We start from the raw sequence: 114,115 nt of genomic DNA on the forward strand, positions 1-114,115 counted from the left end.
ATCTTCCGGGTGGACAATCCGCACACCAAGCCGGTGGTGTTCTGGGAGCGGGTGATCGGTGAGGTCAATGCCGCGGATCCGGATGTGATCTTCCTGGCGGAGGCGTTCACCCGTCCGGCGATGATGCGGACGCTGGCGCAGGTGGGGTTCCAGCAGTCGTACACGTACTTCACGTGGCGTAATGACAAGCGGGAGCTGACGGAGTATCTGACGGAGCTGTCGGGTGAGTCGGCGGCGTCGATGCGGCCGAACCTCTTCGTGAACACGCCGGACATCCTGCACGCGTATCTCCAGGACGGGGGCCGGCCGGCGTTCGAGGTGCGGGCGGTGCTGGCGGCGACGCTGTCGCCCACCTGGGGGATCTACTCGGGGTACGAGCTGTGTGAGAACACCGCGCTGCGGCCGGGCAGCGAGGAGTACCTGGACTCGGAGAAGTACCAGTTGCGGCCCCGTGACTGGGAGGCCGCCGAACGCGAGGGCCGCACCCTCACCCCCCTCATCACCCGCCTCAACACCATCCGCAGGGCCCACCCCGCGCTCCAGCGGCTGCGCAACCTCCGCTTCCACCCGACCGACAACGACGCCGTCATCGCGTACAGCAAGCGCGACGGCGCCGACCGGGTGCTCGTCGTCGTCAATCTCGACCCCCACCACACCCAGGAAGCCACCGTCTCGCTCGACATGCCGCGCCTCGGCCTCGCCCCGAACGCGGCCCTGACCGTGCACGATGAGCTGTCCGGCGAGACCTATCAGTGGGGCAGCACCAACTTCGTGCGCCTGGAGCCCGGCCGGACCCCGGCCCATGTGCTGCGGGTGTGCCATGCCGAAGCAGCGTCCGCAGCATCGCAGATCGGAGGGTGACCAGCCCCATGACCGTCAATGAGCCCGTCCCGGACACGTTCGAGGACACGCCCGCCAAGGACCGGGACCCGGAGTGGTTCAAACGCGCGGTCTTCTACGAAGTCCTCGTCCGCTCCTTCCAGGACAGCAACGGCGACGGCATCGGCGACCTCAAGGGCCTCACCGCCAGACTCGACTACCTCCAATGGCTCGGCGTCGACTGCCTCTGGCTGCCGCCCTTCTTCCAGTCGCCGCTGCGCGACGGCGGCTACGACGTCTCCGACTACACCTCTGTCCTGCCCGAGTTCGGCGACCTCGCCGACTTCGTGGAGTTCGTGGACGCCGCCCACCAGCGCGGCATGCGCGTCATCATCGACTTCGTCATGAACCACACCAGCGACCAGCACCCGTGGTTCCAGGAGTCCCGCAAGGACCCCGACGGCCCCTACGGCGACTACTACATGTGGGCCGACGACGACAAGCAGTACCAGGACGCCCGCATCATCTTCGTCGACACCGAAGCCTCCAACTGGACCTTCGACCCCGTCCGCAAGCAGTACTTCTTCCACCGCTTCTTCTCCCACCAACCGGACCTCAACTACGAGAACCCGGCCGTGCAGGAGGAGATCCTGGCGGCGCTGAGGTTCTGGCTGGATCTCGGGATCGACGGCTTCCGCCTGGACGCCGTGCCCTATCTGTACGCGCAGGAGGGCACCAACTGCGAGAACCTCCCCGCCTCGCACGCGTTCCTCAAGCGGGTCCGCCGCGAGATCGACGCGATGTACCCGGACACGGTGCTGCTGGCCGAGGCCAACCAGTGGCCCGAGGACGTGGTCGACTACTTCGGCGACTACGCCTCCGGCGGCGACGAGTGCCACATGGCGTTCCACTTCCCCGTCATGCCGCGCATCTTCATGGCCGTGCGCCGCGAGTCCCGCTACCCCGTCTCCGAGGTCCTGGCGAAGACCCCCGCCATCCCCTCCCACTGCCAGTGGGGGATCTTCCTGCGCAACCACGACGAGCTGACCCTGGAGATGGTCACCGACGAGGAGCGCGACTACATGTACGCGGAGTACGCCAAGGACCCGCGCATGCGCGCCAACATCGGCATCCGCCGGCGGCTGGCCCCGCTCCTGGACAACGACCGCAACCAGATCGAGCTGTTCACCGCGCTGCTGCTCTCCCTGCCCGGCTCGCCGATCCTCTACTACGGCGACGAGATCGGCATGGGCGACAACATCTGGCTCGGCGACCGGGACGCCGTACGCACCCCCATGCAGTGGACCCCCGACCGCAACGCCGGCTTCTCGCCCAGTGACCCGGGGCGGCTCTACCTCCCCACCATCATGGACCCGGTCTACGGCTACCAGGTCACCAACGTCGAGGCATCCATGTCCTCCCCCGCCTCACTGCTCCACTGGACCCGCCGCATGATCGAGATCCGCAAGCAGAACCCCGCCTTCGGCCTCGGCACCTACACCGAACTGCAATCCTCGAACCCCGCCGTGCTCGCCTTCCTGCGGGAGCACGAGGACGACCTGGTGCTGTGTGTCGGCAACTTCTCGCGGTTCGCCCAGCCCACCGAACTGGATCTGCGGGAGTTCGCCGGACGCCATCCGGTCGAACTCTTCGGCGGAGTGCGTTTCCCGGCCATCGGTGAGCTGCCCTATCTGCTGACCCTGGGGGGTCACGGCTTCTACTGGTTCCGGCTCACCCGAGTGGCATCCCGCATCGGCCGTCGACTGTGAGCATGCGCCGGCGAAAGGACGCGTGACCATGCCGAAGACCGCTTTTCCCCACCCGAGCCTCAGCGGGCTCGCCGGGCCCATGGCCTCCCTCGACGGGCTGCTGCGCGGCTGGCTGCCGCGGCAGCGCTGGTTCGCGGGGAAGGACCGGCCCGTGACGGACCTGCGGCTGCTGTCGATGACCGAGCTGTTCCCGGGCTGTCTGCATCTGCTGGTGCACGCGGGGCACGCGGGCGGTCACGCCGGACACGCGGGGGTGCCCGCGCCCGGCGGCACCCCGCCGCCCGGCGACTGCTACCAGTTGCTCCTCGGCGTGCAGGAACATCTGTCACCGAGGCTGGGCAAGGCGCTCATCGGCCGCACCCAGACGGGCCCGCTGGCGGGTCTCGTCGTGTACGACGCCCTCCAGGACCCGCGCTCGGCCCAACTGCTCCTGGAGCGGCTGCGGCATCCGGGCGCGGCCGGACCGCTGCGGTTCGAGGCCGACCCGGCGGTGCGGATCCCGCCCGCGCTGCCGCCGCGGCTGATGGAGGCCGAGCAGTCCAACACCTCACTGGTGTACGGGGACGAATTCATCCTCAAGGTCTTCCGGCGGATCCAGCCGGGTGTCAACCCCGATCTGGAGGTGACCGCGGCGCTGGCCCGGCAGGGCTGCCACCGGGTTCCGGCGCCGGCCGCGTGGTTGCGCACCACCCAGCCGCAGGGCGCCACGCTGGGTGTCCTCCAGCCGTTCCTGCGCAACGCGTCCGACGGCTGGACGCTGGCCCTCGACGCGCTGGCGACCGGACAGGACTTCGCCGCCCAGGCCCGTGAGCTGGGCCGGGCGATGGCCGAGGTGCACACGGCGCTGGCGGCGGCCCTCCCGGCGGGCGAACCCGGGGAGAGCGGTCGTACCGCGGCGGCGATGGCCGAGCGGCTGGACGCCGCCGCGCACAGTGTGCCCGCGCTGCGGCCCTACGTCCCCGGGCTGCGGTCGGCGTTCAGCACGCTGGTCAGCTGTGACGCCGGTCCGGCCGCGCAGCGGATCCACGGGGATCTGCACCTGGGGCAGGTGCTGCGGGCGGGCCGGGAGTGGTTCGTCATCGACTTCGAGGGCGAGCCGTCGCGTCCGCTGGCCGAGCGGCGCAGCCCGCACTCGCCCGTCCGGGACATCGCGGGCATGCTGCGTTCGTTCGACTACGCGGCCCGCCAGCGCCGGCCGTGGCGCCCGGAGTGGGCCCGTCGCTGCCGTGAGGCGTTCTGCGCGGGCTATGCCGCCGGGGCGGGCTGGGACCCGCGCAAGAAGCACGCGCTGCTGCGTGCCTACGAGACCGACCGTGCCGTTTACGAGGTGCTGTACGAGGCCCGCCACCGGCCGGACTGGCTGGCCGTGCCGATGGCGGCCATCGAGCGACTCGCCGTGAGAGGAGACTGACAGCCGTGGCACTGCGCGACACCTCCCTGCCCGAGCCGTCCGGACCGACGAAGGCCCCCGCACCGGGGACCGCGGTCCGTGAGGCGCCGCCGCTCCCGGACCACGACCGGGGGCGGCTGCTGTCCGGCGCCCATCACGACCCGCACGCGCTGCTCGGCGCGCATCCGGTGCCCGGTGGGGTGGTGTTCCGGTCGCTGCGCCCGTTCGCCCGTGCCGTGAGTGTGCGGATCGGCGCGCAGCGGTTCCCGCTGGTGTCGGAGGGCGACGGGCTCTTCTCCGGCGTGCTGCCGCTCGCGGAGATCCCGGCGTACACGCTGGTGGTGTCGTACGACGGTGGTGAGCAGGAGACGCACGACCCGTACTCCTTCCTGCCGGCGCTCGGCGCGTTCGATCTGCATCTGATCCGTGAGGGGCGGCACGAGCAGGTGTGGAAGGCGCTGGGCGCCGAGCCGATGATCCATCAGGGGGTGTCCGGCACCCGCTTCACGGTGTGGGCGCCGAACGCCCAGGGGGTGCGGGTCGCCGGGGACTTCACGTGCTGGGACGGGACGGCCTTCCCGATGCGCTCGCTCGGCGCGGCCGGGGTCTGGGAACTGTTCCTGCCGGGCATCGGTGACGGCGCCTGCTACAAGTTCGAGATCACCGCGCGTTCCGGGCACCGGTTCCTGAAGGCGGATCCGATGGCGCGGCGGACGCAGACCCCGCCGGAGACGGCGTCCATCGTGCACGCCTCGCACTACGCGTGGGGGGACGAGCGGTGGCTGTCCCACCGTGACGCTCTGCCGGTGCACGAGGCGCCGTTCTCGGTGTACGAGGTCCACCTGGCGTCGTGGCGGCCCGGGCTCACCTACCGTCAGCTCGCGGTGGAACTCCCCGCGTACGTGAAGGACCTGGGCTTCACGCATGTGGAGCTGATGCCGGTGACGGAGCATCCGTTCGGCGGGTCCTGGGGCTACCAGGTGACCGGGTTCTACGCGCCGACGGCCCGGCTCGGCACCCCCGACGACTTCAAGTTCCTGGTCGACTCCCTGCACCGCGCGGGCATCGGCGTGATCATGGACTGGGTGCCCGCGCACTTCCCGAAGGACGACTGGGCGCTGGCCCGGTTCGACGGGGAGCCGCTGTACGAGCCGGGGGACGCGCGGCGGGCCGAGCACCCGGACTGGGGGACGCTGGTCTTCGACTACGGGCGGGTGGAGGTGCGGAACTTCCTGGTCGCCAACGCGGTGTACTGGTGCGAGGAGTTCCACATCGACGGGCTGCGGGTGGACGCGGTGGCCTCGATGCTCTACCTCGACTACTCGCGGGACTCGGGTCAGTGGACGCCGAATGTGTTCGGGGGCCGGGAGGACCTGGACGCGGCGGAGTTCCTCCGGGAGATGAACGCGACCGTGTACCGCCGGGTGCCGGGGGTCGTGACCATCGCCGAGGAGTCGACGGCCTGGGACGGGGTGACCCGGCCGACGGACGGCGGCGGCCTGGGGTTCGGGCTGAAGTGGAACATGGGCTGGATGCACGACTCGTTGCAGTACATGGCCCATGAGCCGGTGCACCGCACGTTCCACCACCACGAGATGACGTTCTCGATGGTGTACGCGTACAGCGAGAACTACGTCCTGCCCATCTCCCACGACGAGGTCGTGCACGGCAAGCGGGCCCTGGTGTCGAAGATGCCCGGCGACTGGTGGCAGCAGCGCGCCAACCACCGCGCGTACCTGGCCTTCATGTGGGCACACCCGGGTAAACAACTCCTCTTCATGGGGCAGGAGTTCGCCCAGGGCGCGGAGTGGTCGGAGGCGCACGGCCCGGACTGGTGGCTGCTGGACCCGGCGTACGGGGCGGAAGCCGACCACCGGGGCGTACGGGACCTCGTCCGCGATCTGAACACGGTGTACGCGGCCACGCCCGCGCTGTGGGAGCGGGACACCGACCCGGCCGGCTTCGAGTGGCTGGTCGGGGACGCGGCGGACGACAACGTCTTCGCGTTCCTGCGCCGCGCCGCCGACGGCACCCCGCTGATGTCGGTCACCAACTTCTCGCCCGTGGTGCGGCACGACTACCGGATCGGGGTGCCGGACTCGGTCCCCGCCTGGGAGGAGGCCCTCAACACGGACGCCTCGCGGTACGGCGGCGGCGGGGTGGCTCCGCGGGCGGTGGTCAAGGCCGAGTCCACGCCATGTCACGGCCGTCCGGCGAGTGTCGCCCTGACGCTGCCCCCGCTGGCCACGGTGTGGCTGCGCCCGAGCTGAACCGGGGGTTACCGAGCGGAACGCGGGGCAGTGTGGATCTGGCTCTTCCTCTCACGCGACGACAGGCCCTAGATTCCGACCATCGGTGATGACCGAGCTGATCGGCGCCGTCACCCCCCGTACGCACCAGGAGCAGCGCATGCACGAGAGGGCCCTCGCTCCGTCGGCAGGCCCGGCGCTGACCGCCGGCCTCGCCGACAGCGTCTTCGAGAAGGCCGTCGAGGATCCCGCCCGGCCGGTCCTCGCCCGCCGTCCCGACCGGCCCGCGCCGGAGTGGGAGAAGGTGACCGCCGCACAGTTCCGGGACGAGGTGCTGGATCTGGCCCGGGGACTGGTCGCCTGCGGCATCTCGCCGGGGCGGCGGGTGGCCGTGATGTCCCGCACCCGGTACGAGTGGACGGTCTTCTGCTACGCCCTGTGGGCGGTGGGCGCGGAGGTCGTGCCGATCCATCCGTCGTCCTCGCGCGACCAGATCGAGTGGATCCTGCGGGACGCCGTGTGCACGGGTGTGGTGGTGGAGGACGAGCACGGGGTGATGACGGTCGGCTCGGTGTGCGCGGCGCTGCCGACGCTGCGTCATGTCTGGCAGTTGGACGCCGGGGCGATCGGGCAGATCGTGGAGCGCGGCGCGCTGATGCCGCCGACGGCGGTCGACTCGCTGCGCCGGATCGTGCACCCGGACTCCACCGCCGTCATCACCTACACCTCGGGCACGACCGGGCGCCCGCTCGGCTGCGCGCTCACCCACCGGGGGCTGGCGCACCTCTGCGACACCCTGCTCGACGGCTGGGGGCACACCGGGGCGCTCCCCGGTGAGCAGGCCCGGGTCCTGGCGTTCCTGCCGTTCTCGCATGTGTACGGGCTGATGATCCAGTGTCTGTGCGTCAGGGGCGGGGTGCTGATGGGGCACGAGCCCGACCTCGCCCAGGAGGCCGTGTCGTCGGCGCTGCGCTCCTTCGGGCCGACGTATCTGTACGCGGTGCCGTCCGTGCTGGAGAAGATCTACAAGAACAGTCTGCGCGCGGCCCAGCAGGCCGGGCGGGGCGCGCTGTTCGAGCGGGCGGCGGAGACGGCACGGGCCTTCGCGGCGGCGGGTGAGCGGCAGCGGCTGGGGCGTGGATCGGGTCCGGGACTGGAGTTGCGGCTCCAGCACGCCGTGTACGAGGGGACGGTGTACCGGCGGCTGCGCGCGTCGCTGGGCGGCCGGCTGCTGCGCGGCGCCTCGGGGGGCTCGCCCCTCAACCGCGATCTCGCCCTGTTCTACGAGGGTGTCGGCATCTATGTGCACGACAGTTACGGGCTGACCGAGACCAGCGGCGGCATCACCATGCAGCCGGTGGGCCGGGAGAAGTCGGGCACGGTCGGGCAGGCCGTGCCCGGGACGGAGATCGCGGTCGCCGCCGACGGGGAGATCCTGGTGCGGGGTCCCTCGGTGTTCCAGGGGTACGTCAACGCCGAGCAGGCCACGCGGGCGGCGCTGCACGGCGGCTGGCTGGCCACGGGCGATCTGGGGCGGCTGGACACCGACGGATATCTGACGATCACCGGCCGCAAGAAGGACGTCATCATCACCAGCGGCGGTACGAGTGTCTCCCCGGCGGCGCTGGAGCACCGGTTGCGGGTGCATCCGTTGATCCATCAGGCGGTGCTGGTCGGTGACAACCGGCCCTGTGTGGGGGTTCTGATCACCCTGGACCAGGAGTTCCTGGCCCATTGGCGTTCGGCGCTGTTCCGGCAGGGCCGTGCGCCCGGCCATGAGGCCCGTGAGGAGGACGCGCTGCGCGAGGAGGTGGGCCGGGCGGTGGCCGCCGCCAACAACGCGGTGTCGCGGGCGGAGTCGATCCGGGTGTTCCGGGTGCTGCCGCGGCCGTTCGCCGTGGAGAACGGGTTGCTGACGCCGTCGATGAAGCTGCGCAGGGACGCGATCGTGGGACACTACGCCGCCGAGATCGAGGCGATGTACGACGCCCGGTCGCGTCCTGCGCGGCTGCCGGTGTCCGAGGCTCCTTTCGGCTGGGACGACGACGACAACGTGTTCCGGTGAGCCGGGAGGGCGGTCGAAGCAGGTGAGCCGGGGGAGGTGGTCGAGCAGGTGAGCCGGGGGGCTCGCGCGCCGGCCCGGCCGTGACAGGCGGCCCCGCACAACAGCCGATGTTCACGTCAGTGAACAGTAACCCTAGGGGTGAACGCCTGACGGGGTCCGCGGGACCGGACCAAGAGGACCGTCAAGAGTCCGCGCACCGCCCCCACTTGCCGTGCGTCCGGCGCGCATCGGCCCGGAGACGTGCATCCTGGTCGTTGAGGCGGACTCCCCTGAACCCGCGGAAGGGAAGGACACCGTGACACGACCCAGGATCCTGGTCGTCGGCGCCGGCTTCGCCGGTGTGGGCTGCGTACGCCGGTTGGAGCGCGTACTCGGTCCGGACGAGGCCGACATCACCCTGGTGACCCCGTTCTCCTACCAGCTCTATCTGCCGCTGCTCCCCCAGGTCGCCTCCGGCGTGCTCACGCCGCAGTCGATCGCCGTGTCCCTGCGGCGCAGCAAGAAGTACCGCACCCGGATCATGCCCGGCGGGGCCATCGGGGTGGACCTGCGCTCCAAGGTGTGTGTGGTCCGCACGATCAACGACCGGATCGTGAACGAGCCGTACGACTACATCGTGCTGGCCCCCGGCAGCATCACCCGCACCTTCGACATCCCCGGCCTGGTCGACCACGCCTTCGGCATGAAGACCCTCGCCGAGGCCGCGTACATCCGGGACCATGTGATCTCCCAGCTCGATCTCGCGGACGCCAGTCAGGACCCGGCGGAGCGGGCGTCGCGGCTCCAGTTCGTGGTCGTGGGCGGCGGATACGCGGGCACGGAGACGGCGGCCTGTCTGCAGCGGCTGACGCACAGCGCGGTCAAGCGCTACCCGCGGCTCGACCCCGGGCTGATCAAGTGGCATCTGATCGACATCGCGCCGACACTGATGCCGGAACTGGGCGACAAGCTGGGCCGCAGCGCCCAGGAGATCCTGCGCCGCCGGGGCATCGAGATCTCGCTGGGGGTGTCGATCGCCAAGGCGGGCGAGGAGGAGGTCACCTTCACCGACGGCCGGGTGGTCCCGACCCGTACCCTCATCTGGACCGCGGGGGTGGTCGCCAGCCCGCTGATCGCCACCCTGGACGCGGAGACCGTGCGGGGACGGCTCGCGGTGAACGCCGAACTGGACCTGCCGGGGTACGACGGGGTGTTCGCGCTCGGTGACGCCGCCGCGGTGCCCGATCTGGCCAAGGACGAGGAGAGCGCGGTCTGTCCGCCGACCGCACAGCACGCGATGCGGCAGGGCCGGGTCGCCGCCGACAATGTGATCGCGACGCTCCGGGGCCGGCCGATGAGGCCGTACGAGCATCGGGACCTGGGGCTCGTGGTCGACCTCGGTGGCAAGGACGCGGTGTCCAAGCCGCTCGGGGTCGAGCTGCGCGGGGTGCCCGCCCAGGCGGTGGCGCGCGGATACCACTGGTCGGCGCTGCGCACCAATGTGGCCAAGACGCGGGTGCTGACCAACTGGGTGCTCAACGCGGTCGCCGGGGACGATTTCGTGCGCACCGGGTTCCAGTCCCGCAAGCCGGCCAAGCTCAGCGACTTTGAATACACGCACGCTTACCTCACGGCGGAGCAGGTGCGCGAGCGGGTGGAGCAAGGTCAGACAGACCGGGCGGAGTGAGACCGATCACCTGAAGCGGGGCCGATGAGGTGAAGCCCCCGCAGATGGTTTATCGTTCATCCATACGTGGTCACGGGGTCGACCGTAGCCGTCCCCCGCGCACCACCGCTCACGGCCCTGGCTGGCTTCCCCCGTCCAGCCAGGGCTTTTTCATGCCCAGGGCCGGAACGGCACGGCACGAGGTGCGCGCGTGGGCAGATCCGTCGGGCCCGGAGCGGCCGAATGGCTGAAAAGCTGAAAATAGGGGCATAGGGAAAGCACCGGAACCATTGGATCCGATCGTCGGCGAGGAGCCCCGCGCCATGACCAGTGCGACGAAACTGCTGACCGCCCTCCCGCAGGCCCAGCGCGCCCGGCTCATGGAGCTGGGGCAGGAGGTGTCCTTCCCGGAGGACACCAGGATCTTCGAGGCGGGTGGTGTGGCGGACCGGTTCTGGGTGATCCGCTCAGGGGCCGTCTCGCTGGACCAGCAGGTCACCGCCCAGCAGCGGGTGACGGTGGCCGGTCTGGGCTCCGGCGATCTGCTCGGCTGGTCCTGGCTCTTCCCGCCGTACCGGTGGGACTTCGGCGCGGAGGCGTTCAGCCAGGTGCGGGCCTACGAGTTCGAGGCGCGTCCGGTGCTCGCGCTGTGCGAGCAGGACACCGCGCTCGGTATGGCCCTGATCCGGGTCGTCGCCGAGATCCTCGCCCACCGGCTGGAACTGACCCGGGGCCGCCTGATGGAGTCCTACACGACCCACCGGCGGGGCGGGGCGTTCTGAGGCGGGTCCCTGGAGGTCGGCGACCCGCGGGGCCGGGCGGGATCAGACGCGGTAGCGGCGCAGGGCCGGGACCGCCGCCGCCAGGGCCAGCATCGCGGCCACGACCAGGAGGCCGCCGCCCGCCACCGCCGCGCGGGGGCCGAAGGCGGAGCCGGCCGTGCCGTGCAGGACGTCGGCGAGCCGGGGGCCGCCCGCGACGACGACGGTGAACACGCCCTGCATCCGGCCGCGCATCTCGTCGGTCGCCGCGCTGAGCAGGATCGCGCCCCTGAAGACCATCGACACCATGTCGGCGACCCCGGCGACGACCAGGAAGCCCACGGCGAGCCACAGACTGGTGCTCAGCCCGGAACCGGTGACGGCCAGGCCCCAGACCACCACCGCGCCGATCACCATCCAGCCGTGCCGCCGGGCCCGGGAGTACACGCCCGAGAGCAGACCGCCCGCCACCGCCCCGACGGGGATCGCCGCGAACAGCAGACCGAGCGCGAATTCCTCGCCGTAGGAGCCGTAGGTCTCGGCGGCGAGCTGTGGGAACAGGGCGCGGGGCATGCCGAGGACCATGGCGATCACATCGGCGAGAAAGGACAGCAGCAGCACCTTGTGCCGGGCGATGTAGCGGAACCCCTCGGCGATCTCCCGCAGGCCCGCCCGTTTCCGCGCCGCCTCGGTCAGCGGCGGCAGGGCGGGCAGCCGGGCCACCGCCCAGACCGTGACGCACAGGGCGATCGCGTCGATGAGATACAGCTCGGCCAGCCCGATCACCGGTATCAGGGCGCCCGCCAGCAGGGGTCCGGCGACCAGTCCGGTCTGCATGACGGTCGAGCCGAGGGCGTTGGCCGCCGCCAGTTCCTCCTCGGGGACCAGCCGGGCGATCGAGGCGTTGCGGGCGGGCGCGTTCAGGCCGAAGAACGCCTGCTGGGTGGCGAGCAGAACGATCAGGACGGGGACGGAGTCCAGCGCGACGAGCGCCTGGAGCCAGAACAGCAGGGAGGTGACGGCGATCCCGGTGTTGGTGACCAGGAGCAGCGTGCGGCGGTCCACCGTGTCGGCGACGGCCCCGCCCCACAGCGCGAACACCACCATGGGCAGCAGCCCGGCGAAGCTGGCGTAGCCGACCCACGCCGAGGAGCCGGTGAGGTCGTAGATCTGCTTGGGCACGGCGACGGCGGTGAGCTGGCTGCCGACCGCCGTGACGATGGTGGAGGTCCACAGCCTGCGGTAGGCGGGGCGGCGCAGCGGGCGGGTGTCCATCGCCCAGCGGCGCCGGGGGCGCTCCGGGCGGGTGCCGGGCGCCTTCCGGTCGGCGGGCGGTTCCTCGGTGCTGCTGTCGCTGGTGTCCACGGGCGTCCTGGTTGCTCGTTACATCTTTCGAAGACCAGGGGTCACTATGGCAGCAGGCGGGGGTGGCCCGCCCGGGTCATGCCCCGGCCCGCCGGGCTGTCCCGCCCGGGTCACGCCCCGGCGATCAGCAGCACGCCGAGGGTGAGCATCATCACGGCGACCAGGGCGTCCAGGATCCGCCAGGCGGTCGGCCCGGCCAGCCAGCGGCCCAGCAGGCGGGCGCCGAAGCCCAGCGCCGTGAACCAGCACAGGCTCGCGAGCACCGCGCCGGTCCCGAAGACGTACCGCAGGTCGCCGCGGTCGGCGGCGACGGTGCCGAGGAGGAAGACGGTGTCGAGGTAGACATGCGGGTTGAGCCAGGTCAGGGCGAGACAGGTGAGGATCGCGCGGCGGCGTGAACCCGCCCGCTCACCGTCGGCGCGCAGCCCCTGCCCGGCGGGGCGGATCGCCCGGCGGGCGGCGAGGACGCCGTAGCCGAGGAGGAAGGCGCCGCCGATCCAGCCGACCGCGGTCAGCGCGCCCGGCCAGGCCACCACGACCGCGCCGACCCCGGCGACCCCCAGCCCGATCAGCAGGGCGTCCGACAGCGCGCAGATGCCGACCACCGCGAGCACCGCCTCGCGTCGGACGCCCTGGCGCAGGACGAAGGCGTTCTGGGCGCCGATGGCGACGATGAGCGAGAGGCCGGTGCCGAATCCGGCTGCCACGGCGGTCAGTGCGGGGGACATGCCTGGGACGCTAGGAGCACGATCACCGCGTGTACAGCTAAAGGTTCTTACGTATCCTTAGCACTGATGAAGATGGAGGACACGGGTGGCGGTGCGGGCGGCGGCCGGGCCGCCGGGATGCCGGATCTGCCGCTGGACCAGGTGCGGACGCTGCTGGCTGTGGTGGACGAGGGGACGTTCGACGCGGCGGCGGCGGCGCTGCATGTGACGCCGTCGGCGGTGAGCCAGCGGGTGAAGGCCCTGGAGCAGCGCACGGGCCGGGTGCTGCTGATGCGGACCAAGCCGGTGCGGCCCACGGAGTCCGGTGAGGTGCTCGTCCGGCTGGCCCGGCAGGTGGCCCGGCTGGAGCGCGACGCGTTCGCCGAACTCGGGCTCACCCACGGTGGGGAGCCGACGCGGGTGTCCGTCGCGGTGAACGCGGACTCCCTGGCGACCTGGTTCCTGGGCGCCCTCACCCGGCTGCCGCGCGCGCCGGCCCTCGGTTTCGAACTGCACCGCGAGGGCGAGGACCACACGGCGGCCCTGCTGCGCGAGGGCCAGGTCATGGCGGCGGTGACCTCCTCGCCCGATCCGGTGCCCGGCTGCTCGGTACGGCCGCTGGGCCGGATGCGGTACGTGCCGGTGGCGACGCCCGACTTCGTCGCACGGCATCTGCGGGGGCGGTCGTTGCGTGACGCGCTGGGCGTGGCGCCGGTCGTGGCCTTCGACCGCCGTGACGAGTTCCAGGACGACTTCGTGCGCCGGCTCGGCGACGGGGCGGGCGGTGCGAGCGCGTCACGCCACTATGTGCCGAGCTCGGAGGGCTTCTGCGCGTGCGTCGCCGCCGGGCTCGGCTGGGGGCTGGTGCCCGAGGCGCAGTGCGTGCCCCTGCTGCGGTCGGGCCTGCTCGTGGATCTCGCGCCCGGCCGGACCGTGGACGTGCCGCTGTACTGGCAGCAGTGGCGGCTGGACTCCCCCGCGCTGGCCGCCGTGGCGGACGCGGTGACGGCGACGGCGGCCGAATCCCTGCGCCGCTGAACGCTTTTGGGCGCGCTTTCCTGTTTCATCGCGCCTCGGCCGGTGACCCGAGTGCGAGTAAGGCCATCCGAGAGGGCAGGGACGACTCGACGCAGGACACAGGGTGACAGCGATGACGAACTGGCGAGAGCGCGCCGCGTGCCGCCACCACGACCCCGAACTCTTCTTCCCCGTCGGCAGCGACGGCCCGGCCCTGCTCCAGACGGAGCGGGCGAAGGCGGTCTGCCGGGCCTGTCCGGTGCGGCAGCCATGTCTGCGGTACGCCCTGGAGGAGGGCGAGGGCGCCGGGGTGTGGGGCGGCGCCAGCGAGACGGAACGCCGGCAGCGGCGGGCCGAGCAACGGGACCGGGAACGACAGCCCGCACGGTGACCACCGGGAGGTACCGCTCCCCCGTGCCGGCCCTTGACCGACAGATCCCGCCAAACGGTCAGAAAATCACCTATAACCGATGCTCAGCCCGTCTGGTGCGCCGCCGCCCGTCCCGCCGCGCGGCCGGAGAAGAGGCAGCCGCCGAGGAAGGTGCCCTCCAGCGCGTTGTAGCCGTGCACCCCGCCGCCGCCGAACCCGGCCACCTCGCCCGCCGCGTACAGCCCCTCGATGGGCTTGCCGTCGGTGCCGAGGGCGCGGGAGTCCAGGTCGGTCTGGATGCCGCCGAGTGTCTTGCGGGTGAGGATGTGCAGCTTGACGCCGACGAGCGGGCCGGCGTCCGGGTCAAGCAGCCGGTGCGGGGTGGCGACCCGGCCGAGGCGGTCGCCGATGTAGCGGCGGGCGTTGCGGATGCCCTGCACCTGGGCGTCCTTGCTGTACGGGTTGGCCAGTTGCAGATCGCGGGCCTCGATCTGGCGGCGCAGGGTGGCCGCGTCGAGGAGGGGCTGGTCGGTGAGCCCGTTCATCCGGTCCACGAGGTGGTCGAGGGTGGGCGCGGTGACGAAGTCGGCGCCCTCGCGCAGGAATGCCTGGACGGGGCCCGGGGCGCCCTTGCCGAGCAGCCGGTCGCGCAGCACGGCCTTGCGGTCCTTGGCGGTGATGTCCGGGTTCTGCTCGGAGCCGGAGAGCGCGAACTCCTTCTCGATGATCTTCCGGGTGAGGACGAACCAGGAGTGGTCGTGGCCCGCCAGGTCCTCGGTGGTGCGCAGATGCTTGAGGGTGCCGAGGGTGTCGTAGCCGGGCAGACAGGGGTCGGGCAGTCTGCGGCCCAGCGCGTCGAACCACATCGAGGACGGCCCCGGCAGGATGCGGATGCCGTGTCCGGGCCAGACGGGGTCCCAGTTCCGCACGCCCTCGGTGTAGTGCCACATCCGGTCACGGTTGACCAGCCGTACGCCCGCCTCGGCGCTGATGTCGAGCATCCGCCCGTCCACGTAGGCGGGGACCCCGGTGACCATCCGGGCGGGCGGGGTGCCGAGCCGCTCGGGCCAGTGGCGGCGGACGATGTCGTGGTCCGCGCCGATGCCGCCGGAGGTCACGATCACGGCCTGGGCGGTGAGTTCGAACCCGCCGATCTCCTCCCGGCCGGAGGCGACCCCGCGCGGTGCGTCGTCCTCGGCGAGCACCGCGCCGCGCACCCCGCGCGCATGGCCGCCTTCGACGACCAGCGCGTCGACGCGATGGCGGTGGTGGAAGGTGAGCAGTCCGTCGCGGGCGGCCTGCCGGGCGTGCTGCACGAAGGGTTCGACCACACCGGTGCCGGTGCCCCAGGCGATGTGGAACCGGGGTACGGAGTTGCCGTGTCCGTCGGCGCGCAGATCGCCGCGCTCGGCCCAGCCGACCGTGGGCAGCAGTTTGATGCCGTGTCCGTCGAGCCAGGACCGCTTCTCGCCGGCGGCGAACTCGACGTAGGCGCGGGCCCAGCGCAGCGCCCAGGAGTCCTCGTCGTCCTGCCGGTCGAAGCGGGCACTGCCCCGCCAGTCGTTCCAGGCCAGTTCGAGCGAGTCCTTGATCTTCAGCCGGCGCTGCTCGGGCGAGTCGACCAGGAACAGGCCGCCGAAGGACCAGTACGCCTGGCCGCCGAGGTTGGCGGCGTTCTCCTGTTCGACCAGGGCGACCCGGCGGCCCCGGTGGGTGAGTTCATGCGCGGCGACCAGGCCCGCGAGGCCGGCTCCGACGACGATGACGTCCGCGTCCATGGCGGCGTTCCCTTCCTCAGATCCCTCAGGTGGGCCGGCCGACGGGGCGGTCGGGAGGCGCCGGAACGCCGCCGTCGGTCAGCAGGGCGGTGAGCAACTGCTTGAGCCGGCCGCGGGCGCGCTCCACGTCCTTGTCCAGCAGGAGTTGCACGGTGACGCCGTCGTAGGCGGCGACGACCGCGCGGGCGGCGCCCTCGACCCCGCCGAGCACGGCGGGCAGTGCGGTGTGGCCCTGTGCGCGCCGCAGCCGGTCGGCGACGGCTCCGCGCAGCCGGGCCCGGTGCTCCAGCAGGGTCGCGGCGACGGCCGGGTCCCGGGCCGCGTGCACCAGGAAGTCCGTCTTGACCAGGAGCCAGTCGTGGTCGAGCAGCAGCACCTCGGTGACCCGGTCGACCGCGGCCGGTACGTCCAGCGCGGGCCCGTCCTGGGCGAGGGCCCCGGCGACCTGCCCGGCGATCAGCTCGGCCCGCTCCTGGTAGAGGGCGAAGAACAGTTCGTCGAGGCTGGCGAAGTTCGAGTAGAAGGCGCCCCGGCTGTATCCGGCCCGCTCGCAGACCTCCTCGATCGAGACCCGGCCGAACCCCTTCGCGGCGAAGACGGAGAAGGCGGCGTCGAGCAGGTTCGCGCGCGTGCGGACCCGGCGTCTGGTGACCCGCTTGGGCGCCACCGCGTCCGTACCGCCGTGATCCACCGCGGCGCTGGCGTGTTCCGCCGCCGCACTGCCGTGGTCCGCCGCCGTCGCGCCGTCGTCCGTCGCCATGCCCTCCCGCCTCCGTTCGATACGCGAATGTATCGGATACAGCGGTGTATCCGAAGGGGTGCGGACGAGGAAAGAGCGCAGGCCATGAGCACACACCAGGAGCACGTACCAGAAGCACGTACCAGAAGCACGCACCAGAAGCACGCACCAGGAGCACGTACCAATGGAACACATTTTCGATTAGGGAGTACGCTGCCGGTATGACCGCGCACCTCCAGGGCTCCCTCTTCGACCAGACCGACCGGGTCCGGCCGGGCCCGCTCGACGGGATCCGGCGGACCGTGCTCGGCTCCGGCGCCTGGATCGACGTACTCCCAGGCTGGCTCCAGGGCTCGGACGCCCTGTTCGAACAACTGGCGCGCGAGGTGCCGTGGCGGGCCGAGCGGCGCGCGATGTACGACCAGGTCGTGGACGTACCGCGGCTGCTCGCCTTCTACCGGCGGGGCGAGGCGCTGCCGCACCCCGCGCTGACCGAGGCCCGGGAGGCGCTGTCCGCGCACTACGCCGGTGAGCTGGGCGAGCCGTTCACCACGGCCGGGCTGTGCTACTACCGCGACGGGCGGGACAGTGTGGCCTGGCACGGCGACCGGATCGGCCGGGGCGCGCGGCAGGACACGATGGTGGCGATCCTCTCGGTGGGCGCCCCGCGCGATCTGCTGCTGCGTCCGCTGCGGGGCGGTGCGACGGTCCGCAGGGCGCTGGGCCACGGGGACCTGATCGTCATGGGCGGGTCCTGCCAGCGGACCTGGGAGCACTGCGTCCCGAAGTCGGCACGGGCCGCGGGACCCCGCGTCAGCGTGCAGTTCCGGCCGCAGGGCGTGCGGTAGCCCCCGACCCCCGTCCCGGCCTCGTGCCCCGCTCCAGCGATCTGCTTTGCTGGTCGCTCCACGGCAGGCACCAAACACCTCGGGACGGTCATGCGGGCGGATGTGCGGCAGGTAGCGGACGGCACCTTTCTGGTGCACGGCTCGGACACGAACTGGGTGATCCTCGCCGAGGGGGACGCCCTGACGCTGATCGACACCGGCTATCCCGGCGACCGGGCGCTGCTGCTCGACTCGCTCGCCCAGGTGGGCGGGGCGCCGTCGGCGGTCGCCGCGGTGCTGATCACCCATGCCCACAACGACCATCTGGGCTCGGCCGAGTTCTTGCGCGAGCGGTTCGGGACGCGGATCCTGTGCCACGCGGCGGAGGTGCCGCACGCGCGGCGGGAGCATCTCCACCAGATCGGGATCAGGGACGTCCTGCGCAACGCGTGGCGGCCCGGGGTGGTGCCCTGGTCCATACGGGCCCTGCGCTCCGGCGGCAAGGCGCACATCCCGGTCGCGGGGCCGCAGTCTCTGCCGCTCTGCGGTCCGCTCGATCTGCCGGGCCGGCCGGTGCCGGTGCCGACACCGGGGCACACCCTGGGGCACTGCGCGTTCCACGTCCCGGGGACCGGTGTGGTGATCTCCGGGGACGCGCTGGTCAGCGCGCACCCCACGTCCCGGCTGACCGGTCCGCAACTGCTGCCGGGCATGTTCCACCACCAGGCCGCGACGGCCCTCGCCTCGCTGGAGCGCATCGAGGAACTGGACGCTGAGGTGCTGCTGCCCGGTCACGGACCGGTCCTGCGCGGTCCGATCCCCGAAACGGCCCGACACGCACGCGAGCGGGCGTCTTAAGGTCTGGCCATGGCTTTGCAGATCAGTGCCACCAACCCGGAGCACCCCGCGCTCCTGCTCGCGCTCCCCTGGCACCTGCCGCTGGAGAACTGGCCGGAGGAGTACCTGGTACCCCTCCCCCGCGGTATCTCCCGGCACGTCGTGCGCTACGCCCGCGCGGGCGACGAGGTCATCGCCGTCAAGGAGCTGGCCGAGCGGCCCGCGCTGCGGGAGTACGAACTGCTGCGCGATCTGGACCGGCTCTCCATCCCGGCGGTGGACGCCCTCGCGGTGGTCACCGGACGCGCCGACGGCGCCGGGGAGCCGCTGGAGCCGGTGCTCATCACCCGGCACCTCGGCGGCTCGCTGCCGTACCGGTCGATGTTCGAGACGACGATGCGCCCCGCGACCATGCACCGGCTGATGGACGCCCTCGCGGTGCTGCTGGTGCGGCTGCACCTGGCCGGGTTCGCGTGGGGCGACTGCTCGCTGTCCAACACCCTCTTCCGCCGGGACGCGGGCGCGTACGCCGCGTATCTGGTGGACGCGGAGACCGGTGAGCTGCACCCGAGGCTGAGCACCGGGCAGCGGGAGTACGACCTCGACCTCGCGCGCGTCAACATCAGCGGTGAGCTGCTCGACCTGGAGGCGTCCGGGGCGCTGCACCCCTCGGTCGACCCGATCGCGTTCGGCACGGAGATCTGCGCGCGCTACCACGCCCTGTGGCAGGAGCTGACCCGGGTCTCCGTCTATCCGGCGGGCAAGTACCACTACATGGAGCGCCGCATACGCCGCCTCAACGACCTGGGCTTCGACGTCGCGGAGATGCAGATCGAGCACTCCGCCAACGGCGACACCGTCACCTTCGTGCCGAAGGTCGTGGACGCCGGGCACCATCAGCGCCAACTGCTGCGGCTGACCGGCCTGGACACCGAGGAGAACCAGGCGCGGCGGCTGCTCAACGACCTGGAGGCGTGGATGGCCACCCAGGACGACTACGCCCCGGGCGACCCCCTGGCCGCGCGCCCCGAGGTGCTGGCCCACCGCTGGGTCCGCGATGTGTTCCGCCCCACCGTCCGCGCGGTCCCGCTGGAGGTGCGCGGCACGATGGACGCGGCGGAGATCTACCACCAGCTCCTGGAACACCGCTGGTACCTGTCCGAACGCGCCCAGCACGACATCGGCCTGGACGTGGTCGTCAAGGACTACATGGCGCACATCCTGCCGAGGGCCAGGGAGACGCCGGGCCTGCCCTGCGACGTGGACTGAGCCGCCCGGCAACGGCTCGTGCCTCCGTCGCCGGGCGGTACCGGCTCACGCCGGGGGCACCACCGCCACCGGGCACTGCGCGTGGTGCAGCACTCCGTGGGCCACCGAGCCGATCCGGGCACCGACGGCGGTACGGCGGGCGCGGCGGCCGACCACCATGAGCTGCGCGTCGCGCGCCACCGACAGCAGCACCTGCCCCGCGCTGCCCATCTCCACGTGCTCGATCACATGGACGCCGGCGTAGCGCTCGCGCACCGGGCGCAGGGCCTCGGCGAGGGCCCGCTTCTCGTAGGGCTCGGGCCCGCCGGCCTCGTCCAGCAGCTTCATGGAGGCCGGGTTGTAGGAGTAGACCGACGGCAGGGCCCAGGCCCGGACCGCGCGGACGCTCGCCCCGCGCGCGGCGGCGGTGCGGAACGCGAACTCCAGCACGGCGGCGCTGTCCTCGGGCTCGCCCTCCTGGCCGACCACGATCTCATGCCCGGCGACCTCCGTCGACGGCTTGTCGTCCGCGCGGACCAGGACGACGGGCCGCGCCGCCTCGGCGATCACCTGCTGGCCGACGGAGCCGAGCAGGAAGCCCACCACCTGGCCGTGGCCGCGCGAGCCCAGCACCAGCATCTCGGAGTCCGCCGTCACGGCGGCGAGGAGGTCGGCCGGATCGCCCTCGGTGGTCTCGGTCGTCACCTCCAGACCGGGATGGCGCGCGGTGGCGATGCGGACCGCGGTCTCGGCCGCCTCGCGGGCCCAGCGCTCCTGCGCGGCGTGGTCGCCGTCGACGGCCGCCTGCTCCTCGTGCCGCCAGGCGTGCACCACCCGCAGCGGCAGCCCGTACCGGACGGCTTCCCGTGCGGCCCAGGCAAGCGCTGCCAGGCTCTCGTCCGATCCGTCGACCCCTGCCGTGACCGGGCGCGTCATCCCGCCGCCTCCTTCTGTCGTGGTCACATCCGTAAGTCCCAGTCTTCACCACGCCGACTTCATGACCTCGCACGGGGAGCGCCCGGCGATCGGCGGCCCCGTTCCGGTGACGCTGGGCCACGGACTTCCGGCGCCCGCCGTGTCCGACCGGTCACCGTCCGTGTGTCCGGGCCTGTTCGGCGGGGCGGCGGGCGCGTTCGCACCCCGAGCGGAGCAGGACAGGGGAACATACGATGAACAGGATGCGGTGCGGTCGGCCGGGTGTCGCCGTGCCGTGGATCCGATCCGCTCGGGGTGGGAGACGTATGGCAGAGGCCGCCGACACGGCCAGGACCGTCATCATGACCGTCGACGACGATCCGGGGGTCTCGCGCGCCGTCGCGCGTGATCTCCGACGGCGCTACGGCGAGTCGTACCGGATCGTGCGGGCGGAGTCCGGCGATTCGGCGCTCGAAGCACTGCGGGAGCTGAAGCTCCGCGGTGATCTGGTGGCGGTGATCCTCGCAGACTACCGGATGCCGCAGATGAACGGCATCGAGTTCCTGGAGCAGGCCCTCGACGTGTATCCGGGCGCGCGCCGGGTGCTGCTGACCGCGTACGCGGACACCAACGCGGCGATCGACGCGATCAACGTGGTCGATCTGGACCACTATCTGCTCAAGCCGTGGGACCCGCCGGAAGAGAAGCTGTACCCGGTCCTGGACGATCTGCTCCAGGCGTGGCGGTCGAGCGACTACCGTCCGGTGCCCAGCACCAAGGTGGTCGGCCACCGCTTCTCGGCGCGCTCCTCGGACGTGCGGGAGTTCCTGGCCCGCAACCAGGTGCCGTACCGCTGGTACTCGGCGGACGAGCCGGAGGGGCAGCGGCTGCTGGCCGCGGCGGGCGTGGACGGGCGGCGGCTGCCGCTGGTGATCACTCCGGACGGTACGACGATGGTCGAGCCGGAGGCCCCGGAGCTGGCCGCGCAGGTGGGGCTGGCCACCACCCCGGCGTCCGACTTCTACGACCTCGTCGTCATCGGCGGCGGGCCCGCGGGGCTCGGCTCGGCGGTGTACGGGGCGTCGGAGGGCCTGCGGACGCTGCTGGTGGAGCGGTCGGCCACCGGTGGCCAGGCGGGCCAGAGTTCGCGGATCGAGAACTATCTGGGCTTCCCCGACGGGGTGTCCGGGGGCCAGCTCACCGACCGGGCGCGACGGCAGGCGGCGAAGTTCGGCGCGGAGATCCTCACCGCCCGGGAGGTGACCGGCCTGGAGGTCAACGGGGCGGCGCGCACGGTGCGGTTCGCCGACGGCTCGGCGATCGCCGCGCACAGCGTGATCCTGGCGACCGGGGTGTCGTACCGGCAGTTGCGGGCGCCCGGCCTGGACGATCTGACGGGCTGCGGGGTGTTCTACGGGTCGGCGCTGACCGAGGCGGCGGCCTGCCAGGGCCATGATGTGTACATCGTGGGCGGCGCCAACTCGGCGGGCCAGGCCGCGATGTATCTCGCCCGCGGCGCCAAGTCGGTGACACTGCTGGTGCGTGGCGAGGATCTGTCGGCGTCGATGTCGCACTATCTGATCCAGCAGGTCAACGAGGCGCCCAACATCTCGGTGCGGTGCGGCACGGTCGTGGAGTCGGCGCAGGGCTCGGACGAGCTGGAGCGGCTGACGCTGCGGGACGTGGCCACCGGGGACACCGAACTCGTGGACGCGCAGTGGCTGTTCGTGTTCATCGGCGCGGCCCCGCTGACCGACTGGCTGGACGGCACGGTGCTGCGCGACGAGCGCGGGTTCATCCTCGCCGGGCCGGACCTCACGGCGGACGGCCGCCCGCCGGCCGACTGGGAGCTGGACCGGCCGCCGTACCACCTGGAGACCAACATTCCCGGCGTGTTCGTGGCGGGCGACGCCCGGGCCGAGTCCGCGAAGCGCGTCGCGTCCGCCGTAGGAGAGGGAGCCATGGCCGTGATGCTGGTCCACCGTTATCTGGAGCAGTCATGAGCGAGCGAGAGCCGTCGAGTACGGTCGTCATCCGTCGGGAGCGGTCATGAATGCCCGGCCGATGCCGTGCAGTCCGCAGGAGATCGGCAAGCTGTTCCTGTTCGAGAAGCTCACCCCCGAGCAGCTCGGACGGCTGTGCAGCGAGGGCCGGGTGGATCTGTTCGAGCCGGGGCCGATCTACGCCGAGGGCGCCCCGGCGACCTGTTTCTTCGTGATGATCGAGGGCACGGTCGTGCTGTCGCGCAAGGTGGGCGGCGACGACGTGGAGGTGGTCCGCACCTCGCAGCCCGGGGTGTACACCGGCGCGATGCAGGCGTACATCGGCGACCGGGTCGAGCAGGTCTACAACAACTCGATGCGGGTGACGGAGCCGACCCGCTTCTTCGTGCTGCCCGCCGACACGTTCGCGAACGTGATGCGCGAGTGGTTCCCGATGGCGGTGCATCTGCTGGAGGGACTGTTCTTCGGGTCGAAGAACAGCCAGCGGGTGATAGGGCAGCGCGAGCGGCTGCTGGCGCTCGGCTCGCTGTCGGCCGGGCTCACCCACGAGCTGAACAACCCCGCGGCGGCGGCGGTGCGCGCCACCTCCACGCTGCGGGAGCGGGTGGCGAAGATGCGGCACAAGCTGGCCGTCATCGCCGCCGGGCCGTACACACGTGAGGCGCTGACCGATCTGATGGAGATCCAGGAGCGCACGGCGGAACGGGTCGCGAAGGCGACCACGCTGACCCCGCTGGAGGCCACGGACCGCGAGGACGAGATCACCGACTGGCTCGACGGCCACGACATCAGCGACGGCTGGCAGCTCGCGCCGACGTTCGTGCAGGCCGGCCTGGACACCGACTGGCTCGACCAGGTGGCCGCCGCCGTGGACCCGGAGATCCTCCCCGGCGCCATCGGCTGGCTCAACTACACGGTCGAGACCGAACTGCTGATGTGCGAGATCGAGGACTCCACGAACCGGATCTCCCATCTGGTCGACGCGGCCAAGCAGTACTCCCAGCTCGACCGGGCGCCCTACCGCATGGCCGATGTCCATGAACTCCTCGACAGCACCCTGGTGATGCTCGGCGGGAAGATCGGCCAGCATGTCGAGGTCGTCAAGGAGTACGACCGGACGCTCCCGAAGGTGCCCGCCTACCCGGCGGAGCTGAACCAGGTCTGGACGAACCTCATCGACAACGCGGTCTCCGCGATGGACGGCCGGGGCACGCTGACCGTGCGGACCGCGCTGGAGGGCGACCGGCTGCTCGTGGAGTTCCAGGACTCCGGGCCGGGCGTGCCGCCGGAGATCCGCGACCGTATCTTCGACCCGTTCTTCACCACCAAACCGGTGGGCGAGGGCACCGGGCTCGGGCTCGACATCTCCTGGCGGATCGTGGTCAACAAACACCACGGCAGCCTGCTGGTCGAGTCGGTGCCCGGCGACACCCGGTTCCGGGTGCTGCTGCCCCTGACCGACGAGCAGAGCGACGAGACACCGGAGGAGTCGGAATGAGCAGCATCGACGGTGTGGCACCCGAGGTGCCGCCCAGCGGCGCCGGCTGTGTGGAGTGCGACGAGGTCGGCGGTTGGTGGTTCCATCTGCGCAGATGCGCGCAGTGCGGGCATGTCGGCTGCTGCGACTCCTCGCCCGCGCAGCACGCGACGGCGCACTTCAAGGCGACCGGGCATCCGATCGTGCGCAGCTACGAGCCGGGCGAGGCGTGGTTCTGGAGCTACGAGACGTCCGAGCTGTTCGAGTCCGGCCCCGATCTGGCGCCCCCGGAGCACCACCCGGCGACCCAGCCGACCCCGGGTCCGGCGGGGCGGGTGCCCGAGGACTGGGTGAAGAGCCTGAACCGGTAGGAGCGGCGCCGGAAGGCCGTCCCAGCGGGTGACCGGGGGTGGACGGGCCGCTACCGGACGGGCCGCTTCCGTGGGCGGACTGCTTCCGTTGGCGGGCCGCTTCCGTTGGCGGGCCGCTTCCGTTGGCGGGCGCCGTACCGACGGGCGGAGGATGGAACCGAGGGGCCCGGCCCCGCCGACGCCGCTCGCGGCGGGTGAGCGGGAGACGGAGACCGGCCCCGGCCGCACCGCAGTGAGCGCGGCCGGAAAGGAGGAGCGTCATGTTCGAGACCAAGACGCTCGACAAGCCGGACGAGCGGCGGGACTTCCCCCGCGGCCACCTGGAGACCGTCCACCTCACGGGACTGGATTTCGCCATCGCCACCTTCGAGCCCGGCTGGCGCTGGACGGAGTCGCTGGCCTCGCTCGCGGGCACCGCCACCTGCCAGATCCACCACAACGGGTACGTCGTCCAGGGCCGGATGCGGGTGCGTACCGACGACGGCGCCGAGGGCGAGGTCGGCCCCGGCGACGTCTTCGTCCTGTCCCCCGGCCACGACGCGTGGGTGGTCGGTGACGACCAGTGCGTGGTCTACGACTTCGCCGGCTCCATGGCGAACGAGTACGCCAGGCCCGGCGGCGGACGGTCGTAGGGCCGTCGCAGCGGGGAGACCGGTGACCACCGCGTCGCGGCCGGTCACCGGTGGGACCCCGCCCGCCCGGCCATCGGGGGCGTACGCGCCGCTGAAAGCCGTGTCACCAGGTGAACCCTCACTCGCTCCCGCACGGGTCACGTGTCGCGGGCCACGTTCTCTCGTTGATCGTGTTGCGGTCGCCCCGCCCGGTCCGGGCGGGGTCGATCTCGGCGACCGGGACCGACCCGGGTCCCGAAGACAGCGAGGAGAAGCACATGGGCGTGGAGCGGCGCGGCGGCGGTTCGGGACGTACGGGCGCGAGGGTCGCCGTGCTCGGCGCGGTGGCGGGTGCCGCCCTGATCCCGGCGGGGGCCGCCGAGGCGAACATCATCGGCATCGGGAACGCGACGTTCGGCAACACCTGCGTCAACCAGGGCGGCGCCCGCGCCGAGGGCGCCACGGTCGCCGGGAGCGGGGTGGCGAGCGGCAACCGGGCCGGACTGCCCCTGGATCTGCCGCGCAATCACTACGGCAACAGCGGCATCGTCTGCACTGTCCTGATCCCGGCCATTGTGTGACGAGGTGACGTCCGAGCAGGAGCGGGAACCGTCCGGCCGTTCGGCGACGATGGTGACCCCGAAGGGCGCACCGCCCCCGGAGCGGGCGGTGACCGAGTTGCTCTCGCTGAGCGGGCGGGCGCTTCCGCTGCTGCGGGAGTGGGTGGCCGCCGAGCCGGGCAGCGGTGTGGCACGGGCGCTGCTGCTGCTCGCGACCGGTGACCGGCTCGACGACCGCACGCTCAAGCAGCAGTTGGCGATCGCGCACCGCGACGCGCTCTCCGCGGGCGAGCGCCAGGCGAGCCTGGTGTACGGGGTGTTCCTCCGTACCCACCGGCAGTACCGGATGACGGCCGATCATCTGGTGGCCCACTTCGCCCGCTGGCCCGCCGACGAACTGGCGGGGCTCCTGCTGGACGCCTTCGCCACCAGCGGGGATCTCGCCTACCGCGCCCACGGTGAGGCCCTGGTGGAGCGCCAGTCGGCGCTGGCCGGCCCGGACAGCTGGCCGTGGACGGGCTGGCTGGCCGCGACCCGGGCGGAGCAGGGCCGGGTCCGGGAGGCCCACGCCCTGGCCGAGCGGGCGCTGACCCTCCACCCCCGATCGGGGGTGGCCGCCCACGCCCTCGCCCACGCCGAGCACGAACTCGGGACCGGTCCCGCGTCCGTCGACTTCCTCGACCGCTGGCTCGCGGCGGATCCCCAGGCCATCCCACTGCGGCACCTGAACTGGCACGCCGCTCTTCAGTCCGTCGCCTGCGGTGACTTCCAGGAGGCGCGCCGCCGGGCGGACACCGCACTGGCGGACTCGGACGTCGGCATGCGCGCCGCCACCAACTGGCGTCTGCTCCTGGTCGGGCAGGAACCCGCCGGCCGGAGCGACCCGGCACAGCTACGGGAACTGCTGGCGGCGCCGGGCGGGATGGCGGAGGTCTTCCACACCTTCAACCTGGCCCTCGCCCTCGCCGTGGAGGCCGCGACCGACGAACTGGACCTCCTCGCCCGCCGGGCGGCCGACGACGACCGCCCCGAGTACCGGGAGGTGCTCGCCCCGGTGGTCCGCGCGCTGGCGCACCTCACCGCGGGCCGGCCCCGCAGGGCCGTGGATCTCCTGGACGCCATGGGAGAGAAGACGGAGGGGGTCGGCGGAGTGCGCGTGGAGCGCGAGATCATCCAGGACACCCTCGCGCGTGCCCTCGTGGACGCGGGCGAACCCGCTCGCGCCGCGGCCCTGCTCCACCACCGCACCACCACCCGCCACCACCACACCTACGAGGACCTCCTCCTCACCGCCCGCCCCGCGGCCCGGTGAGCGGGCCCTGCCGTGATTGACACACCCCTTGAACTGTCACTAGCTTGATTGCAGTTCGCTCGTCGGGGAGGCGGCGCGGGAGGGGGCTCGGTGAGCATCAGCAGCAGGACCGCGGTGGCGATCCACGCGCTCACCATGCTGGCGCGCTGGGACGGCGACTCGCTGACCTCCGCGCGGATCGCGGAGAGCCTGGCGAGCAATCCGGTCCTGGTCCGGCGGATCCTCGGCCGTCTGCGGGACGCCGGGCTCGTCCGGTCCACCGAGGGCCGCAACGGCGGCTGGTCGCTCCGCCTCCCCCCACGTGACATCACCCTCCACGACGCCTACGTCGCCGTCGAGACGGGGCCGGTCCTGGCGCGCCTCCCCCATCCCCCGAGCCCCGAATGCGAGGTCGGGCGCCATATGCAAGCCCTGCTCGAAGTGGAGTTCCTGGCGGCGGAGAAGGCCATGGAGGAACGGCTCGGGCGGACGACGATCGCCCACCTGGTCCAGCGGATGTTCGCCGGCGAGCGGGAGACCGCACAGCGGGATCACTGACCTGCCGATGGCGGAGGCGCGTTCCTCCGTCATTTTTTCAGCCCAAAAATGTAACTACGATGGTGGCAGTATGCTGCCTGGAGGGAAGCACCGAATGACTTCCACGTCGACCGCGCCCGCACCGACCCGCTCAGGAACGGCCTTACTGGCCGTGCTGATGGCAGCCGTCATCGCCACGGTCGCCGCCAGCGACATGGTCGTGCTGATGCTGCCGGAGATCGGTACGGAGTTCGGCGCCTCCGAGGCCGAACTCGCCTGGGTCGTCACCGGTTTCCTGCTGGTGTTCTCGGTCGGGATCCCGCTCTACGGCCGTCTCTCCGACCGGGTGAGCCTGCGGCGCCTCTTCGCCTTCGCCCTGCTGACCTACGCCGCCGGAAACCTGGTCTGCGCCCTCTCCCCGACGCTGGTCGTCCTGGTGGCCGGGCGGATCCTGACGGGCGTCGGCGCCGCCGCGATCCCCGTCCTGTCGGTCATCGCCGTCACACGGCTGCTGCCCGCGAACCGGCGCGCCGTCGGCATCGGCGTCCTCTCCGCGGGTTCGGGCATCGGTACCGCGGCCGGACCGGCGGTGGGCGGAGTGGTCGGCGAACTGTTCGGCTGGCCCGCCCTCTTCTGGAGCGTGCTCGTCCTCTCGCTGCTGCTGCTTCCCGCGGCCCTGCGCGTCCTTCCCGACGAGGTTCCGGCCGGCCAGGGACGACTCGACCTTCCCGGTGGCATCCTCCTCGGCGCCGGCGCGGGCCTGGTCCTCTTCGGCATGACCCAGGCCCAGGTCTCCGGCTTCTCCACGCCCCTGTCCTGGGGCAGCCTGGTGGTCGCCGTGTCGGCCCTCGCGCTCTTCGGGTGGCGCACCGCCCGCGTCGATCAGCCGTTCGTTCCGCCGGCGCTGTTCGCCGACCGGGCCTACCGGAACAGCCTCCTCATCGCGTTCCTGGCCATGGTCGTCAACCTCGGGGGGCTGGTGTTCGTCCCGCTCCTGGTGGTCGAGGTCAACGGGCTCACCCCGGGAGAGGGCGCACTGGTCATGATTCCCGCCGGGGTGTCCGTCGCGCTCCTCTCGCCCTTGATGGGCCGGCTCGCCGACCGGGTCGGCACCCGTGCCACGGTGTTCGTCGGGCTGGTTCTCGTCGGACTGTCCTCGCTGCTGCTCTCGACCCTCACCGATGGCTCCTCGGTGATCCCCGCCGGTGCCGGGGTCCTCGGGCTCAGCGTCGGCTTCGTCCTCGTGATCACCACCGTCGTCGGCGCGGTGGCGGGCGGGTTGCCCGCGGAACAGGCCGGCTCCGGCATCGGGATCCTCCAGGGAGCCCAGTTCCTCGGGGCCGGTACCGGCCCCGCCGTGTTCGGTGTACTGGCCTCCGCGCGGCAGCAGGGCGACAGCGGCGCCATCAACCCCTTCTTCTCGGGGCACGACGGCGCCGCCTACTCCGATGTCTTCCTGGCCATGACCGGGATCGTCGTCCTCCTGCTGTTCGTCGCGGCACGGTTGCGCCCGGCGGAGAGGCCCACGGGCGCGCGGACCCGAGAGACGAGCGATGCGGGGCCCCGGTGATCCCGGGTCCCAGTGATCCCGGGTCCCAGTGATCCCGGGTCCCAGTGATCCCGGGTCCCAGTGATCCGGGGTCCCGGTGATCCGGGTCCGGGGTGAGGGTGACATCCTGGGCCGGTGTTCTCATCCGGTCCAGTGGGGTGCGTGTTCTTCGATGTCGACGGCACCCTCGTCCCGGGCACGAGTTCGTCCGTCTTCCTCGCCGGATTCCTCAGCCATCGGGACGAGTTGGCCAGGGCCGAGGACGCGTACGCCTCCGGTGACCTGGACAACCGTCAGGTCTCCGAGCTGGACGCGGAGGGCTGGGCGGGTGTGCGCGAGGAACACGTCCTCGGCCTGCTCGACGGCCTTCCCCTGGTCACCGGCATCGCGGAGACCGTGGGCTGGTGCCGGCGGAACAGGCTGGTGCCGGTACTGGCGACGCTCGCCTGGTCGCCGGTCGGCGGCTACCTCACCGACCGCTTCGGCTTCCACACGCTCAGCGGACCCCGTCTGGAGACCGTCGGCAACCGGTTCACAGGCCGGGTCGCCCGCCACTTCGACGAGTACGACAAACGGGACTTCGCCCTCGCCCAGGCCCGAGCGCTCGGATTGGCTCCCGACTCGTGCGCGGCCGTCGGAGACAGCCGGTCCGACCTGCCCCTGTTCGCCTCCGTCGCACTGAGCGTGGCGTTCAACGCCTCGCCGGGAGCGCGGGCGGCGGCGACGGTCACCGTGGACGACGGCGACCTGACCAGCGTGGTTCCCGCCCTGAGCCGACTGATCACAGCCGGTCGTTGACGCCCGGGACGCGGTCGGCGGGGCTCATCGGGCTCCCGGCTGCCAGGATCGGGCGGCCTCCACCAGGCCGCTCTCGCCCTCGCCGTGTCCGTGGTCACCGTCGGGGCCACGTTCGGGGTGACCCAGGCCGGCCTCGGGTGGACGGCCGTCGCCCTGCTCGGCGGCTGGCCGGCCCTGCGGCGGGACGCGTAGGACGTCGGCGCGGGTGGCCGGTCGGTGGTCGATGGCAGGATGGCTCCTGTGTCGCACACCGTTTTCAGCGCCGTACCGATCGTCGGACGGGACGAGGAGCTTGCCCGGTTGACCGGGATGCTCGCGCGTGCCCGGAGCGGGCAGGCGCGGGCCGTCCTCGTCGCCGGGGACGCGGGGGTGGGCAAGACCCGGCTGCTGGACGAGATCGCGGGACGGGCCGCGCGGGACGGGATGACCGTACTGACCGGGCACTGCGTCGACCTCGGGGACGTCGGGCTGCCGTACCTCCCGTTCACCGAGATGCTCGGGGCGCTCGCGGCCGACGAGCGGTTCGCGCCCGTACTGGCGGCGCACCCCGCCGCCGAGCGGCTGCTGGGTACCGGCGCGGACGCCCGGGCCGCGGGAGAGACCGGGACCGCCGGGGCTGCCGGGGACGGCGACCCGCGCTCGGGCGGGGGGCGGCTGCGGCTGTTCGAGGGGGTGGCGGCGCTGCTGGCGGAGCTGTCCGCGCGGACGCCGCTGCTGCTGGTCCTGGAGGATCTGCACTGGGCCGACCAGTCGTCCCGGGATCTGCTGCGGTTCCTGCTCAGCCGGGGCATCCTGCACCGCTCGGCGGGCGGCGCGCCCGCGCACCGGCTCGCGGTGGTGGCGTCGTACCGGGCGGACGATCTGCACCGCCGTCATCCGCTGCGCCCGCTCCTCGCCGAGTTGGTGCGGCTGCCCTCGGTGGAGCGGCTCGAACTGCGGCCCATGCCGGACGCCGAGGTCGCCACGCTGGTGCGCGCGCTGCGGGACGGCCCGCTGCCCGAGACCACCGTGCGCCGGATCGTGGAGCGCGCGGAGGGCAACGCCTTCTACGCGGAGGAGTTGCTCGCCGCCACCGGCACCGGGGACGGCGGGGTGCCCAGCGGGCTGGCCGACGTCCTGCTGATCCGTTTCGAGCAGCTCTCCGACACCGCGCAACAGGTGCTGCGCACGGCGGCGGTGGCCGGGCGCCGGGTCGGGCACGAGACCCTGCGGGAGGCCGTCGGGCTGCCGGACGACGCGCTGGAGGAGGCATTGCGGGAGGCCGTCGGACGGCAGCTCCTGCTGCCCGGCCACGACGACACGTACACGTTCCGGCACGCCCTCGCGCGCGAAGCGGTCTACGCCGATCTGCTGCCGGGCGAACGCTCCCGGCTGCACGGCGCGTTCGCCCGGCTGCTGGGCGCGCGGGGCCACACCGCGGAGACCGCCGCGGAGCGCGCCCACCACTACCGCGAGAGCCACGATCTGCCGGAGGCGCTGACCGCGTCGCTGGAGGCGGCCGACCATGCCCGGCGGGTCGGGGCGCCCGCGGAGGAACTGCGGCATCTGGAGGCCGCGCTGGAGCTGTGGTCGGTGGTGGATCCCACGGCCCGGCCCTCGGGCGAGGGCGTGGAGCAGATCGCGCTGACCTTGCGCGCGTCGGCGGCGGCCGCGCACGCCGGGGAGGCGCACCGCGCGGTGTCCCTCACCCGGTCCGCGCTGGCCGGTATCGGGCAGGACACGGACTCGGAGCTGGCCGCGCGGGTCCGGTACACGCACGCCGGGAATCTGATCGGGATCGACAGTCTGCGGGCCGCCATGGCCTACAGCAGCGAGGCGTTGGAGCTGATCCCGGCGGACCCGCCGTCACCGACGTGGCTGTGGGCGGCGGCCACCCATGTGCTGGTGGCCCGCACGATGGGCGACACCCGTACGGCGATGGCGGTGGCGCGGCGCGCGCTGCCCCTCGCCGAGCGGCTCGGGGTGGACGACGCGCGCGCCGACCTGATCATCTCGGTGGCCGCCATGGACGGCGGGCGGCGCGGCCCCGAGGGCCGGGAGCGGCTCGGGACGGCCCGTGAGCTGGCCCGCGCGGCGGGCAACACGGCCGTGGAGATGCGGGCCCTGTTCAATCTGGCGATCGGCTGCTTCGAGTCGGGTGATCTGGAGGAGAGCCTGCCGTGGGTGGCCGAGGGCCTGGACCGCGCCCGGCGCGCGGGGCTGCTGTCCTCCACCTATCCGTTGGAGATGCGCTACCTCCAGCTACTGGTCCTGTACACGCTGGGCCGCTGGGACGAGTGCCTGCGCAGTGCGGAGACGGGTGCCGCGGTGCTGCCCCCGGCGGGCGGGTACACGGTGGGGCCCGCGCTCTACGTCCGGCTCGCGCGCGGCGAGATCGAGGCCGTCGAGGAGGCGGCCGGGCTGCTGCTCCAGGGGCCGTACGACTGGATGGCGCAGCTGATCGCCGGGATCGCGCTCACGGACGCGGCGGTGCACCGCGGTGACGCGGAGGCGGCCGTCACGCGGATGCGGACCGCCGTGGAGTCCCTGACGGACGAGTCGGGCACCCCCAACGCCGCCCTGCGCCTCGCCGCCCTCGCCCTGTCGGCGATCTCGGACCGGGCCACCGCGCTGCGGCTGGCGGGGGACACGGCCGGTGTCGAGCGGTGGACGCGTACGGCGGCCGAGTTGGTGGAGCTGGCGAGGACGACGGCCGTGCACGGTGAGGAGGATGTGCCCCAGGGCCCGGAGGGGATGGCGTGGCTGGCCCGCGCGGAGGCCGACTGGGTGCGGACGGTCACCGGCCCCGACCCGGAGCTGTGGGAGAAGGCGGTCGCGGCCTTCGACTACGGCGACGCCTACGAACGGGCCCGCTGCCAGGTGCGGTGGGCGGAGGCCCTGCTGGTGGCCGAACGCCGGGAAGAGGCGGGCGCCCGGGCGCGGGAGGCCCGTGCGACCGCGGCGCGGCTGGGGGCGACGGTCCTGCTGGGGCAGGTGGACGCGCTGATCCGGCGCGGCCGGCTCGCGGACCTGGCCCCGGCCCCGGCGGGCACCTCGTCGGCCGAGGCCGACCCGTCCCCGCTCACCCCTCGTGAGCAGGATGTGCTGCGGCTGCTCGCGCTCGGCCGCAGCAATCGGCAGATCGGCGAGGCGCTCTTCATCAGCGGCAAGACGGCGAGTGTCCATGTCTCCAACATCCTCGGCAAGCTGGGCGCGGCGAGCCGCACGGAGGCGGTCGCGATCGCCTATCAGCGGGGGTTGATCAGCCCCGAGCGCACCGCCGCCTCCGACTGAGCCCCGGCGGTCCGGGCGGGCGGGAACCCCGCCGTCGTCGTACGCGTTGTCCGGAAAAGATCCGGTCGGTGACCCGGCCGGATCCCGGAGCGACCGGTCAGGGGCGGCGGTATGGGCGAGTTGGTCCCCGGGGGCAATGTGCCCCTCCCGGCCGGCCCGCTGTCCGTGCGCGTGCCGGGTCCGTTCGATGTGTCGGCGCTGATCACCGGCGAGGACGGCAGGGTGCGCGGGGACGCCGACTTCGTGTTCTTCAACCAGCCGGCCGCACCCGGCGCGCGACTGCGGGGCGACACGCTGACCGTCGACCCGGCCGCCCTGCGTCCGGGCGCCACCCGCGTCACCGTGGTCGTCAGCCCGGCCGACCCCGGCACTCCCCTGGGCCGGCTGCCGTCGCCCACCCTCCGGATCACCGGCCCGGCCGGCCGCACCCTGGCCCGCTTCACCCCGCCGCACCCGCGCGAGGAGACGGTGCTGCTGCTGGTGGAGATCTACCGGCGCGGCGACACCTGGAAGGCACGGGCCCTGGGGCAGGGCTACGGCGACGGACTGGCCGGTCTCGCCCGGGACTTCGGGGTCGACGTGGTGGAGGACGCGGCGCCGGCGACGACACCGTTCATCCCGTCCCCGCGCTCACCACTGCCCGTCCCTCCGGCGCCGACCGCTCCGCCGGTGCCTCCGTCCGTTCCGCCCCGGCCGTCGGTCCCCCCGGGCCCGGCCGACGCGGACGGTTTCGCGGGGCTCGTCAACGCCTCCCGCGCGCAGGTGGGTTGCCCGCCGGTGGCGCTGGACGCCCGGCTGTCGTCGGCCGCGCGGGGGCACGCCGCCGCGATGGCGTCGGCCGGGCGGCTCGGGGTGGAGGGCGGGGACGGTGTCTCGGTGTACCAGCGGGTGGTGACGGCGGGGTTCGCGTATCTCACCGTCGCCGAGCATCTGGTGTCCGGGCCGCGCACCCCGGCCGAGTTCATCACCTTCGTCCAGCGCGACGAACAGCTCCGGCGGAGCCTCCAGGACCCGTCGTACACCCACGCGGGGCTGGGGCACGCGACGGGGAACCGCACCGGTGACGTCTTCTGGACGGCGCTGTGGGCCCGCCCCTTCACCCCGGCCGGGCTGGCGCGTACGGCGGCGGAGGTCGTCGGACTGACCAACCGGGAGCGGCTCGCCGCGGGGCTGCGTCCGCTGGCCCCGGACCCGCCGCTCACCGCCGCCGCGCAGGCGCACAGCGCGGACATGGTGGGCCGCGACTTCTACTCCCACACCGCCCCGGACGGCGGCCGGCCCTGGGACCGGGCCGAGGCGGCGGGCGCCCGGCGCCGTTCCATCGGGGAGAACATCGCGTGCGGCCAGCGCTCGGCGGCCGAGGTGGTGACGGGCTGGATGAACAGCCCCGGCCATCGGGCCAACATCCTCAAGCCCGACTTCACCCACATCGGCATAGGTCTGGCGGGCGGCGGCCGGGCGGGCATGTACTGGACGCAGGTCTTCGGGGCGTAGGGCCTGTCGTTCGGATCATCCCGGCGTCGCGGGGTCTGGCGCGCGGTGCGTGGGCGGGGAGGGTCTTCGGGGCGCGCCCGCGGCCGGGGGGTTTTGCCCGAACGGCCGAACCCGGGACACCATGGCCGCCATGAAGGGTGATCTCTTTTCCAGTGAGCACATGGTCCAGCCGGCCACCGCGCCCGGCATGACGGTCGAGAACGCGAAGTGCATCAGATATGTGGTGAACGGCGAGATGCTGTCCCGGCAGGGCGCGATGGTCGCCTACCGCGGCGGCCTCCAGTTCGAGCGCAAGGGTCAGGGGGGTGTGGGCGGGATGCTGAAGCGTGCCGTCACCGGCGAGGGACTGCCGCTGATGTCGGTGCGCGGACAGGGCGAGGCGTGGTTCGCGCAGGAGGCGCAGAACTGCTTCATCGTGGAGATCGAGCCGGGTGACGAGTTCACCGTCAACGGCCGCAACGTCCTGTGTTTCGACGCCACGCTGTCGTACCGGATCGCCACCGTGAAGGGTTCCGGCATCACCGGGGGCGGGCTGTTCAACAGTGTGTTCACCGGCCAGGGCAGGCTGGGGCTGGTGTGCGAGGGCAGCCCGCTGGTCATCCCCGTCTCCCCCGAGTGGCCGGTCTACGTCGACACGGACGCGATCGTGGGCTGGACCGCGGGCCTCCAGACCTCGCTGCACCGCTCCCAGTCCGTCGGCTCGATGCTGCGCGGAGGCTCCGGTGAGGCGGTGCAGCTGATGTTCCAGGGACAGGGCCAGGTGATCGTCCGGCCGAGCGAGGCTCCGGCGACCAAGCCGCAGCAGCACTGAGGCCGGGGTTCGGGCCGGCGGGTCTGATCCGGTCCCCGTCCGGTCCGGTCCCCGTCCGGCCCGTCCGGTTCGCTCCGGCCCCATCCGGTCCGGTCCGGTCCGGCCCCATCCGGTCCGGTTCGGTTCGGCCCCATCCGGTCCGGCCCCGTCCGGCCCGGTGATCGGCGTGATCCACACCACGTGAGCCCCTGCCCCGGGCCGCCCCGCCGGGCCAGGGCCGACTCTCCCCCGGATCGGCGCCGACCTGCGCAGTTGACCCTCGCCCCTGCCTCGGGTCAGGGTTCGGTACAGCGCGGATTCCAGCCCACCGCGCCGGAAGGGTGAGTACCTTGATCGGCTTCTCGGACATCGAAGCGGCGGCGGAGCGAATCGCCGGACATGTCGTACGGACCCCCACCGTGCCGAGCCCCGGGCTGTCGGCGCTGCTCGGAGTTCCGGTCACGGCCAAGCTGGAGCTGCTCCAGCGCACCGGTTCGTTCAAGGCGCGCGGCGCGACGGCCAAGCTGCTGTCGCTGAGCGGGGCCGAGCGGGCGGCCGGGGTCGTCGCGGTCAGCGGCGGCAATCACGGCATCGCGCTCGCGGTCATGGCCGCCGCCCTCGATGTGAAGGCGACCGTGGTCATGCCCCGTTCGGCGCCGGCCCGGTCGGTGGAGCTGGCCCGGGACGCCGGGGCCTCGGTGCGGCTCACCGAGGACATGGGGTCGGCGTTCGCGCTGGTGGCGCGGCTGCGGGACGAGGGCCTCACCCTGGTGCACCCCTTCGACGACCCGATCGTCATCGCGGGGCAGGGCACGGTGGGCCTGGAGTTCGACCAGGACGCCGGTGAGCTGACCGATGTGCTGGTGAGCATCGGGGGCGGCGGGCTGATCGCCGGGGTGGCGACGGCGCTGCGGGCCCGGCGGCCCGGTCTGCGGATCTGGGGGGTGGAGACCGAGGGCGCGCTGTCGATGCACGACGCGCTGGAGGCGGGCGGCCCGGTACCGATCACTCCGACGTCCATCGTGACCACGCTGAGCGCGCCCGAGGTCTCGCAACTGACGTACGACCATGTCGCCGCGCTGGTCGACGAGGTGCTGGTGGTTCCGGACCGGGACGCCGTACGGGGCTGTCTCGACCTCGCCGAGCGCGCCAAGGTGTGGGCGGAACCGGCCGCGGGGTGTCTGCTGCCCGCGGCCCGGCAGGTCCTGGAGAAGGTCGGCGACGGCGCCCGGCTGGGGCTCGTGGTGTGCGGGGGCAACACCACAGCGCGCGAGATCGCCGACTGGACGGACCGCTTCGGTCTGCGCTGATCTCCCCCGCCCACCCCGCCGACGGACGTCGGAGGTCGTCCGGGAGCCGTTCCCCGAATCGTGCTTCCCGTTGAGCACCGGACGTCACCGCTCGCGTACCAGTGGGCAAGGTGAGGGCACGGGGTTCAGCGAGGGATGACCATGGCCGAGGCGCATGCCGCCGCGCACGCAGAACAGCGGGACCGGCAGGACTGTCAGGATCAGCAGGACCGGAGGGAGCGGCAGGACCGGCAGGACCGGCAGGACCAACAGGACCGGCGGGACCAACAGGACCAGCGACAACTGATGGCCGGGCGGTACCGGTTGCTTGAGGTGGTGCACCGCGAGACGAACCGCGTCGCCTGGTACGGCGAGGAGGCGCGGTCGGACCGGCCGTGTCTGCTGACCCGGATCGCCCTTCCCGCCGACGGCGGCGGAGGCACCGCGCACCGGGCGACCGGCCGTGTCACGCGGACGTCCGAGGCCGTGCGGGCGTTGTGTCCCGGGCAGGTGCCCGAGACGGTGGACGCCTTCGAGGAGGCGGGCGCCCTGTGGACGGTGACCGCGTGGCCCGGCGGCACCCCGCTGACCGCGCTCCTGGCGCAGAGCGGCCCGTTGCCCCCGGAGCGGGCGGCGCGCCTCGGGCTCGAACTGCTCGATGTGCTGGAGGCGGCGCACGGTGCGGGCGTCACCCATGGCGAGTTGAGCCCCGGCCAGGTGCTCGTGCCCGACCAGGGCCCTGCCGTGGTCTGCGGTTTCGGCCTGGCGGGCGCCACCCTGGGCCCCCGGCTCACGGCGCCGTCGTATGCCGCCCCGGAACAGGCGCGGGACGAGCGGATCGGCCCGTCCTGCGATCTGTGGGCGCTCGGCGCGCTGCTGTACACGATGGTCGAGGGGCGTCCACCGTTCCGGGACCGGGACCAGGACCGGCCCGAGGTCACCCTGCGGGGCGTGGACCGGCTGCCGTTGCGCGCTCCGCTGCGGGCGGGCCCGCTCACCCAGGTCGTGCACGGCCTGCTGCGCAAGGACTCCCGTGAGCGGCTGACCCGTCGGGTGACCCGGGAGGCGCTGCTGCGGGTGCTCAGCGCGGCTCCGGGCGCGGCTCCGCCCGAGGGGCCCGGTCCACGGCCACGCCCCGCCGCCGTCGACGAGCTGCCCGTCCGTCCCCGGCGCGGCAGCCGTACGACGGTCCTCAGCGGTGTCCTCGCGCTGGTCACCGTCGCGGTCATCCTGGTCGCCGCGAAGGGGCAGGGGGACCCTGAGGGCGTCGGGGCGACGGCGCCCGCCGCGCCGCCCCGGGCGTCCCCTTCGGCCCCGGCGCCCTCGTCACCACCAGCGCCACCGGCACCGGCACCGGCACCGCCCTCGGCGTCCGCCGCGCCCTCCCCCACCGGCCGTCTCCCCGCGGGCTTCCGTACCTTCACCGCTCCGGAGGGCTTCTCCCTCGCCGTCCCCGACGGCTGGACCGCGCTGGGTACCAAACGGATGGCGGATCTGGCCTATCGGGTGGTGCTCGGCGCGCCGGGCGATCCGCGCACGCTCACCGTGACCTACAGCAAGCGCGTCGGCCCCGATCCGGTCGCCGTCTGGCGCGACGACGTCGAGCCGGGTCTGAAGCGCGCGGACGGCTACCGGAGGCTCGGCGGCATCCTGGCGACGACGTACCGGGGCCGCGCCGCCGCCGACATCCAGTGGCTGGCCGACGTCGACGGGATCCGGGAGCGTACCTTCGGCCGGGGTGTCTCCGCTGGTGCCGGGCTGGGCTACTCGCTGCGCTGGACCACTCCGGCGGCGGACTGGAGGGACCGGGCCAACCGCGAGGCGCTGGACACGGCGCTGCGCACGTTCCGGCCGCCGGTCCTCTGACACCGCGAGCCCCCTCCCGGCCTGCCAAACCGCGTCAATGAGTGCATATAGGCTGCCTGTCTGCACGTCCTTCGCAGAACCGTCGATCCCTCAGGAGAGTCGTCCGTGACCCTAGCGACCGCCCCGTCCGAGCTGTCCGCCGCCCCCGCGCCGCTGTCCGACCTGGTGGCGCGTGACGCGCGCGAGTTCGGTGTCTACGCCCGCACCGGAGGCTGGACCTTCGCGCTGATGGTGGCGCGCAGTGTCCGTCCCGGTGGACAGGGCGCGGACGAGACGCCGACGGGGTCGGCGAAGGTGTCGGCGAAGGAGTTCGCCGAGCTGGCCGGCTGCTCGCCCGAGCGGGTCATGCGGTACTACAAGGCGTGGGACAAGGCGGCCGACGACGGCATGGTGCCGCAGTTCGAGGCGCTGGAGCCGGGCCAGGACGTGGAGTTGCCGGACGCGGACGTGTGGCTGGGCTACTACGTCTCCCGGAACAGCGCGACGTCCGAGCGCGGCACCGCGATCGTGGAGGCGGCGGAGGCCGAGGGCATCCGTCCGACGAAGGCGCTGGAGGTCGCCGAGAACCCGAGCGCGCTGCGTGCCGCGATCCTCGCCGACCCCTCCACGGCGCAGGCCGCCCGCCGCGCCCTGCTCGACCGGGTGCGCGAGGACCCCGAGTTGCAGGCCGAGCTGGCGCGTGACGTCGTACGCACCGACGATCTGAAGAAGGCGGTGGCGACCGAGAGCCGGTCCGCGGACCGGATCGGGTATGTGCGGCAGATCGCCGAGTCGGGGCAGTTCAAGACACCCGCCGGGCAGACGGTGGACGCGCCGGTGGAGGTGCGGCAGGAGGCCGAGCGGCATCTGTCGCTGATCGATGAGCTGGACGAGGGCGAGGACTCCGGCGAGTGGGCCACCGAGGCGTACGACACGATGAAGAACATGGTCGCGGAGACCGTGCAGGCCGACCCCGAACTGCGGGTCAATGAGCGCCGTACGAACTTCTACAACAGCCTGTCGAAGGTGACGAAGGTGTTCGAGGAGCTGACCTTCGACGACGCCGACGCCGAGGACTTCTACGAGGACGACATGGTGGCGCGGCTGGAGGAACTCCAGGAGGCCATCACGGTCTGCCTGACCTCGCTGCGCGGCGCGCGCGGGAACCGGGCGTAGGCGCCTCAGTCGCGGGCGGACAGGGAACGGGCGTGCACGGTACGGGCGATCCGGGGGCCGAGCCAGCGCTTGAGGCGCCGCAGGGCCTCCAGGCGTCCGGCCGCGCGGTCGATCCGGTAGTACAGCTGGGGCGGGACGTAGGGCAGCAGGGGTGAGTGGCGCTGGCCGAGCAGGGCGAACATGTGCTCGGGGGGCAGGCCGATGTAGCGCGGCAGGTTCTCGTACCACTGGGCGCTGTAGCGGGCCGCGCTCTGCACCGGGAGGAGTGCGGCCTTGCGTTCGTGTTCGTAGCGGGCGAGGGCCCGCGGGAGTTCGGGGTGGTCGCGCAGGGCGTCCGCGAGGCACATGGCGTCCTCCAGGGCGAGGGTGGTGCCCGCGCCGATGGAGTAGTGGGTGGTGTGGGCGGCGTCGCCGAGGAGGACGACGTTGTCGCGGTACCAGGTGCGGTTGGTGAGGGTGCGGAAGGTGAGCCACTGGGCGGCGCCGGCGGCGCCGGCGCGGCCGATCAGCCGGTGGCCTTCGAGGACGTCCACGAAGAGCTTCTCCAGCAGTTCGAGCCCCTCGGCCTCGCTCGCGCGGTCGAGGCCGAGGCCGGTCCAGGTCTCGGGGGCGCACTCGACCACGCAGGTGCTGTGCCCGGCGTCGAACGCGTAGCCGTAGCACCAGATCCAGCCGTGCTCGGTCTCCACGAAGGCGAAGGTGAAGGAGGTGAAGACCTGGGTGGTGCCGAGCCAGATGTAACGGTTGCGGCCGGAGCGGACGTCGGTGCCGAAGGCGTCGGCGTGCCGGGTACGCAGGGCGCTGCCCACACCGTCGGCGGCCACGACGAGGTCGGCGTCCGGGAGGTTCCCCGCGGTGATCTCCCGCTCGTAGCGCACCTGGACGCCGAGTGCGCGGGCGCGGGTGGCGAGGAGTTCGAGCAGCCGGTGGCGGCCGATGCCGTGGGCCTGGTCGCCGCTGTGCCGGGTGGTGAGGCCGCGGACGTGGGCGATGCCGTCGCTCCAGCGCACGGAGCCGGCGTCGATCGCGCGGGCGGACTCGGGGTCGTAGGCGTGGAGCCGGTCGAGCATGCCGTGCCAGTAGGTGACGCCCCAGCCGTAGGTGGAGCCTTCCGGGTCGCGCTCGTGGACGGTGATGTCGTGGGCGGGGTTCCGCCGCTTGAGCAGGATCGAGAGATACAGGCCGGCGGGTCCGCCGCCGACGCAGACGACCTTCACACTCACCCCTGGGAGTCACTCAGTGCGTTCGATTGACAACGCAGAGTAGCAAGTCAAGGGTGTCGGTCCGGTCTGACACGGGCGCCGGGGCGTCGGCCGGTGTCGCGCGCCGGACCGCGGCGCACCGTGCGATCAGCCCGCGGCGCGGCACTCCGGGTGGCCCCAGCCCTGGTCGTTCTTGGCGATCTGCTCCCCGGCGGCGTAGGGGCGCCCGCAGACGGGGCAGCGGCCGGGGAACTTGGCCTTGAGGGTGCGGGAGGACGACGAACCGCCGTTCTTGCGCGGCGACTTGCGGCGCGGCGCACCGCTCGGCGGGGTGTCGGGGGAGGGCGGCGGTTCCGGGGAGCCGAGGTCGCTGCCGGCGGGTTCCTGGACGACGGCGGCCTGGCTGGCGGCCCGGTCGGCGAAGTCGTTGAGGGGGTCGCCGTCGACCTGGTGGGCGGGGACGTAGCGGAACTCGACGGTGCGGCCGTCGAGCAGGTCGTCGATCCGCACCACGAGGTCCTGGTTGGCGACCGGCTTGCCCCCGGAGGTCTTCCAGCCGTTGCGCTTCCAGCCGGGCAGCCAGGTGGTGACGGCCTTCATGGCGTACTGGGAGTCCATCCGGATCTCCAGCGGAACGCCGGGGTCGGTCGCCGTGAGGAGCCGCTCCAGGGCGGTGAGTTCGGCGACGTTGTTGGTGGCCCGGCCGAGCGGCCCGGCCTCCCAGCGACGGACGGTCCCGGTCCCGTCGGCCACGACCCAGGCCCAGCCCGCCGGTCCGGGGTTTCCCTTCGAAGCCCCGTCGCACGCGGCCACCACTCGTTCACGCATACGCCGATCATGCCATGGCCGGACGGGGCGCCCGGGACCGGCCCGGACGGCGCCGGGAGCGGCTCAGGAGACGTCGGTCGAGGCCGGCATCTCAGCGATGCGGGTGGTCCGTTCGGTGCTCCGGTGGCTCACGCCGGTCACCGTGGGGCGGACCGCGCGCCGCGATCGACATTCTGTTCCAAGATGGGGAGAGGGGTGCGACGACGGAGGGCGCGATGACGGACGCGACGATGCGGGCGTGGTCGGTGGTGGCACCGGGGCCGGTCGAGGGCGAGCCGCTGCGGACGGTCGAGCGGCCGGTGCCGGAGCCCTCGGGGGACGAGGTGCTCGTACGGGTGCGGGCCTGCGGGGTGTGCCGTACCGATCTGCATGTGACGGAGGGCGATCTGCCGGTGCGCCGCCCGGGTGTCACGCCCGGCCACGAGGTGGTCGGCGAGGTGGCCGCGCTGGGTCCGGACGCGCGGGGGCTGTCCGTCGGGGAGCGGGTGGGGGTGGCCTGGCTCCGGCACACCGACGGCACCTGCGTGTATTGCCGGCGCGGTGCCGAGAACCTCTGCCCGGACTCGCGCTACACGGGCTGGGACGCCGACGGCGGGTACGCGCCGTACACGACGGTCCCCGCGCCGTTCGCGCACCGGCTCCCGGACACCCTGGACGACGTGGCGGCGGCGCCGCTGCTGTGCGCGGGCATCATCGGCTACCGCGCCCTCGAACGGGCCGCACTGCCACCGGGCGGGCGGCTCGGTCTGTACGGTTTCGGCGGCAGCGCCCATCTCTGCGCCCAGGTCGCCCTCGCGCGGGGCGCCCGGGTGCATGTGGTGACCCGGGGTGAGGCGGCCCGCCGACTCGCGCTGGATCTGGGCGCGGCCTCGGCGGTCGACCTGGACACGGCGCCGCCGGAGCCGCTCGACAGCGCCGTCCTGTTCGCCCCGGTCGGCGATCTGGTCCCGGTCGCCCTGCGCGCCCTGGACCGCGGCGGCGTCCTGTCCGTGGCGGGCATCCATCTGACCGACATCCCGCCACTGCGTTACGAGACCGACCTCTTCTACGAGAAGGAGATCCGCAGCGTCACGTCCAACACCCGCGAGGACGCCCGGGAGTTCCTCGCGCTGGCGGCCCGTCACGGGGTGCGGGCGACGACCCACCGGTACCCGATGGCGAACGCCCCGGAGGCCCTCCGGGACCTCAAGGCGGGCCGGTTCGACGGGGCGGCGGTGCTGGTGAACGACGGTGCCTGGCCCTCCTCTTCCGCACCGTCGCGTGCTGTGCTTGCCTAGGGTCCTTTTCACCGGCGGGGCAGGAGGGGCGGATGCGTCGGACGAGGGGGCGCTGGACGGTGGGGGTGCTGGCCGGGGCGCTGCTGCTCGGGGCGTGCGGGGATCCCGAGGGGGACGCGGGATCGGCGACCTCGACGCCGTACGCGCCGAGCCCTTCCCCGGGTTCCCGCTCACCGGGCCTTTCCGCATCGGCCCCTGCCGCGCCGGTTCCTTCCGTATCGGCCTCTTCCTCACCGGCACCTCCCGCGGCGGCCCCTTCCGCGTCGGCCTCCCGGAAGGCGCCCACCGTCCTCTACCTCGGCGACTCCCTCGCGATGGAGAACCAGAAGGTGCTGGGCGAGGAGTTGCGGCGGGAGCTGGGGGCCCGGTACACCGGGGCCCCGTACTCGGGCACCACCCTGTGCGACTACCTGGAGGGCACCGCCGAACGGTCGCTCGTGCCGGACGAGGACAAGGCCGCCGCGCTGGTGCGCGAGGTGCGGCCGGACGTGGTGGTGCTCCAGTTCTGGGGCAACGCGTGGGGTTACACACCGTGCATGGACGGAATCACGTACGACACGTCGCGCGCCCGCTACTTCGACCGGTACGCCTCCGACGCGCGCGCACTGACCGGGCAGATCGCGGCGGCGGGCGGTGACCGGCGACCGACGGTCGTCTGGGTGCTGCAAGGGCCGGACCCGATCACGCCCGACCGAGTCCGCAGGGTCAACGCGCTGTACCGGGAGCAGGCCGCCGCCGCGTCGGACGCCGTGGCCGACGCGGGCGGGGTGGTGAGCCCGGCCGGGGACCGTCACACCTGGGTCCGGGAACTGCCGTGCACGACGTACGAGCGAACCCGCCCCGGCCACTGCACGGACCCGGCACGCGGCCGTACCGCGCTCCATCGCGAGGACGACTATCTGCACTTCTGTCTCGCGCCCACGACCTCCGAGCCGAAACCGTGCCCGGTGCGCTCGCCCGGCATCCTGCGCATGGTCCGGGAGATCACCCGGGCGGTCGGCGCCCTGCGATGACCGCCGTCGAAATCCGTTCGACACCGGCGGCCCCCATCCACTGGGATCAGACGTCATGGGTGCTGTCACGAAAATGCACAAGGACGAGATCGACATCGAGGCGCCGCTGGTCGAGCGGCTCATCGCCGCGCAGTTCCCGCGGTGGGCCGGGCTGCCCGCGAAGCGGCTGGCCTCCTCCGGCACGGAGAACGCGATGTTCCGGCTCGGCCGTGATCTGGTCGTCCGGCTGCCCCGCTATCCGGGGGCGGTCGCGGCCATCGAGCACGAGGTGCGCTGGCTGCCGCGGCTGGGCCGGGGCCTGGGCACGGGCACACCCCAGCCGGAGGGCCTGGGTGGGCCGGGCGCCGGGTTCCCGTGGCCGTGGGCCGTGTACCGCTGGCTGGACGGCCGCAATCCCGTGGCCGGGGCGGTCGAGGAACCCCGGGCGCTGGCCGTGGACCTGGCCGGGGTCGTCACCGCGCTGCGCCGGGTCGACCCGACGGACGGGCCGCCCAACAGCCGCGGGGTTCCGCTCGCCCGGCGTGACGAGCCGACCCGGGCGGCCCTCGCGCAGTTGTCCGATCGACTGGACACCACCGAGCTGACGGCCCGTTGGGAGGAGGCGCTGCGGATCCCCGATCGCGACGGGCCGCCCCTTTGGGCCCATGGCGATCTCGCGCCCGGGAACGTGCTGGTCACGAAGGGGCGGCTGAGCGCCGTCCTCGACTTCGGCGTGGCGGGCGTGGGTGATCCGACGGTGGATCTGGTCGTCGCCTGGAACCTGCTGCCGGCCTCCGCGCGCGGCGTGTTCCGCGAGGCGGTCGGCGCGTCGGACGACGCGTGGGCGCGGGCACGCGGCTGGGCGCTGTCGATCGCCCTGATCCAGTTGCCGTACTACTGGGACACCAATCCGGCACTGGCGGACAACTCCCGCCACGTGATCGCGGAGATCCTCGCGGAGACGTAGGGAGGGAGACGTAGAGGAAGGGGTGGAAGGAAGGGTGCAAGGCGGGGTGGAAGGAGGGGCAGAACGGCGCGGTGATCACCCCCGTCGGCCACCGCGCCGCGCCCCGGACGTCCTGGGTGGCCCCCAGGCCGTCGGTCAGTGGGTCACTCCCCCGCGTACGCCTTCTCCAGGGCCGCGATGTCGAGCTTGCCCATGGCCATCATGGCCGCGGTGGTGCGGGCCGCCTTCTGCGGGTCGGGGTCGCTGATCATGGCGGTCAGCCGCGCGGGGACGACCTGCCAGGAGAGGCCGAACCGGTCCTTGAGCCAGCCGCACGGGCCGGGCTCCCCGCCGTTCTCGGTGAGCTTGTCCCAGTAGTGGTCGACCTCCGCCTGGTCGTCGCACAGGATCTGGAAGGAGACCGCCTCGGTGAAGGTGAACTGCGGTCCGCCGTTGAGGGCGACGAACTTGTGCCCGTTGGCCGTGAAGTCCACGGTGAGGACGCTGCCGGCGGGCTGGGGGGCACCTTCGCCGTAGTGGGTGATGCCGCCGATGCCGGAGTTCTTGAAGATCGACACGTAGTGCCGGGCGGCCTCCTCGGCCTGGCCGTCGAACCAGAGACAGGTGATGAATCCGTCGGTGCTCATGGGGTCCTTCCGCACGGGGGAGCAGAGTCATCTGTATCGACCCGCGCGGGCCCCGAAACTCATCGCTCCGCGGCGATCTGCCGTCGGCGAATCTGCTGCGGGCCGAGAAATCCGCTCCGGCGCCGATCGCGGGCCGACAGTGGGAGGACTGAGCGGGCGCACCGCCCGCCACCACGACCCAGGAGCGACGATGTCCTTGCTCACCGCCCCGCCACGACCGGGTCCGCCCCGCGCCGAGGACGGGGAGCCCCAGCCCACCCGGTTCGACGACCAGCTCGCCGCCCAGTTGCTCGGGCAGCGGATCGTGCTGCTCGGCACCGAGGTCACCGAAGCCTCCGCCAACCGGATCTGCGCCCAGCTGATCGTGCTGTCGGCGGAGGATCCGCACACCGACATCAGCCTGTTCATCAACAGCCCCGGCGGCTCGGTCCACGCGGGTCTCGCCATCTACGACGTCATGCGGCTGATCCCGAACGACGTCGCCACCCTCGCGATGGGGTTCGCGGCCAGCATGGGCCAGTTCCTGCTGAGCGTGGGCACCCCCGGCAAGCGGTTCTCGCTGCCCCACGCGCGGATCATGATGCACCAGCCGTCGGCCGGTATCGGCGGGACGACGGCGGACATCGAGATCCAGGCGGACAATCTGGAGTTCACCAAGCGGACCATGGAGCGGATCACCGCGGAGCACACCGGGCAGACCCCGCAGACCATCTCCCGCGACGGTGACCGCGACCGCTGGTTCACTGCCGAACAGGCCAGGGAGTACGGGATGGTGGACCGGGTCGTGGAGTCGTTCGCCGAGGTCCGCCCGGCCGCCTCCCGACGACGGATGGGGCTCTGACATGGGGACGTACACGATTCCGAACGTGGTCGAGCGGACCCCGAACGGGGAGCGCTCGTACGATGTGTTCAGCCGGCTGCTGTCGGAGCGGATCATCTTCCTCGGGACCGAGATCGACGACGGCGTGGCCAATGTCGTCATCGCCCAGTTGCTCCATCTGGAGTCGTCGGCGCCGGAGAACGAGATCGCCGTGTACATCAACTCACCCGGCGGCTCGTACACCTCCCTGATGGCGATCTACGACACGATGACGTTCGTGAAGGCACCGATCTCGACGTTCTGTGTCGGGCAGGCGGCGTCGACGGCGGCGGTGCTGCTGGCCGGCGGGGATCCGGGGCGGCGGTTCGTGCTGGAGCACGCGCGGGTGCTGCTCGGCCAGCCGGCCAGCGGCGGTCAGCGCGGGATGGTGTCCGATCTCGCGCTCCAGGCCAAGGAGATGGTCCGGATCCGCGCCCAGGTCGAGGAGGTGCTGGCCCGGCACACCGGCCACGACATCCCGACGCTGCGCGCGGACATGGACCGCGACAAGGTCTTCACCGCCGAGGAGGCGGTGGCGTACGGCCTCGCCGACGAGGTGCTGAGCCGCCGTCTGGCCACCACCGGCTGAGCCGACGGCGCGCGGACGCGCGAGACCGGTTCGTCTCTCGCGGGCGCCGCAGACCGGTTCAGGCGACCAGGCACAGGCCGTCGTGGGAGGAGGTGGTACGGCCCGTGCCGCGGCCGAGGTGTCCGGTGGTACGGCTGGTGATCCGGACCAGTTCGCCCTGGGCCAGCGACAGCAGGTCGCCGAGACCGAGGCCGAGGGCGCGGGCGGCGGCGGCGAGGACCTCGGAGGAGGCTTCCTTGCGGCCCCGCTCGACCTCGGAGAGATACGGCATGGAGATCCGGGCCGCCTCGGCGACGTCCTTCAGCGTGCGCTCCTGTGCGAGGCGTTCGCGGCGCAGGACGTCGCCGATCAGGTCGCGCCACAGCGGTTCCGCGGGCGTGGGCCCCCGGCGGGGCGGGGCGGCGGGGACAGCTCCCGGCCGCGCGGCGGGGCGCAGCGGGATGACGCGGGCTTCGTTCGGCGCTCGGTTGCTCACCTCTTCAGCCTAGGAGCACTGACCGCACACGGAAGGGACGGGACGACGATTCGGATTCCGCCCTCGGTGGAATCGGCGGCGACCCGATCGAAATCAATGTGCATGCTCCCCCGAACCCTGGGTAGCCGAGGGATCGAAGACGTACCGACGACGTACCGACCGAAGCAGCAACCCGACGACAAAAACCGGACTTTGATGTTCGTGGGAGAGGCAATGGACACCGCCGTGATCCGGTCGCAGGCCAAGGTCGACAACGACACCGCCGGGACCCGTACCGGGGAGGGGATACTGCCGGACTCCGTCGATCCGCGGACGGTCGCGCCGCTCGACGCGCGTGAGTTGTCCCGCGGGCTGTTTCCCAGGCTGGCGGAGCTGGAAGAGGGCACGCATGAATACCAGTACGTACGCAACACGCTGATCGAGCTGAACATCTCCCTGGTCCGCTTCGCGGCCGGCCGCTTCCGCGGTCGCGGGGACGACATGGAGGACATCGTCCAGACCGGGATGATCGGTCTGATCAAGGCGATCGACCGGTTCGACCTGTCGCGTGAGGTCGAGTTCACGACGTTCGCGCTGCCGTACATCGTCGGCGAGATCAAACGGTTCTTCAGGGACACGACCTGGGCCGTGCACGTACCGCGCAGGCTCCAGGAGCTGCGGGTCGAGCTGGCGAAGGCCCGTGAGGAGCTGGCCGGCCATCTGGACCGGGAGCCGAAGGTGGCGGAGCTGGCCGCGATCATGGACGTGACACCGGAGCAGGTGGTCGAGGCGCAGCTCGCGGCCAACGGCTACAACTCCTCGTCCCTGGACGCCGCCCTCACCGGCGAGGACCCGGGACACGGCGAGGCCGTCCTCGCGGACTTCATCGGGGTGGAGGAGCAGGGGCTGCGGCTGGTGGAGGATGTCCACTCACTCGCCCCGCTGATGGCCGAGCTGGACGAACGGGACCGCACGATCCTGCATATGCGGTTCGTGGAGGAGGCCACCCAGGCGGAGATCGGCGAGAAGCTCGGCTGCTCGCAGATGCATGTGTCCCGGCTGCTGAAGCGGATCATCCAGCGGCTGCGCAGGGGGATGCTGAGCGAGCTGGGCTGCGCCTGACGGTCACGGTGCGGGAGTCAGAGGAGTGAAGAGTGAGGGCCGGTCGAAGACCGGCCCTCACTCTTGGAACAACCGACTCTTGGAACGACTGACTCTTGGAACGACTGGAACCACCATCCGAGGACGGCCCCTCAGCCCTGGCCCACCCGCACCACCGCCCGGACCCGCTTGCCCACCGGTACCCGTTCGACCGTCACCTCGGCCGTGAGGGCGTGCACGATCTCCAGGCCGTGGCAGCCGATGCGTTCGGGGTCGCGCGGGAAGCGGCGGGGCAGGGCGACGCTGCTGTCGTAGACACTGACCGCCACCTCGGCGTCGGTGCCCTCCAGTTCCAGGATGTACGGCCCGTTGCTGTGCCGGTCGGCGTTGGTGACCAGTTCGCTGACGACCAGGAGCACCTCCTCGTGCGTGCGGGCGCCGATCTCGGCGCACCACTCGGTTCTGAGCTGCTCCAGGAAGAACCCGGCGAAGGACCGCGACTCGGCGATGCATCCCGGTTCCCCGGTGTAGTGCGCCGCCCGCCGTAGCGGCTCGACGGGCACGTCGAAACCAGTCGGCATCACTGATCCGTCCCGGTGCTCGATCATGCGTTTCTCTCTCGGAAGCCGGCGTGGCCGGAGGCTGCTGCACCAGTGCTGGTACCCAGAGCCGGGCCGCGCAGTCCCCACGTGGCGCGTGTTACAGCGTGGGGAGGGCGCGACGGGCCCCGGGGCAGTGTAGGCCCAGTGGGCAGGGGCGTGGGCCCACGCGTTCGGGTCTCCCGGCGGGCGGCGCGCGCCGGGGCTGTCTAGCGTGGCCGCGTGAGGCCGCGCACCCCTGATGGACGGTCCGTCGCCGACCGGGACGGCTGGCTCGACGCCCTGCTGATCGTGCTGGGCGCGCTGATCGCCATGGGGGTGGTCGCCGGTCTGGGGCTGTGGGCGGCCGGGGCGGCGGAGCTGCCGGACAACGCCTTCGGGCGGGTGGTGGCGGCGACCGTGGTGACGTCCGTCGGCGGCACGGTCGAGGTGCGCGGCGACGCGGGCGGCCTGGCCCGCACGGACGCGCACCTGGTGCTCCTCCCCCTCTCGGTGACGGTGACCGGTGCGCTGGTGTTCGCCGCCGGTTTCCTACGACCGCTGCGCCACCGGCCGGCGGTGGACGCGCCGGCGCTCGTCGTCCGGGCCGCCCGGATCGCGGTGCTGTGGGCGGTGGCGTTGACCGGTCTGTGCTTCGCCGCCCGTCAGGACTTCCGGATCTCGCTCGGTGCGGGCGCGGCGCGCGACCTCATCGAGATCTTCGGTGTCTCCCCGGTGGTCGGCTTCACCACCGATGTGCCGCTGACCCTGCTGTTCGGCCTGCTGTGGCTGGCCGGGATGCTCCTGCTGGCCCTGCTGGTCTCCGGGGCGGCGCCGCTGCCGCCCGGGGCGCTGCGGCTGCGGGCGGCGGTGGGTCCGGCGGCGTACGCGATGGTCGGGCTGCTGCTGGTGTGCGTCGCCGTGGGGGTGGTGGTCGGGCTGGTGGTGGCGACCTCGCGCGGGCACCCGGCGGAGACGCTCGCGGTGCTGCTGCTCGGTCTGCCGAATCTGGTGTGGCTCGCCTTCACGATCGGTCTGGGCGCGACCTGGCACGGCCGGGTGGACGGTCCGTTCGCCCTGCCGATGCCCCGGCTGCTGGACCGGGTGCTGCGCGGCCCCGATGTCTCGACGCTCGATCTGCGGTCCCTGGCGGCGTACGACGGCCGGGTGTGGTGGCTGGTCGGGATCGACGCGGTGCTGCTGCTGGGGGCGGCGGTCGTGATGGCGGTCCGCTCCCCTGTCCGTCTGCCGCTGTGGCGGCACGCGGTGCGCATGGCGGTGGCGCTGGCGCTGACCGTGCTGACGGTCTGCCTCGTCGGCCGGGTCTCCGTCCGCTTCGGTCTGTCCGTCCTCGGTATCGGCAATCTCGGCGGTGATCTGACCGGGGACCTGTTCCTGCGGGCCGAGGTGGGGACGGCCCTGGGGGTGGCCGTGCTGTGGGGTCTGGTGACGGGCTTCCTCGGCGGACTGCTGACGCGGGCCGTGCGCGGGCGTCCGGGGCGCCGGACGGCGAAGGGCCCGCCGGGGCGGGCCTGATCTCCGTGGGGTCGGGCGACAGGGAGGTCTGATCTCCGTAGGGTCAGGCGACAGGGAGGTCTGATCTCCGTGGGTCAGGCGACGGGGACGACCAGCCCCGGACCGACCCGTTGCATCCGCAGGGCGTCGACGGACTCGGCGAGCAGTTCGTACTCCGTGGTCTCGTCGCTGGCGGCGATCCGCACCAGCCGTCCCCCCGCCAGTTCGTCCGCCACGTGCTCCTGCCGGACGGTGTCGGCGCACCAGGCGCGCAGCAGCCGGGGGACGTCGGGCACACTGTCGGCGACCGGGACGAGGGCGCCCTGGGGGAAGTGCGGGTTCTCGGGGAGCGGGTCGAGCCGCTCGGCCATCCAGGAGGCCCGGTCGCGCAGCCACCACAGCGCCAGTGCCAGGGTGGGGGCGCGGTAGGTGCCGAGCGGTACGCCGATCCGCCGGCCGCCGCACACCCCGTACGCCGTTACATGGCACAGGAATTCGTCGTGCACCCTTCCACTCCCCCGCGCTCGCGTGCCGGGCGTCCTCGCTTGCGTGCGGCTCCGGGGCGGCGTACCGACCCTCACGTTGAGTATGTTCACTCTTGACACACTGTCACCATTGCTTTCCGGCCAGTCTCTTGGCGGATCCGCGGGGGCGGTTGGCTGGAATGGAATGGGTGGGGGAAACAGGGCAGGCGGGGGTGCTCGGTGGGCGGTTGCCTGGCGGGGTGGGGCGGCACCCGGCTCCCGGCCGTGTACCGCCCCACCCCTGTGACTGTCGCCCGGGTCAGCCCTTGACGATGGTGTCGATGCGGGCCAGTTCCTCGGCGTCGAAGTCGAGGTTGCGGGCGGCGCCCAGGCTGTCCTCCAGCTGGCGGGTGCTGCTCGCGCCGATCAGGGCGGAGGTGACCCGGCCGCCGCGCAGCACCCAGGCGAGGGCGAGCTGGGCGAGGCTCTGGCCCCGGGACCGGGCGATGTCGTTCAGGGCGCGCAGCCGCTCCCGCTCCTCGGCGACCGTCTCGGCGGTGAGGAACGGGCTGTCGCCCGCCGCCCGGGAGTCGTCCGGGATCCCGTCGAGGTAGCGGCCGGTGAGCATGCCCTGCTCCAGCGGGGAGTAGGCGATGGAACCGACCCCCAGTTCGTCCAGGGCGTCCAGCAGGCCCTGCTCCTCCGGCTGGCGGCTGAGCATCGAGTAGCGCGGCTGGTGGATCAGCAGGGGGGTGCCCAGCTCGCCCAGGATGCGGGCGGCCTCGCGGGTCTGCTCGGCCGAGTAGTTGGAGACGCCGACGTACAGCGCCTTGCCCTGCCGCACGGCCGAGTGCAGCGCGCCCATCGTCTCCTCCAGCGGAGTCTCCGGGTCGAAGCGGTGCGAGTAGAAGATGTCGACGTGGTCGAGGCCCATGCGGGCGAGGCTCTGGTCGAGGGAGGAGAGCAGGTACTTGCGCGAGCCCCACTCGCCGTACGGGCCGGGCCACATCAGATAGCCGGCCTTGGTGGAGATCACCAGCTCGTCCCGGTAGCGGCCGAAGTCCGCGCTCAGGGCCGCGCCGAGCGCCTCCTCGGCGGCGCCGGGCGGCGGGCCGTAGTTGTTGGCGAGGTCGAAGTGGGTGACGCCGAGGTCGAAGGCCCGGCGCAGGATCGCCCGCTGGGTCTCGACGGGGCGGTCGGGGCCGAAGTTGTGCCACAGTCCGAGCGACAGCGCCGGGAGCTTGAGGCCGCTGCGTCCGGTGCGCCGGTAGGGCATGTCCGCGTAACGGTCGGGGTGTGCGGTGTACAACGCGACTCCATCAGGGTTGGCACACATGACTCGGTTCCGGTGAACCTCCCCCACTCTGTCGTGGCCCGCGTGCAGTGGTCCAACAGAAGAATCCGATGGGATTGTGCGGCTAGGCTGCTCAATCATGGAACTGCGTCATCTCCAGCACTTCGTCGCGGTCGCCGAGGACCAGCACTTCACCCGGGCCGCCGAGCGGCTCCTGGTGTCCCAGTCGGGGCTGTCGGCGTCGATCCGCGCCCTGGAGCGCGAGTTGCAGACACCGCTGTTCGTGCGGACGACCCGGCGGGTGACGCTCACCCCGGCGGGCCGGGCGCTGCTGGGCGAGGCGGAGCGGATCCTCGCACAGGTGCGGTCGGCGCACGAGGCGGTGGCGGCGGTGCAGGGGGTGCTGCGGGGCATGCTGGCGCTCGGCTCCGAGCAGTGCATCGCCGGGGTGGACGTGGCGGGGCTGCTGGCCGCCTTCCGGCGGCACCACCCGGACGTGGAGATCTGTCTGCGGCAGGCGGGTTCCGGGGCGCTGGCCGAGGAGGTGGCGGCCGGGCGCCTCGACCTCGCGTTCGTGGTGCAGTCCGCGGCGGAGGACCCGGACCAGTTGCGCCGGGTGCCGATCACCAGCGAGCCGATGACCGTGCTGTGCCATCCGGGGCACCGGCTGGCCCGGGCCGGGGCGGCGGTGACGCCGGAGGAACTGGGCGGGGAGGTGTTCGTCGACTTCCATCCGGACTGGGGGCCGCGCCGCACCACCGACGCCGCGTTCGCCGCCGCGGGGGTGCGGCGCAAGGTCGCCCTGGAGGTCAACGATGTCCACGGACTGCTCGACATGGTGGGCGAGAACCTCGGTATCGCGGTCGTCCCGCGTCACTTCCGGCGCAAGCGGGAGTCGCTGACCGCGCTGCCGGTGAAGTGCGCCGACGCGCCGCTCTACGAGACGGTGGCCCTGCTGCCCCCGCCGCAGGCCACCAGCCCGGCGGCCCGTGCGCTCATGGCCCTGCTGGAGTCGGGCGACGGGTGAGGGGTCCGGCATCCCGCTCCGGCGAGGGGCGGGGGCGGCGGGGATGCGGGATCGTGGAGGCATGCATGCCAAGGACATCCTCATCGAGGGCTACGGCCGTATCCGGGAAGAGGTCCACGCCGTCGTGGAGGGCCTCGGGCCGGACGTACTGAACGCCCGCCCCTCCCCCGCCGCCAACTCCGTCACCTGGCTCGTCTGGCATCTGACCCGCGTCCAGGACGACCATGTCGCCGACGCCTTCGGTTTCGAACAGGCGTGGCTCACCCAGGACTGGCAGGAGCGGTTCGCGCTGGGCCTGCCACGGCAGGACACCGGGTACGCGCACAGCGCGGCGCAGGTCGCCAAGGTGCGGGTGTCCACCGGCGACCTGCTGACCGGCTACTACGACGCCGTCCACGACCAGACGCTGGGCGCGCTGCGCGAGGTGACCGCGAAGGACCTCGAACAGGTCGTGGACAGGCGCTGGAGCCCACCGGTCACCCTGGGCGTACGGCTGGTCAGCGTGCTCTCCGACGACCTCCAGCACGTGGGACAGGCGGCGTACGCGCGGGGGCTGCTCGAATCCACGTGACGTGAGCCCGCCGGGCCCCTGCGCTCAGCCCGCGTATCCGGGCAGTACCACGTCCTCGATCAGGGCCTTGCGCTCGTCGTACGGGAGGAAGGCGCTCTTGACCGCGTTCACCGTGACCGTGCGCAGATCGTCCAGGGTCCAGCCCGCCTGCTCGACCAGCAGGGACATCTCGCGGGTCATGGTGGTGCCGGACACCAGCCGGTTGTCGGTGTTGAGGGTGACCCGGAAGCCCAGCTCCTTCAGGACGGTGATGGGGTGCTCGGCGATGGAGCCGGCCGCACCGGTCTGGAGGTTGGACGTCGGGCACAGCTCCAGGGCGATCCGGCGGTCCCTGACCCAGCCGGCGAGACGGCCGAGCTTGCCGTCCACGATGTCCTCCATGATCCGCACCCCGTGCCCGATCCGCTGCGCGCCGCAGACCTGGAGCGCCTGGTGGATGCTGGGCAGCCCGTGCGCCTCACCGGCGTGGATGGTGAACGGAACGCTCTCGCGGCGCAGGTGCTCGAACGCGGCGAGGTGGTCGGCGGGCGGGAAGCCGTCCTCGGCCCCGGCTATGTCGAAGCCGACGACGCCCGCGTCCCGGAACGCCACCGCCAGGTCGGCGATCTCCCGGGTCCGGTCGAACATCCGCATCCCGCACAGCAGCGTTCCCACCCGTACCGGGGTCCCGGCGGCCGACGCCTTGGCCATGCCCGCCGCGAGCCCCTGCTGTACGGTCTCGACGACCTCCGGCAGCGTCAGCCCGCCGTTCAGCATCAGCTCGGGCGCGTACCGGACCTCGCCGTAGACCACACCGTCGGCGGCGAGGTCGAGGACGTACTCCTCGGCGGTGCGCAGCAGCCCCTCGCGGGTCTGCATGACGGCCAGGGTGTGTTCGAAGGTGGCGATGTAGCGGACCAGGTCGCCGGAGTTGGCGGCCTCGTAGTACCAGGCGGCGAGGGCGTCGGGGTCGGTGGTGGGCAGGGTGTGCCCGACCGTCTCCGCCAGTTCGACGACCGTGGCGGGGCGCAGTCCGCCGTCGAGGTGATCGTGCAGCACGGCCTTGGGGAGGCGGCGGAGAGTGGCAGCGTCTACGCGCGTAGCGGTCATGTTCGGAGCTTTCCTGGGAGGACGGTTCTGGAGAAGAGCCGAGGGGAGCGAGGGGGCGGGCGAGAGATGAGGACGAAGAGGAGGAGAGGAAGGGAGAACAGCCCCCGAGAACGGGAGGGGCCGGGAACGGGAGGGGGCCGGGAACGGGAGGAAGCGGCTACCGGGCGGGCTGGAGCAGGTCCCAGCGGTTGCCGTACAGGTCCTGGAAGACGGCGACCGTTCCGTACGGCTCGTGCCGGGGTTTCTCCACGAAGGTCACACCGGCGGCCAGCATCCGGGCGTGGTCGCCGGCGAAGTCGTCGGTGTACAGGAAGAACCCGACACGCCCGCCGGTCTGGTCGCCGATCCGGCTCCGCTGGGTGTCGCCCCCGGCGCGGACGAGCAGCAGCGCCGTGCCCGTGGCGCCCGCACCCGCGTCCGGCTCCACCACGACCCAGCGGGAACCGTCGGGGCGCGGGGAGTCCTCGGCGAGCCGGAAACCGAGGGCTTCGGTGTAGTGGCGGATGGCCTCGTCGTAGTCGTCCACGACAAGGGTGACCAGGGCGAGCCGTCGCATCGGAACCTTCCGGGAGAGCTGGTTGACCGGTGAGGTTATACGTAAAACCAGCGCGGCGCCAGTCGCTCGTGGGGCGGGAGTCCTGGGCCGGGCGGCCGAGGCGCGCGAGGCGTCCGGTGGCTAGCGTTCCGGGTATGACGATCATGGAACCGCCGCGCACCCCCGAGCGGCGCAGGCAGGACGTGCTGGAGCGACTGGAACGGGAGACGGAGGTCTGGGTGGCGTCGGCGGACGCCGAGGGGGTGCCGTGTCTGGTCCCGCTGTGGTTCGTCTGGCACGGCGAGGCGCTCTGGCTGGTCACCCGCCCGACCAACCCCACGGGTCGCAACCTCCGGTCCGGCGGCCGGGCCCGGCTCGCGTTCGGGGACACCTTGGACGTCGTCCTCATCGACGGCGAGGTGGAGGTCCACGACCGCGAGGAGGTGCCGGGGCCGGCCGCCGACGCGTTCCACGCCAAGACCGGCTGGGATCCCCGGGCGGGCAGCGCGCCGTACGCCTACTACCGGGTGCGCCCACGGGCGGTGCAGGCGTGGCACGAGGAACGGGAGTTGCCGCAGCGGCATCTCATGCGGGACGGAATCTGGCTGGCGTGAATCCGCCCCCGCCGCCCACCTCCACTCCGTCGCCATCCTTTGCCCGCACGGGTGTTACCTGGGAGTAACTCCCGGTGGTTTGATGTGCCGCGCCACTCCATCCCCATCAGCCACAGGGAGACCCCGTGACGCTCTTCGCACATCGCCGCGCCCGGAGCGCGGCCGTGGTCGCGTTCTCGCTCGCCGCCGCCGGACCGCTGGGCGCGGCGCCCGGGGCGTCGGCCGCCGACGGGGCGCCCGAGGCGCCCGCGCTCCGGGTGCTGTCGTACAACGCGTTCCTGATGAGTCGGAGCCTCTATCCGAACTGGGGGCAGGAACACCGGGCCGCCGAGATCGCGAAGGCGCCGTTCGTGCGAGGGCTCGATGTGGTCGTGCTCCAGGAGATGTTCGACAACTCCTCCTCGGACGCGCTCAAGGGCGCTCTCGCGGACCGCTACCCCCACCAGACGCCGGTGGTGGGGCGTACGAAGAGCGGCTGGGACGCGACCGGGGGCGCGTACTCCGCCGTCACGCCCGAGGACGGCGGGGTGACGGTGCTGAGCAAGTGGCCGATCCTGCGCAAGGAGCAGTGGGTCTACAAGGACGCGTGCGGCTCGGACTGGTGGTCCAACAAGGGCTTCGCGTATGTGGTGCTGAACGTGGACGGCCGCAAGGTGCATGTGGTCGGCACCCATGCCCAGTCGACGGACCCGGGCTGCGGAGCGGGCGAGGCGGCGGCGACGCGCAGCCGGCAGTTCAAGGCGCTCGACGCCTTCCTCGACGCGAAGAGCATCCCGGCGGGCGAGCAGGTGGTGGTCGCCGGTGATCTGAACGTGGACGGGCACAGCGCCGAGTACGCCTCGATGCTCGCGGACGCCGGGCTGGCCGGGGCGGACGCGCGGACCGGGCATCCGTACTCCTTCGACACCCGGGAGAACTCCATCGCCCTGTACCGCTATCCCTCCGACCCGCGCGAGGACCTGGACCATGTGCTCCACCGCGCGGGCCACGCCCGTCCGGCGGTGTGGAAGAACGACGTGGCCCCGGTGCGCAGCGCGCCCTGGACGGTGTCGAGCTGGGGCAAGGAGTACACGTACACCGATCTGTCCGACCACTACCCGGTGACCGGCTTCTCCGGCTGACGCCCCGGCCCGCCCGCTGTCCCCCGGTGACCAGGTCGCCGGAGGACAGCGGGCGGGGCACTTCCTACGGGTAGACGTAGGTGTTGAGGGCGTCCACCGAGGCGGTCGCGTCGCCCAGTTCGTAGCGGTCCACGGCGAGGAAGGTGGGCTTCTTGCGGGCCGCGGGCTGACAGAAGCGGCGGGCGCGGTCGGTGAGCTTGGCGTTGTCGGTCCCGATGGTTCCCGCGACCGGGGCGTCACGGAAGTGGTTCATGACGAACAGCGGGCGGAAGGCGCCCTCGGTCCAGGTCAGCGGGATGTTGGTGTGCGGGCCGTACCAGCGGCTGTAGCAGGACCAGTCGGAGGTGCCGACGCCGGAGCCCATGGACCAGTGGTTCTCGACGGTCCACTCGCTCTGGTACATCACGCCGAAGATGTCCCGGGTCAGGCCCGCCGACCGGTCGGCGGCGCGGCTGCCGTCGGAGAAGATCAGCAGCCGCTGGTTCGCGGCGACGAGGTCGGCCATCCGGGGCCAGCCGTTCTGCCGTACGCCGGTCCGGTCCGGTCGGTACAGGACGTCGGACAGTCCGGCGACCCGGTCGAGTGCGGAGCGCAGGACGCCCGGGTCGACGTTGTCCTCCAGGAAGACGGTGACGAACTGGTCGGGGTGGGCCTTGAGGAAGTCCACCATGCGCTGGAGGTCCACCCACAGGGCGACGGGCCGGCTGACCAGAGTGCAGCTGTTGTGGCAGAGGAGGGCGCCGTCGGGGGTCTGGTGGAGGTCGAGCATGAAGCCGCGTACGCCGTCGGCGAGTTGCCGCTGGATGTCGCGGGACTGGTTGGGGAAGAGGGTGACGAAGGGCGGGGCGAAGCCGCCGTCGACGCCGTTGGCGTAGGCGTTGTGGGCGGTGAGGAAGGTGATCTGGTCGAGGGTGCGTTCACCCGCCGGGGGCATGGGGCGGGTCGTGGGGGTGACCGGGGTGAGGTACCAGGCGGCGAGGGGGCCGGCGGAGCCGACGGCGAGCCGCGCCGGATGGGTGGCCCCGGCCGGCTGGGGGGCGAGTGTGAGGTGGCGGTCGGTTCCGGGGGTCTTGAGGGTGTAGCGGTCGGCGCCCGAGGCGGTGATCTCCCAGGGGGCGTCCGCGCCGGTGCAGGGGACGGTCGCGGCCTGGTCGCCGGAGCGGCCGAGGCAGATGCCGGGCGCGTCGGTGTTCTCCAGCACATGGGCGGTTCCGTCGGCTCTGAGGGTCCATTGCTGGCGGCCCTCGTTGCCTTTGGGGTTGCGCTGTTCGACGGCGCCGCTCGCGTCGGAGGCGTTCAGGCCGGTGACGGCGCTCTGTACGTAGTAGGCGCCGGGCGGTGGGGCCGCTTCGGCGCGGGCGGCCACCTGGGGTGCCGTCACGGCCGTCGCGACGAGGGCGACGGCCGTGACGAACAGGGTGTGGGGGGTGTGCATGACGGGGTCCTTCATCCGCAGGATCAGGTCAGGTGCATGACACCATGACCGTGGCGCTCCGTCAGCAGTAGAGGTTGTTGCCCGGTGCGACGCCGAGGATCTGGGTGAACCGCTGGTAGTTGTTGACCCGGCTCTGCACCTGGGCCGGGTTCTTGCCGTCGCACTCCAGCGAGCCGTTGATGGAGCGGATGGTCTGACCGAAGCCGGCGCCGTTGACCATGGCGTTGTGGCCGGTCATGGTGCCGGGACCGCTCTGGGTGTTCCAGTACCACAGGCCGGTCTTCCAGGCGACCGAGGCGACGTTCTGGACCTGCCAGGGGTTGTTGAGCAGGTCCAGGCCGAGGGCGTCACCGGCGGCCTTGTAGTTGAAGTTCCAGCTCAACTGGATCGGCCCGCGGCCGTAATAGGCGGCCTGACCGGCGGGACAGCCGTAGGGCTGGCTCCGGTCGCAGTAGTGGGGGTAGTTGGCCTGGTTCTGCTCGACGATGTGGACCAGGCCGCCGGTCTCGTGGCTGACGTTGGCGAGGAAGGCCGCGGCCTCCTGCTTCTTCACCGTGTCGCTGCCGGTGTTGGCGAATCCCGGGTAGGCGCTGATCGCCGTGACGAGGCCGTTGTACGTGTAGAAGGAGTTCCGGCTCGGGAACATCTGGTTGAACTGCGCCTCGCTCACGACGAAGCTCGCGGCCGACGCGCTCGGGGCCGGCTGGAGGGCGAGCGCGGTGCCCGCGAGGGCGAGGGAGGACAGGACTGCGGCGATACGGCGCCTCTTCACGCGGTGACTCCTTTGCGGGGCACGGCCGCACCCGGACCTCGGGAGGACGTTCGAACCTGCCTCGTGCGCACGCGCCGGTGACACCGGCCATGGCGTGGGGGGCGGCCGTGGTGGGGGGTTGGGGGACCATACTCAACCCCCTTGGTCTGTACCAGTCAAGGGGGGTAGACCAGTCAACTCGGCGTGTCCACATGACAGTCCAGGTCAGCGGCGTGCGCCCGCCCTACGGATGGCGGCCCTTCCGATGCTCCCGGACACCCCGTCAGACACCCTCGGATGCGGCGGCGCGCGCGGATCGCGAAGATTGCCCCATGACCACAGCACCGGGCTCCGCCCCCGAACCCTCCCCCGGCCCGCACCCCCTCGTCGCCGAGGCCCGCCGCCTCGCGCGTGACCTGCTGGTGCCGCAGGCCGAGCGGGTCGACCAGGAGGGCGTTCCCGCCGGGCATCTCACGGCGATCCGGCGGGCGGGGCTGCTGGGGGTGAGCGCACCCGTGGCGTACGGCGGGGCGGACGCGCCGGACGCGGTGGCCCGGGAGATCGCGGAGATCCTGGCGGGGGCCTGCTGCTCGACCTGGTTCGTGCAGACCCAGCACCATACGCCCGTCCGGTTGCTCGCCCGCTCCGATCGGCCCGTCCGGGAGCGGCTGTTGCGTCCGCTGGCCACGGGTGAGCTGCTGGCCGGGATCGCCTACGCGCACGTGCGGGCGTTCCCGCGGGTGCCGGTGCGGGCGACGGCGGTCGGGGGCGGCTGGCGGTTCGACGGGCGGGTGCCCTGGTTCACGGGCTGGGGGCTCAACGACGTGATGCTGCTCGCGGGCGTCACGGAGACGGCCGAGCTGGTGTTCGCCTTCGCCGACGCCCGTGAGCGGTCCGGGCTGCGCGCGTCCGCGCCGATGCGGCTCGCGGCGCTGACGGCGGCGCGCACGGTCGCCCTGGAACTGGACGGGCTGTGGCTGCCCGAGGAGGCGGTGTTGCTGCGCACCCCGCGCGAACGGTTCGCCGAGGTGGACATCCCGCGCAGCGCCAACGCCTCCCCGGCGGTGTTCGGGATCGCGTACGCCGCGCTCGATCTGCTCGGCGAGGGCGACCGGGCGACGGTGGCGCCGCTGCGGGCCCGGCTCGACGAGGTGCGTGAGCGGGCGTACGCCCTCGCCGACCACCCGGTGCCGCACGAGCGCGTCGAGGAGCGGCTGGCGCTGAGGACGGGGGCGTACGACCTGATGCGGGCGGCGACGACCGCCGCCGTGGTGGCGGGCGGGGGTCGCGCGACAGGACTGGACAGCCCGGCCCAGCGGCTGTTCCGGGAGGGGATGTTCCTGCTGGTGCAGGGGCAGACGGCGCCGGTGCGCGAGACGCATCTCGCGCACCTGGCGGTCAGCTCGTGACGGGCACCCTGTCCGGGGCGTTCGCGGCGGGGGCGAACGGATGGCGCCACAGCCCCTCGGCGGCCAGCAGCGGCAGCACGCCCTCGCCGAACCAGTACGCCTCCTCCAGGTGCGGGTAGCCGGAGAGGACGAACTCGTCGATGCCGAGGGCGTGGTACTCCCGGATCCGTTCGGCGACCTCGGCGTGGCTGCCGACCAGCGCGGTGCCCGCGCCGCCGCGCACCAGGCCGATGCCCGCCCACAGGTTGGGGTGGATCTCCAGCCCGTCCCGGCCGCCGCCGTGCAGGGCGAGCATCCGGCGCTGCCCCTCGGACTCGCTGCGCCCGAGCCCGGCCTGGACCGCGCGGACGGTCTCCGGGTCGAAGCCGGCCAGCAGCCGGTCCGCCTCGGCCCACGCCTGCGCGGCGGTGTCGCGGGTGATGACGTGCAGCCGGATGCCGAAGCGCAGGGTGCGTCCCTCGCGGGCCGCGAGCCGCCGGATCCAGGCGATCTTCTCGGCGACCTGCGCGGGCGGCTCGCCCCAGGTGAGATAGACGTCGGCGTGCCGGGCCGCGATCTCTCCGGCCAGCGGGGAGGAGCCGCCGAAGTACACCTCGGGCACCGGGTCCGGCAGCCGGACCAGCCGGGCGTCCTCGACCCGCAGATGCGCGCCGCCGAGGTCGACCGTCCTGCCGTCCCACAACTGCCGTACGACGTGGAGGAACTCGCCGGTACGGCGGTAGCGGTCGTCCTTGTCGAGGAAGTCGCCGTACGCCCGCTGCTCGTGGCTCTCGCCGCCGGTGACGACGTTGAGCAGCAGCCGTCCGCCGCTGTGCCGCTGGAAGGTGGAGGCCATCTGGGCGGCGAGGGTCGGGGAGACGAACCCGGGCCGGAAGGCGACGAGGAACTTCAGCCGTTCGGTGTGCCGGCTCACCATCGCGGTGGTCAGCCAGGCGTCCTCGCACCAGGCGCCGGTGGGGGTGAGCGCGGCGACGAAGCCCAGGTCCTCGGCGGCGCCGGCGATCTGGCTCAGATAGGCGACGGTCGGCGGCCGGTCCCGGCCGAAGGCGGTGGCCGGGGTGCCGTGGCCGCCGCCGACGACATCACGGCTGTCGCCGTTGGTGGGCAGGAACCAGTGGAAGGCGAGGGACACCGGGTTCTCCGTTCGGAGCGGGCCGTGGCGGGGCGGTCGGACGGCACGGGGATCGGGAGCCGTCATGTCAACTGGCGGCGGCCAGCAGCGGGGTGCTGCCCAGCGCGGCCGAGAACTGGTCGACCACCTGGGTGAGGGCCTCCGTGGCACCCTCCGCGATGGTCAGGGAGCCGTCGTCGTGGACGGTGATGTCCTTGTCGAGGGTGAACCAGCCCTGCACGATGTGCCCGGCGCCCATCGAACTGAGCACGGGGCGCAGCGCGTAGTCGATGGCGAGGACGTGTGCGGTGGTGCCGCCGGTGGCGAGCGGCAGCACGGTCTTGCCGGCCAGGGCATACTGCGGCAGCAGGTCGAGCAGTGCCTTGAGGACACCGGAGTACGACGCCTTGTAGACGGGGGTGCCGACGACGACTCCGTCGGCGTGGGCGAACAGTTCGGTGGCCCGGACGATCGCCGGATGGCGGAAGTCGGCGCCGAGCAGGGCGTCGGCGGGGAGGGTGCGGACGTCGAGGGGGACGACGTCATGGCCCTGCGCGGTGAGGCGCTGGTCAAGATGGCGCAGCAGAAGCTTGGTGCGGGAGGAGGCGGAGGGGCTGCCGGAGACGGACAGGACGGTGGCCATGGGTCCTCTTTCGAGCGGCCGTGATCGACGGCCTCGGCGAGACAGGGATGAGGTACGACGGAGAGGGGCCGTCCGCGTGGGCGCGCACATACGACGGGCCGGGGGGCGCGAATTCCTCGGATTCAGTCGCGTGCGGACCGCACGGGCACACCGAATTCAGGGGGAGGGAAAGGGAATTCGACCGGCGGGGGAAATCCACGAGGTCCTGGGAACGGGCCGTGGCGTGGAAGTGCGCGGAACGGCGCGGCGGTTCAGCCCGCGGCGCGACAGGAGGCGCTGGAGACACGCGCGAGGTCGACGTGGCGTCGCCGCGTGAGGTCCAGTCGCATCATCATGCTCACGATCGTGTCAGCCGCTGGTCTCAGCCGTCAAGAACAAGCCGAGGGGTCTCGTATCCCGGACCTTCCCAGACCTTCCCGGCCCTTCCCGGCCCTTCCCGGCCCCCGGATCCGTACCGGGCTCCACGGGTTTTCCCGGAGCTTCGCCGGTCATCGGCGCGATACCGCTCCCGGGCCGTATAAACCCCGATGACCTCTACACATAATGGTGAAATAAGAGCAGAATGGTCTTAAAGCGGCACTTACCGCATACCGCACCAGACGCGGTCAGGTCTGCTAGGACGAAGGAGACGAAGTCATGGCCAACGTCTCGCACACCAGAGGTGACATCTCCAGCCACCCTGATGTCCCCGAAATGCGGGATCGCTATGCCCGCATGCTCGGCGGTCGCGATGTGGCGCTCGTGGACGGACCGGTGTTCCTGCTCGGTCTGTACTGCGCGGCGTCCCCATGGATAGTCCACTACACGACCAGCCAGCCCGCTCTCGCGACCCACAATCTCATCATGGGTGTCGCGATCGGTCTGCTGGCCCTCGGATTCACCAGGGCTCCGGAGCGCATGTACGGCCTGAGCTGGGCCATGAGCGCGATCGGCGTGTGGTTGATCATCGCGCCGTGGATCGTCGGCACGAGCCCCGACAAGGGAGTGGTGTGGAACAACGTCGTCATCGGTGCACTGGCCGTGATCCTGGGCCTCGTCTGTGCCGCAGCGTCGATGAGGAGCACGCGCGCCAAGCCGTAGGAGGAACGAGTCCGGGCCGGCCCGCGGATTGCGCGGACCGGCCCTTCATGGCGTCGGGCGCCCGTGGCGTCAGGTGGCCGGCATCAGCCAGGGCTCCTGCGGCAGCGTCCGCCCGGTCTCCAGCAGGGACTTGAGGTTGGAGAGCACCTGCGGCCAACCCGTCGAGAAGTCGGCCAGCTCGGCCTCGTCGGGCAGGTCCTCGTGGGTGACGGTCAGCCGGACGATGTCGGCGTGCGACCGGATGTCGTAGGTGACGCGCGAGTAGGCGTCCTCCTGGCCCGCCTTGGCCGGGTTGGCCCAGGTGGTGACGAGCCGGGTGGGACGCTCGCTCTCGACGACCGAGCCGACGACGTCCTCGACACCGGAGCCGTCGGTGCGCACATGCGCCCAGCGTGAGCCCGGCCTCCAGTCCGGCGAGACATTGCTGTGGCCCCAGTAGTCGGCGGTCAGATCGGCGTCGGTGAGCGCGTCCCAGACCTTCTCCGGGGTGCTCGCGATGTAGGTGACGTACACATACGTGGGCTTGTCGGTCATGGCTTCCTCGGCTCGTCGTTTCAGCGTGCCGAGCGCGCGCAGCCGCGGGCGCTCGAACTTGTCGATCCACCGCTCCTGGATCTCGTGGAGCGGCACCGGGTTGAGGTAGTGCAGCTTCTCCCTGCCCCGCCGCACCGTGCTGACCAGGTTCGCCGCCTCCAGGACGGCCAGGTGCTGGGTCACCGACTGCCGGGTCATGTCGATCCGGGCGCACAGCTCACCGAGCGTCTGCCCGCTCTCCTCGTGCAACCGGTCCAGCAGTCTTCGCCGGGTGTCGTCGGCCAGTGCCTTGAACACCCTGTCCATCGCGGAGTCCATCGCGATTCCCTCCCTGATCACACACTCAACGTTATGCAGGCAATCACCTGCATGTCAAGCGGATGGGGACGACGGTCCCTCGGCAGCGCCGGGGGAAATCGGTGGCCGGCCCCCGTGCCATGCGGCTAACGTGGCCGCCATGACGTCTCCAGAGTCGGACAGACCCAGGCCGCCGGTCACTCGGCGGCGGACGGGTTCTGCGCTGTAGCCGATCGCTTCCCGATCGGTCCCGCCTCCAGTGGCCGGACATGCCTTCCGTGGTCCGGTGGGTCCGTCATCCCCTGTCACGTCATCCCCTGCGCTGTCATATCGTGAGGTTCGTTCTCCGACCTGCGCCGACCTGACGAGGCGTCCACCCGGCCCACGGCTGCCCCTGTTCCTCGTCATCGCCGCTGGAGCCGACTTCCGTGCCGTTGTTCATCCGTGTGCTCAGCCTTGCCGTCTTCGCGCAGGGCACCTCCGAATTCATGCTCGCCGGTCTGGTACCGGGCATCGCCGACGATCTGTCCGTGTCGAACGGTGCCGCCGCGAGCCTCACCTCCGCCTACGCCGTAGGGATGATCCTCGGCGCCCCCGTGATGGCCGCGCTGGGCGCGCGCTGGCCCCGGCGGCGGGCGCTCGCCGGGTTCCTGACGGCGTTCGTCGTCGTGCACGCCGTCGGCGCGGTCACCGAGGACTTCGCCGTGCTCTTCGGCACCCGGGTCGTCGCGGCGGTCGCCAACGCCGGGTTCCTCGCCGTCGCGATGTCCGTGGCCCACACCCTGGTCGCTCCCGAACGGCGGGCCCGCGCCACGGCGGTACTGCTGTCCGGGGTGACGCTGGCCTGTGTCGTCGGGGTGCCGGCCGGTGCCGCGCTGGGCGATCTCGCCGGGTGGCGGGCCGCGTTCTGGGCCGTCGCCGCGCTGTGCCTGCCGGCCCTGGCACTGGTGTTCCGCTCCGCCCCGGCCGACGCGGCGGCCCCCGCACTGGGGTCGGTCCGCTCCGAGGTCCGGGTGCTGCGGCAGCGGCCCGTCCGGCTGGCGCTGACGCTCGGGGCGCTGGTCAACGGCGCCACCTTCGCCACCTTCGCCTACCTCGCGGTGATCGCCACCGAGGTCACCGCGATGCCGCGGGGCGTGGTGCCGGGACTGCTCGCGGCCTTCGGCGTCGGCTCGTTCGTCGGCGTCACCGTCGCCGGACGCACCGGCGACGGCGGGCTCGGCCGGGGGCTGCGCACCGCGCTGCTCGCACTGCCCGCCGCCTGGGCCGTACTCGCCCTGACCAGCACCACGGCCGCCCTGCTCCTCCCGGCCGCCGTGCTGCTCGGCGCGCTGTCCTTCGGGGTCGGCTCCGCGCTCATCAACCGGGTGATGCGCACCGCCGCCGGCGCCCCCGCGCTCGCCGGTGCCTTCGCGACGGTCGCCCTCAACCTCGGGGCGTTCGCCGGTCCTCTCCTCGCGGGGCTCGCCGCGGGGGGCGACGCCCGGATCGCGGTCTGGGTCAGCGTGGCGATGTCGGCGGCAGCCGCCGTCGTCCTGCTGGGCGCGCGCACGGCGGACGGCGTCCGGGCCGGGACGTACTGAGCGGCGTACGTCGCCTGTTACCCAGCCGCTGACCGCCGCTTCGGCACGTACACGTACGGCGTGGTCGTGGTCAGCGGCTGGAAGCCGAGGCGTTCGAGGACCGGGCGGCTCCGGGCGACGGCGTCGACCTGGAGGTAGCGGTAGCCGTTCGCCACGGCGACCCGTCCGCGCTGGGCGACGAGGGCGCGGTAGATGCCCCGGCCCCGCCAGGACTCGACGGTGCCGCCGCCCCACAGCCCGGCGAAGCGGGCGCCGGGCGGCAACTCCAGCCGGGCCGCGCTCACCGGCTCGTCCCCGGCGAGGGCCAGCACCGCGACGACGGACCGCGGGTCGGCGGCGAGCTGGGCCAGCATCCGCTGTCTGAGCCGTGTGCTGTCGGTGCCGAAGGCCAGTTCGTGGACGCGGGCCGCGAGATCGACGCCGGCCGCGTCGGTGACCGGCACGATCCGGATGCCCTCGGGCGGTTCGGCGTCCAGGTCCAGATCGGCGACCTCACCGATCATCAGGGTCTCTTCCGGCTCCGGGGTGAACCCGGCCGCGCCGAGCCGCCGGGCGAGGTCGACGGGGAGGTCATGGCCGTAGACCTTCCACTCGAACGCACGGCCCAGCGCGGTGAAGTCGGCGATCTGCCGGGCGATCTCCGCGTCGGCGCCCGACTCGTCCAGATCGGACCAGAGGACGCCGTTCCAGCCGTGCGCCGGGGCGACCTGGCGGACCACCCGGCCGACCCGCTCGATCGTCGTGTCCGGCCCGTCGGACTGCGCGCCTTCCCGCATGTCCCGGTCGAAGAGGGCGAGTACCCCGGAGTGATCCATGCCGCCACTCCATCACCGGGCCGCACGGGAGGCAATGGGATTCGGCGAAGGTCACAGTGGGAGATACGGGACGCGGCGAAAACCGCAGGGGTCCGTAGGCTGTTGGAAGATCACCGTCGTGAGGAGGCCGTACACCATGGTCGAGGAAACCGAACTGCCGTATCTGCGCCGCTGTGTGGCCCTGGCCGCCGACGCGTTGGAGGCTGGGGACGAGCCGTTCGGGTCGGTGCTCGTCGGGGCGGACGGCACCGTGCTGGCCGAGGACCGCAACCGGATCGCCGGCGGCGACGCCACCCGCCATCCGGAGTTCGAGCTGGCCCGCTGGGCGGCGGACCGTCTGACGCCCGAGGAACGGGCGGGCGCCACCGTCTACACCTCCGGCGAGCACTGCCCGATGTGCGCGGCGGCCCACGGCTGGGTGGGCCTGGGCCGCATCGTCTACGTGGCGTCCTCCGCGCAGCTCGTGGCCTGGCTGACGGAGCTGGGGGTGCCGCCCGCCCCGGTGCGCGCGCTGCCCGTCCGGGACGTCGCGCCCGAGGTCACGGTGGAGGGCCCGGTGCCTGAGCTGGAGGCCGAGATCCGGGAGCTGCACCGGCGCCGCCACGCGCCGAGGACCGGCTGACCGCGCCTCGCTCCGCGCCGCGCGGACCCGTTCGGCGTACCGCCCGCGCCGGCTCCCGGGCAGCCGTGGGCCCCGCCGGGCGGTGTCCGACGGGGCCTGTCATCGTGTGCGCCGGTCGCGCGGGCGGGTCAGCGCCCCGATCCCGGCCGGTACCGCCGGTAGAGGGCCGCACCGCCCAGCATCAGCGTGCCCGCGCCGAGCGCGAAGGGCAGGGTGCCGTCCGCGCCGGTGTGGGCGAGCGAGGCCGTGGTGGGCTCCGGGGCGTTCGGCGCCTCGGCCGGTTCCGGGGTGTGCCGGGCGGGCGGCCCGGGAGCGGTCTCCGGGGCCTCGGGCCGTACCGGCTTCTCGGGCCGTTCGGGCCGCTCGGGCCGTTCCGGGCGGACGGGCCGCTCGGGGCGCTCCTCCGGACCCGGGCCGTTGACCGACTCGTTGCCGAAGACGGGGTTGCCGATGCCGACGACGTTCACACTGTTGCCGCTGACGTTCACCGGCACATCGATCGGCAACTGCACCCCGTTGCCGGAGATCACCCCGGGTGATCCCACGGCCGCACCCTCGGCCGCCGCTCCCTCGGGCGCCCCGCCCGGCTTTCCCTGCCCCGCGCTCTCGTTCGCGCACCTGTTGCCCGCGGCGGGGTTGAGCAGCCCCACCACGTTCACGGTGTTGCCGCACACGTTCACCGGGACATCCACCGGGAGCTGGATGAGGTTGCCGGAGATCGCGCCCGGTGAACCCGCTGCCGTGCCCTCCGCGCTCGCGCCACCGGTCGCGAAAGCGGCCTGCACGGGGAGCACGACGGCCATCGCCCCGGAGGCGGCGGCGACGGCGGCGAACACACCGTTTCGGGTAACCCGTTTCATAGGTTCCCTGCCTTCCAGACATGGTCACGGGCACTCGCCCGCACCGGGTAAAACGCGGGGGAACCATCCGAGTTATGGCTTCTCCACCTTTCACCCCATTGGACGCACCCCGATTTCGAACGGGTCGCGAGACCGTGTACGGATCACCGGCCGCCCGCCACCGGTGGGAAAGGACACGGACCGGGCCGCTCCGGGCCGCTCCGGGCAGCTCCAACTCGCTCCGAGCCGCTCCAACCCGCTCCGGGCCGCTCCGACCCGCTCCGGCGACCGCCCACCGGTCCCCGCGGCGTCAGCCGCGCCGACCCGCTCCCTACGGCCGCTCCCCCGCCCCCCCTCGTCGGCAGGCGGGCCGCGGAGGTGCCGCCTATGGTGATCGAGGGCCCCGTCTCCCGGTTCGCGGCGCGGTACCGGGCCCGCGCGCCGCCTTGGAGGCATCGATGCTGCCCAAGCTGCACTCCGCGCGGCCCACGGTGCGGCGGCGCGCGGTGGTGGTGGCCGCCGGGCTGGCCCTGCTCGGCACGGCGCTGCCGGTCACGGCCGTCGAGGGCGCCGGTTCCGCCGAGCCGGACCTCACCCGCTTCTACCGGCAGAAGGTGACCTGGGGCGGCTGTGCGGGCGAGGGGATACCGAAGGACCTCCAGTGCGGCAAGGTGACCGTGCCGCTGGACTACGCCAAACCCCGCTCCGGCACGCTGGACCTGGCGGTCGCGCGCTTTCGGGCCACCGGCGAACGGCGCGGGTCCGTCGTACTGAACTTCGGTGGTCCCGGAGGCGCCGGGGTCACCGAACTCGCCTACGGCGGCGAGGACTTCATGGGGCTGAGCGACGGCTACGACGTGGTGAGCTTCGATCCGCGCGGGGTGGGCCGGTCCTCGCCGGTGAGCTGCGGGGACGCCTCGTACGAGAGCGGGACGGAGGACTCCGGGGGCTCCGCGGACCCGCTGAAGGACCCCGACGCCCTGATGCGGCAGTTGCGCGCGGTCGCCGCCGAGTGCGCCAAGCACTCCGGGCCGGTGCTGGAGCACATAGGCACGGTCAACGCCTCGCGCGACCTGGACGTCATCCGCCAGTCGCTGGGTGACGAGAAGCTGAACTACCTGGGGTTCTCGTACGGCACCCGGCTGGGCGCGGTGTACGCGGAGCAGTTCCCCGGCAAGGTGGGGCGGGTCACGCTGGACGGTGTGGACACCCTCACCGAGCCGCTGACCGAGCAGGGGATCGCGGGCGCGAAGGGGCAGCAGACCGCGCTGGAGGACTTCCTCAACTGGTGCGTCGAGGACATCGCGTGTCCGTTCGGGACGGATCCGCGCCGGGCCCGGCAGGAGATCGTCAAGCTGGTGCGCTCGATGGACGAGGACCCGGTGCCCACGACGTTCTCCGGCGGGTTCTCCGGGCAGGACCTGGTGTCCGCGATCAGCCAGGCCCTCTACAGCGAGGAGCTGTGGCCGCTGCTGGAGCGGGCGCTGGCCTCGCTGGTGGAGGACGGCGACACCCGGGGCGTGGAGAGCTTCGCGACCGGCGGTATGACCACCCCGGGGGTCGGGGTGAGCCGTACGGCCGGCGGTGCGGCACGGCCGAAGCCCGGGGGGCGCGGGGCCGGGCTGACCGACCCGGAGGCGGTGCCGCCGGACAACCTTCCGGCCGCGCTGGTGGCGGTGAACTGCGCGGACGACCCCGACCGGCCCGGTTCGCGGCAGCTCAGCCAGGAGCTGACCCGGCTGCGGGCGGCGTACCAGCAGGCGTCCCCGGTGTTCGGTTCGTACCGGCTGACGCAGTTGCTGCTGTGCTTCGGGCGGCCCAAGGGGACGGATTTCATCCGCGAGCGGGTCAAGGACGTGGACACGGCGAAGATGCTGCTGGTGGGCACGCGCGGCGACCCGGCCACGCCGTACCGCTGGACGGTCCAGACGGCGAAGCGGCTCGGCCCCTCGGCCGTCGTCCTGGACAACAAGGGCGACGGTCACACCGGGTACGCGTCCTCGAAGTGTGTGCGCGGCAAAGTCGACGCGTTCCTGCTGTACGGCTCGCTGCCGCCGAGCGGCAGTTCGTGCCCGGACGAGGAGGACGGCTGAGCCGGGACCCCGGAACGGCCGTACCGGCGCCCCCTTCCAACCCCGCATGCCCGATCCGTGATTCGGTCCTATGGTGCTGTCATGGAGCACGCACTCAGTCCCAGGACCCTTGCCGAGCTGCGCCGCCCGCGCCCCTATCCGGCCGTCTCCGTGCTGACGCCCACGCACCGCAGGGAGCCGGACAACGCCCAGGACCCGGTCCGGCTGCGCAATGTGGTGGCCGAGGCGAAGAAGCAGTTGGAGGCCGATCCGGCGGTGACGCGGGAGCGCCGTACGGAGGTGGTGGACCAGCTCGACCGGGCGCTCGCCGAGGTGGATCTGACGCACGCGGAGGACGGTCTGGTGATCTTCGCGGCGCCGGGTGAGCACCAGGTGTGGTCGCTGGCCCGCAGCGTTCCGGAACGGGTGGTGCTCTCGGACACCTTCCTCACCCGCAATCTGGTCTCCGCGCAGGCGGCGGAGCGGCCCTACTGGGTGCTGTCGGTGTCGGCGGACCGGGTCACGCTGTGGAACGGCGGTGCGGGCCGGGTCCGCGAGGCCCGCACCGGCGGCTTCCCGCTGACCCTCACGCCCGAGAACTTCGACCCCGAGCGCGTGGAGCGGATCGGCGACACCCCCAGCACCTTCCGCGACGAGCACACCCGCGCTTTTCTGCGGGAGGCGGACACCGCGATGGCGGCCGTGCTGCGCGCCGATCCGCGTCCGCTGTACGTGACGGGCGAGACGGCGGCGCTGTCCGCGCTGGACGAGGTGGGCCCGGTCGCCAGGAGCGCGGTGCGGCACCTCCCGCACGGCGGGCTGGCGCAGGGCACTCCGGAGGCGGTCTGGCAGGCGGTCCGTCCGGCGGTGGAGCAGGAGGCCGCCGAGGGGGTCGAGCGGCTGGCCGGGGAGCTGGAAGCCGCGCGCGGGCGCAAGGAGTTCGCGGCCGGTGTGGACGAGCTGTGGCGGAACGCGCGCGAGGCCCGGGTCCGGCTGCTGGCCGTCGAGGAGAACTACCGGGTCACGGTCCGCGACGACGGCGACCATCTGATCCCCGCCGAGGGGGGCGATCTCGACGCCCGGGAGGACATCGTGGACGAGATCGTGGAGCGGTGCCTGGAGACCGGCGCCGATGTCCGCTTCGTTCCGGACGGCGCGCTCGGTGAGGCCCGGGGCATCGCGGGCGTCCTGCGCTACTGACCGGCGGCACCCGCCCGTCCCCCGGCTTCGCGATCTACCCTGGCCCGAGGTTCTCGATCACGAAGAGGTGCGTAGGTGAGTGGGCTGTTGGGCGTCGCCGTGCTGGGCGCGGGGCACATGGGGAGCGACCACATCCGCCGACTGAGCCGGTCGACGGGCGGGGTCAGGGTGGTGGCCGTGGCCGATCCGGACGCCGGCCGGGCCGCGCGGGCGACGGCCGGCCTCGACGGGGTGACGCTGCACACCGAGGCGGAAGCGGCGCTGGACGCCCCCTGGGTGGAGGCGGTGGTCGTGGCCTCGCCCGACGTGGCCCACGAGGCGGCGCTGCTGGCCGCCCTGGAGCGGCGGTTGCCGGTGCTGTGCGAGAAGCCGATGGTGCCCGACCCGGCGGGCTCGCTGCGGGTGCTGGAGGCGGAGGCGGCGATCGGCCGGCGGCTGCTCCAGATCGGGTTCATGCGGCGGTACGACGCCGAGTACCTGCGGCTGAAGGAGGTGCTGGACGGCGGGCGGCTGGGCCGGCCGCTGATGCTGCACTGCGTCCATCGCAATGTCTCCTCGCCGCCCGGTTTCACCTCCGCGATGCTGATCGGAAGCTCGGTCTCGCACGAGATCGACGCCGCCCGCTGGCTGCTCGGCCAGGAGATCACGGCCGTGACGGCACTGCGCCCCCGGCCGTCGGGGCAGGCGCCCGAAGGGCTCCAGGACCCTCAGTTCCTGCTCTTCGAGACCGAGCGGGGCGCCCTGGTGGACGTGGAGGTCTTCGTCAACTGCGGCTTCGGCTACCAGGTGCGCTGCGAGGCGGTCTGCGAGACGGGCAGTGTGCGGATCGGCGAGCAGCACTCCCCGGTGGTCACCGATCGCGACGGCGCCCGCGAGGACGTCGTCCAGGACTATGTGGTGCGGTTCTCCGACGCCTACGACCGTGAGCTGCGGGTCTGGGCCGACTCCGTCCGGCAGGGCCGGGTCACCGGCCCGAGTGCGTGGGACGGCTACGCGGCGACCGCGGTGGCGGAGGCGGGCGTGCGGGCGCTGGAGAGCGGCGCTCGTACGGTCGTGGAACTGGCGCCGCGTCCGGGGCTGTACGCCGACCGGTGACGCGTGGTCACGGGTCATGGGCCGGTCGCGGGCCCGGCGGGTTCGCCTACGCCTGTCCGGTGAGGGCGCTGAGGCAGCGCTCCACCTCCGGGCCGAGGTCCTCCTCGCCGGGCCGGACGACGGCGTAGGTCCGCACCAGGAAGCGCTGGAGCGCGGCCGAGTCGAACTGGAGCAGAGCCAGGCCGTACGGCGAGTGGAACTCCAGGACGGTCCGGGCCCGGCCGCACGGCCAGATGTGCACATCGCCCTGCCCGGCCGGGCCTTCCAGCCCCTCCGCCAGCAGTTCCCGCGCGAAGGTCCAGGTGACGCCCTCGCCGGCGAGGGTGACCTCGGGCGGAAAGGCGAGGTGCACCGCGAGCGGGTCGCTGGAGCGGTAGCCGAGGTTCGCGGGGACGGGCAGCTCTTCCTCGCCGGTGATCAGCCGGGCGCGGGCGGGCTGTTCGAGGGTGATCTCCATGGGCGGTCTCCACTGCGGTGAGGTCGTCCGGTTTTCCGGGTTGCAAGTACGACCTCGCAGCCGCCCCGCGCTGACACCCAAACCGTGATCAATTTATGTGAGCTGCATCACATTTACGGACGCCGGGCCGCTTTCGGGGGCCGTCGCCGGGCGCATCGGGACGGTGAGGACGGTGGCATATGCCGGATGCACCACCTCATCGGGTGTTGCCGATTCCCTTACAGCGCGTCGCGGGCTGTGCCACAGTCGTAACGGCCCCACCGACAGCCCGCGTCGTATCCTCTCCGCGTCCGGCTCCGTCCGGGCGGGGGAGCCGCCATCGCTTCGGAGTACGTCATGCCGTCCCCCCGCTCCGCGGACCGCCCGGCCGCCCCGCCACCTGGAGGCGGTCCGGTCGACGCGCTGATATCGCAGACGCGACGGCTCAAGGGTGAGGTGGACGCCGTACGGCGGGACGCCCAGCGCGACGACTGCCGGCCCCGGCAGCGCTGGCAGCGCGCTCTTTACGATCTGGCGCTCCGTCAACTGGACGCCCTGGACGCGCACTTCGCACAACTGCGCGAGGAACCCCGGTCGGCCGCTCCCCCGGCCCTCCGGGCCGACCCCGCCGCGCCGGGGCCCGGCTCGCTGCTGAGCCGGGTCGGGAGCGCGGAGTGGGATCTGCTCACGGACGAGGCGAACTGGTCCGCCGAGCTGTACGCGATCCTGGGCCGGGACCCTGCCGCCCCGCCGCTCACCCTGGACGAACTGCCCTCGCTGGCCCACCCGGAGGACCGGCCCCGGCTGACCGCGCTGGTCACGGACTGCCTGGTCGACGCCCAGCGCATCGACGGCGAGTTCCGGGTGCTGCGCCCGGACGGAACGGTCCGTACGGTCCACATGATGGGCGAGCCCGTGCTCGGCCCCGACGGCGGCACCGTCTCGATGTGGGCGGTGCTGCGCGATGTCAGTGCCCTGCGCCGCAGCCAGGCCGCGGTGAGCGAGACCCGGGACTCGCTGCGGCGCCACCGGCGGCACGAGCACTCCGCGCCACCTGACCGGGTCGAGATCGGACCGGCGGTGCTGCCCGCCTGGCGCGGTCCCCTACGGCTTCCCCGGCAGGGCGCGGGCACCCTCGATCTGGCGGCCCGCTGCCTGCCCGCCTCGACGGGCCCGCTGATCGGCGGCGACTGGTACGACGTACTGGAACTGCCCGGCGGCGAACTGCTGCTGAGCGTCGGTGAGCTGACCGGGCGCGGGCTCGCGGTGACCACGGACGTGTCGATGGCGCTGGGCGCGCTGCGCGGGACGGCGCTGGCCGGGACCGGCCCCGGGCAGATGCTGTCCTGGCTCAACCGGCTGCTGGACGGCGGCGCCCGGCCGGCCCTGGGCAGCGCGGTCTGCTGCCGCTGGCGGCCCGCCCGGCGGACGCTGGTGTGGGCGGGCGCCGGACACCCCGCCCCGTTGCTGTTCCGCGACGGGACGGGGCGCCGGCTGAGCGCACCGCGAGGGGTGCTGCTCGGCACCACCTCGGGTGCCGAGTACGGGGAGAGCGAAGTGGCTCTGGCCCCCGGGGATGTGCTGCTGTTCCACACCGACGGGCTGGTGCCCGCCCGCTGGAGGTCCTCCGGATCCGGCGAGGCGGAGCACCGGGGAGCACCTCAGGCGGCGGACCCGCTCCTCGGCCTGGCCCCGCGCCTCGCCGCCGCGCGCAGCGCGCGGGACGGATTACGGACGGTCGAGGAGGAGTTCGGCGAGACCGAGCGCGAGGACGACGCCTGCGTGCTCATCGCCAGGGTGGAGTCGTAGGGACAGGACGGGTGGCGACAGGTAGGGACAGGTCGGGACAGGGCGTGGGAGACAGACGGACGTGGGCGGCGGTGGTGCGCGGTCACAACCCCCTGTGAGCGCGGTGGGCCGACGCTTGCGGTCCGTCACACCTGCGAGGTGCTGCCGCCCTTGCTGCGCTGCTTGGGCAGGGCGCTCTTGATCTCCTCCCGCAGTCCGCTGATCTCCGGATAGTCGGCGTACTCGGCGGTGAGCCGGTACATCTGGCGCAGCCGGTCCCAGGTGCGGCGCGAGGAGTTCGAGCCCATCGACATCAGGGCCAGGCGCGCGTACCGGTCGGCCTGTTCGGGGTCGTCCGCGATGAAGCAGGCGGAGGCCATGGAGAGATGGTCGAAGATCTTCGACCGTTCCCGGCCGTCGATCCGCAGGGCGAGCGCCTTCTCCGCGTAGTGCTGCGCCTGCGCGGCGGCGTCCGGCTCGAACTCCGCGAGCGTGCGATAGGCGAGCGCCTGCATGCCGTACAGATCCTCGTCCTTGAAGGTCTGCATCCAGATCGGCGTCTCCATGTCGGTCTTGGAGACGAACAGGTCCTCGGCCCGGCCCAGGGTGCGGCGCATCGCCTGGCCCTGGCCCATCGACGCCTGCGCCCATGCCTCAATGGTGTGGAACATGGCCCGGGTCCGGGGCAGCACCCGGTCCCCGGAACCGGACTGGGCGAGCTTCATCAGGTCGAGCGCCTCGTCGGGCTTGCCCAGGTGGACCATCTGGCGGGCCGCCCGGGAGAGCGCCTCGCCGGCCCGGGGCCGGTCGCCGCCCTCGCGCGCGGCGTGCGCGGCGATCACGAAGTACTTCTGGGCCGTGGGCTCCAGGCCCACGTCATGGGACATCCAGCCCGCCAGGACGGCGAGGTTGGCGGCCACGCCCCACAGGCGTCGTTGCAGGTGGGGGGGGTGATGGTAGGAGAGCATGCCGCCCACCTCGTTGAGCTGGCCCACGACCGCCTTGCGCTGGAGCCCGCCACCGCGGGCGGCGTCCCAGGCGCGGAAGACTTCGACCGAACGCTCCAGTTCCTCGATCTCCTGCGATCCGATGGGGGCGGCCTCGTAGCGGTCGAACCCAGCGGGGTCGGCGTGCAGGGGATTGTCGAGTCGGGGGGCGTCGGGGGTCAGGGCCGGATCGGTGTGCAGCCAGTCGTGCATGGCGCTGCTGAGTGCGGATCCCGCGGCGAGCAGGGCACCCGCGCTCACCAAGCCGCGTCGGTTGAGCATGAGGTCCATTCCCGTGAATTCGGTGAGGACCGCGGCGGTCCGTTCGGGCGCCCAGGGCACTGTGCCGGGATGCTCCGCGTCCCCGCCGTCCTGCCCTTTACCCGCACGCCCGTGCCGCACCAGACCAAGATCCTCAATGGTCACGACACGGCCGAGACGCTCTGTGAACAGCGCCGCCAGCACCCGTGGCACGGGATCGCGCGGGATCTCTCCCATGTCGATCCAACGCCGTACCCGCGAGGTGTCGGTCGAGAGCTGGGGGTGGCCCATGGCCGCCGCCTGCCGGTTGACCAGCCGCGCGAGTTCCCCCTTGGACCATCCGGCCAGGCCGAAGTGGTCCGCAAGGCGGGTGTTGGGTTGTCCGCTCACGTCAAGCCCCCAGGTTCTCGGCTGAGTTGACATTAGCCCGGTGAGAGATGCCGAGCGACTATTCGCCAGGGTTCGCCAGGGTGCGCCAGATGGTGTGCCAGGGGACGACGGGTGTCAGGTAGGAAAGCGCCATCCCGACCCGGCCGCCGCTCACGTACGACGGTGCACTCCCCAGGGTGTGCCACGGCGGCCGGGCCGGGTGGCGTCATGACGTCGCAGGCACACGAAGGGATCTGTCTCCCCCATGTACGCAGCATCGTCCTCCGTGTCCGCACCGCCCCGGCCGCTCCGCCCACGTTCCCAGGCGCCCGGCCCCGTCCGTCCCGGCGAGGCCCCCCTGTCGGGCGGCGGCCCGTATCTCGCTCCCGCGCGAGCGGCCGGCCCCGTGCTCGGCACGGTCCGTGGCCGACGTGCGGGCATCGGCATCCAACCGCTCAGCGGGAGACTCGACTTGTCCGGCCCCCAGGGCGCGCAACTGCGTACGGCGATCGCTTCGGTGCAGCGGATCTGCCCGGAGTTCACCCCGGTCCAGGTGCTGCGCCGCGGCGCCCACTCCGTGCTGCTCGTCGGGACGACCGGCCGCAGCACCGCGGTCGCGAAGTGTCTGCTGGACCACTCCCCCGCGTGGGCCGAGCGGATCCGGCACGAGATAGCTGCCTACCGCTCGTTCGTCCGGCACCGCCCCCCGGTGCGGGTGCCGAGGCTGATCGCCGCGGATCCGGACAACTGCACCCTGGTCATCGAGCGGATGGCGGGCCGGGTCGCCGCGCTGCACCGCCACCCGGCCGAGGCGCCGCAGCGTACGGACATCCGTGCGGCGCTCGGCGCGATCTGCCGGCTGAACGCCTGGCGGCCTCCGGCGGGCACCTTCGACGCGCCCCTGGACTACGGGATGCGGATCGCCCGCTATCACGAGTTGGGGCTGCTCACCGACCGGGACATGGGCGATCTCCAGAAGCTGCTGCACGGGATCGCGGCGACCGCGGGCCGGCAGGGCATGGGCCAGTTCTGCCACGGCGACGCGCTGCTGTCGAACATGCTGCTCTCCCCGGCGGGCCCGGTCCTGGTCGACTGGGAGCACGCGGGCTGGTACCTGCCCGGCTACGACCTGGCCACCCTGTGGTCGGTCCTCGGCGACTCCCCCGCGGCCCGGCGGCACATCAGCCAGATCGCCCAGTCGGGGGGCCCGGCCTCCCAGGACGCGTTCCTGGTGAACCTGATGCTGGTGCTGACCCGGGAGATCCGCACCTACGAGACGGCCGTGCAGCGCTCGATGCGCGAACCGGCTCCGGCGGCGGGCACGGCCCAGCCGAACGGGGTGCCCTCCGGGGAGGAGCAGCGGCTGCTGCTGCGGCGGCTGCACGACGACTGCCAGATGGCCCGCCGGGCGGTCCGGGCGGCGGTCGGCACCCGCTGAAGGGAGCGGCGCGGTCCGCTGGACGGGACGAGAAGGGCGAAGGGCCCGCGGGGCATCGGGGACAGTGATGCCGCGCGGGCCTTCGTCCGTCGTCTGCCCGGCGTCCACCGGTGTACACCGGTGACGCCCCGCAGGCGGGTGGCGTGCGGGGGTGAAACTCCGGGCGACCTGCGCCGACACGGTGATTCGGGTGCCGCTGGGGATGATTGACGGATCGTCGGACAGCGGCTACCACTGGTCACCTCCGGCCGTGTTCGCCCCGTCGTCCCCGCCCGCCCTGGAGGCTGCCTTGCGTCACCCCCACGTCGACGCCCGCCGCGCCCCCCGCCCGAGAAGCCTCCGCCGGACCGCCGCGCTGGCCTCCTCGGCGCTGCTGCTGCCGCTGCTGGGCGCCGCCCCCTCCCCGGCGCGGCCTCCGTCCCCGGCCGGGGACGGGCTCCAGCAGGCGTTCGCCGCCGCCTCCGAGGAGTACGGCGTGCCGCGGAGCGTGCTGCTCGGCGTGTCGTACCTCCAGTCCCGGTGGGACGCGCACGGCGGGGCGCCGAGTGTGACCGGCGGCTACGGTCCGATGCATCTGACGGACGCCCGTACGGCGCTGGCGCGTGCCCCGCACCACAGCGAGGGCACGGAGGACCCGCGCGGCGACGACGCCCGGCCCGCGCTGCGCCCCTCGGCGCGACCGGCCGGGGGCTCCGGGCTGCCGGCCCGGCTGACGACCCTGCGCCGGGCGGCCGGGCTGACCGGGCTGAGCCCCGAGCGGCTGCGCACGGACCCGGCGGCCAATGTCGCGGGCGGGGCGGCGCTGCTGGCCGCGGCCCAGCGCGAACTGGGCGCACCGCGCGGCGGGGACCCGGCCGACTGGTTCGGGGCGGTGGCCCGGTTCTCCGGCGCGGACGACGCGGCGACGGCGACGACGTACGCGAACGACGTGTTCGAGGTGATCCGCTCCGGCGAGCGGCGGATCACCGACGCCGGGCAGCGGGTGGCGCTGGCCGCCCGGCCGGGGCTCGCGCCCGACACCGGGCAGGTGCGGCGGGCCGGGCTGCGGGAGCCGCGGACGCGGGGCACGGAGTGTCCGGCGACTGTGCCGTGCGAGTGGATCCCGGCGCCGTACGAGCAGTTCGGCGACGGTGACTACGGCAATCACGACCTGGGGGAACGGCCCGGCTCGCAGCGGATCCAGTACATCGTCGTCCATGACACGGAGGGCCGCTGGGAGGGGGTGCTGGACATGGTCCAGGACCCGAGGTACGTCTCCTGGAACTACTCCCTGCGCGCCACGGACGGCCATGTCGCCCAGCACGTCAAGGCGAAGGACGTGGCCTGGCACGCGGGCAACTGGTACGTCAACTCCGGCTCGGTCGGACTGGAGCACGAGGGGTTCCTGGCCTCGCCGGACGCCTGGTACACGGAGGCGATGTACCGGTCCTCGGCGCGGCTGGTGCGGTATCTCGCGGGGACGTACGACATCCCGCTGGACCGGCAGCACCTCCTCGGCCACGACACTGTGCCGGGCCCGACCCCGGCGGCGGTCCCGGGGATGCACACCGACCCCGGGCCGTACTGGGACTGGGCGCACTACTTCGCGTTGCTCGGCCGGCCCTTGGAGGCCACGGCGGGGGCGAAGGGCGGGCTGGTGACGGTCCTGCCGGACTACCCGGCGCACCGGCCCGAGTTCACGGGCTGTGTCACCAAGGGTGAGCCGTGCGCGGTGCACGGGTCGAGCGCGGTACGGCTCCACACCGGGCCCGGGACGTCGTATCCGCTGGTCAGGGATGGTGGGCTGCGGCCGGGTGGGGGGCCGTCCACGATCGATGTGAACGACATCGGGTCCCGGGTCTCGACGGGGCAGCAGTACGCGGTGGCGGGCCGTCAGGGGGACTGGACGGCGATCTGGTACCTGGGGCAGAAGGCGTGGTTCCACAACCCTGCGAAGGCGCCGGTCGCCGTGGCCGCGAAGGGCAGGGTCGTGACGCCGAGGGACGGGCGGGGCGAGGTGCCGGTGTACGGGGTGGCCTACCCGGAGAAGTCGGCGTACCCGGCGGGCGTGCCGCCCAGGGAGGTGACGCCGCTGCCGTACACGCTGGCCGCGGGGCAGCGGTACGTGGTCGGGGACCTGGTCCGCGGGACGTACTACTACGCGGTCGGCTTCGACACGGACCGGCACCGGGTGGTGACCGGTGAGGACCGGTACTACCAGATCCAGTTCGGTCACCGGGTGGCGTTCGTGAAGGCGTCGGACGTGACGCTGCGCCCGTCCGGGCGATAGCGGCCCGGCGGGGCTCAGCCCTGCTGGAACAGCTCGGCCGGGAGCGGCTTCAGCAGGGCGTACAGGTCGTCGGTGATGGGGCGGTCCCAGGCGGCGATGGTGACGAGGACACCGTCGCTGCGGTCGAACTGGACGCAGGAGATCCGGCCCTCGGAGAGCTTGATCCGGCGCACGATCAGAAGGTTGTCGCCCTGCATCACCGGGACGTCCTCGGTGCCGGTGACGGTGACCTCCTCCTCGTTCTCCAGCGCGAGCAGGAGCTGGGCCACCTCGAAGGGGACCTGGCCCTCGGCGACGTCACGGGCCGGGGAGCCCTCGGGGAGATTGCCGATGATCATCGCGGGGCCGCGCCCGCCGAACAGGTCGTAGCGCAGGAAGACACCCTGGCAGCTGCCGTCGGGCGCGGGCAGCAGCCCGGCACCGAGGTTGCCGGGCCAGTCGCCCGGATCCATGGCCAGCACATCGAAATCGGGCCCGGCGGGAGTGGCACTACGGCGGCGGAGGAACGACATGCGGCCATGGTACGTGTCCCACCCCACATCGCGACGCGTGGGCCGCCGACGGACGGGCGGCGGGGCGGGCGCGCTCCCGGGTGGCGCGCCCGCGCGGCGGTGGGGCCGGGAGGGTCATTCCTCCAGCGGCTCCGCGGGGATCACCGCGACGGGGCTCGCGGCGTGCAGCAGGACGGCGTGGGTGACGGAGCCGAGCATCGGGGCGGGGGCCAGGAGGCGGCGCCGGTGGCGGCCCACGACGGTCAGTTCGGCGTCCTTGGAGGCGGCGACGATATTGCCGGCCACGTCGCCGGGGACGGTGAAGAGGTCCGCGCGCACGGCGGGGTGGCGCTCGCGGTGGGCGGCCAGGCTGCCCTCGGCGAGGGTGCGGGTCTCGCTCGCGATGGCCTCCTGGTCGAGCGCGGGCGGGAGGATCTCGCCGGGGGTGTTCCAGGTCTGGATGGGCCAGGGGTAGCCGGCCACCACATGGAGGCGGGCGTCGCGCCGGGCGGCCTCCGCGAAGGCGAAGGCGAGGGTGGAGTCGTCGGGGCTGTCGACGTTCAGGCCGACGACCACCCGGCGTCCGGGCTCGACCTCGGGGGCGTCGTCCACCGTGCGGTCGGGGCGGGGCACGACGACCACCGGGCAGGGCGCGTCCCGGGAGACGGCGACACCGTTGGAGCCGAGCAGCAGACTGGCGAAGCCGCCGCGCCCCCGGGAGCCGAGGACGATCAGCTGGGCGGAGTCGCCGAGTTCGGGCAGCGCCACGCCGACGGCGCCGTCGATGCCGAGGTACTCGGTCTCCGGCACCTCGCCCCGCCGGGCGAGATGGGCGCGTACGTCGTCCAGCACCTGGTCCTCGACATCGCCGGGCGGCACCGTCACGGGGGCGCCGGGCTGGGTCCAGGCCGCGTACTGGCGCACATGGACCACACGCAGCGGCGCCGCCCGCCTGCGGGCGGCGTCCACGGCCCAGTCCAGGGCACGCAGACTGTCCTCGGATCCGTCGACCGCCGCGATGACCGGCAGCTCGCTCATGGTCCTCACCTCCGGAGTACAACCTTCCACTTCCTGGGGTCCGCCTGAGTCAGGCATCGCCCCAGGAAGGGTTGCACGGTCGGGTGTCCATGATCGGAGGCGCCCCGCCCGATCCGCCGGACGGGCCTGCGGGTAAGGTGCGCGCGTTCCGAGGTGCGCGCGCGGGGCTTTGCGCGCAGGTCAGGTGAGGTCGAACTCCCCTTCCCGCGCTCCTGACACGAAGGCGCCCCACTCCGCGGGTGTGAAGATCAGGGAGGGGCTCTCGGGGCGGTCGCTGTTGCGCATCGCGATGAAGCCTTCGACGAAGGCGATCTGGACATCCCCCAAACCATGGCTGCTGGACTGCCACTCCGCGTTGCTGAGGTCCAGTTCCGGCTTGCCCCAGCCCGTGCGCGGCGTGTACTGGGCGGTGGTCTCGGTCACGTGCGTGCTCCTCCCGGTTCCGTCGTCCGCGGCTCAGCCTAGCGATCGCATCCCGGGGCCGACAGGCCGTGTGAGGGGATGGGTCAGCGCTCCGGGGGCCGGTCGCCGACGAGCCACATGGAGAAGAACTGCGAGCCGCCGCCGTAGGCGTGTCCGAGCACCCGGCGGGCCCCGTCGACCTGGTGCTCGCCCGCCTGTCCGCGGACCTGGAGCGCGGCCTCGGCGAAGCGGATCATGCCGGAGGCGCCGATGGGGTTGGTCGAGAGCACCCCGCCGGACATGTTGACCGGCAGATCGCCGTCGAGTTCGGTCACGCCGGACTCGGTGAGCTTCCAGCCCTCGCCCTCGGCGGCGAAGCCGAGGTTCTCCAGCCACATCGGCTCGTACCAGGAGAACGGCACGTACATCTCGACGGCGTCGATGTCCCGGCGCGGGTCGGTGATCCCGGCCTGCCGGTAGACGTCGACGGCGCAGTCCTTGCCTGCCTGCGGGGAGACGAAGTCCTTGCCCGCGAACATGGTCGGCTCGCTGCGCATGGCGCCGCCCAGCATCCAGGCGGGCGGGTGCGGGGCGCGGGCGGCCCCGGCCCGGTCGGTGAGGACCATCGCGCAGGCACCGTCGGAGGACGGGCAGGTCTCCGAGTAGCGGACGGGGTCCCAGAGCATCGGCGAGGACCGGACCTTCTCCAGGGTGATGCCGTGCTCGTGGAGGTGGGCGTAGGGGTTCTTGAGCGCGTTGCGGCGGTCCTTGTAGGCGACGAGGGAGCCGATGGCGTCGGGGGCTCCGCTGCGCCGCATGTAGGCGCGTATGTGCGGGGCGAAGAAGCCGCCCGCGCCGGCCAGCAGCGGCTGCTGGAAGGGGATGGGCAGGGACAGTCCCCACATGGCGTTGGACTCGGACTGCTTCTCGAACGCGAGGGTGAGCACGGTGCCGTGGACACGGGCGGCGACCAGTTGCGCGGCGACGAGGGCGGTGGAGCCGCCGACGGAGCCGGCGGTGTGCACCCGCAGCATCGGCTTGCCGACCGCGCCGAGCGCGTCCGCGAGATACAGCTCGGGCATCATGACGCCCTCGAAGAAGTCGGGCGCCTTGCCGATGACGACGGCGTCGATGTCGGCCCACGCCGACCCGGCGTCGTCCAGGGCGCGTCGCGCGGCCTCGCGGACCAGTCCGGCGATCGACACGTCCCGACGGGCGGCGACGTGCTTGGTCTGGCCGATGCCGACGACGGCCACGGGCTCCTTGCTCATCGCGGATCCCCTTCGAGTACGGCGACCAGGTTCTGCTGGAGACAGGGGCCGGAGGTGGCGTGGGCGAGGGCCCGGTCGGAATCGCCCCGGTGGATCGCCGCGGCGGCCTCGCCGATCCGGATCAGCCCGGCGGCCATCACCGGGTTGGCGGCGAGCGCGCCGCCGGAGGGATTGACCCGTACGTCGTCGCCGAGCCGCAGCGCCCTGCGCAGGACGATCTCCTGGGAGGTGAAGGGCGCGTGCAGTTCGGCGGTGTCCACGGGCCGGTCGAAGGCGCCCGCGCGTGCGGCGGCGAGGCGGGTGGACGGCGAGTCGGTGAGGTCGCGCACGCCCAGGCTGTGGGCCTCGATGCGATGGTCGAGACCGCGGATCCAGGCGGGCCGCGCGCACAGGTCGCGGGCGCGGGCACCGGCGGCGAGGATCACCGCGGCGGCGCCGTCGCCGACGGGCGGGCAGTCGCCGGTGCGCAGCGGCCGTACGGCGTACTCCCCGTGCGGGACCGGGCCGCTGAGCTGGGCGTGCGGATTGGCGGTGGCGTCGGCGCGGCTGCGGGCGGCGACGGCGGCGAGGGCCGGTTCGTCGGTGGCGCCGGTGTCGATGAGGGCCTGGGCCTGGAGGGCGGCGAGGGCGATCGCGTCGGGCCACAGGGGGGCGACGTAGTACGGGTCGAGCTGACGGGTGAGGACGTCGCGCACGGAGCCGGGCGAGGACTTGCCGTAGGCGTAGACGAGGGCGGTGTCGGTCTCCCCGGTGAGGAGTTTGGTCCATGCCTCGTGGAGCGCCCAGGCGCCGTCCGTCTCGACATGGGACTCGGAGATGGGGGGCCAGGCGCCGACGCCGTCGAGGGCCATGGTGAACGAGAAGGCGCGGCCGGCGAGATAGTCGCTGGAGCCGGAGCAGGTGAAGCCGATGTCGGCGGTCTTCAGGCCGGTCGCGTCCAGCACCTGGTGCAGGACCGGCATCACCATCTCGACCTCGGAGGATTCGTCGCTGGTGCGCCGGTGGTCGGTCTGCGCGAACGCGACGACGGCGATCTCGCGCGCCGCCGGGTGCGGGTGCCCGGTCACAGCAGCTCCTTGTAGGTGTCGTAGTCCGCGTCGGGTTCGCCGGTGGGCCGGTAGTGGTCGGGGTAGCGGCTGCCGTCGGTCCACACGGGTTCGACGCGCAGGCCCATCCGTACCTGGTCGTAGGGGATGCCGCCGATGCGGCCGTGCAGGGCGAGGTCGGCGCCGTCGAGGGCGATGTGGGCGTAGACGTAGGGGACTTCGATGTCCAGGTTCGCCGTGTGGGAAGCCTTGATGTTGACGATGCAGAAGGTGGTGACGGTGCCGCGGGGGCCGGTCTCGACCTGGTCGGTGGTGGCGACACCGCAGGTGGGGCAGGCGCCGCGCGGGGGGACGTAGACCTTGTGGCAGGAGGGGCAGCGTTCGCCGACCGCGCGGTGGTCGGCGAGGGCGTGCAGATAGCGGGTGGTGGCGCGGCCGGGCGTGTAGGTGTAGTCGAGGCGGGCGGGGGCGACGATGCCGGTGACCGGGTCGGCGAAGGTGCCGGGGTGCGCGGCGGGCCGGGCAGGGCGGGCGGCCGGGCCGTCGTGGGGGTCGAAGCAGGCGATGTCGGTGATGGCTCCGGTGGGTTCGGCGGCCCAGCGGACGCGGACCCGCATCCCGGTGCGGACGGATTCGGGGCCGGGCGCGTCGAGGGCGTGCAGGAGCGCGGTGTCGGCGCCGTCGAGGCGGACGAGGACCCAGGCGAAGGGGGTGGCGAGCGGCTGGCCCCTGCGGGGCCGGTGGTTCCAGGCCCAGGTGGTGACCGTGCCGGTGGCGGCGACCTCGACCAGATCGCGGATCTCCTCGGCAGTGACGGGGTCGTACTCGACGGGCGGGACGAGGACGCGGCCGTCGCCGGTGCGGACCCCGAGGACGACCCGTTCGCGCAGCCCGGTGAGGAAGGCGCTCTGGACGGGGCCGAGGGAGCGGGTGAAGGGGAACTCGACGACCAGGGGGGCTTTGAGGATCTCGGGCACGGGACTCTCCTACGCGCGCTTGTAGACGGGAGGGCGTTTCTCCGTGAAGGCGCGGGTGCCTTCCCTGGCGTCGGCGGTGTCGAAGACGGGTCGGCCCCGGGTGAGTTCGTCGGCGAGTCCGTCGGTCTCGGTCATCTCGGCGGTGGCGTACACGGACGCCTTGACCGCCTCGACGGCGAGCGGGCCGCAGGCGTTGATCCGTTCGGCGATCTCCAGGGCCTTGGTGAGGGCCTGGCCGTCGGGGACGACCTGGCCGATCAGTCCGATGCCGGCGGCCTCGCGGGCGGTGTAGGGGCGGCCGGTGAGCAGCATCTCCAGGGCGTGGGTGCGCGGGATCTGGCGGGGCAGCCGGACGGTGGAGCCGCCGATCGGGAACAGACCGCGCCGTACCTCGAAGAGGCCGAAGGTGGCCGACTCGCCCGCGACTCTGATGTCGGTGCCCTGGAGGATCTCGGTGCCGCCCGCGACACAGGGGCCTTCCACGGCGGCGATCACCGGTTTGCGGGGGCGATGGTGGCGCAGCATCGCCTTCCAGTGCAGATCCGGGTCCTCCTTGAACCGGGCGCGGTGCTCCGGGTGGTCCTGGCCCGCCGTCCCGTCGCCGGCGAGGGCCTTGAGGTCCATGCCCGCGCAGAAGGCGCCGCCCGCGCCGGTGAGCACGATCGAGCGGATCCCGTCGTCGGCGTCGGCCCGGAGCCAGCCGTCGTACAGGCCCACCAGCATCGGCAGCGAGAGCGCGTTCCTCGCCCCGGGCCGGTTGAGTGTGAGCACGAGTGTCGCGCCCGCCCGTCGTTCGGTGAGGTGTTCCGTTCCATCCATCGACCGTCTCCCCTCGGACTCCCACCGACAGAACGAGAACAGGTTGCAGCAGCCGGGGAGTCACTTCAAGAGTTTTCTGACAGGTAGTCAGATTTCTGGTGCGCGAGCCCTTCACAGTTGGGGCGCCCTTTGCTCTGATGACCGGCAACCCGGGGTCCGGCGTCAGGAGGAGCGGTGGAATACAACCTTGCCGACCTGTTCGAGTCGGTCGTGGACGTGGTCCCGGACCGTGAGGCGCTGGTCCACATCGACCGTCCGGGCACGGGCGCGGAGCGCCGGCTGACCTACGCCGCACTCGACGCGGCGGCCAACCGCGTCGCCCACCATCTCCTGGACAGCGGTGTCCGGCCGGGCGAGCACCTCGGCCTGCACCTCTTCAACGGCGTCGAGTACCTCCAGACTGTACTGGGCTGCCTCAAGGCCCGGATCGTGCCGGTGAACGTCAACTACCGGTACGTGGAGGAGGAACTGGCCTATCTCTACCAGGACGCCGATCTCGTGGCGCTGGTCTACGACGCGGAGTTCGGGGACCGGGTGGCGGCGGCGCTGCCGAGGGCGCCGAAGGTGCGGCAGGTGCTGCGGGTGGGTGCGGGCGGCGACGACGCCGGTCCCGGCACACCGTTCGCGCAGGCGGAGGCCGCCGCCCCGGCCGAGCGGGACTTCCCGCGGCGGTCGGCCGACGACCAGTTCATCATCTACACCGGCGGCACCACGGGCATGCCGAAGGGGGTGATGTGGCGCCAGGAGGACCTCTTCTTCTCAGGGCTGGGCGGTGGGGCGCCGACCGGAGAGCCGGTGCAGCGGCCCGAGGAACTGGCCGAGCGGGTCGCCGCCGGGGGCGAGGGCATCACGTTCTTCCCGACGGCCCCGCTGATGCACGGCACCTCCACCCTGACCGCGTTCATCGGCTTCGACTTGGGGCAACGGGTCGTGGTGCACCGCAAGTTCGTGCCCGTGGAGGTGCTGCGGACGATCGAGAAGGAGCGGGTCACCAGCGTGTCCCTGGTCGGGGACGCGATGCTGCGCCCGCTGATCGACGCGCTGAACGGGCCGATGAAGGGCACGGACTGCTCCTCGCTGTTCAGCGTCTCCTCCTCCGGGGCGATCATGTCGGAGACCGTGCGGCGGCAGTTCCTCGCACTCGTCCCGAACGTCATGCTGCTCAACAACTTCGGGTCCTCCGAGTCCGGTTTCAACGGCACCGCGACCGAGGACTCCGGGCCCGAGCGCGGCTTCCGCATCCGCGTCAACTCCCGTACCCGGGTGGTGGATCCGGCGACGTACGAGCCGGTGGCGGTCGGTGAGGTCGGCCGGATCGCCCAGCGCGGCCATGTCCCGCTCGGCTACTACAACGACCGGCGGAAATCCGCCGAGACCTTCTTCCAGAAGGACGGTCAGCGCTGGGTGCTGCTGGGGGACATGGCCACGGTGGACGCCGAGGGCGTGGTCACCGTCCTCGGCCGGGGCTCGCAGTGCATCAACACCGGGGGCGAGAAGGTGTACCCGGAGGAGGTCGAACAGGCCCTCAAGTCCCACCCCGATGTGTACGACGCCCTGGTGGCCGGGGTGCCGGACCCGCGGTGGGGCAACCAGGTGGCGGCGGTGGTGCAGCTACGGGAAGGGGCGGCGCCGCTGTCCCTGGAGGAGGTGCAGCGCCACTGCCGGACCCTGCTGGCCGGCTACAAGGTCCCCCGGCAACTGGTACTGACCGAGGCGATCCGACGCTCGCCGAGCGGCAAGGCGGACTACCGATGGGCCCGCGAGGTGGCGGCGACGGCGACGGGGTGATTCCGGGGCGGTCGAAGGGGTTGTGGGGGGCGTGGGGGTCGTGGGGTGGCGTGGGTGGGGCGCGGCCGGCGGGCAACGGAGGGTCACCGGCGCAGGCCGCCCGGTCTGTCACCGGCGTGGGTGTCCTCGTAAGGACGTCAGGACCAGGCGGCCGTATCGGGTCGTGAGGGCGGCTCCCGTGACGGCGAGGGCCGCGCCGAGGGCGGTCAGCAGATGCCAGGGGTTGTCGTCGCCCAGTACCTGGAGGATCGACAGGGCGGTGCCCAGCGGCAGGCCCAGCACCGTGAGGACCCCGAGCGCGCCGGCGATCTGCTGGCTCTCGCGGGTCTGCACCAGCCGGCTGTAGTCGGCGGCCTCGGAGAGGATGTCCGCGAACAGGTCGGGGAGCCGGTGCTGGGTGTGGAAGGCGCGGAGCACCCCGTCGGCGGGGCCGTGCACATTCTGGTGGCGCCGCCAGTACGCGCTGCGGAACGCGGCGATGTCGGCCTCCAGGGCGGCCACCCGCCGGGCGAGTCCGGGGCCGGTGTCGAAGACGGTGGAGAGCTGGTCGCCGAGGGCGTCGATGTGATCGCGCTGGACCATGCCGAGGAGCAGCGCGTCCAGGTGGACCGAGCGGACCAGGCCCTGGGCGAAGCCGTAGAAGTCGCCTTCGCCCCGGTCGGGCCGGTGGCCCAGGTAGGCGGCGCCGTGCCGGCCGACCAGCGCGCTCCAGTCGGCGGATATCCGGATGGCTTCCTGTGCGATGCGCTCCAGGCGCTGCGGGGTGAGCGGGATGTCCCGCTCGGTCGCGCGGGCGGCGAGCGAGTGGAGCCGGCGGTCGGCGTCGGCGGACGGCCGGTCGCCGTCGGGCGGGGCGGCCGGGTGGGCGGGGCCGGGGGTGAAGAACGCGACGGTGTAGGGGCGGGCGAGGGCGAAGGGCGCCCGGGGCGGGCTGGTGTCGGCGGCACCGCGGAACAGCACGGCCGGGTCCAGGGCTCCGGTCAGCGGGTCGGGGAGCGCGCCGGGCCGGTGGCCTATGGCCCGGAGCACCGGCAGCAGCGCGGGGCCGGTGACGTCGAGGTGGAGCAGGCCGAGGCCGCTGCGCGGGGCGCCCGGTACGGCGGTGCCGAGCAGCTCCAGACCGCACAGGGTGAGCGGGCCCGCGGTCACGGACGCCGTACGGTGCCAGCGGCGGTCGTAGAGGGCGCGGGCCACCGCCGGGGCGAAGTACGGGCGGCGGCGCTCGGCGTCCCAGTCGCGCTCCCCGCCGGGGAAGGGCAACGGCCCGCGCGCCCAGTCCGGTTCCCCCGCCAGGAAGACCGGCAGGACGACCGAGACGCTCTGCCGTACGCCCGTCGCCATCGCTGTCGCTGTCGCCGTCGCGGTCGCGGTCGCTGTCGCGCTGCTCGGCTCGTCGTTCACCTGTGGCTCGTTTCGGTGGGAGAAAGGGTCCCGGGTCAGTGTGAGAAGCGGTCGCGCAGCTCGCGCTTCAGGATCTTGCCGCTGGCGTTGCGGGGCAGGGCGTCCACGAAGACGACCCGCTTGGGGGCCTTGAAGGGGGCGAGCCGGTCGCGGGCGTGGGCGATGAGGTCCGCTTCGGAGACCTCGCCGCGGGCGACGACCACCGCCGTGACCGCCTCGATCCACCGCTCGTCGGGCAGCCCGACGACGGCGACCTCGGCCACCGCCTCATGGGTGTGGAGGGCGTCCTCGACCTGGCGTGAGGCGACCATGACGCCACCGGAGTTGATGGCGTCCTTGATCCGGTCGACGATGGTGAAGTAGCCGTCGATGTCCTTCACGGCCAGGTCACCGGAGTGGAACCAGCCGTCGCGGAACGCCTCTTCGGTCTCCTCGGGCTTGCCCCAGTAGCCCTCGCACAGCTGCGGTGAGCGGTAGACGATCTCGCCGGGGGTGCCCGCGGGCACCTCGGCGCCGGCCTCGTCCACCACCCGTGCGTCCACGAAGAGCACGGGACGGCCGCAGGAGTCCATCCGGCCCTCGTGCTCGTCGGGGCCGAGCACGGTGGCGAGCGGGCCGATCTCGCTCTGCCCGAAGCAGTTGTAGAAGGCCAGTGCGGGCAGCCGGGCGCGCAGCCGCTCCAGCACGGGCACCGGCATGATCGAGGCCCCGTAGTACGCCTTGCGGAGCCCGCCGAGGTCGCGGGTGGCGAAGTCGGGCCGGCCGGCCAGGGCGATCCACACGGTCGGCGGGGCGAACAGGCTGTCCGCGCGGCCCTGTTCGATCAGGTCGAGGATCCGGTCGCCGTCCGGGGCGTCCAGGATGACATTGGTGGCGCCGACCGCGAGGTACGGCAGCAGGAACACATGGGTCTGCGCCGAGTGGTAGAGCGGCAGCGAGTGCACCGGACGGTCCCCGGCGCTGAGGTCCAGGGCGGTGATCGCGCTCAGGTACTCGTGCACGAGGGCGCGGTGGGTCATCATCGCGCCCTTGGGCAGGGCGGTGGTGCCCGAGGTGTAAAGCAGCTGGACCAGGTCCTCGCCGGCCGCCTCCGGACCGTCGTACGGCGCCGTCCGCGGCAGTCGGGCGAGCAGCGAGCCGCCGGCGTCCCGCAGGGGCAGTGCGCGGGTCCCCGCGGGCAGCCGGTCGGTGAGGTCCGGGTCGGCGAGCACCAGGGCGCTGCCGGACTGCCCGAGCAGATAGGCGAGGTCGTCGCCCGTGAGGTTCTGGTTGACCGGGACATGGACCAGGCCCGCGCGGGCGCAGGCGAGGAAGGCGATGAGGTAGGCGTCGGAGTTGTGGCCGTAGGCGGCGACGCGGTCGCCGGGGGCGAGTCCTTCGGCGCGCAGGACGGCCGCCGCGCGGGAGACGGCCTCGTCCAGTTCCCCGTAGGTCCAGGCGCGGTCGCGGTACTCGACGGCCGTCCGGGCCGGGGTGCGGCGGGCGCTGCGCCGCAGCACCCCGTCAACCGTGCTGTGGTGTCCGGGCGTCATGAGGGTTGATCCTCAGTCCCGCACCGGGACGAGGTCAAGAGACGGGACCGGGGGCCGGACGTGCCGGTTCGCCCGCCGGGCAGCGGCCCGCGACGCGCGCCGAGCGCCTGCCGACCGAACGGCATACCCGTTGGTACGCTCAACCGCTCCTTCCCTCAACGACGTTGGGAGGCACGATGCGCGCACGTCTGGGACGGCTCACCGTCCTGGCCGCCGCCTTGATCACCGCGGCCACCGCGCTGCCCGCCGCGGCGGCTCCGGCACCGGACCGTCAGGAGGACCGCCCCACGCACGGCGGGCTGTCCGCCGTCATCCGCTACACCGAGTACGGCATCCCGCACATCGTCGCGCGTGACTACGCGGACCTCGGCTTCGGCACCGGCTGGGCGCAGGCCGCCGACCAGGTGTGCACCCTCGCCGACGGCTTCGTGACCGTACGCGGCGACCGCTCCCGGTACTTCGGTGCCGACGCCCCCGCCGATCCGGCGCTGTCCTCGGCCCGGCGCAATCTCTCCAGCGACCTGTACTTCCGCGGGGTCCGGGAGGCCGGCACGGTGCAGCGGCAGTTGGCCACACCGGCGCCCGCCGGACCGAGCCGGGACGCGAAGGACCTGATGCGCGGGTTCGCGGCCGGGTACAACGCCTGGCTGAAGCAGAACCGGATCACCGACCCGACGTGCCGGGGCGCCGACTGGGTGCGGCCCGTGAGCACCTTCGACGTGGCGGTACGGGGCTACGCGCTCGCGGTGATCGGCGGCGAGGGCGGGGCCGTGGACGCCATCACGGCCGCGCGACCGCCGACGACCGCCGGGTCGGAGGAGCCGGCCGGGATCGACACCGACGCCACCGCGCGGGCCGTCCGTGAGCGGTTCGCGCGGGACCGGTCGGACATGGGTTCCAACGCCGTGGCGTTCGGCGGTGGGACCACGGCGAACGGGCGCGGGCTGCTGCTCGGCAACCCGCACTACCCGTGGCAGGGCGGGCGGCGCTTCTGGCAGGCGCAGCAGACCGTCCCCGGCCGGCTCAATGTGTCCGGGGCCACGCTGCTCGGCTCGCCGACCGTCGTCATCGGCCACAACGCGCACCTGGCGTGGAGCCACACCGTCTCCACCGGCGTTCCGCTCACCCTGCACCAGCTGACCCTGGACCCGGACGACCCGACGGTCTACGTCGTGGACGGCGACCGGGAGCGGATGACCGCACGCCGGGTGACCGTGCCGGGACAGGACGGCGAGCCGGTGACCCGGACCCAGTGGTGGACCCGCTACGGGCCGGTGATCACCTCGTTCGGCGCGTCGGTGCCGCTGCCGTGGACGCGGAGCACCGCGTACGCGCTCAACGACCCGAACACCGCGAACCTGCGGATGTCCGACACCTCGCTCGGGTTCGGCCGGGCCCGCACCACCGAAGGCGTCCTGCGGGCGCTGCGCGACACCCAGGGACTGCCCTGGGTGAACACGGTCGCCGCCGACGCGCGGGGCGGCACGCTGTTCACCCAGTCCCAGGTCCTCCCCCGGATCACGGACGACCTGGCGGCCCGCTGCTCCACGCCGCTCGGGCAGGTCACCTACCCGGCGACCGGGCTCGCGGTGCTGGACGGCTCGCGCGGCGCCTGTGCGCCCGGCCGGGACGCCGACGCCGTACAGCCCGGGATCTTCGGTCCGGCGAGGATGCCGGTGCTCAAGGACGCGCCGTACGCGGTGAACTCCAACGACAGCGCGTGGCTGGCCAACGCCGACCGGCCGGTGACGGGGTACGAGCGGGTCTTCGGGAACCAGGGCACGCCCCGCTCGCTGCGTACGCGCGGGGGGATCGAGGACGTGGCGGCGATGGCCGACCGGGGTGACCTGACCGTGCGGGACCTTCGGGAACTGCAGTTCGCGAACCGGGTGCCCGCGGGTGATCTCACCGCCGGGGACGTGGCGAGGATGTGCGCCGCGCTGCCCGGCGGTACGGCGACCGGCGGTGACGGGAAGCCCGTCGCGGTCGGCGAGGCGTGCCGGGTGCTGGAGGACTGGGACCGTACGGCGGACACGGCCAGCCGGGGCGCGCTGCTCTTCGACCGGTTCTGGCGCAAGCTGCGGGTGAACGTGGCACCCGCCCGGCTGTGGAAGGTGCCGTTCGACCCGGCCGATCCGGTGCGCACCCCGCACACGCTGGACACGGCGGCGCCGGGTGCGGCGACCGCGCTGGCCGACGCGGTCGCCGAGTTGCGGGCGGCGGGGATCGCGCTCGACGCCCGGCTCGGCGAGCATCAGACGGTGGTCCGCGGCGGAGAGCGGCTGCCGATGCCCGGTGGCACCGAGTCGTTGGGCGTGTGGAACAAGATCGAGCCGGAGTGGGACGCGGTGAACGGCGGCTACCGGGAGGTGGGCATGGGCTCCAGCTACCTCCAGGCGGTGGGCTGGGACGGCGGCCCGTGTCCGGTGGCCCGGACGCTGCTGACGTACTCCCAGTCCTCGAACCCCGCGTCACCGCACTTCGCCGATCAGACGCGGCTGTTCTCCGACGAGCGATGGGTGACGTCCCGGTTCTGCGAGAAGGACATCCTCAAGTCGCCCTCGCTGAAGGTGGTGACCGTGCGCGAGCGCCGCTGACGCGGGGCGTCCGGGGGTGCGCGAGCCCGCTGACGTCGAATGTCCGGGAGTGCGCGAGCGCCGCTGACGCCGGGCGTCCGCGGGTGCGCGTCGCTGCCACCGGGCGTCCCGTGGCGCCGGCGACGCTGACACCGGGCGTCCCGGGGCGCCGGCGACGCTGACGCCGGGCGTCCCGGGGGGCGCGGGTTCCGCCGAGCGGTGGGTGGCGGGCCCGTGCCCCTCAGCGCGTACGGCTCCCGGCGGGGCCGTACATCAGCCGTCGTAGCACCGCTTCGGCGGGGCCGCGGCGGCCGGCGCGTTCCAGGGCGTAGGCGCCCGCCACGGTGATCAGCCAGACGCCGAGGCCGAACAGGGCCATCGTGGCGCTGCCGAGGTGTTCGCCGAGGCCGAGGCCCCAGGCGGCGAGGAGCGGGGCGAAGAGCAGCGAGTGGGCGAGGTAGCAGGACATCGAGCGTTTCCCCACGGACGCCACCGCCGTCACGGCCGTGGCGCCCCGGCGGCGGGTGCGGCCGGACCACCAGTGCGCGAGGAGGGTCAGGGCGGCGACGTAGCCGATTCCGGCCGCGTTGCCGGTGACATCGCGCAGGGTGGTCAGGACCCCCGACTCGCTCTGCATGTCGGCCGGTACGTCGAGGACGCCGATGTGGGCGAGCGCGGCGGGCAGGGCGCCGAGCCAGCCGACGGCGATACCGATGACGGCGGTCCGGCGCAGCAGGCAGAGGTGGCGGCCGGGTTCCTCCAGGACGCGGTGGCGGGCCGCGAGGAAGCCCAGCAGGAACAGCACGAACGCGCCGCTGACCATGGCCAGCGGGGCGATGGCGAAGGTGAGGAACAGTCCGGTCACCGCCCGGGTCCCGGCGGCGTCGAGCCAGCTCTCCTGGTACGCGCCGTACGCCCTGTCGCCCGCGTCGCCGCCCGCGTCGCCGACGGTGGCGAGGGGGTCGCCCTGGAGCAGTGCGACGACGACGGGCGCGGCGGCGAAGAGCAGCATCAGGGCGACGGCGATGGCCGACCACACGCGGAGGGTGCGTTCGCCGCGGCGCAGGAAGGCGAAGCCGACGATCAGGCTGAGGACGCCGTAGTAGCCGAGGATGTCGCCCGCCATGAGCAGGCAGGCGTGCAGCAGGCCGATGACGATCAGCCACAGGCTGCGGCGGCGCAGGAGCTTCACGGCGTCGCGTTCGCCGGTTCCGGCGGTGGTCTGGCGGAGGTAGAGCTGCATCATGCCGTAGCCGAAGAGGAAGGCGAACAGCGGGTAGAACCGCAGGTCGAGCATGATGATCATGGTGAATTGCACGGTGTGGTCGAGCCAGGAGCCGTCTACCGGCTGCCAGCCGGCCGGGCCTCGGGGGGCGGCCCAGAGGTGGAACGCGGTGTTGGACAGGACGATGCCCAGCAGCATGATCCCGCGTGCCAGGTCGGGGGCGAGTGCCCGTTCTCCCGGCCGTACTCCCCCGCGCGCCGGGCGGCCCGCCGTCTTCGTGAGCGTCATGCCCTCACGCTAGGAAGGCGGCCCGGTGCGGCGGGATCGGCCGAAGGTCGTCGTGCGGCCGACCAAAGAATGACGTCCCGGGGCCCGTTCACGCCGATCGGCGTCCGCGTGGCACCGTCTGTCAGACCGCCCTCCGGCGGCCCTCCCAGTACGGCTCGCGCAGCCGCCTCTTGTACAGCTTGCCGTTGGGGTCGCGCGGCATCTCGGCGATGAAGTCGACGCTGCGGGGCCGTTTGTACTTGGCGAGCCGTTCGGCGCAGTGGGCGAGGAGCGACGCGGCGAGGTCGGGGCCCGGTTCCTCGCCGGGGGCGGGTTCCACGACCGCCTTGACCTCCTCGCCCCATTCGTCGTGCGGGATGCCGAAGGCGGCGGCGTCGGCGACGCCCGGGTGGGCGAGGAGCGCGGACTCTATCTCGGCCGGGTAGATGTTGACCCCGCCCGATATGATCATGTCTATCTTGCGGTCGCGCAGGAACAGGTAGCCGTCCTCGTCCAGGACGCCGAGGTCGCCGACGGTGAAGAGGTCGCCGATCCGGTTCTTACGGGTCTTGGCCTCGTCCTTGTGGTAGGCGAAGCCTCCGATGTTCATCTTCATGTATATGGTGCCGAGTTCGTCGGGCGGCAGCCGGTTGCCGTCGTCGTCGAAGACGGCGACCTCGCTGATCGGCCAGGCCCTGCCGACGGTGCCGGGCTTCTTCAGCCAGTCCTCGGCGGTCACGAACGTGCCACCGCCCTCGCTGGCGGCGTAGTACTCCTCCACGCACGGCCCCCACCAGTCGATCATCGCCCGCTTGACGTGCTCGGGGCAGGGCGCGGCGCCGTGTATGGCGTGCCGCATGGAGGAGACGTCGTAGGCCCTTCGGGTCTCCTCCGGGAGGGCGAGCAGGCGGTGGAACTGGGTGGGCACCATATGGGTGATGGTGCATTTGCGGTGGTCGATGAGGCGGAGCATCTCCTCGGGGGTCCACTTGTCCATGAGCACCAGCCGGTGCCCGACGTGGAGGGAGGCGCCGGCGAACTGGAGGACGGCCGTGTGGTAGAGCGGTGAGCCGACGAGGTGGACGTTGCCGTCGAAGGACGCGACGCCGAAGACGCCGAGGAAGCCGCCCATGTACGACTCCTCGGGGGGTTTTCCGGGCAGTGGGCGGCGTATGCCCCGGGGGCGGCCCGTCGTGCCGGAGGTGTAGTTCATGACCCAGCCGATGGTGCGGTCGGCGGGCGCGGAGTCGGGTTGTCCGTCGAGGAGTTCGGCGTACGGCCGGAAGCCCTCGATGGTGCCGACGGCGTACCGGCGGCCGGGGGCGAGGCCGGCCTCGTCGGCGGCGGCGCGGACGGGTCCGGCGAACCGTTCGTGGGCGATGAGGGCCTTGGCGCCGGAGTCGGCGACGATCCAGGCGATCTCGGGGGCGACGAAGTGGTGGTTGACGGGGACGAGGTAGAAGCCGGCCTGGGTGGCGGCGAGGTAGGCGGCGAAGAACTCGGGCCCGTTGGGCAGGGCGACGGCGAAGGAGTCGCCGCGCTCCAGACCGGCGGCGCGCAGTCCGTGCACCATGCGGTTGGCGGCGGCGTGCAGCCGCCCGGCGGTCCACTCCTCGCCGTCGGAGGCGACGAGGACGACGCGGTCGGGTTCTGCGGTGGCCTGGGCCCAGAAGCCGGTGGTGGGCTGGGTGGCGGCGGAGGTCATGACGTACCGCTCCTTCCGGCGATGCGGTTGACGCGGTCGACGGCCCGCTCGAACTCGCGGGTGAGATCGTCGAAGACCGCCCGGACACTGCGTTCGCTGGTCATACGGCCGACGATCTGCCCGACGGGGGTGCCGAGCAGCGGTTCGACCTCGTGCTTCTGGATGCGGGAGACGGCGTCGGCGACCAGCAGCCCTTGCAGGGGCATGGGCAGGGTGCCGGGACCCGCGGGGTCGTCCCAGGCGTCGGTCCACTCGGTGCGCAGTTGCCGGGCGGGTTTCCCGGTGAGGGCGCGGGAGCGGACGGTGTCGCCGGAGCCGGCGGCGAGGAGTTTGCGGGTGAGGGCGGGTGAGTGGAGGTCGGCCTCGGTGGTGGTCAGCCAGAGCGAGCCGAGCCAGGCGCCCTGGGCGCCGAGGGCGAGGGCGGCGGCGATCTGCTGTCCGCTGCCGATGCCTCCGGCGGCGAGCACCGGCAGCGGGGCGACGGCCTCGACGACCTCCGGGGTGAGGACCATCGAGGCGATCTCGCCGGTGTGGCCGCCGGCCTCGTAGCCCTGGGCCACCACGATGTCGATCCCCGCCTCCCGGTGCTTGCGGGCGTGCCGGGCGCTGCCCGCGAGCGCGGCCACCAGCACCCCGTGTCCATGGGCGCGGGCGATGACGTCGGCGGGGGGCGGACCGAGGGCGTTGGCGAGCAGCCGGATCGGGTAGTCGAAGGCGACGTCGAGCTGGCCGCGGGCGACCTGTTCCATCCAGCCGGTGATCCGCCAGCCGGCCGCCTCGCCCTCGGCCAGTTCGGGGACGCCGTGCTCGGCGAGGGTGTCCCGCACGAACGTCCGGTGCCGTTCGGGGATCATCGCCTCGACGTCGGCCTCGGTGACGCCGTCGACCTTGCGGGCGGGCATGACGACGTCGAGGCCGTAGGGCCGGCCTTCCGCGTGCGCCTCGATCCAGTCGAGGTCGCGCTTGAGGTCGTCGGGGGCGGTGTAGCGGACCGCGCCGAGCACGCCGAAGCCGCCCGCGCGGCTGATGGCCGCGGCGACGGCGGGGAACGGCGTGAAGCCGAAGACGGCGTGCTCGATTCCCAGGCGCTTGCTCAACTCCGTCTGCATGGGCGCAGAATGCCGCAGCGGGGCGAACGACGGAAGGCTATTTCTGACGCTACGTCAGATCAGTTTCGGCCCCGCTCCCCTGACAGTGCGTCAGGTGATTGACTCCACCCGCCTCATTGACACCCTCCGCACCTGACAGGAAAGTTTCACTGCGCGGGGCGGTCCCGGAAAGATACTTTCAGTTCCTGGTACGGGAGGGCGTTCGATGGACGTGGAGAAGGCGACCGGACTCACCCGCCGCCGACTGGGCCGCCGCGCCCTGCTGCTGGGTGGCGCGCTGACCCTCGCGCCGCTGCCCGCCACCGCGAGCGCCGCCCCGGCGGGAGCCCGCGGCCGGACCCTGCGCCGCGGCTCGCCCGAGCGGGCGGGCCTGCTCGCCGCGCCCTTGCGTCAACTGGTCGCCGACGCGCGGACGTTCCTCGGCCCCTCCCCCAAGCATCCCTGGTACGCGGGCGCGGTGCTGCTCGCCGGGCGCGGCGGGACCGTGGCCCTGCACGAGCCGATCGGCATGGCGGTGCGCTACGCGGCGTACGACGAGTCGACGGACACGGCGGTCGAGTTCCCGGCCGACGAGCAGCTCCCGATGACCGAGGACACCGTCTTCGACCTGGCCTCCGTCTCCAAGCTCTTCACCTCGATCCTCGCCGTGCAGCTGATCGAGCGGGGCGCGCTGGGGCTGGAGGAGCGGGTCGCCGCGCACCTCCCGGAGTTCGGGGCGGCGGGCAAGCAGGACATCACGATCCGGCAGTTGCTCACCCACACCTCGGGGTTCCGCTCGTGGATCCCGCTGTACAGCGCGCCGACCTACGAGGACAAGCTCCGGCTCATCTGGAACGAGGCGCCGCTGAACGCGCCCGGCTCCGCCTATCTGTACTCCGACCTCAATCTGATCTCGCTCCAGCTCGTCCTGGAGAAGATCACGGGGCGGGCCCTGGACACCCTGCTGCGGACCGAGATCACCGCCCCGCTCGGGATGCGCCGTACGCGGTTCAACCCGCCCGCGTCCTGGAGACCGGGGATCGCCGCCACCGAGGACGCCCGCACGCCCTGGTCGGGGCTGGAGCGGGGGCTGGTGTGGGGCGAGGTGCATGACGAGAACGCGTTCAGCCTCGGCGGGGTCGCGGGGCACGCCGGGGTGTTCTCCGACGCCTGGGACCTGGCGGTGCTCGGCCGCACCCTGCTCAACGGCGGGTCGTACGGCCGCGCCCGCATCCTGCGCCCCGAGTCGGTCGAGCTGATGTTCACCGACTTCAACACGGCGTTCCCGGGCGACGAGCACGGCCTGGGGTTCGAGCTGTACCAGCACTGGTACATGGGGGCGATGGCGACGCCCCGCACCGCCGGGCACACCGGCTTCACCGGCACCTCGCTGGTGCTCGACCCGACGACCGACTCGTTCCTCGTGCTGCTCGGCAACTCCGTGCACCCGGTGCGTAGTTGGCGTTCGGGGTCGGCCCCCCGGGTGGCGGCGGCGAACCAGCTGGCGCGGGCGGTACGGGTCCGTCCGGTGAGCGGGCGCACGGCCTGGTTCGCGGGGACGGCGAGTGACACGACGGCCACGCTGACCCTGCCCGCGCTCGACACCTCCGGCGGTGGCGGCACCCTGCGCTGCTCCCTGTGGTGGGACACCGAGCCCCGCGCCGACGTGATCGCCCTGGAGGCCACGACCGACGGCGGCGGCACCTGGCGGCCGGTGCCGTTCACCACCGACGGCCACGACGCGCACCCCTCCGGCACGGTCACCGGCTGGTCCGGCCGCGTCTGGCACCGCCTCACCGCCCCGCTCCCCGAGGCCACCGCCCTCACCCTGCGCTGGCGCTGCACGACGGACCGCCTGTACGTGGGACGCGGCGGCTACGTGGACGCCCTGCGCGTCACCACCTCCGCCGGGGTCGCCTTCGACGAGACCCGTCCGGCCGACGCGGCCCGGATCAGAGCGGTGGGGTGGACGGCGTCGGCTGACTGAGCGCTGGGGGTGTTTCCGATCGGGGCTGGTGTTTCTGGTCGGGGCGGGTGTCTGGTCGGGGCGGGTGTTTCTGATCGGGGCGGGTGCTCTGGTGGGGACTGGTGCTCTGGTGAGGACGGGTGCTCTGGTGGGGACGGGTGTTTCTGATCGCGGCGGGTGTTCTGGTTGAGGCGGGTGTTGCTGATCGGGCCGGTGGGCGGCCGTCGGTGGATCTGGGCGGGCCCGGACGGTCACCTTGACTGCACAGTCTTCACAGAATGCGTTGGAGCACTTACGGTGGGTCGCGCTGGCGCCGCGTTACGCGCCTAGAAGTTCGGTTGTCAGCGACTGTTCCTATGTGAAAGGGACATCATGGCCCGACGGAAATCGCTTCTCCTCGGCCCGTTGGCCGCCCTCTTCGCCTTGGTGCTCACTCTGACGCTTCCTCAGTCGGCGCAGGCGTGGAGCTTCACCGGCATCGTCAAGGTCAAACAGGCCGGGTCCTACTGCGTCGGGGACCAGGCGGGCATCGACCACATCACCCCGGGAACGTTCTCGGGCAACCTGGCCTACGCCGACGCCTACGCCTTCCAGGGCGACTGCGTCACGCCCGCGGTGATGGAGGCCAGGTCCCGGCTGGACGTGCGGTTCTGGAACGAGGCACAGGGTGCCTGGACCACCTGCCGGAGCACCGACTGGACCTACGGCACGACGGGCAGCGACAGGTGGGGGCCCACCGGCCCCTCGACCGTCCTGGCCTACGGCGGCCCGGTCTGCGGAGTGGGCTGGTACGCGACGCGGGCGTACGCGGAGGTCTGGTACCCCTACGTCATGGGCGGAGGGTTCTGGACCGGCGGCAGCACCACCTCCGCCTACGAATGGGTGGACGTCAGCGGCTGACCACGCACCACCGCACCGGGGAAGGGCTCCCTGCCACGAACTCCGCCCAGCCGCTCACCCCTTTGCCTGCGAAGGCAGCCCTGCCGACGGGATCACGCGTCTCCCGCGCAGGGGGAAAGGGCGCGAGCAGAGGAGCCCCGGGGGATTCCGTACGGGGCGATTCAAGGGTCCGGAGAATCTCCGGTTTCGCTGACGCGCCACAATCCTCGTCACCGGACGGATGGGCGAGGAATCACTGAGTGAAAGATGAGGGATTCCATGAAGATGAGACATTTATTAGCTGTGCTCTTCGTCACGCTTGCTGTGGCGTGCGGGGTGCAGTTCGCCGTTGCCAGCCCGGGCGCCGAGGTGGCCGAGCCGAGCACCGAAACCAGTGGTCAGCAGTTCGCTCTTCCGCATGTTCCCACTCCGCTGCGCGCTCAAGTTCTTGCTCCGCTGGAGACGGGTGGTGTGACCAAGGAGCAGAATGTCGATGCGAACCGAAACAGCTCGTCACCGCAAGTGACCTACGGCCTGTCGCAGGCACTCAAGAACAATGCCACTCTCAGCGAGCTGGTCAAGAAAGGAGCCTGCGTCTGGAACAAGGCTCTCGGCACCCCCTGCGACTCGTCCGCATCATTCCTTGTCGAAGGTGTGCAGCCCTTTTCCTCGGGGCCACGGGCAGGCATCGAAATCGACGCGGAAGACCTCGGGCCGTCCACACGAGGATCAGCCTCGACGGGCTGCTCGGCTACGGAATGCAAGAGTTTCATGAGCCTGTCGACAACACTGCTGAAGAACGACACAGACGGCGTGCGGACAGTAGTGCACGAATTCGGTCACACCTTCAGTCTCGATCACGGGGTCGAGAGCGACTCCCTCTTCGTCACATCGAGTAATACATTCTGGAAGTCCACGCTCTGGGCGGATTGCCGGGCAGTGATGGCGTATCGAGATTTTAATTGCAGCGGCACGCCGCTCACCGATACCCCGACGGACTATGAGACAGAATGCGTGAAGTCTGTCTACAAGTTCACCACGGCACAGTCCGGCCCTGCTTGCCAGGTCAGCCCGCTGATCGGCCGCACGACCTCGGAAGCGGACGGTTCTGTGAAAGTCGCCGTGAGCTACAAGTGCGACGACGTCGACTTGAGATCCCTTGAGGTCTCGGTGACGCAAGCGCCCAGCAAGGCAACGGGTAGTGCCAGTGTTCGGGTGACCTGTGACGGGAATCCGCAAATCGCATCTGTCAATGTCATATCCACCAGGACGGCTTTCGGCACCGGGAAAACGGGTGTGACAGCTCACCTCGTCGACGTCACCGGGAAAGTAAAAGGAAGTTCCGCCTTCCGAGACATGAACAGTATTCCATCCGCAGGCTAGCCCGGGTTTCGTATGACTCGCCCGGTCCGCTCTCGCCGTACTTCGGCGAGCCAACGTCTCTAGCGAGAAAGCTCGACCGGCCAGGGCAGGTCACGGAAATGGGAACGATTCAGTCTGGAGAGAAGATGAAGCCCACACGATTCATCATTGCCGCGGTTCTGGCTCTGGCCAGCACACTTCCGCTGGCAGCCACGACACAGACCGCGGCCGCCCCCAACCCCAGGCCCGGGAACGGCGCGAAGACCCCGCTCGACCCAGCGGCACTGCAGAACGGGGTCCGGCAGGTCACGGCAAAACTGGGCACGGCTGTCGCCGCGAACGCCAAGGCCACGACGGCTGCGAATGCCGCCTTCGCGAACTGGGAGACCGCGCTGGGCAAGCCCGGATTCTTCAAGTTGGACGCGACTCAGAAAGACCCGAACTGGCCCTACGCACAGGTCCCCGGGATCAACATCGTCTTTACCCGGGACGGATTTGTGCCCGCTCACGCTCTGGCCCGGCCGACCCTTTCCCCGTGCCACGAGTACGAATCAAAGTGCACCCCCAGCCCCGATGGTGTCGCGGTCACCATCTACATCGACCGGGACCGACTGGCAAGCACGACGCCGGAGGTTCTCACCAGGGCCCTCACCCGCGAACTGGGCCGCGCGCTCGGACTGGAGTACGCCAAAGAGCCGATCAATTGCGAGCTCATGATCACTCCCAACGCGCCGCTCCCCGCCGGCTGCACACGGCCCGCGAAGCCCACCGCCCCCGAAATCACCGCCGTCAAGAACATCTACGGGCTCACATAGAGGCGCCACGCGGATCCCTCTGCTGTCCATTTGCCGTGTCGTCGCAGGGTGCGGCGTCCGGTGTCAGAAACGTGTCTTCCACCAGAGAGGTGACCTGTGATGAGCTTGAAGAAGTGGGTGGCCGGATTCATATCGGCCGCAGTCGTGGCAGCGGCTGTATGGTTTATGCAACCGGCTCATGCGGACATGGCGCCAGCGGGCGGCACAGTGCCACTTCAGGTCAAGGCCGGGGGTCCTGCGGGCTTATGCATAAATCTTCCCAACGGAAACGCAGGCGCGAATGTAGAGGTAGAACTATGGACGTGCTGGGGGACCACCAACACGGCAGAGGACGTCGATGTGGATCCCGACGGCACGCTCCGCATCAAGGATCACTGCCTACAATCCCCAGCTTCCGGCTCCGGCAGCCCGAGCGACGGTGTGGTAACGCTACAGAATTGCACCACGGGGGCGAATCAGAAATGGGAGTATCGCTCGTCCGACCAGTCGTTCTACAACAGGAATTCCAATCAATGCCTGTCGGCCGGAACTTCGGACTGGCAGATGGGGATTCGGAGTACAAAGCTGAGAACTGCAAACTGCGCCTCCGGAGCAGCACAGCAGACCTGGAGCATTACGGCATGGGGTCCGATCACCGCGGATGACGGAAACTGCTTCAACGCCCCGAACGACTGGATGGGTGACGGTTACCCGCTGGAAGTCTACCCCTGTAGCAATTCCTACAATCACGCACAGGTGTGGCACTACGACCGCGCCTCCGGCCAGATCCTCGGCGATTACAACGGCTGGAAGAACAAGAACGCAAACCTGTGGTGCGTCACCGCCGACGATCAGAACGTCGGAACCGTGGTCAAATTCAGGAAGTGCGACTCCGACCCGGCATCGAATAAGGGACAGGTCTGGCAGGAAAGGTCAGGCGGGATATTCTACAATCCCGTATCGAACAAATGCCTAGGCGTGAAGGACGTCACGTCGACAGGGAAACCGCTGGAACTTCAGGAATGCCTGACTGTGCAGGGCTAGGCCGTTGCGTTTGGATCATGGGTCGAACCGGATGAAAATGCCTGCGCGGTGGAATCCGGCGAGGTGGATGGCCCCGGTCACCCGGTTGGCGGGCGGGGTGGGGCGGCGGCCGGTTGTCGCGGTGAGGGTGGGGAGTGGTGCGGCCTGCTGCGGTCGTGCCGGTCCGGGGCAGGGAGGCGGCGGCGGTCATGGAGCAGGTCGAGTTCCGGGGCGGGTTCCCCGTGGCGGACAGCGCGGCGCGCTCGTTCGACGCCACCGACGCGCGGCGGGCGGTGGAGGCGTACCGCTTCTTCTACCCGGTGGTGTCCATGGAGGCGATCCTGCGCGGCACCCGGGCGACGGGGGCGCGGGACAATGTGTCCGCGCCGGTCCTCGTGGCCCGCCCCCACCATGTGGGCTTCACCCTCAACTCCGACACCCCTTATCTCGGCGCGAGCCTCGACCTGGGCCGCGGTCCCCTGGTGATCGAGCTGCCGCCGGGTCCGCTGGTGGGTCTGCTGGACGACCACTACCACCGCTGGCTGGTCGACCTCGGTCTGCCCGGCCGCAACGGGGCGCGCGGCGGCCGGGTCCTGCTGCTGCCGCCGGGCTACCGCGGCCCGATGCCGGGGGACACCGACGCGTACGAGGTGGTGCGCAGCGACACCTGGCGGGTGCTGTGCGCGCTGCGGGCGCTGCCGCTGGGCGGCGAGGTGCCGAAGGCGAACGCGTTGCTGGCGTCGGTGCGGATCCGTCCCCTGGCCCAGCGGGACGCGCCGCGCGCCTTCGCCGCGGTCGACCGCGACGACACCCCGATGGACACCACGCCGCTGGCCTGGGAGGACAACCTGGAGTTCTGGCGGGTCCTGCACCATGTGATCGACACCGAGCCGCCGGTGGCGGAGCTACGGCCGATGCTGGGGCTGCTGGCCGAACTGGGGGTCGAGGCGGGGCGGCCGTTCGCGCCGGACGCCCGCATGGAGCGGATCCTCACGCGGGCGGCGCGGCAGGGGCGGGACGAGCTGCTGGTATCGGCGTTCGCCTCCCGGCGGCCGGATCGCGTGGTGTGGCCGGACCGCGCCTGGGAGTGGGTGGGGCTGCGGCCGGAGAACGGCGCGTTCGAGCGGGCGGGCTCGCTGGACGTGGAGGCGCGGGACCGCTGGTTCGCGCAGGCGATCGTCGCGTCCCCGGCGATGTTCCGCCGCGAGCCGGGCACCGGCTCCCTCTACTGGCTCGGGCTGCGGGACGCCGACGGCGGGTATCTCGACGGTGCCCGCGCCTATCGGCTGCGGGTACCGCTCCCGGTGCCGCAGACCCTGTTCTGGTCGGTCACGGTCTACGACGCCGCCACCCGCTCCGAGATCGCCGCCGACCAGGGCCAGGCCGCCCTGCGCTCCCTGTTCGACCACCTGGAGCCCGAAGGCGCCACCCACATCGACCTGCGTTTCGGCCCCACCGCGCCCGAGGACACCGAGGCCCCGTGGATCCAGACCGTGCCGGGGCGGGGCTGGTTCGCGTACTTCCGGATCTACGGCCCGCGGCAGGCGGCGTTCGACGGCACGTGGCGCCCGGGGGACTTCGAGGCGTGCTGAGGGTTGCGGGGTGATGAGGCGCGGGGCCGAGGGGTGTGCCGGACCCGCGGGGCTCATGGTCCGTCCGGTCTGCGTCGGGTGTGCAGGGAGGCCACCCGGCGGTACAGGTCGACGGCCTCGGTGGTGCGGCCGAGCTGTTCCAGGCATTGGGCCTCGTCGTTGCGGCCGGCGAGGGTGTCGGGGTGGGTGGCGCCCAGGACGCGTTCGCGGGCGTCGGCGACGCGCCGGTACTCGGTGAGGGCGTCGGCCCAGCGGCCGAGCCAGCCGAGGGCGACGGCGGTCTCGCGGCGGCTGATCAGGGTGTCGGGGTGGTCGGGGCCGAGCGTGCTCTCGCGGATCGCGCACACGTCCCGGGTCTCGGCCAGCGCCTCCTCCCAGCGGCCGAGCCGGCCGAGGTTGACGCCGATGCCGTGCCGGGCGCGCAGGGTCTCGGGGTGGGTGGGGCCATGGACGCGGGTGCGGTCGTCGGCCAGGTCGCGGTAGAGGGCGAGGGCCTCGGCACCGCGGCCGAGCCGGCCGAGGCCGATGCCGATCTCGTAGCGGGCGGCGAGGGTGTCCGGGTGGTCCGGGCCGAGGACCCGCGCACGGGCGTCGGCGACCTCCTCGTAGGTCCGCAGGGCCTGCGTCCAGTGCCCGAGCTGGCCGAGCGCGTAGGCGATCTCGTACCGGGTGACCAGGGTGTCGGGGTGCTGCGGCCCCAGCACCCGGGCGCGGGCGTCGGCCACCTCGCACGCCGTCCGGTACGACTCCTCCAGCCGGCCCAGCCGGGAGAGGTTGAAGGCGAGGTTGTGGCGGCAGCGCAGGGTGTCGGGATGGTCCGGGCCCATGACCCGCTCACGGGCGGCGAGCACGGCCGTGTACATCTCGTGGGCGTCGAAGGGGCGCCCCGACCGGCCCAGCACGTACGCCGTCTCCTGCCGGGCGGCGAGGGTGTCCGGATGGTCGGGGCCGAGCACCCGGCGCCGGGCGTCGGCGACCCGGGTGTACTCGGAGAGCGCGGCGGCGGCGCGGCCGGTGCGGCTGAGGGCGAAGGCGATCTCGTAGCGGCTGGCGAGGGTGTCGGGGTGGTCGGGGCCGAGGAGGTGCTCGCGTTCGGCGGCGACCGCGCGGTGCACCTCGCCCGCCTCCTCCCAGCGGCCCAGCCGGCCGAGGCTGAGGCCCGCGTTGTGGCGTCCGGCGAGCGCGGTGAGCACCTCGGGGGACGGGGTGGGCGGGCCGTCGGGGACGGGGTCGTCGGGGACGGGGTCGGCGGGGCGGCCGGTCCTGGGGCGGGCGATCCACTCGCCGGTGAGGGCGGCCCACGCCCGGGGCGGGGTGGGGTGCGGTCCGGCGCCGGCCGCCTTGTGACCGGTCGTCATGCCGCGGGTCCAGTCGGGCAGCCGGTCCTCGCGGGCCGGGGCGTCGGGGGTGGTGCGGGGTTCCGGGAGCGGAGTCGCGGAGGGCTGGGCGAGCGGAGCCACGGGGGGCGGGGCGAGCGCGGCCGTGGCGCGGGCGGCGCCGATCCGCGCGGCGAGGTCGCCCGCGTCGTCGGGCCGTTGCTCCGGCTCCTTGGCGAGCAGGTCGAGGATGATCCGCTCCAGCGGGGCGGGGAGTTCGGCCCGGTGGTCGCGCGGCGGGGTGGGCGGGGTGTCGCGGTGGCCGACGAGGATCGCCCAGGGGTCGCCGAGGTCGAACGGCGGTACGCCGGTGGCGATCTCGTACAGCACACAGCCCAGGGAGTAGAGGTCGCTGCGGTGGTCGACCTCGCCGCCGGCGATCTGCTCCGGCGACATGTAGTGCGGGGTGCCCATGGCGACGCCGGTGCCGGTGAGGCGGGAGGTGAAGCCGATGTCGTGGCCGAGGCGGGCTATGCCGAAGTCGCAGATCTTCACTGTGCCGTCGTGGAGCCGCATGATGTTCGCGGGCTTCAGATCGCGGTGCACGACGCCCTGCCGATGGGTGTAGGCGAGCGCGGCGAACACCTGGTCGGCGATCTCCACGACGTCGTCGACGGGCAGCGGACGCTGCCGGTTGTCGTCGAGGAGCCGGCTGAGGTCACGGCCCTCCAGCAACTCCATCACCAGGAACAGCACGCCCTCGGACTCGCCGAAGTCATGGACGACGGTGATCCCGCGGTGCTGGAGCGCGGCGGCCACCCGGGCCTCGCGGCGGAACCGTTCGCGCAGCGCGCGGGCGAACGCGCTGTCGTGCTGCGGCCCCATCGGCTTCAGGCATTTGACGGCGACCTGGCGGCCGAGGGACTCGTCGCGCGCCCGCCACACCTCGCCCATGCCACCGCGCCCGATCACATCGAGCAGCCGGTACCGGCCCTGGATCAGCCTGGTGTCCGCCATCGCCCGCAGTCGCCCCCGTCACCCGTTTCCCGCGCCCTCCCCCGGCCCGTCCAGTATGACGAGCGGTCGTCCGGCTGGGTACGGCGCCGGTCGCGCGCCGGGACCGGACGGCCGGGCCCGCCGGCCGTGATCGGGAGGCGGGATCCAGCGTAGTGGGAGACGAGACGAGACGAGGCGGGGTGAGGCGAGGCAAGGCGGGGGGCGGGGCGGAGGTGAGGGTGGGGCAGTGCGGCCTGTGTCCGGGGCGGCTCGGCCCGGGGCGTGGTTGTCGCATCCGTACCGCGCGGTGTATTCGTGCGGCATCCGGCGCGGGGCCGCCGGTGCCGCCGAGACGAGGAGGCCGCCGTATGCGAGGTCGACCGACACCCGGGCTCGGACTGCCTCCCGAGGACCGGGACGGCGCGCCGGTGACCGGCTGGACCCGGCGGCACTGGATCGCGGTCGCGGATCATCTGCTGGTGTCCCTGCGGCCCTACCGCAGCCCGCTCGGGGCGCGGATCTCGCCGCCGGGGCGCGGCAGTTGGTCGGGGGGCGCCACCGACGGCCTGGAGGGGTTCGCGCGGACGGCGGTGCTGGCGGCCCTGCGGCTGGCGGCCGGGGACGAGCCGGTGCGTGGCGGGCTCGCCGCGCTCGCGGACCAGGTCACCGCCGGGCTCCTCGCCGGCACGGATCCCCGGGGGCCGGAGTGCTGGCCGGTGATCACCGACCACTCGCAGCAGATCGTGGAGGCCGCGTCGATCGCGGTGGCCCTGCACGAGTCCCGCCCGTGGATCTGGGACCGGCTGACCTCCGGTCAGCAGGAGCAGGTGGCGGGGTGGCTCGGCGGGACGGTCGGCCGGGAGGTCCGGGAGAACAACCAGGTGCTCTTCCAGGCGGTGGTCGGCGAGTTCCTCGCCTCGGTCGGGGCGGGTCACGACCGGGCCGAGATCGAGTCCCGGTTGGAGCAGATCGAGCCCTGGTACGCGGGCGACGGCTGGTACCTGGACGGGCCGGAGACCCGTCACGACTACCGCTCGGGCGGACCCGGGGAGTACGCCGTCGGCCCGGCGGCGGCCTACGACGCGGGCCGCCGCTTCGACCACTACAACGCCTGGGGGCTGCACCTCTACCCGCTGCTGTGGGCGCGGATCGCGGGCGACCGCTCCGGGGCGAGGGCGGCACTCCACCGCGAACGGCTGTACCGCTTCCTCGACCGGTACCGGCTGCTGTTCGGGCCGGACGGCGCCGTGCTGCACCAGGGCCGGTCGCTGAGCTACCGCTTCGCCTGTGTGGCCCCGTTCTGGCTCGGGGCGCTGGACGACGCGACCCCGCTCACCGCCGGGCAGACCCGGCGGCTGGCCTCCGGTGTGCTGCGGCACTTCACCGAACGGGGCGCGCCCGACCCGCGGGGCCTGCTCCCGCTCGGCTGGTACGGGGAGCAGAGCGCGGCGGCCCAGGTCTACAGCTCGCCCGGCTCGCCGTACGCGGCGGCCATGGGGTTCCTGGGGCTGCTGCTCCCGGCCGGTCACCCGGTGTGGACGGTGCCCGAGGAGCGGCTCGCGCGAGAGCGCGCCGATGTGTCGGCCGCGCTGCCCGCCCCCGGGTTCCTGGTCCACCGGACGGCGGCCGACGGGCTCGTCCGGGTGCTCAACCACGGCTCCTGCTATCTCATGGCTCCGCCGGCGGTCGAGCGCGACGACCCGCACTACGCCAGGTTCGCCTACTCGACCCGTACCGGGCCGCTGATCGGCCCGGAGGCGGAGGCGCTGCGGCTCGACAACCATCTGGCGCTGCTTCTGCCGGACGGCACCGCCACCCGCCGCGAGCGCATCCACCCGCTCGCCCTGACCGACCGGTACGCCGCCTCCTGGCACCGGCCGCTGCCTCCGGGCGGGCCCGTGCCCGGCGTGCTGCCGCCGCCCGTGGTGAGCGTCTCGGTGCCGTCCGGGCCGTGGGAGATCAGGGTGCACGGCCTGGGCCGGCCGCCCGGCTGGGGTGTGCGCGAGGGGGGCTACGCGCTGGCGGCCGAGGAGGAGCCGGAGTCCGTCCCGGGCGCGTGGGGGGCCGCGGGCAGCGGTCCGGGCGCGGTGGTCCGGGTGGCGCCCGGTGCGAACGGGCCGGGGTTGGTCAGCGCGGTGGCCGGGCTGCACGGCTGGGCGGCGGCGGAGGTGCGACGCCACGTGCGGGCGAACGCCTTCGGCCACTGTTCCGCCGTGCCCCTCCTGGTGCTTCCGCCCGCTTCGGCGAGGGTATGTGACGAGACGTCGGACACGGTCACCGTGATGGTCAGCGCTGTGCTGCTCACCGGTGCGCCGGGAGTGCCCGCGGCGCCGGACGTGACGGTCCACGTGGACGGTACGGAGGTCCGTCTGGCGTGGCCCGACGGGCGGAAGCTGCTGGTCCGTCCGGTGCTGCCCTGGCGGGCCCCGGTCATCCAGGGCTGAGATGTCCGGATTTCCCGTTGTCCCCGGGGCGGGGCTCGGTGACGATTCCGGGGACGATGCGGCAAGTCCCTTCGACGCGCGTCCCCCCGACCGGCGTCGCGTGCGCCGGGCGACGTGTGCATCAGGGGAGGAGGACGTCCGTGACCCCAGCGCCGGCCCCCCGGCCGTACCCACCGAGTCCGTCGGCCCCGGGGCCTTCGGGAACGGTGTGCGTGGTCACCGGAGCCGCGTCCGGGATCGGGCGGGCCACCGCGCACGCCTTCGCCGAAGCGGGAGCCCACGTCGTGCTGGTGGACCGGGACGCGCCGGCGCTGCGTGTCGCCGCCGCCGGGTTCGCGGACGGTGCGACCCCCGTGCACGGCGACATCTCCCGGACCGCGGACTGCCGCGCGGCGGCGGAGGCCGCGGACGCGGTCGGCCTGCCGGTCCGCGCGCTGGTGAACTGCGCCGCGACCTTCCTGTCCCGGGGCGAGGACGCCACGGCCGAGGACTGGGACGTCAGCCTGGGCACGAACGTCAAGGGCACGGCGTTGATGACCTCGGCCGTCGTTCCGCTGATGCGCCGGGCGGGCGGTGGCACGGTCGTCAACATCGCCTCGGTCTCGGGCCACATCGCACAGCCCGCGCAGTGGACGTACAACGCCACCAAGGGGGCCCTTCTCGCCCTCACCCGGTGCCAGGCCCTCGACCTGGCCGAGCACGGGATCCGGGTCAACAGCGTCTCCCCGGGCCTGGTCTGGACGCCGGAGGTGGACCGGATGACCGGCGGCGACCGGGCCACCTGGGGCCCGGTGCTCGGCGACCACCACATCCTGCGCCGGGTCGGCGAGCCGGAGGAGGTGGCGGCGGCGGTGCTGTTCCTGTGCGGGCCCGGGGCCTCCTTCGTCACCGGCACCGACCTGGCGGTCGACGGCGGCTACCTGGCCATGGGGCACATCCGGTCCGAACCCGGCGTACTTCCGGGCAGACGCGAGGGCGCCACCTGAGGCAGTCCGAGGCAGGTCACCGCACATCTCCCCTAAGGAGTGGGACATGCTCCGCGTCGTGCTGGCCACCGCCAACCCCGCCAAGGCCGCCGAGATCACCGTGCTGCTCGGCTCCGCCCTGGACCTGCTCCCGCGCCCGCTCTGGCTCCCGGACACCCCGGAGGACGGCCGCACGATCGAGGAGAACGCGTGGGCCAAAGCGGCGGCGGTGGTGGCCGCCACCGGGCTGCCCGCGGTCGCCGACGACACCGTCCTGGAGGTCGACGCGCTCGGCGGAGCGCCCGGACTGCGCTCCGGCCGCTACGCCGGCGAGCACGCCGGGGAGGCCGCGAACACCGACCGGCTGCTGCGCGAACTCGCCGGTGTGCCCGAGCGGTTGCGGGGTGCCTGGGTGCGGACCGTGGCCGTGCTCGGCTTTCCGGACGGTACGCGACTGGTGGGGGTCGGGGCCGCCCGCGGCACGGTCACCCGGCAGCGGCGCGGTGCCACCGGATTCGGCTACGACGCGGTGTTCGCACCGGACGAGGGGGACGGTCGCACGCTGGCCGAGATGTCGGCCGAGGAGAAGGCGCGCTACTACTGCCGCGGACGGGCGTTCCGCGACCTGCTCGCCTGTCTGTCCGACCGGGGACCGGCCGAGGACCGGCGGAGGACCGCCCGATGAGCGACCGATGAGCCACCGATGAGCGACCGATGACTGACCGGCAGGTGCCTGATGGGTGACTGATGACCGACTGACGGGTGACCGACCGAAGAGCAACTGACCCGGACCGGCCGTGCGAGGTGGGGCAGATGGCAATCACCGTGGACGTGGGCGGGCACGCGACGCTGCTGATCGAGGCGAACGGCTTCCGCCTGCTGTGCGACCCGCTGCTGGGGGACGCCTACCGGTCCGGTCTGCTCGGCTTCGCCCCCGCCCGCCGGATCACCGTACCGAGACTGCCGCGGCCGGACGCGGTGTGGATCTCGCACTCGCACCGCGACCACTTCGACCCCGCCTCCCTGCACGCGCTCGATCGGGGGGTGCCCGTGCTGCACCCGGCCGATCCGCGTATCACCCACGTCCTGGACCGGCTGGGCTTCACCCGCACCACCGTGGTGCACGACTGGTTCGAACTCGCCCCGCGCCCCGGACTGCGTCTGACCTGGACACCGTCGACCTTCCAGGGGCCGGAACACGGCCTGGCCGTGCGGAGCGGCGGCACCTTCGTCTGGCACCTGGTCGACAGTCTCGTCCGGCCCGAGTGGGTGGACCGGCTGGTGGCCTCGGGACCGCCGGACCTGCTCCTGACGCCGTGCCAGCCGATTCTGGAGACGCGCAGTGTCGACGGGGTGCCGCTCGGCCCGGACCCGGACTGGGCCGATGCGCCTGCCGCTCTGCTGGCCCGGGCCCGGCCGCGCCATGTCGTCCCGCTGCCGGAGGGGCAGTACGCGCTCGGTGCGGCTTCGTGGCTCAACCGGCACAAGTTCCCGGTCCCACCCGAAGCCGTCGACCGGCTGATCCGCGCGGACGACCCGGCCCGGGGCGTCCTGCGTCCCGATCCCGGGGACCGGATCGAGGTACGGCCGGACGGTTCGGTCCGCGTCGACGCCCGCGCCGCCGAGTGGGTCCGGGCCACCGGTGAGCCGCGCGACCGGTCCCATGCCCCAGGGGAGTGGATCGAGGGTCTGGCGGCGCGTCACCCGGCCGACGGGAGCGCGGAGCACGACGGTCTCGACCGGCTGCTGGGTCCGCCCGGCGTCGGCTTCGGCGGACTGCCGTCGGCGGCGGACCGGCTGCGCCCCACCTCCTACCGTCTCGTCCTGGTCGGCGCCGGGGGCCGCGCCGTGGCCGAGCGGTTCGTCCGGGTCGGCGCGGACGGCGCCCTCGTCCGGACGCCGCCCGGTGCCCGGCCCGACGTCGAACTGGCGGTCTGTGCCGACGACCTCGACGAGTTGCTGGCCGCCCGGCTGGGTTACTCGGCCGCGCAGTACGGCGGCAGGCTCCGCGAACTCCGCCCGGGGCTGGACGCCGAGGGCGAACCCGGGCTCACCGTGATCACCAGCCGGCACGATCCGGTGCCCGCCGAGGGCCGCGTCGTGCTCTCCGGCATCGGCCTGTTCGCCCTGCTGCTGCGGGCCCGGCTCGGTTCCCCGCTGGCCGAGCTGGACACCGAGGTGGACGCCCTGCTCGACGCCGGGAGGGACCGGACCGGGGCGCACCCGCATCTGCCGGCGCGGCCCGCGGGGATGCCCTCCGAACCCCTGCGTGCGGCCGGCGTCACGCCGGTCGCCGAGGCCGTCTGGCGTCGGATCGCCGCCCGCCTGGCCGCCGCGGAGGACCCGGCCACCGCCTCGGGCACCCTCCGGCACGAGGGCGGGACCGCCTACGTCGGCGTCCTCGGCCGCGCCGACTGGCCGGAGCCCGCCCCGGGCACCCCGGAGACCGGCGTGCTGGTGCTGACCTGCCTCACCGAGGCACAGCCACAGCTCGGGGGCGGGGTGCGCTTCCCGGGCGAGTCGTACCGGGCGCTGCTCGCCAACCTCCGGCGCTCGCCCGTCCGTGACTGGCAGGTGCTGTGGACACTGCCGGCCGGCGTGTCCGTCCCCCGCTGGCGGGCCGCCGCGCTGTTCCCGATCGCTCCGGAACGGCTGCTCACCGATCTACGGCACCAGGGCTGGAACGGCCGTCTGACGGCACCCCCGACGCCGTGGGCGGGCGCGGAGCGGGAGTGGTGGCTCGGCGTACCCCGGCGGACCACTCCCCCGTGGGCGGCCCGCACCCTACGTCTGGAAGCGGCCCCCGACCGCCCACTGTCCGGCACGGTCGTGGACACGATCGGGGCCGAGC

Annotated in this window: 97 protein-coding genes (1 of these 97 cut by a window edge); 60 read left to right on the forward strand and 37 right to left on the reverse strand. The window is 72.6% G+C overall.

Annotation, left to right across the window (positions count from 1 at the left end; genetic code table 11):
- From ACIQNG_RS12515 to ACIQNG_RS12545, 7 genes are all read left to right on the forward strand, one after another.
- On the forward strand, positions 1 to 861 hold an 861-nt coding region (locus tag ACIQNG_RS12515; protein ID WP_401484475.1), incomplete at its 5' end, for a DUF3459 domain-containing protein.
- An 8-nt stretch (positions 862 to 869) separates the two neighbouring features.
- Positions 870 to 2,588 (forward strand): maltose alpha-D-glucosyltransferase, encoded by a 1,719-nt coding sequence (gene treS / locus ACIQNG_RS12520; RefSeq protein ID WP_401484477.1) that lies wholly within the window; start codon positions 870 to 872, stop codon positions 2,586 to 2,588.
- Between the two features lie 28 nt (positions 2,589 to 2,616).
- Positions 2,617 to 3,999 carry a maltokinase gene (locus ACIQNG_RS12525; protein ID WP_401484479.1) on the forward strand — a complete coding sequence of 461 codons (1,383 nt, stop codon included), beginning with the start codon at positions 2,617 to 2,619 and terminating at the stop codon, positions 3,997 to 3,999.
- 5 nt (positions 4,000 to 4,004) lie between these two features.
- Entirely contained in the window at positions 4,005 to 6,248 is a 2,244-nt protein-coding gene (gene glgB / locus ACIQNG_RS12530) for a 1,4-alpha-glucan branching enzyme (RefSeq protein WP_401484481.1), read from the forward strand.
- A gap of 139 nt (positions 6,249 to 6,387) precedes the next feature.
- Complete coding sequence (locus ACIQNG_RS12535) at positions 6,388 to 8,292, forward strand: AMP-dependent synthetase/ligase (RefSeq protein WP_401485077.1); 1,905 nt, start codon at positions 6,388 to 6,390, stop codon at positions 8,290 to 8,292.
- Positions 8,293 to 8,587: 295 nt separating this feature from the next.
- Positions 8,588 to 9,958 carry an NAD(P)/FAD-dependent oxidoreductase gene (locus ACIQNG_RS12540; RefSeq protein ID WP_401435519.1) on the forward strand — a complete coding sequence of 457 codons (1,371 nt, stop codon included), beginning with the start codon at positions 8,588 to 8,590 and terminating at the stop codon, positions 9,956 to 9,958.
- Between the two features lie 302 nt (positions 9,959 to 10,260).
- Complete coding sequence (locus ACIQNG_RS12545; RefSeq protein WP_401435516.1) at positions 10,261 to 10,719, forward strand: cyclic nucleotide-binding domain-containing protein; 459 nt, start codon at positions 10,261 to 10,263, stop codon at positions 10,717 to 10,719.
- A gap of 42 nt (positions 10,720 to 10,761) precedes the next feature.
- On the opposite strand, the gene ACIQNG_RS12550 is transcribed toward ACIQNG_RS12545, so the two are convergent.
- Positions 10,762 to 12,063, reverse strand: a complete 1,302-nt coding sequence (locus ACIQNG_RS12550) for an MFS transporter (RefSeq protein WP_401484483.1) — start codon at positions 12,061 to 12,063, stop codon at positions 10,762 to 10,764.
- A gap of 110 nt (positions 12,064 to 12,173) precedes the next feature.
- Positions 12,174 to 12,791 carry a LysE/ArgO family amino acid transporter gene (locus tag ACIQNG_RS12555; protein ID WP_401484485.1) on the reverse strand — a complete coding sequence of 206 codons (618 nt, stop codon included), beginning with the start codon at positions 12,789 to 12,791 and terminating at the stop codon, positions 12,174 to 12,176.
- A gap of 117 nt (positions 12,792 to 12,908) precedes the next feature.
- On the opposite strand from ACIQNG_RS12555, the gene ACIQNG_RS12560 reads away from it, so the two are divergent.
- Complete coding sequence (locus ACIQNG_RS12560; RefSeq protein ID WP_401485079.1) at positions 12,909 to 13,808, forward strand: LysR family transcriptional regulator ArgP; 900 nt, start codon at positions 12,909 to 12,911, stop codon at positions 13,806 to 13,808.
- A gap of 112 nt (positions 13,809 to 13,920) precedes the next feature.
- Entirely contained in the window at positions 13,921 to 14,178 is a 258-nt protein-coding gene (locus ACIQNG_RS12565; RefSeq protein ID WP_401435509.1) for a WhiB family transcriptional regulator, read from the forward strand.
- Positions 14,179 to 14,261: 83 nt separating this feature from the next.
- Here ACIQNG_RS12565 and ACIQNG_RS12570 read toward each other — a convergent pair whose 3' ends face one another.
- Both ACIQNG_RS12570 and ACIQNG_RS12575 read right to left on the reverse strand, forming a co-directional pair.
- Positions 14,262 to 15,935, reverse strand: coding sequence for an FAD-binding dehydrogenase (locus tag ACIQNG_RS12570; protein WP_401484487.1), 1,674 nt, complete (start codon positions 15,933 to 15,935; stop codon positions 14,262 to 14,264).
- Between the two features lie 25 nt (positions 15,936 to 15,960).
- Complete coding sequence (locus tag ACIQNG_RS12575; RefSeq protein ID WP_401484489.1) at positions 15,961 to 16,695, reverse strand: TetR/AcrR family transcriptional regulator; 735 nt, start codon at positions 16,693 to 16,695, stop codon at positions 15,961 to 15,963.
- Positions 16,696 to 16,895: 200 nt separating this feature from the next.
- Here ACIQNG_RS12575 and ACIQNG_RS12580 point away from each other — a divergent pair, with 200 nt between their 5' ends.
- From ACIQNG_RS12580 to ACIQNG_RS12590, 3 genes are all read left to right on the forward strand, one after another.
- On the forward strand, positions 16,896 to 17,522 hold the full coding sequence (locus ACIQNG_RS12580) for an alpha-ketoglutarate-dependent dioxygenase AlkB (protein ID WP_401435502.1): 627 nt from the start codon (positions 16,896 to 16,898) through the stop codon (positions 17,520 to 17,522).
- Positions 17,523 to 17,612: 90 nt separating this feature from the next.
- Positions 17,613 to 18,359, forward strand: a complete 747-nt coding sequence (locus ACIQNG_RS12585) for an MBL fold metallo-hydrolase (RefSeq protein ID WP_401435499.1) — start codon at positions 17,613 to 17,615, stop codon at positions 18,357 to 18,359.
- A 9-nt stretch (positions 18,360 to 18,368) separates the two neighbouring features.
- A complete protein-coding gene (locus tag ACIQNG_RS12590) occupies positions 18,369 to 19,607 on the forward strand; it encodes a DUF4032 domain-containing protein (protein WP_401435497.1) in 1,239 nt (412 codons plus the stop codon).
- 45 nt (positions 19,608 to 19,652) lie between these two features.
- On the opposite strand, the gene ACIQNG_RS12595 is transcribed toward ACIQNG_RS12590, so the two are convergent.
- Positions 19,653 to 20,522 (reverse strand): universal stress protein, encoded by an 870-nt coding sequence (locus tag ACIQNG_RS12595; protein WP_401435494.1) that lies wholly within the window; start codon positions 20,520 to 20,522, stop codon positions 19,653 to 19,655.
- Between the two features lie 305 nt (positions 20,523 to 20,827).
- Here ACIQNG_RS12595 and ACIQNG_RS12600 point away from each other — a divergent pair, with 305 nt between their 5' ends.
- The 15 genes from ACIQNG_RS12600 (at position 20,828) to ACIQNG_RS12670 (ending at position 39,565) form a co-directional block, all read left to right on the forward strand.
- A complete protein-coding gene (locus ACIQNG_RS12600; protein WP_401435492.1) occupies positions 20,828 to 22,504 on the forward strand; it encodes an FAD-dependent oxidoreductase in 1,677 nt (558 codons plus the stop codon).
- Positions 22,505 to 22,550: 46 nt separating this feature from the next.
- The gene (locus ACIQNG_RS12605) at positions 22,551 to 24,002 is read left to right on the forward strand and encodes an ATP-binding protein (RefSeq protein ID WP_401484492.1); all 1,452 of its coding nucleotides are present in this window, start codon (positions 22,551 to 22,553) and stop codon (positions 24,000 to 24,002) included.
- A complete protein-coding gene (locus ACIQNG_RS12610) occupies positions 23,999 to 24,352 on the forward strand; it encodes a UBP-type zinc finger domain-containing protein (protein ID WP_401484494.1) in 354 nt (117 codons plus the stop codon). The genes ACIQNG_RS12605 and ACIQNG_RS12610 overlap by 4 nt, the downstream gene beginning before the upstream one ends.
- Before the next feature lie 260 nt (positions 24,353 to 24,612).
- A complete protein-coding gene (locus tag ACIQNG_RS12615) occupies positions 24,613 to 24,984 on the forward strand; it encodes a cupin domain-containing protein (protein ID WP_401484495.1) in 372 nt (123 codons plus the stop codon).
- A gap of 170 nt (positions 24,985 to 25,154) precedes the next feature.
- Positions 25,155 to 25,544, forward strand: coding sequence for a chaplin family protein (locus tag ACIQNG_RS12620; RefSeq protein ID WP_401485081.1), 390 nt, complete (start codon positions 25,155 to 25,157; stop codon positions 25,542 to 25,544).
- Between the two features lie 4 nt (positions 25,545 to 25,548).
- Positions 25,549 to 26,835, forward strand: coding sequence for a hypothetical protein (locus tag ACIQNG_RS12625; protein WP_401484497.1), 1,287 nt, complete (start codon positions 25,549 to 25,551; stop codon positions 26,833 to 26,835).
- Between the two features lie 90 nt (positions 26,836 to 26,925).
- Positions 26,926 to 27,372, forward strand: a complete 447-nt coding sequence (locus ACIQNG_RS12630) for an Rrf2 family transcriptional regulator (RefSeq protein WP_401435479.1) — start codon at positions 26,926 to 26,928, stop codon at positions 27,370 to 27,372.
- 94 nt (positions 27,373 to 27,466) lie between these two features.
- Positions 27,467 to 28,921 carry an MFS transporter gene (locus ACIQNG_RS12635; RefSeq protein ID WP_401484499.1) on the forward strand — a complete coding sequence of 485 codons (1,455 nt, stop codon included), beginning with the start codon at positions 27,467 to 27,469 and terminating at the stop codon, positions 28,919 to 28,921.
- 141 nt (positions 28,922 to 29,062) lie between these two features.
- Positions 29,063 to 29,698 carry an HAD family hydrolase gene (locus ACIQNG_RS12640; protein WP_401484501.1) on the forward strand — a complete coding sequence of 212 codons (636 nt, stop codon included), beginning with the start codon at positions 29,063 to 29,065 and terminating at the stop codon, positions 29,696 to 29,698.
- 231 nt (positions 29,699 to 29,929) lie between these two features.
- Positions 29,930 to 32,971, forward strand: a complete 3,042-nt coding sequence (locus ACIQNG_RS12645; RefSeq protein ID WP_401484503.1) for an AAA family ATPase — start codon at positions 29,930 to 29,932, stop codon at positions 32,969 to 32,971.
- 111 nt (positions 32,972 to 33,082) lie between these two features.
- Positions 33,083 to 34,465, forward strand: coding sequence for a CAP domain-containing protein (locus ACIQNG_RS12650; RefSeq protein WP_401484505.1), 1,383 nt, complete (start codon positions 33,083 to 33,085; stop codon positions 34,463 to 34,465).
- A gap of 130 nt (positions 34,466 to 34,595) precedes the next feature.
- Positions 34,596 to 35,276, forward strand: a complete 681-nt coding sequence (locus ACIQNG_RS12655) for an AIM24 family protein (RefSeq protein WP_401435465.1) — start codon at positions 34,596 to 34,598, stop codon at positions 35,274 to 35,276.
- Positions 35,277 to 35,605: 329 nt separating this feature from the next.
- Positions 35,606 to 36,565, forward strand: coding sequence for a threonine/serine dehydratase (locus tag ACIQNG_RS12660; RefSeq protein ID WP_401484507.1), 960 nt, complete (start codon positions 35,606 to 35,608; stop codon positions 36,563 to 36,565).
- A 285-nt stretch (positions 36,566 to 36,850) separates the two neighbouring features.
- Positions 36,851 to 38,410 carry a serine/threonine-protein kinase gene (locus ACIQNG_RS12665; protein ID WP_401485083.1) on the forward strand — a complete coding sequence of 520 codons (1,560 nt, stop codon included), beginning with the start codon at positions 36,851 to 36,853 and terminating at the stop codon, positions 38,408 to 38,410.
- Positions 38,411 to 38,515: 105 nt separating this feature from the next.
- Positions 38,516 to 39,565: a hypothetical protein gene (locus ACIQNG_RS12670; protein WP_401435461.1), complete on the forward strand. Its 1,050-nt coding sequence runs from the start codon at positions 38,516 to 38,518 to the stop codon at positions 39,563 to 39,565.
- A 5-nt stretch (positions 39,566 to 39,570) separates the two neighbouring features.
- On the opposite strand, the gene ACIQNG_RS12675 is transcribed toward ACIQNG_RS12670, so the two are convergent.
- Positions 39,571 to 40,782, reverse strand: a complete 1,212-nt coding sequence (locus ACIQNG_RS12675; protein ID WP_401485085.1) for an FAD-dependent monooxygenase — start codon at positions 40,780 to 40,782, stop codon at positions 39,571 to 39,573.
- A 132-nt stretch (positions 40,783 to 40,914) separates the two neighbouring features.
- Positions 40,915 to 41,595 (reverse strand): ribonuclease H, encoded by a 681-nt coding sequence (locus tag ACIQNG_RS12680; RefSeq protein WP_401484509.1) that lies wholly within the window; start codon positions 41,593 to 41,595, stop codon positions 40,915 to 40,917.
- 230 nt (positions 41,596 to 41,825) lie between these two features.
- On the opposite strand from ACIQNG_RS12680, the gene ACIQNG_RS12685 reads away from it, so the two are divergent.
- From ACIQNG_RS12685 to ACIQNG_RS12695, 3 genes are read left to right on the forward strand one after another with little or no spacing between them, the layout of a single operon-like run.
- On the forward strand, positions 41,826 to 42,872 hold the full coding sequence (locus ACIQNG_RS12685; protein WP_401485087.1) for a zinc-binding alcohol dehydrogenase family protein: 1,047 nt from the start codon (positions 41,826 to 41,828) through the stop codon (positions 42,870 to 42,872).
- A 32-nt stretch (positions 42,873 to 42,904) separates the two neighbouring features.
- Complete coding sequence (locus ACIQNG_RS12690) at positions 42,905 to 43,885, forward strand: SGNH/GDSL hydrolase family protein (RefSeq protein WP_401484510.1); 981 nt, start codon at positions 42,905 to 42,907, stop codon at positions 43,883 to 43,885.
- 55 nt (positions 43,886 to 43,940) lie between these two features.
- Positions 43,941 to 44,831, forward strand: coding sequence for an aminoglycoside phosphotransferase family protein (locus ACIQNG_RS12695; protein ID WP_401484512.1), 891 nt, complete (start codon positions 43,941 to 43,943; stop codon positions 44,829 to 44,831).
- A 143-nt stretch (positions 44,832 to 44,974) separates the two neighbouring features.
- Here ACIQNG_RS12695 and ACIQNG_RS12700 read toward each other — a convergent pair whose 3' ends face one another.
- Positions 44,975 to 45,457 carry a VOC family protein gene (locus ACIQNG_RS12700; protein WP_401435451.1) on the reverse strand — a complete coding sequence of 161 codons (483 nt, stop codon included), beginning with the start codon at positions 45,455 to 45,457 and terminating at the stop codon, positions 44,975 to 44,977.
- A 190-nt stretch (positions 45,458 to 45,647) separates the two neighbouring features.
- On the opposite strand from ACIQNG_RS12700, the gene ACIQNG_RS12705 reads away from it, so the two are divergent.
- Positions 45,648 to 46,298, forward strand: coding sequence for an ATP-dependent Clp protease proteolytic subunit (locus tag ACIQNG_RS12705; protein ID WP_401435448.1), 651 nt, complete (start codon positions 45,648 to 45,650; stop codon positions 46,296 to 46,298).
- Between the two features lies 1 nt (position 46,299).
- Positions 46,300 to 46,905 carry a ClpP family protease gene (locus tag ACIQNG_RS12710; RefSeq protein ID WP_401435446.1) on the forward strand — a complete coding sequence of 202 codons (606 nt, stop codon included), beginning with the start codon at positions 46,300 to 46,302 and terminating at the stop codon, positions 46,903 to 46,905.
- Between the two features lie 58 nt (positions 46,906 to 46,963).
- Here the strand turns inward: ACIQNG_RS12710 and ACIQNG_RS12715 are convergent, their stop codons facing one another.
- Positions 46,964 to 47,380 (reverse strand): helix-turn-helix domain-containing protein, encoded by a 417-nt coding sequence (locus ACIQNG_RS12715; protein ID WP_401484514.1) that lies wholly within the window; start codon positions 47,378 to 47,380, stop codon positions 46,964 to 46,966.
- Between the two features lie 213 nt (positions 47,381 to 47,593).
- Between ACIQNG_RS12715 and ACIQNG_RS12720 the strand changes: the two genes are divergently transcribed.
- Entirely contained in the window at positions 47,594 to 48,481 is an 888-nt protein-coding gene (locus tag ACIQNG_RS12720) for an RNA polymerase sigma factor SigF (protein WP_401435442.1), read from the forward strand.
- 131 nt (positions 48,482 to 48,612) lie between these two features.
- On the opposite strand, the gene ACIQNG_RS12725 is transcribed toward ACIQNG_RS12720, so the two are convergent.
- Entirely contained in the window at positions 48,613 to 49,068 is a 456-nt protein-coding gene (locus ACIQNG_RS12725; protein ID WP_401435439.1) for an ATP-binding protein, read from the reverse strand.
- 213 nt (positions 49,069 to 49,281) lie between these two features.
- Here ACIQNG_RS12725 and ACIQNG_RS12730 point away from each other — a divergent pair, with 213 nt between their 5' ends.
- Positions 49,282 to 50,574, forward strand: coding sequence for a streptophobe family protein (locus ACIQNG_RS12730; protein ID WP_401484516.1), 1,293 nt, complete (start codon positions 49,282 to 49,284; stop codon positions 50,572 to 50,574).
- Between the two features lie 74 nt (positions 50,575 to 50,648).
- Here ACIQNG_RS12730 and ACIQNG_RS12735 read toward each other — a convergent pair whose 3' ends face one another.
- Together ACIQNG_RS12735 and mgrA are read right to left on the reverse strand one after the other, a co-directional pair.
- A complete protein-coding gene (locus tag ACIQNG_RS12735; protein WP_401435434.1) occupies positions 50,649 to 51,059 on the reverse strand; it encodes a hypothetical protein in 411 nt (136 codons plus the stop codon).
- Positions 51,060 to 51,336: 277 nt separating this feature from the next.
- Positions 51,337 to 52,326: an L-glyceraldehyde 3-phosphate reductase gene (gene mgrA, locus ACIQNG_RS12740; RefSeq protein ID WP_401435431.1), complete on the reverse strand. Its 990-nt coding sequence runs from the start codon at positions 52,324 to 52,326 to the stop codon at positions 51,337 to 51,339.
- Positions 52,327 to 52,450: 124 nt separating this feature from the next.
- On the opposite strand from mgrA, the gene ACIQNG_RS12745 reads away from it, so the two are divergent.
- Entirely contained in the window at positions 52,451 to 53,338 is an 888-nt protein-coding gene (locus tag ACIQNG_RS12745) for a LysR family transcriptional regulator (protein WP_401435429.1), read from the forward strand.
- A 61-nt stretch (positions 53,339 to 53,399) separates the two neighbouring features.
- Entirely contained in the window at positions 53,400 to 53,909 is a 510-nt protein-coding gene (locus tag ACIQNG_RS12750; protein ID WP_401435426.1) for a DUF664 domain-containing protein, read from the forward strand.
- Positions 53,910 to 53,933: 24 nt separating this feature from the next.
- Here the strand turns inward: ACIQNG_RS12750 and ACIQNG_RS12755 are convergent, their stop codons facing one another.
- On the reverse strand, positions 53,934 to 54,998 hold the full coding sequence (locus ACIQNG_RS12755) for an adenosine deaminase (RefSeq protein ID WP_401435423.1): 1,065 nt from the start codon (positions 54,996 to 54,998) through the stop codon (positions 53,934 to 53,936).
- 157 nt (positions 54,999 to 55,155) lie between these two features.
- Positions 55,156 to 55,554 (reverse strand): VOC family protein, encoded by a 399-nt coding sequence (locus tag ACIQNG_RS12760; protein ID WP_401484519.1) that lies wholly within the window; start codon positions 55,552 to 55,554, stop codon positions 55,156 to 55,158.
- A gap of 134 nt (positions 55,555 to 55,688) precedes the next feature.
- Here ACIQNG_RS12760 and ACIQNG_RS12765 point away from each other — a divergent pair, with 134 nt between their 5' ends.
- Positions 55,689 to 56,147, forward strand: a complete 459-nt coding sequence (locus ACIQNG_RS12765; protein ID WP_401484521.1) for a pyridoxamine 5'-phosphate oxidase family protein — start codon at positions 55,689 to 55,691, stop codon at positions 56,145 to 56,147.
- A gap of 164 nt (positions 56,148 to 56,311) precedes the next feature.
- Entirely contained in the window at positions 56,312 to 57,268 is a 957-nt protein-coding gene (gene sph / locus ACIQNG_RS12770; RefSeq protein WP_401485089.1) for a sphingomyelin phosphodiesterase, read from the forward strand.
- Between the two features lie 64 nt (positions 57,269 to 57,332).
- Here sph and ACIQNG_RS12775 read toward each other — a convergent pair whose 3' ends face one another.
- Together ACIQNG_RS12775 and ACIQNG_RS12780 are read right to left on the reverse strand one after the other, a co-directional pair.
- The gene (locus ACIQNG_RS12775; RefSeq protein WP_401484522.1) at positions 57,333 to 58,703 is read right to left on the reverse strand and encodes a phospholipase; all 1,371 of its coding nucleotides are present in this window, start codon (positions 58,701 to 58,703) and stop codon (positions 57,333 to 57,335) included.
- A gap of 61 nt (positions 58,704 to 58,764) precedes the next feature.
- Positions 58,765 to 59,475 (reverse strand): chitinase, encoded by a 711-nt coding sequence (locus ACIQNG_RS12780; RefSeq protein WP_401435413.1) that lies wholly within the window; start codon positions 59,473 to 59,475, stop codon positions 58,765 to 58,767.
- A gap of 311 nt (positions 59,476 to 59,786) precedes the next feature.
- On the opposite strand from ACIQNG_RS12780, the gene ACIQNG_RS12785 reads away from it, so the two are divergent.
- The gene (locus tag ACIQNG_RS12785; RefSeq protein WP_401435410.1) at positions 59,787 to 60,863 is read left to right on the forward strand and encodes an acyl-CoA dehydrogenase family protein; all 1,077 of its coding nucleotides are present in this window, start codon (positions 59,787 to 59,789) and stop codon (positions 60,861 to 60,863) included.
- Here the strand turns inward: ACIQNG_RS12785 and ACIQNG_RS12790 are convergent.
- From ACIQNG_RS12790 to ACIQNG_RS12800, 3 genes are all read right to left on the reverse strand, one after another.
- Positions 60,853 to 61,995, reverse strand: coding sequence for an LLM class flavin-dependent oxidoreductase (locus ACIQNG_RS12790; RefSeq protein ID WP_401435408.1), 1,143 nt, complete (start codon positions 61,993 to 61,995; stop codon positions 60,853 to 60,855). The two genes, ACIQNG_RS12785 and ACIQNG_RS12790, sit on opposite strands and share 11 nt — an antisense overlap.
- A gap of 67 nt (positions 61,996 to 62,062) precedes the next feature.
- Positions 62,063 to 62,617 (reverse strand): NADPH-dependent FMN reductase, encoded by a 555-nt coding sequence (gene ssuE / locus ACIQNG_RS12795; protein ID WP_401435406.1) that lies wholly within the window; start codon positions 62,615 to 62,617, stop codon positions 62,063 to 62,065.
- Positions 62,618 to 62,868: 251 nt separating this feature from the next.
- Positions 62,869 to 62,952 (reverse strand): putative leader peptide, encoded by an 84-nt coding sequence (locus tag ACIQNG_RS12800; RefSeq protein WP_401485091.1) that lies wholly within the window; start codon positions 62,950 to 62,952, stop codon positions 62,869 to 62,871.
- A gap of 301 nt (positions 62,953 to 63,253) precedes the next feature.
- Between ACIQNG_RS12800 and ACIQNG_RS12805 the strand changes: the two genes are divergently transcribed.
- Positions 63,254 to 63,697 carry an SPW repeat protein gene (locus ACIQNG_RS12805; RefSeq protein ID WP_401435404.1) on the forward strand — a complete coding sequence of 148 codons (444 nt, stop codon included), beginning with the start codon at positions 63,254 to 63,256 and terminating at the stop codon, positions 63,695 to 63,697.
- A gap of 69 nt (positions 63,698 to 63,766) precedes the next feature.
- Here the strand turns inward: ACIQNG_RS12805 and ACIQNG_RS12810 are convergent, their stop codons facing one another.
- Entirely contained in the window at positions 63,767 to 64,537 is a 771-nt protein-coding gene (locus ACIQNG_RS12810) for an ArsR/SmtB family transcription factor (protein ID WP_401435538.1), read from the reverse strand.
- A gap of 419 nt (positions 64,538 to 64,956) precedes the next feature.
- Between ACIQNG_RS12810 and ACIQNG_RS12815 the strand changes: the two genes are divergently transcribed.
- Positions 64,957 to 66,111, forward strand: a complete 1,155-nt coding sequence (locus tag ACIQNG_RS12815) for a Cmx/CmrA family chloramphenicol efflux MFS transporter (RefSeq protein WP_401484525.1) — start codon at positions 64,957 to 64,959, stop codon at positions 66,109 to 66,111.
- Between the two features lie 17 nt (positions 66,112 to 66,128).
- On the opposite strand, the gene ACIQNG_RS12820 is transcribed toward ACIQNG_RS12815, so the two are convergent.
- Complete coding sequence (locus tag ACIQNG_RS12820; RefSeq protein WP_401435398.1) at positions 66,129 to 66,926, reverse strand: GNAT family N-acetyltransferase; 798 nt, start codon at positions 66,924 to 66,926, stop codon at positions 66,129 to 66,131.
- A 136-nt stretch (positions 66,927 to 67,062) separates the two neighbouring features.
- On the opposite strand from ACIQNG_RS12820, the gene ACIQNG_RS12825 reads away from it, so the two are divergent.
- Positions 67,063 to 67,548, forward strand: a complete 486-nt coding sequence (locus ACIQNG_RS12825) for a nucleoside deaminase (RefSeq protein ID WP_401435396.1) — start codon at positions 67,063 to 67,065, stop codon at positions 67,546 to 67,548.
- A gap of 128 nt (positions 67,549 to 67,676) precedes the next feature.
- Here ACIQNG_RS12825 and ACIQNG_RS12830 read toward each other — a convergent pair whose 3' ends face one another.
- Positions 67,677 to 68,408, reverse strand: a complete 732-nt coding sequence (locus tag ACIQNG_RS12830; RefSeq protein ID WP_401435394.1) for a chaplin family protein — start codon at positions 68,406 to 68,408, stop codon at positions 67,677 to 67,679.
- Positions 68,409 to 68,845: 437 nt separating this feature from the next.
- On the opposite strand from ACIQNG_RS12830, the gene ACIQNG_RS12835 reads away from it, so the two are divergent.
- From ACIQNG_RS12835 to ACIQNG_RS12845, 3 genes are all read left to right on the forward strand, one after another.
- The gene (locus ACIQNG_RS12835) at positions 68,846 to 70,480 is read left to right on the forward strand and encodes an alpha/beta hydrolase (protein WP_401484527.1); all 1,635 of its coding nucleotides are present in this window, start codon (positions 68,846 to 68,848) and stop codon (positions 70,478 to 70,480) included.
- 81 nt (positions 70,481 to 70,561) lie between these two features.
- Complete coding sequence (locus ACIQNG_RS12840; protein WP_401484529.1) at positions 70,562 to 71,659, forward strand: chemotaxis protein; 1,098 nt, start codon at positions 70,562 to 70,564, stop codon at positions 71,657 to 71,659.
- Between the two features lie 75 nt (positions 71,660 to 71,734).
- Positions 71,735 to 72,754: a Gfo/Idh/MocA family protein gene (locus ACIQNG_RS12845; protein WP_401435387.1), complete on the forward strand. Its 1,020-nt coding sequence runs from the start codon at positions 71,735 to 71,737 to the stop codon at positions 72,752 to 72,754.
- Between the two features lie 46 nt (positions 72,755 to 72,800).
- Here ACIQNG_RS12845 and ACIQNG_RS12850 read toward each other — a convergent pair whose 3' ends face one another.
- Entirely contained in the window at positions 72,801 to 73,211 is a 411-nt protein-coding gene (locus ACIQNG_RS12850; protein WP_401435384.1) for an SsgA family sporulation/cell division regulator, read from the reverse strand.
- A gap of 336 nt (positions 73,212 to 73,547) precedes the next feature.
- Here ACIQNG_RS12850 and ACIQNG_RS12855 point away from each other — a divergent pair, with 336 nt between their 5' ends.
- Entirely contained in the window at positions 73,548 to 74,999 is a 1,452-nt protein-coding gene (locus ACIQNG_RS12855; RefSeq protein WP_401484532.1) for a PP2C family protein-serine/threonine phosphatase, read from the forward strand.
- Between the two features lie 125 nt (positions 75,000 to 75,124).
- On the opposite strand, the gene ACIQNG_RS12860 is transcribed toward ACIQNG_RS12855, so the two are convergent.
- Complete coding sequence (locus ACIQNG_RS12860) at positions 75,125 to 76,615, reverse strand: hypothetical protein (RefSeq protein ID WP_401484534.1); 1,491 nt, start codon at positions 76,613 to 76,615, stop codon at positions 75,125 to 75,127.
- A gap of 244 nt (positions 76,616 to 76,859) precedes the next feature.
- Between ACIQNG_RS12860 and ACIQNG_RS12865 the strand changes: the two genes are divergently transcribed.
- Positions 76,860 to 78,032 carry an aminoglycoside phosphotransferase family protein gene (locus ACIQNG_RS12865; protein ID WP_401484536.1) on the forward strand — a complete coding sequence of 391 codons (1,173 nt, stop codon included), beginning with the start codon at positions 76,860 to 76,862 and terminating at the stop codon, positions 78,030 to 78,032.
- A 289-nt stretch (positions 78,033 to 78,321) separates the two neighbouring features.
- Positions 78,322 to 80,301 carry an N-acetylmuramoyl-L-alanine amidase gene (locus ACIQNG_RS12870; RefSeq protein ID WP_401485093.1) on the forward strand — a complete coding sequence of 660 codons (1,980 nt, stop codon included), beginning with the start codon at positions 78,322 to 78,324 and terminating at the stop codon, positions 80,299 to 80,301.
- Between the two features lie 14 nt (positions 80,302 to 80,315).
- On the opposite strand, the gene ACIQNG_RS12875 is transcribed toward ACIQNG_RS12870, so the two are convergent.
- From ACIQNG_RS12875 to ACIQNG_RS12905, 7 genes are all read right to left on the reverse strand, one after another.
- Entirely contained in the window at positions 80,316 to 80,813 is a 498-nt protein-coding gene (locus tag ACIQNG_RS12875) for a hypothetical protein (protein ID WP_401435375.1), read from the reverse strand.
- A gap of 114 nt (positions 80,814 to 80,927) precedes the next feature.
- The gene (locus ACIQNG_RS12880; protein ID WP_401435372.1) at positions 80,928 to 81,830 is read right to left on the reverse strand and encodes a universal stress protein; all 903 of its coding nucleotides are present in this window, start codon (positions 81,828 to 81,830) and stop codon (positions 80,928 to 80,930) included.
- A gap of 180 nt (positions 81,831 to 82,010) precedes the next feature.
- Complete coding sequence (locus ACIQNG_RS12885; RefSeq protein WP_401435369.1) at positions 82,011 to 82,253, reverse strand: DUF397 domain-containing protein; 243 nt, start codon at positions 82,251 to 82,253, stop codon at positions 82,011 to 82,013.
- Between the two features lie 83 nt (positions 82,254 to 82,336).
- On the reverse strand, positions 82,337 to 83,503 hold the full coding sequence (locus ACIQNG_RS12890) for a thiolase domain-containing protein (protein ID WP_401484539.1): 1,167 nt from the start codon (positions 83,501 to 83,503) through the stop codon (positions 82,337 to 82,339).
- Entirely contained in the window at positions 83,500 to 84,570 is a 1,071-nt protein-coding gene (locus tag ACIQNG_RS12895) for a thiolase domain-containing protein (RefSeq protein ID WP_401484541.1), read from the reverse strand. Before ACIQNG_RS12895 ends, ACIQNG_RS12890 begins: the two co-directional genes overlap by 4 nt.
- Positions 84,567 to 85,526 carry a Zn-ribbon domain-containing OB-fold protein gene (locus ACIQNG_RS12900; RefSeq protein WP_401484543.1) on the reverse strand — a complete coding sequence of 320 codons (960 nt, stop codon included), beginning with the start codon at positions 85,524 to 85,526 and terminating at the stop codon, positions 84,567 to 84,569. Before ACIQNG_RS12900 ends, ACIQNG_RS12895 begins: the two co-directional genes overlap by 4 nt.
- Before the next feature lie 9 nt (positions 85,527 to 85,535).
- Positions 85,536 to 86,345: a crotonase/enoyl-CoA hydratase family protein gene (locus tag ACIQNG_RS12905; protein WP_401484546.1), complete on the reverse strand. Its 810-nt coding sequence runs from the start codon at positions 86,343 to 86,345 to the stop codon at positions 85,536 to 85,538.
- A 174-nt stretch (positions 86,346 to 86,519) separates the two neighbouring features.
- Between ACIQNG_RS12905 and ACIQNG_RS12910 the strand changes: the two genes are divergently transcribed.
- A complete protein-coding gene (locus tag ACIQNG_RS12910; protein ID WP_401484548.1) occupies positions 86,520 to 88,133 on the forward strand; it encodes an acyl-CoA synthetase in 1,614 nt (537 codons plus the stop codon).
- 108 nt (positions 88,134 to 88,241) lie between these two features.
- On the opposite strand, the gene ACIQNG_RS12915 is transcribed toward ACIQNG_RS12910, so the two are convergent.
- Together ACIQNG_RS12915 and ACIQNG_RS12920 are read right to left on the reverse strand one after the other, a co-directional pair.
- The gene (locus ACIQNG_RS12915; RefSeq protein ID WP_401484549.1) at positions 88,242 to 89,534 is read right to left on the reverse strand and encodes a hypothetical protein; all 1,293 of its coding nucleotides are present in this window, start codon (positions 89,532 to 89,534) and stop codon (positions 88,242 to 88,244) included.
- A 35-nt stretch (positions 89,535 to 89,569) separates the two neighbouring features.
- Positions 89,570 to 91,066 carry an acyl-CoA synthetase gene (locus ACIQNG_RS12920; protein WP_401484551.1) on the reverse strand — a complete coding sequence of 499 codons (1,497 nt, stop codon included), beginning with the start codon at positions 91,064 to 91,066 and terminating at the stop codon, positions 89,570 to 89,572.
- A gap of 176 nt (positions 91,067 to 91,242) precedes the next feature.
- On the opposite strand from ACIQNG_RS12920, the gene ACIQNG_RS12925 reads away from it, so the two are divergent.
- Complete coding sequence (locus tag ACIQNG_RS12925) at positions 91,243 to 93,663, forward strand: penicillin acylase family protein (RefSeq protein ID WP_401484553.1); 2,421 nt, start codon at positions 91,243 to 91,245, stop codon at positions 93,661 to 93,663.
- A gap of 220 nt (positions 93,664 to 93,883) precedes the next feature.
- Here the strand turns inward: ACIQNG_RS12925 and ACIQNG_RS12930 are convergent, their stop codons facing one another.
- The 3 genes from ACIQNG_RS12930 to ACIQNG_RS12940 form a co-directional block, all read right to left on the reverse strand.
- Positions 93,884 to 95,155 carry a DUF418 domain-containing protein gene (locus tag ACIQNG_RS12930; RefSeq protein WP_401484555.1) on the reverse strand — a complete coding sequence of 424 codons (1,272 nt, stop codon included), beginning with the start codon at positions 95,153 to 95,155 and terminating at the stop codon, positions 93,884 to 93,886.
- 121 nt (positions 95,156 to 95,276) lie between these two features.
- Positions 95,277 to 96,839 (reverse strand): acyl-CoA synthetase, encoded by a 1,563-nt coding sequence (locus ACIQNG_RS12935; RefSeq protein ID WP_401484557.1) that lies wholly within the window; start codon positions 96,837 to 96,839, stop codon positions 95,277 to 95,279.
- Entirely contained in the window at positions 96,836 to 97,948 is a 1,113-nt protein-coding gene (locus ACIQNG_RS12940) for an NAD(P)H-dependent flavin oxidoreductase (RefSeq protein WP_401435344.1), read from the reverse strand. The genes ACIQNG_RS12935 and ACIQNG_RS12940 overlap by 4 nt, the downstream gene beginning before the upstream one ends.
- A 205-nt stretch (positions 97,949 to 98,153) precedes the next feature.
- Between ACIQNG_RS12940 and ACIQNG_RS12945 the strand changes: the two genes are divergently transcribed.
- The 6 genes from ACIQNG_RS12945 (at position 98,154) to ACIQNG_RS12970 (ending at position 105,543) form a co-directional block, all read left to right on the forward strand.
- Entirely contained in the window at positions 98,154 to 99,914 is a 1,761-nt protein-coding gene (locus ACIQNG_RS12945) for a serine hydrolase (protein ID WP_401484559.1), read from the forward strand.
- A 351-nt stretch (positions 99,915 to 100,265) separates the two neighbouring features.
- The gene (locus ACIQNG_RS12950) at positions 100,266 to 100,793 is read left to right on the forward strand and encodes a hypothetical protein (protein WP_401484561.1); all 528 of its coding nucleotides are present in this window, start codon (positions 100,266 to 100,268) and stop codon (positions 100,791 to 100,793) included.
- A 258-nt stretch (positions 100,794 to 101,051) separates the two neighbouring features.
- A complete protein-coding gene (locus ACIQNG_RS12955) occupies positions 101,052 to 102,155 on the forward strand; it encodes a hypothetical protein (protein WP_401484563.1) in 1,104 nt (367 codons plus the stop codon).
- A 98-nt stretch (positions 102,156 to 102,253) separates the two neighbouring features.
- Positions 102,254 to 102,949 carry a hypothetical protein gene (locus ACIQNG_RS12960; RefSeq protein ID WP_401484565.1) on the forward strand — a complete coding sequence of 232 codons (696 nt, stop codon included), beginning with the start codon at positions 102,254 to 102,256 and terminating at the stop codon, positions 102,947 to 102,949.
- A gap of 99 nt (positions 102,950 to 103,048) precedes the next feature.
- A complete protein-coding gene (locus tag ACIQNG_RS12965; RefSeq protein WP_401484567.1) occupies positions 103,049 to 103,972 on the forward strand; it encodes a ricin-type beta-trefoil lectin domain protein in 924 nt (307 codons plus the stop codon).
- A 188-nt stretch (positions 103,973 to 104,160) separates the two neighbouring features.
- Positions 104,161 to 105,543: a DUF1254 domain-containing protein gene (locus ACIQNG_RS12970; protein ID WP_401484569.1), complete on the forward strand. Its 1,383-nt coding sequence runs from the start codon at positions 104,161 to 104,163 to the stop codon at positions 105,541 to 105,543.
- 53 nt (positions 105,544 to 105,596) lie between these two features.
- Here ACIQNG_RS12970 and ACIQNG_RS12975 read toward each other — a convergent pair whose 3' ends face one another.
- Positions 105,597 to 107,876 (reverse strand): tetratricopeptide repeat protein, encoded by a 2,280-nt coding sequence (locus ACIQNG_RS12975; RefSeq protein ID WP_401484571.1) that lies wholly within the window; start codon positions 107,874 to 107,876, stop codon positions 105,597 to 105,599.
- 347 nt (positions 107,877 to 108,223) lie between these two features.
- On the opposite strand from ACIQNG_RS12975, the gene ACIQNG_RS12980 reads away from it, so the two are divergent.
- The 4 genes from ACIQNG_RS12980 to ACIQNG_RS12995 form a co-directional block, all read left to right on the forward strand.
- On the forward strand, positions 108,224 to 110,299 hold the full coding sequence (locus ACIQNG_RS12980; RefSeq protein WP_401484574.1) for a DUF2264 domain-containing protein: 2,076 nt from the start codon (positions 108,224 to 108,226) through the stop codon (positions 110,297 to 110,299).
- Between the two features lie 212 nt (positions 110,300 to 110,511).
- Positions 110,512 to 111,285: an SDR family oxidoreductase gene (locus tag ACIQNG_RS12985; protein WP_401484576.1), complete on the forward strand. Its 774-nt coding sequence runs from the start codon at positions 110,512 to 110,514 to the stop codon at positions 111,283 to 111,285.
- A 46-nt stretch (positions 111,286 to 111,331) separates the two neighbouring features.
- Complete coding sequence (locus tag ACIQNG_RS12990) at positions 111,332 to 111,949, forward strand: non-canonical purine NTP pyrophosphatase (protein ID WP_401484578.1); 618 nt, start codon at positions 111,332 to 111,334, stop codon at positions 111,947 to 111,949.
- Between the two features lie 128 nt (positions 111,950 to 112,077).
- A protein-coding gene (locus ACIQNG_RS12995; protein ID WP_401484580.1) for an MBL fold metallo-hydrolase crosses the window boundary here: on the forward strand, positions 112,078 to 114,115 show its 5' portion. The gene runs 563 nt beyond the window's last position; 2,038 of the gene's 2,601 nt are visible here — the first part of the coding sequence; the start codon lies at positions 112,078 to 112,080; the stop codon falls past the right edge of the window.

Origin of the sequence: Streptomyces sp. NPDC091377, assembly GCF_044757045.1 — a bacterium.
In the GTDB taxonomy this organism is placed as follows: domain Bacteria; phylum Actinomycetota; class Actinomycetes; order Streptomycetales; family Streptomycetaceae; genus Streptomyces.

Bases quoted from the DNA above. Each gene is read 5' to 3' on its own strand.
- treS (WP_401484477.1), top strand. From the start codon at position 870: ATGACCGTCAATGAGCCCGTCCCGGACACGTTCGAGGACACGCCCGCC.
- ACIQNG_RS12525 (WP_401484479.1), top strand. From the start codon at position 2,617: ATGCCGAAGACCGCTTTTCCCCACCCGAGCCTCAGCGGGCTCGCCGGG.
- ACIQNG_RS12535 (WP_401485077.1), top strand. From the start codon at position 6,388: ATGCACGAGAGGGCCCTCGCTCCGTCGGCAGGCCCGGCGCTGACCGCC.
- ACIQNG_RS12545 (WP_401435516.1), top strand. From the start codon at position 10,261: ATGACCAGTGCGACGAAACTGCTGACCGCCCTCCCGCAGGCCCAGCGC.
- ACIQNG_RS12555 (WP_401484485.1), bottom strand. From the start codon at position 12,791: ATGTCCCCCGCACTGACCGCCGTGGCAGCCGGATTCGGCACCGGCCTC.
- ACIQNG_RS12560 (WP_401485079.1), top strand. From the start codon at position 12,909: ATGCCGGATCTGCCGCTGGACCAGGTGCGGACGCTGCTGGCTGTGGTG.
- ACIQNG_RS12565 (WP_401435509.1), top strand. From the start codon at position 13,921: ATGACGAACTGGCGAGAGCGCGCCGCGTGCCGCCACCACGACCCCGAA.
- ACIQNG_RS12570 (WP_401484487.1), bottom strand. From the start codon at position 15,935: ATGGACGCGGACGTCATCGTCGTCGGAGCCGGCCTCGCGGGCCTGGTC.
- ACIQNG_RS12575 (WP_401484489.1), bottom strand. From the start codon at position 16,695: ATGGCGACGGACGACGGCGCGACGGCGGCGGACCACGGCAGTGCGGCG.
- ACIQNG_RS12580 (WP_401435502.1), top strand. From the start codon at position 16,896: ATGACCGCGCACCTCCAGGGCTCCCTCTTCGACCAGACCGACCGGGTC.
- ACIQNG_RS12585 (WP_401435499.1), top strand. From the start codon at position 17,613: ATGCGGGCGGATGTGCGGCAGGTAGCGGACGGCACCTTTCTGGTGCAC.
- ACIQNG_RS12590 (WP_401435497.1), top strand. From the start codon at position 18,369: ATGGCTTTGCAGATCAGTGCCACCAACCCGGAGCACCCCGCGCTCCTG.
- ACIQNG_RS12595 (WP_401435494.1), bottom strand. From the start codon at position 20,522: ATGACGCGCCCGGTCACGGCAGGGGTCGACGGATCGGACGAGAGCCTG.
- ACIQNG_RS12600 (WP_401435492.1), top strand. From the start codon at position 20,828: ATGGCAGAGGCCGCCGACACGGCCAGGACCGTCATCATGACCGTCGAC.
- ACIQNG_RS12605 (WP_401484492.1), top strand. From the start codon at position 22,551: ATGAATGCCCGGCCGATGCCGTGCAGTCCGCAGGAGATCGGCAAGCTG.
- ACIQNG_RS12610 (WP_401484494.1), top strand. From the start codon at position 23,999: ATGAGCAGCATCGACGGTGTGGCACCCGAGGTGCCGCCCAGCGGCGCC.
- ACIQNG_RS12615 (WP_401484495.1), top strand. From the start codon at position 24,613: ATGTTCGAGACCAAGACGCTCGACAAGCCGGACGAGCGGCGGGACTTC.
- ACIQNG_RS12635 (WP_401484499.1), top strand. From the start codon at position 27,467: ATGACTTCCACGTCGACCGCGCCCGCACCGACCCGCTCAGGAACGGCC.
- ACIQNG_RS12645 (WP_401484503.1), top strand. From the start codon at position 29,930: ATGGCTCCTGTGTCGCACACCGTTTTCAGCGCCGTACCGATCGTCGGA.
- ACIQNG_RS12650 (WP_401484505.1), top strand. From the start codon at position 33,083: ATGGGCGAGTTGGTCCCCGGGGGCAATGTGCCCCTCCCGGCCGGCCCG.
- ACIQNG_RS12655 (WP_401435465.1), top strand. From the start codon at position 34,596: ATGAAGGGTGATCTCTTTTCCAGTGAGCACATGGTCCAGCCGGCCACC.
- ACIQNG_RS12665 (WP_401485083.1), top strand. From the start codon at position 36,851: ATGGCCGGGCGGTACCGGTTGCTTGAGGTGGTGCACCGCGAGACGAAC.
- ACIQNG_RS12680 (WP_401484509.1), bottom strand. From the start codon at position 41,595: ATGCGTGAACGAGTGGTGGCCGCGTGCGACGGGGCTTCGAAGGGAAAC.
- ACIQNG_RS12685 (WP_401485087.1), top strand. From the start codon at position 41,826: ATGCGGGCGTGGTCGGTGGTGGCACCGGGGCCGGTCGAGGGCGAGCCG.
- ACIQNG_RS12690 (WP_401484510.1), top strand. From the start codon at position 42,905: ATGCGTCGGACGAGGGGGCGCTGGACGGTGGGGGTGCTGGCCGGGGCG.
- ACIQNG_RS12695 (WP_401484512.1), top strand. From the start codon at position 43,941: ATGGGTGCTGTCACGAAAATGCACAAGGACGAGATCGACATCGAGGCG.
- ACIQNG_RS12700 (WP_401435451.1), bottom strand. From the start codon at position 45,457: ATGAGCACCGACGGATTCATCACCTGTCTCTGGTTCGACGGCCAGGCC.
- ACIQNG_RS12705 (WP_401435448.1), top strand. From the start codon at position 45,648: ATGTCCTTGCTCACCGCCCCGCCACGACCGGGTCCGCCCCGCGCCGAG.
- ACIQNG_RS12710 (WP_401435446.1), top strand. From the start codon at position 46,300: ATGGGGACGTACACGATTCCGAACGTGGTCGAGCGGACCCCGAACGGG.
- ACIQNG_RS12720 (WP_401435442.1), top strand. From the start codon at position 47,594: ATGGACACCGCCGTGATCCGGTCGCAGGCCAAGGTCGACAACGACACC.
- ACIQNG_RS12725 (WP_401435439.1), bottom strand. From the start codon at position 49,068: ATGATCGAGCACCGGGACGGATCAGTGATGCCGACTGGTTTCGACGTG.
- ACIQNG_RS12745 (WP_401435429.1), top strand. From the start codon at position 52,451: ATGGAACTGCGTCATCTCCAGCACTTCGTCGCGGTCGCCGAGGACCAG.
- ACIQNG_RS12750 (WP_401435426.1), top strand. From the start codon at position 53,400: ATGCATGCCAAGGACATCCTCATCGAGGGCTACGGCCGTATCCGGGAA.
- ACIQNG_RS12755 (WP_401435423.1), bottom strand. From the start codon at position 54,998: ATGACCGCTACGCGCGTAGACGCTGCCACTCTCCGCCGCCTCCCCAAG.
- ACIQNG_RS12760 (WP_401484519.1), bottom strand. From the start codon at position 55,554: ATGCGACGGCTCGCCCTGGTCACCCTTGTCGTGGACGACTACGACGAG.
- ACIQNG_RS12765 (WP_401484521.1), top strand. From the start codon at position 55,689: ATGACGATCATGGAACCGCCGCGCACCCCCGAGCGGCGCAGGCAGGAC.
- ACIQNG_RS12775 (WP_401484522.1), bottom strand. From the start codon at position 58,703: ATGCACACCCCCCACACCCTGTTCGTCACGGCCGTCGCCCTCGTCGCG.
- ACIQNG_RS12785 (WP_401435410.1), top strand. From the start codon at position 59,787: ATGACCACAGCACCGGGCTCCGCCCCCGAACCCTCCCCCGGCCCGCAC.
- ssuE (WP_401435406.1), bottom strand. From the start codon at position 62,617: ATGGCCACCGTCCTGTCCGTCTCCGGCAGCCCCTCCGCCTCCTCCCGC.
- ACIQNG_RS12800 (WP_401485091.1), bottom strand. From the start codon at position 62,952: ATGATGATGCGACTGGACCTCACGCGGCGACGCCACGTCGACCTCGCG.
- ACIQNG_RS12805 (WP_401435404.1), top strand. From the start codon at position 63,254: ATGGCCAACGTCTCGCACACCAGAGGTGACATCTCCAGCCACCCTGAT.
- ACIQNG_RS12810 (WP_401435538.1), bottom strand. From the start codon at position 64,537: ATGGACAGGGTGTTCAAGGCACTGGCCGACGACACCCGGCGAAGACTG.
- ACIQNG_RS12820 (WP_401435398.1), bottom strand. From the start codon at position 66,926: ATGGATCACTCCGGGGTACTCGCCCTCTTCGACCGGGACATGCGGGAA.
- ACIQNG_RS12825 (WP_401435396.1), top strand. From the start codon at position 67,063: ATGGTCGAGGAAACCGAACTGCCGTATCTGCGCCGCTGTGTGGCCCTG.
- ACIQNG_RS12830 (WP_401435394.1), bottom strand. From the start codon at position 68,408: ATGAAACGGGTTACCCGAAACGGTGTGTTCGCCGCCGTCGCCGCCGCC.
- ACIQNG_RS12835 (WP_401484527.1), top strand. From the start codon at position 68,846: ATGCTGCCCAAGCTGCACTCCGCGCGGCCCACGGTGCGGCGGCGCGCG.
- ACIQNG_RS12840 (WP_401484529.1), top strand. From the start codon at position 70,562: ATGGAGCACGCACTCAGTCCCAGGACCCTTGCCGAGCTGCGCCGCCCG.
- ACIQNG_RS12850 (WP_401435384.1), bottom strand. From the start codon at position 73,211: ATGGAGATCACCCTCGAACAGCCCGCCCGCGCCCGGCTGATCACCGGC.
- ACIQNG_RS12855 (WP_401484532.1), top strand. From the start codon at position 73,548: ATGCCGTCCCCCCGCTCCGCGGACCGCCCGGCCGCCCCGCCACCTGGA.
- ACIQNG_RS12865 (WP_401484536.1), top strand. From the start codon at position 76,860: ATGTACGCAGCATCGTCCTCCGTGTCCGCACCGCCCCGGCCGCTCCGC.
- ACIQNG_RS12875 (WP_401435375.1), bottom strand. From the start codon at position 80,813: ATGTCGTTCCTCCGCCGCCGTAGTGCCACTCCCGCCGGGCCCGATTTC.
- ACIQNG_RS12880 (WP_401435372.1), bottom strand. From the start codon at position 81,830: ATGAGCGAGCTGCCGGTCATCGCGGCGGTCGACGGATCCGAGGACAGT.
- ACIQNG_RS12890 (WP_401484539.1), bottom strand. From the start codon at position 83,503: ATGAGCAAGGAGCCCGTGGCCGTCGTCGGCATCGGCCAGACCAAGCAC.
- ACIQNG_RS12905 (WP_401484546.1), bottom strand. From the start codon at position 86,345: ATGGATGGAACGGAACACCTCACCGAACGACGGGCGGGCGCGACACTC.
- ACIQNG_RS12920 (WP_401484551.1), bottom strand. From the start codon at position 91,066: ATGACGCCCGGACACCACAGCACGGTTGACGGGGTGCTGCGGCGCAGC.
- ACIQNG_RS12925 (WP_401484553.1), top strand. From the start codon at position 91,243: ATGCGCGCACGTCTGGGACGGCTCACCGTCCTGGCCGCCGCCTTGATC.
- ACIQNG_RS12930 (WP_401484555.1), bottom strand. From the start codon at position 95,155: ATGACGCTCACGAAGACGGCGGGCCGCCCGGCGCGCGGGGGAGTACGG.
- ACIQNG_RS12935 (WP_401484557.1), bottom strand. From the start codon at position 96,839: ATGACCTCCGCCGCCACCCAGCCCACCACCGGCTTCTGGGCCCAGGCC.
- ACIQNG_RS12940 (WP_401435344.1), bottom strand. From the start codon at position 97,948: ATGCAGACGGAGTTGAGCAAGCGCCTGGGAATCGAGCACGCCGTCTTC.
- ACIQNG_RS12945 (WP_401484559.1), top strand. From the start codon at position 98,154: ATGGACGTGGAGAAGGCGACCGGACTCACCCGCCGCCGACTGGGCCGC.
- ACIQNG_RS12950 (WP_401484561.1), top strand. From the start codon at position 100,266: ATGGCCCGACGGAAATCGCTTCTCCTCGGCCCGTTGGCCGCCCTCTTC.
- ACIQNG_RS12955 (WP_401484563.1), top strand. From the start codon at position 101,052: ATGAAGATGAGACATTTATTAGCTGTGCTCTTCGTCACGCTTGCTGTG.
- ACIQNG_RS12960 (WP_401484565.1), top strand. From the start codon at position 102,254: ATGGGAACGATTCAGTCTGGAGAGAAGATGAAGCCCACACGATTCATC.
- ACIQNG_RS12965 (WP_401484567.1), top strand. From the start codon at position 103,049: ATGAGCTTGAAGAAGTGGGTGGCCGGATTCATATCGGCCGCAGTCGTG.
- ACIQNG_RS12970 (WP_401484569.1), top strand. From the start codon at position 104,161: ATGGAGCAGGTCGAGTTCCGGGGCGGGTTCCCCGTGGCGGACAGCGCG.
- ACIQNG_RS12975 (WP_401484571.1), bottom strand. From the start codon at position 107,876: ATGGCGGACACCAGGCTGATCCAGGGCCGGTACCGGCTGCTCGATGTG.
- ACIQNG_RS12980 (WP_401484574.1), top strand. From the start codon at position 108,224: ATGCGAGGTCGACCGACACCCGGGCTCGGACTGCCTCCCGAGGACCGG.
- ACIQNG_RS12990 (WP_401484578.1), top strand. From the start codon at position 111,332: ATGCTCCGCGTCGTGCTGGCCACCGCCAACCCCGCCAAGGCCGCCGAG.